The sequence below is a fragment of the Lentibacillus sp. Marseille-P4043 genome (assembly GCF_900258515.1).
Classification (GTDB): domain Bacteria; phylum Bacillota; class Bacilli; order Bacillales; family Amphibacillaceae; genus Lentibacillus_C.
In genome coordinates this window covers 1037054-1152396 of the sequence record NZ_LT984884.1, presented here as the reverse complement: position 1 = coordinate 1152396, position 115343 = coordinate 1037054, and the positions used below count along the sequence as shown (strand labels likewise).

The window sequence follows — 115343 nt, the reverse complement described above, 5'->3', positions numbered from 1 at the left end:
GTCATTTGCGTTGACAGCGTGATGTCGTGATTAAATGCCTCAACTAATTTTTCCGCTATGATGGAGTCATATAAAAATGCATTCACTTCAAAATTGAGGCGGAAGCTACGCACATCAATATTCGCTGTTCCAACTGATGCTATTTTGCCATCGACAATAATTGTTTTCGCGTGCAAAAAGCCATTCTGATAAATATATACTTCTGCACCCGCATTAAGCAAATCACCAATGTAGGATAACGTTGCCCAATAAACGAATGGATGATCAGGTTTATTGGGGATCATAATTTTAATATTCACCCCAGAAAGGGCTGCTATTCGCAGTGCATCACGAAGGCTCTCATCAGGGATAAAGTATGGAGTTTGAATATACACATATTGCTTGGCTGACAAAATCATTTTAATATACCCATTTTTTATTTGTTCCCATTCTGAGTCTGGACCACTGGAGACAATTTGAATCCCAACATCCCCCGCTGGAACCGCTGCATAATAGCGATCTTCATATAAAATATCATTGCGTGATGCTTGATTCCAATCTAATATAAAGCGGGTTTGCATGTTTTTAACCGCATCTCCAGTTACACGTAAATGAGTGTCACGCCAATAACCAAACTTTTTTGCCTTGCCGAGGTATTCATCTCCAATATTAAACCCGCCAATGTATCCAATCTGCCCATCAATAATTGCCAGTTTTCGGTGATTACGATAATTAATTTTAAAATTTATCTTAGGAATCTTCGGTGGGAAAAAGGCTTCCACTTGACCCCCAGCATGGCGAATCCGCTTGATAAATTTTCTCCTTAATGTCCTTGATCCCATATCATCATAAAGAACACGAACCTCAACACCTTCATTCGCCTTTTTAACTAACACATCCGCAATGCGCTGGCCAAGTTGATCATAACGGATAATATAGTACAACAAATGGATGTGGTCAGTTGCAGCCTCCAAATCCCGGAGCAAGGCAGCAAATTTTTCCTTCCCATCCGTGTATATATCTACCTTGTTATCTTGTGTAAATATCGCATCATTATTTCGTAAATGTAAAAAATACAAGTCTTTATAAGCGGCTATATCTGGATGTTTAAATATGAAGCGATTTTCCTCAAGTGCACGTAGTTGTGACTGTACAGACTTTTTAACACCTAGCCTGCTTTTCGTATCCCATGTAAATATCCGCTGTCTACTTAAATTTTTGCCAAATATTAAATACAAAAAGAAGCCAGCTATTGGGATAAACAGCAATACCATTAGCCATGCCCATGTCGATTGCGCATCCTTTCGTTCAAGGAAAATAATTGTTAGGGCCAATGCAATATTAAAAATAAGTACAAAACTTACAAAATAGGGGACGAAAACCACAGAGACCCTCTCCTTCCTCCCAGAACATACCATTTTTGCATTCCAAAATCTAATATAGCATATAATTCCAACTAAAGTTCCTCTAACTTCCTATTGTATACCAGTAGTTGTAAAAAACAAGAACATAATTTCCGAAACGAACCTATCCTAAATGCGGACAAACGTGGACATTATTGATGTTAGCATTCCTTGGAAACCATCACATATGCAAAGCAATTAGGAAAAACGATCATAATTATTTTTAGACTGTTTTATAAAGATTGTTGTTTTTGACACAAAGGATGTAAAATGCGATACAGTGAAAGTTCTCTTTCGTGGCGTTTTCTCTGGAACATCAACCCGAGTGCAGAAACATCAGCGCTAGAGCGAAAACATCTTCCCGAAAGTAAGAACATCGGCGCCAGAGCGAAAACATCTTCCCGAAAGTAAGAACATCGGCGCCAGAGCGAAAACATCTTTCCGAAAGTGAGAACATCGTTGCCAGAGCGAAAACATCTTCCCGAAAGCAAAAACATCGGCGCCAGAGCGAAAACATCTTCCCGAAAGTAAAAACATGGCCCCGAAACGACGGGAGAGCCGTTGCATTTTATTCAATTACGAGGTTAAAAAGCATCAAAATATACGAAATGAGCCTATTTTTAACAGCACAGAACTACTCAACCATTATAAAAAGCCGCCCCATACGGTGTGTGGAGCGGCTTCTAATTTTTAAACTGGCTGGTTTATTAAAATACTGTTTTTAGATACGTATAAAAGGTTGATTTCATTTACGGCCTCGTAGCAAAATAAGATATCAAATGGAATCTAACGCTTGTTCTAGATCATGCCAAATATCTTCCCATGCTTCCAATCCTACAGATAAGCGAATTAATTGATCAGTGATTCGCATATCGCGCCGGAATTCTTCTGGAATAACCGCATGGGTCATTGTTGCTGGATGCTCGATTAATGTCTCTGCATCACCAAGACTGACCGCAATTTTTAGAAAGGATAATGCATTTAACATTTTCTGGGCATCTTGCTTCGTCCCCTTAATTTCAAAGGAAATGACTCCCCCACCACGCTTCATCTGTTTTTCCCTAATTGGATAATCCGGATGTGACGTATCATTTGGGTAGTAAACATTCGCTACTTTGGGATGAACACGCAGCTTTTCAAAAACCTTTTCGGCGTTATCACAGTGTCGATCAAGGCGGATTGGCAGCGTTTTTAATCCGCGCAATAATAACCAAGCATCAAATGGTGAGATAATCCCACCGATATCCTTTTGTGTCGTCATTTGCACGGAATCTAAAAATTCCTTCTTCCCAACAACTAGTCCTGCAACAACATCTCCATGGCCACCGATATATTTTGTGGCACTATGAATTACCACATCACACCCTAGCTCTATCGGGCGTTGTAAATACGGAGACGAAAATGTATTATCAACGACAACAGGTATATCAAATTCCTTAGCAACTTGTGAAACCATCTCCAAATCAATCAGTTTCATCGTTGGATTGATTGGTGTTTCCACGTATATACAGGCTGTTTCTGGTTTAATTAACGATCGTAGCTCCTCACTCGTCTCCATCTGAGAAAAGTCATGCGTAACTTGATACTTTTCCTGCATCATAGTTAATAATCCAAACGTACAACCGTAAAGACCTGATGAACAGACAATATGGTCATTCGCTTTTGTTAACGCAACTAACACAGCAGATACAGCCGCCATTCCAGAACCAAATGCCAGCCCACGTTCTCCATTTTCCAGTGCAGCAATTCGCTCTTCTAACACTTTTACCGTTGGATTGCCTAAACGTGAATAAATATAACCATCCTCATCCCCAGCAAACCGGCGTTCCCCTTGTTCTGCTGTATCAAACGTATACGTCGATGTTTGGAATAATGGTGTTGTTAAACTGCCTAACATGTCTTTAGCATTGTACCCTTCATGTATGACCGATGTTTCAAACTTACTGTATTTTTTTGACATCCCAATTCTCCCCTTTAAATCTGTTTATCTATCTCTATCATAGCGGAAATTCGCTACTATTGAAAGCGTTTTCCAAATTGTGCAGGCGTCTTAATTGCATTTTTTTAAGTAAACTTCTAGAATTGTCTTACTTTATTTGAATCGTTTATCAGAGGATCGGGGGAATACATATGAATCGTTCAGAAGAGAAAATGGGGATTATCTACACTGCCTTCGCTTATTTACTTTGGGGCTTCTTACCTATTTACTGGAAACTAGTAAACAATGTGCCTGCTGGTGAAATCCTTGCACATCGAATTGTCTGGTCATTCCTTTTTATGGTTGTTGTCATTTTACTCTTACGGAAAAGTTCTGGATTTTTCGCAGAGTGTAAAGTTATTTTAAAAGACAAAAAGAAATTAATAGGAATTACGTTTGCCTCCATTGTCATCAGTATAAACTGGTTAACTTATATTTGGGCGGTAAATAATGATCATGTTATCCAGGCGAGCTTAGGGTATTACATTAACCCACTTGTCAGTATTTTGTTGGGAATTATTGTTTTAAAGGAGAGGTTAACACGAAAACAGTTACTATCGTTTGTCATCGCTGGGATCGGTGTCATTAACCTGACTGTAAGCTATGGCGTTTTCCCTTGGGTATCATTACTATTGGCAGTAAGTTTTGGCTTGTACGGATTGCTGAAGAAAACGGTTGATATTAGCGCCATGTTTGGCTTAGCAATTGAAACATTAATTGTAACACCAATTGCACTTATTTATTTACTAGCAATACCGAATGGTGCATTTGCTTTTAATAACATCTTCACTAGTACATCACTTTTATTAATCGGTGCGGGTGTTGCAACAGCAGTCCCACTTTTACTATTTGCAAGCGGGGCAAAACAAATTCCTTTATCCATGGTCGGCTTTCTGCAGTATATCGCACCAACCATTATGTTGATCCTTGGTGTCTTTCTCTACCATGAAAAATTCTCAATGGCACATTTGCTATCATTCTCATTAATTTGGGTTGCCCTCATTATTTACATGGGATCCGCACAGCGCCGACCTGTAAAAAAATCACAAAAGCGCGCCTCTAGTTAAGCAAAGCATCAACAAGAGTTGTTTGTTACACAATAGATGTAAAATGCGAAGTAAGTTGGGATCTTTTTATAAGTACTTGCATTTCCCGCCCCGCGGAAAGCGCAGTGTAATTCCGGAGCGTATGTACCAGAAGTTGAAAATTATTTGAAAAACAATTTGTCCGGAGATGACTTAGAACATTATGAAGTAGACGTATTCTATAATGATGAGCATTAATATAGAAATAAATTCAGATGGAGTTGTTATTGAACATCATCTTTCACAAAACGGCGCTTATCCCTAATAAGGAATAGCGCCATAGTCGTATATAAGGGCCATTGTCTGGAATATGGGGGGAAGTTAAATGGAGATACATCAAAGTTGAAGGAAGAAAGCATTTAATAAATAGTCACCTTATGATACAATATGACTATGAAGGTAAAATTAGAAAGAGGTGACACTATGGGGGAAGCAATTAGACCATCAGCGGATTTAAGAAATCATTACAATGAAATATCTAAGCAGTGCAAAGATTCAAGGAATGCAGTTATTATTACCGTAAAAGGACGAGGTGATACAGCGGTTCTTGGTTTGCAAGATTATTATCAGATGAAATCGGAGTTGGAACTACTACGAACACTTGCAGATGCTGAGGACGATGTAAGAAATGAACGAGTAGCACCCATACAGAATTCATTTGATGATCTTCGTGCATCTTTACTGGAAAGGAAAGAAGATGAGGTATAAAATATTACGAACGGATAAGGCAGAAGAACAACTCCGTGATATTATATTTTATATTGCTGATGATTCCGGAGATGTTGATATTGCACTCTCGTATCTGAATACAATCGAAACTGCAATCCATCGTCTGCAGGAATTTCCAGAGTCAGGAAGTGTGCCAAGACATTCGGTTTTAAAAAAGCAGGGATTTAGAGTAGTTATTGCTGAGAGGCATCTTGTCTTTTATAAGATTAATGAGACAGATCAGACAATTATTATTTATGCAATAGTTGATGGAAGAAGAGATTATCGCAATTTACTTTAATGGTTCTGTAGCATATCACGGGATAAGCGAAGTATATTTCCGTAGCGGTGGAAGAGCCAATCATCGCCTCAGATAATGTCGCACTTTTATTCAACTGCAGGATTAAAGGGGCAACAACTTAAACATTCTTTCCAAAAAAGGTGTTGACGAACAATCGAAATCAGTATATAATTCTTGTTAAATTAAATTTTCAAATATTTTAATCTCTTATCAAGAGCGGTGGAGGGAATAGGCCCTGTGAAGCCCGGCAACCATCAGGCTAGTACGCTAGCTGTGAAAGGTGCTACATCCTACAGGTCAATGATGATCTGGAAGATAAGGGGAGGAACGGTAAACGATACGCCCTCTTCTTAGGAAGAGGGCTTTTTTATATACCCCTCCTCTCCCATCCAATTTGACCGTTTGTTTTCACCACATTCATAAGGAGGAATTATTTATGGCAAACTTTCATTTTCACGATCAAGAAACCGTATTACTTCATGGGGGGCAGGAACCAGATCCAACAACTGGATCACGTGCAGTACCAATTTACCAAACAACATCATACGTCTTCCGCGACACGGAGCATGCCCAGAATTTATTTGCGTTATCGGAACCAGGTAACATTTATACACGAATCGGTAATCCTACTGTTGATGTCTTTGAACAACGTTTGGCACAGCTTGAAGATGGTGTAGCTGCTGTTGGTGTATCTTCTGGAATGTCTGCAATTACATTGGCCATTTTAAATCTAGCTGGTTCAGGTGACGAGATTGTTGCTGACAGCAATTTATATGGCGGAACTTATAACTTGTTTGCAACGACATTGCCCCGCTACGGAATCACAGTGAAATTCGTTGATGGGACTAATCTTGAAGAAATCCGCAATGCAATTACAACGAAAACAAAAGCGGTTTTTGGTGAAATAATCACAAATCCAAGCCTTAACGTACTTGATGTTGAGGCAGTAGCAGCGATTGCACACGAAAACGATATTCCCTTAATCGTTGATAACACATTCGCAACACCGTATATTACCCGGCCAATAACCTGGGGTGCTGATATTGTTGTACATTCTGCAACGAAATGGATTGGCGGGCACGGAACAACCATCGGCGGAATCGTTGTTGATGGCGGGCGGTTTAATTGGGATAATGAGAAATTCCCAGGGTTTACCGAGCCAGATGAAAGTTATCACGGTATTCGCTATGCTGACATTGGCCCGGCAGCCTTTGCAACAAAATTACGCGTCCAGCTCTTGCGTGATATTGGTGCATGCCTAAGCCCACAGGATGCATTTTTACTATTACAAGGGCTGGAAACATTGCATTTACGCGTGGAACGCCACAATAAAAATGCTGAAGAAGTTGCGACATATTTACAGAACAATCCAGCCGTTGAGTGGATTAATTATCCTGGTTTAGCCAGTCACCCATCACATCAATTAGCCAAAAAATATTTACAGAATGGCTTTGGCTCCATTATTACATTTGGTATTAAAGGAGGACGTGAGGCGGGAAGAAAATTAATTGACAGCATTTCAATCTGGTCACACGTAGCAAATGTTGGCGATGCGAAGTCATTAATTATTCATCCAGCTTCAACGACACACCAACAATTAAGCCCGGCAGATTTACAAAAGAGCGGTGTTACAGAGGAGCTTGTACGTCTATCCATTGGTATTGAACGGGTTCATGATATTTTAGTTGACCTGGATCAGGCAATTGCCAAGGCAACAGATCACAAAGCCTTATTCAGTGAAACAAACGAAGACGCTGTAAAATGGCTGCTTTCTTCCCCTTTCGCCCGTGATGCAGGGAATATCAGAAAGAAAGTCATTGCGGTAATCGGCAATGAAACTAACAATCCATATGAAAATGCTACTAAGCTAAAACAATTGGGCTATCAAATTGTCCCGATTTCCAACCAAGAACAAACAAACAGTCAGGAAAAGTACACAAAGCTTAGCGATGTTCCATTTGACATTGATGCCGTCTGGTTGGCTGAAGGTACATTACCATCAGGTACAATCGAACAATTCATCAACAAACAAGGGAAAATACTCTGGGTTGAAAATCCGGCCGTATCTGATCAAACAGTAGAAAATGCCAAAGCTGCAGGCATCAAGGTCATCACGAAATTAAATCCTTATGATGAATTTGTCCGCTTACGAGCAAACGCGACAGTGCAAGAAACTGTTGAGGTGTAAAAAGGACAATTAAATCACAAGAACGGGAGGTACACATTCATGAAGACATTGTCTGTTGCCATCCTTGGTTTTGGTACAGTCGGAAGTGGTGTTTATGAAACGATTCAAAAACAGCAGCATCGTTTGCAACAAATTGTTGGTAATCCTGTTCAAGTAACTACTATTGTAATAGAACACCCGAAAAAGCATGTTAAAATCGCACAGAACATCCATGTTACAACAGATATTAACGCTGTTATCACAGATCCAAATATTGATGTTGTTTTTGAAGCAATTGTTGGTAAAGAACCAGCACATACCTATTTAGCACAATGTATAAAAGCTGGCAAACACGTGATTACTGCTAATAAGGAAATGTTCGCAACACACGGAATGGAATTAAAGGACCTTGCAGCAGCCCATCACGTAAATATTGGGTTTGATGCTACAACAGCTGGTGGAATCCCGATCATCCAAACAATCCAGAAATTGCTTAACATCAATCGTATCCATAGCGTACAGGCGATCCTAAATGGGACATCAAATTACATTTTGACGGAAATGAGGGAATTGGGTACTTCTTTTCCAAATGCGTTAAGGCAAGCACAAAATGCAGGTTACGCGGAAGCCGATCCAACAAATGACATTGAAGGGTATGATGCTTTTTATAAACTCATGATCCTATGTGAGCTTATTTTCAACAAACAGCCAGCATGGAAAACGGTCAAACGAACGGGTATTACAGATATTAAACCAGAAATGCATAGAAGTCAGGCACGAACCAAGCAACGCATAAAACACGTTGCAGAAATTAAGCTGGTAAATAACAGCATACATGCTAAAATCGAACCTATCGCAATACCGGAGAGCCATCCACTATATGCAATCGAAGGTGTTAACAACGCCATTCACATAGAAACAGATATTGTTGGACCATTAACCCTAGCAGGACCAGGCGCTGGTTCATTTCCTACTGCAAGTGCGATGTTGGAAGACTTCTGTCAGATTTGGAAACAGCAGAAAAGCAGCATGAAAACCAATGAAACAGTGCTAGCCTTCCCATAACACAATGAACCAATCTGGCTAAACAGCAGAAATGTTGTTTAGCCACTTTTCGTTTCCCCTTCCCCGGTCGCGCACCACCGCTAGTATAATTCGCATACATTATTAATAAGAATGTAAAACAATTGAAATGAAATCACATGATATACTTGCCTATGAAAAAGGGTAAGCATATAATATTGAAAGAATAAAAAGTAAATCATTTATTACCATCTCAACTTTCGCAGCGTGAAATGGACAAATAAGCCTTGATAAAATGAGGAAGGATGGAGATTCACTGCTCAAGTTGACTTTTTCTATAAGTACGCGCATTTCCCGACGTCCGGGATCGCTCCGGGTGGATGCTTTCCGCGGGCACGGCCTCAGCCTCCTCGAGAAAACCACTCTGCGGGGTCTTCGGACACGTGCTATTCCCGCTGGAGTCACCACCCTCCACTCACCCAGACTAGTGACGCGGTAGGATGTGATTTGATAGAACACATACTACCACGATTAATGGTAGTAAATGCGATACCAGTGGAGGAAATACGCGGAGACTCCTGGGGGAGGAAAGGCATCGGTGAGACCCCGCAGAGCGGTAGCTCGAGGAGGCTCAGCAGCCGCCCCCGGAAAGCGAAGTGTATTTCCGGAACGGCGAGGGAGCAATTTCTTATTTACATCGCATTTTGTATATAAATCAACAAATGTTTTCAATGGGGCGAGTAATCGCAGTCCCAATTTTAACAGTCTTTATATTTACCAAGGTTGACAAGGCAATTATTAGAAACGTTCCAAGTTTGACTCAGCTAAATGTTTGATCTTATTTTATTGGTGCGAAAGTTGAGTTACCATAAAAATGATTTCATAGATAATAAAAAAACCTCATATATAATAACGATAACTCAGCATAGGTGTGATCGACATGCAGCGAAAGATTACGATTGGCTTCATTATTTTATTATTACTTGGCATTGCCGCCTTTTTTATATTTACCGACCCTGAATCACCTTCAAACGATACAACCAACAAACCAACATCTTCAAACCAAGAAGCCCCTCCAGAAAAAAACGATGAGGCTACTGTGGAGCAAGATGAGAAGGAAGATCCTGAAAGTAAAAATGTTTCCGGGCAACTAAAAACGTTTGTTGAGAATACAGTTAAAAACACAATCGATTATTTCAAAAACAAAGAAACGCATTTTGTGGCGATTGGTGATTCCCTGACACAAGGTGTTGGTGATACAACAGGTGATGGTGGTTATGTAGGAATTTTAAATAAAAGCCTTAATAAAAAGAACCAATTGGTAGAGTTTGAGAATTACGGCAAGCGCGGAAATCGTTCTGATCAATTGCTAAAACGCCTCGACAAGCCGGAAATTTCCTCGTCCATCAATGAAGCAGATATAATTGCCATTACAATTGGGGCAAATGATATTATGAAAGTATTGAAAGAGAACTTCACCAATTTGTCATATAAAGATTTTGCCCAGGAGCGCGATAATTATAAGCAACGGCTAACTAAGATTTTTGACAAAGTAACAGAATTAAATCCTGATGCCAATATTTATTTATTAGGCTTTTATAACCCATTTGCAAAGTATTTTCCGGAAATCAAAGAACTTGGCACCATTGTTAAAGAATGGAATACAACCGGTAAAAATGTTACAAAGGAGTATGAAAATGTTACGTTTATACCGACAATAGATCTGTTCGCGAATAGCGATGTTGATTTGTTTGCCGAAGATAATTTTCATCCAAATACACATGGCTATCAACTAATGGCAAAGCGAGTGCTGGAATACCTTATAGAAAGGTGAGCTATTTATTATGACGGAACATAAGACAAATAAACCACAAAAAAATAAATGGAAACGATTATTTTATAGCTTGCTCACAATTAATGTGGTCATTATCGGTTTACTAGCCTTGTTCATCTTTTGGCCCGTCTCCGAAACAGCGGTGCCTGACTCAAAGACGCAGGCCACACAGGAGAGCTCTGAATTTGTTGTACGTACAACGAAAGAGAATCTAAATGAATTGGTTAATGCCTATATTGATAAACTGCTAAACGACTCAGCGCATAACTACAAGATCTCGCTTGAAGATGATGTACATTTAATTGGGGAACTGCCAGCTTTTTCAACCACGGTTCCACTCTCCGTTCATTTGGAACCAATCGTCCAAGATAATGGAAATGTCATCCTAAAACAAAATTCGATTTCAATCGGCTTATTGGAGTTACCAAATCAAACAATAATGAAATACATGAAAAAATATTTGCCAATGCCTGAATGGGTAACAGTCAATCCAAAAGACGAAGAAATATATGTAGCGGTTAATGAAATGGATATCAAAAGTAACTTTCATGTAAGTATCGAACGCTTTGATTTAGGTGCTAATGATTTAGCTTTTAAAATTAAAGTCCCTTATGAGACATTAGGCATTGAATTGGGTAAGTTTTATTAATAGTGAGTGTGCTTTGGTCACGCTCACTATTTTTACGCTTTCATAGACTTAAAACTGCTAAACAGCATCTTCCGTATCCAAAAGTTACTCGGGGACAGGGAGAAGCATCAGCGTGTGAACGAGGAAACATCGACCCGAGAGCGAGAACATCGACCTGTGTGCGGAAACATCAACCCGAGAACGAAAACATCGACCCAAAAGCGAGAACATCCGCCCGAGGGAAGCAAAAACACATTCCTTTATAAAACCTCCATAAGAAAAGAACCACTCACAACAATGTGAATGGTTCTTCTACCGGATGACAAAACGTTTAACTTTTTCAGAAAGTAAATAGATAAATGATTGCTTTGTTAACGATTGTTCTCCTTTAATTAATCTGCGTTCGGTTACTTGCATACACTGCTGATAATCCCCTAGTTTCCCTTGGTATATTAATTTTAGACCAACATGATTTCGGATATCTGCTGGTGTAACGAAACAAGGTGGCTTTGTTACTTGAAAAGCTTCAGTTTCTCGTAGAACCGTTGCAACAAACTGTGAGCAAAACAAGGCATTTTCCCGTTCAATTTCAATTCTTAGCAAAACCCCAATTAGACCAAGGAAATTATACTTGTAATTGTTCTTTTGCGCCTCAATTTCCTTTATTTTCTCCTGTATCTTTTCGCAATCGTCCGCAGACAGCTGATATGCATATACTGCACAACTTGATTCTTTAAGAAAATCACTGCGAATATCTTCTTTGACAAATCCACCGATAAATGGATTTTTAGGTCGTTTTCTCCCGAAGCTATATACTTCTCTCAAATCATGATCAAACGAAATGGATACGTGATTCAATGATTGCTTCGTGCAATAATTAATCGCACGGGCTAGATAAGTACCTGTATCCGTAAAGAGAAAATAGATCGTTCTCTCTCCCATATTGTTCTCCTCCGTTAACTTAATTTAACAAGGATAGCTGATCGCTAAAGCTAGAAAATGTAGTGTTGATTAATTGTTACATATTTTCCTAAAAAAATATAGTCCTTTTTAAGAATAAATATGCGAAAATAGGCACTACACTAAAAATTTTACTGAAAAAGTGATTCATTCACAAGTTATTCTTGTAAATATACCTTCTGAAGTTCGGGCAAATGAGGAAATAAGTAAATCCTTGTGCCCAATATTTATCATTAAAAAACCATCTTTTAAAATGAGTTTACATACAATTTCTTCATTATATGCATGATTTGGATTGACGAAACCCTATAATTCCCGTAAGCTAGCCTTGATTACTATTTTTTTGGAGGAACATACATGATAACTGTTACAAATGTCAGTTTACGATATGGAGATAAGAAATTATTTGAAGACGTTAATTTAAAATTCACGCATGGAAATTGCTATGGCATGATCGGAGCAAATGGTGCGGGAAAATCAACATTCTTGAAAGTTTTATCCGGTGAGGTGGAAGCCCAATCCGGAAATGTCTCCCTATCTCCAGGAGAACGAATGGCTGTATTAAAACAGGACCATTTCGCATATGAAGATTATCAAGTTTTAGATACTGTTTTGATGGGACATGAACGTTTATATAAGGTAAAACAAGAAAAAGATGCGATCTATATGAAAGCGGACTTTTCCGAAGAAGATGGCATGCGTGCTGCTGAGCTTGAAGGCGAATTTGCGGAAATGAATGGTTGGGAAGCTGAATCAGATGCTGCCGTTTTATTAAAAGGTTTAGGAATTGATGAGCCGCTTCACACAATGAAAATGGCTGATTTGGCTGGAGATCAAAAGGTAAAAGTCCTGCTTGCCCAAGCGCTTTTTGGCAATCCGGATATTTTATTACTTGATGAGCCAACAAACGGATTGGATATTCAAGCAATTCAGTGGTTAGAGGAATTCCTAATTAACTTTGAAAATACCGTTATCGTTGTTTCCCATGACAGACACTTTTTAAATAAGGTATGTACACATATTGCAGATGTAGACTATGGAAAAATCCAAATTTATATTGGCAATTACGATTTTTGGTATGAATCAAGTCAGCTTGCTTTACAAATGGCACAAGAAGCAAATAAGAAAAAAGAAGAAAAAATCAATGAATTACAGGCGTTTATCGCTAGGTTTAGTGCCAATGCTTCCAAATCGAAGCAAGCAACGTCACGTAAAAAGCTGTTAGATAGCATTACACTAGACGATATTAAACCTTCATCACGAAAATATCCTTATATTGCTTTTACACCGGGCCGTGAAATTGGGAATGACTTACTTCGCGTCGAAGGTTTGACAAAAACGGTTGGGGATCAAAAGGTATTGGATAATGTCAGCTTTACCATCAATAAAGATGATAAAGTAGCATTTGTCGGCAAAGATGATATCGCCAAAACAACGCTATTTAAAATTCTCATGGGTGAAATGGAGCCTGACGCTGGAACATACAAATGGGGTGTCACCACTTCCCAATCGTACTTTCCAAAAGATAACTCGGAGTACTTCGAAAACAATGACCTGCCATTAGTAGACTGGTTGCGCCAATATTCACCTGAAGACGAAACAGAAACTTTCTTACGCGGATTTTTGGGCAGAATGCTGTTTTCCGGTGAAGAGGCATTGAAAAAAGCAAGCGTATTATCCGGTGGGGAAAAGGTTCGCTGCATGCTATCCAAAATGATGTTAAGTCATGCCAACGTATTGCTATTAGATGAACCAACAAACCATTTGGACCTAGAATCAATTACTGCATTGAATAATGGACTGATTAAATTTAAAGGCTCGATTCTCTTTACATCTCATGACCATCAATTCATTCAAAGTATTGCCAATCGCTTAATTGAAATTACACCGAATGGCATTATTGATAAAGAAATGAGCTATGATGAGTATGTGCAGGATCAGAAATTGCAAAAAGAAATTGCGGCAATGTATTAATGTAAATACCTCCCTGTGGTGGGGAGGTATTTTTTAACGTGCAGGCAATTTAACTATCCCATCAAAAAATAAGACCCTCAAAATGATATACCAATTAGAAGACCAAATCACGTAATGATTTGGTCTTCTATTTTGGCTATATAACATTGATTGTAAGATAAAAGAACTCAACCTTTGAATTGAACTAGGCTTACCACTTGGAATGGACCTTGGTGTAGCAATTGGAGCAGGTTTAGATGCAGATGCTAAGAAAAAGGGACTGACCTGGTAACTTATGGAGGTATCACATTGAATAATTTGTTTTAAACATTAAAAAAAGGTTATCAAAACCGTGTCTGAGCGGTTCTGTATATAGTTTTTAGTAACCATCGGTGATATAATAAAGTTAAACTATTCATGGAAGAGGTGAATGACAACATGAATACGGCCAAACAGCGATTGCTTAAAATTATTGAAGAAATACCTGAACAAGAAGTAGATAAAGTTTTAGACTTCGCTGAATATTTAAAAGTCAAGAGGGAAAATAGTTTATCTAAGGATTTAAAAAAAACTAGTGAAAGCAGTCTAGATTTTTGGAACAATGATATCGACGATGAGGTTTGGAACAATGTATAAACAGGGTGATATCGTTTTTAATACCAGTTCCATTCAGCAACTTAACAAATAAAAAGCAGCGCCCTGTATTAGTTATTTCAAGTAATCATTACAATAAAACAACGGAGGATATAGTTGTAGTAGCTATTACGTCACAATTGAAAAATCTGGATTATTCTGTGAAAATTGAATCAAAAGATCTAAATGAAGGTGAACTTAAAGTTACATCTGAAATTAGGGCAGATAAAGTTTACACACTTTCCAAAGATATCATCAGGAAAAAATTTGGAAAAGTTAACTCTAAAGTTTTGGATGATGTTCGGTTAAATATAAAAGATCTGATAAAATAACTCTAATCACATCACAGTACAGTCCCCTTTTTAATAATCATTTAACTTTCACACTTTTATTAACAGGTTGCTTTAGTTGAAGAAGAAACGTTTCCTAATTAGAAAACGCTTGGAATTTTCCAAGCGTTTTCTTGTTCAATTCATACTGTTATACAAGTGACTATTTCCACAGTCGATTGATACTGTTATTTACAATTTCAGAACTACTTACTAATTTAAGAAGGTCCCACTATTATTTTGCTACCGATAGCTTCTCCAGCATATCCTTGGTCATCGTATCAATGTCATATGCTGCTTTAAAACCCCATTCTTCTGTTGCTGCTGATGAGTCAATACTGTTTGGCCAACTCTCCGCTATTTTCTGGCGTCCCGGATCCACATCATATTGAAGCGAAAACTCCGGAATATGCTTCTTAATCGCCTTTGCAAAATCTTCCGGTGCTGCAGAAATGGCAGAAATATTAAACGCATTGCGATGCTTTAATTTGCTTGGATCAGCTTCCATTAACTGAATGATCGCGTTCAATGCATCCGGCATATACATCATATCCATATACGTGTTTTCCGCAATATAGGATGTATATGTTTTATGTTTGATTGCTTCATAATAAATTTCCACAGCATAATCAGTTGTTCCGCCACCAGGTGGAGTGACATGCGAGATCAAACCAGGATAACGGACCCCTCTTGTATCCACACCATAGCGATAATAGTAATAGTCACAAAGCAGCTCACCCGCTACTTTGTTAACACCATACATCGTTGTTGGGCGTTGAATCGTCTCCTGTGGTGTATTATCTTTTGGTGTTGTTGGACCAAATGCACCAATTGAACTAGGTGTAAAAAACTTGAGGTCAAGCTCACGTGCTACTTCTAATGCATTTACAAGCCCACCCATATTTAAATCCCACGCTTTTTTGGGGATCTCTTCTGCTTTGGCTGATAATAATGCTGCCAAATGCATAATCGTATCGACATTATGCTCCTTAGCAACTGAAAATAAGCGGTCGGCATCCGTTACATCGACAATTTCAAACGGGCCTGTATTTCCGGCCATTTCCTTTATATCTGTTCCAATTACATTTGCTGTACCATATGTTTCGCGAAGTTTTGCTACAAGCTCTGAACCGATTTGTCCAAGAGCACCAGTGACTAAAATCTTCTTCATTCCATTTTACTCCTCATCTATCTGATTGGATCGATTTAGCTTTAAAAGGTTGTCAAAAATCACCAAATGTTAATCGTTGAACTATATCGCCTTGGGATTTTTGGGACAATTAATTTAGATAAGACCCATTTCCTTACCAACTTTTTCATAAATAGCTAGTGCGTCATCAAGCATTTCCTTTGTATGTGCTGCTGTTGGCATATTGCGCACTCGTCCAGTTCCTTTTGGGACAGTTGGGAAGACGATTGACTTTGCGTAAACACCAGCTTCATTAAGTTTTTTACTAAATTTCTGGGTGTCCTTTTCATCGCCAATTATACATGGCGTAATCGGTGTTTCACTATGTCCGATGTCAAACCCTAATTTTTTCAAGCCTTCTTTTAAGTAGTTACTGTTTTCCCAAAGCTTTTCATTTAATTCGGTACTTTCCATTAACAATTCGATCGCTTTCGTCGCTGCAGCTGCATCAGCTGGTGTAACGGCTGTAGAAAATAAAAATGGACGTGAGCGAACTTTTAACCAGTCAATTAAATTAGCTTTACCTGCAACATATCCACCGATAACACCGATTGCTTTGGAAAGTGTCCCCATTTGGAAGTCAATTTTATCCTGCAAGCCGAAATGCTTCACTGTACCGGCACCTTTTCCTAATACACCTGATCCATGTGCATCATCGACATAGGTGATTAGATCAAACTCTTCCGCAACTTCAACAATTCCCGGAAGGTTAGCAATATCCCCATCCATAGAGAATACACCATCCGTAATAACCATAATTTTATTGTATTGTCCAGATTCAACGGCCTCTTTCGCTTTTTTACGAAGGTCATCCATATCAGAGTGATTAACCCGGATGATTTTAGCCTTCGATAAACGGCAACCATCAATAATCGATGCGTGATTTAACTCATCGGAAAGGATCGCATCATTTTTATCCATAACCGCAGAAATTGCCGCCATGTTACAATTAAACCCTGATTGGAAAGAAATAGCTGCTTCAGTTCCTTTAAATTCAGCTAATTTTTTTTCTAATTCAAGGTGAAGATCGAGCGTTCCATTAATCGTTCGGACAGCACCCGCCCCAACACCATGTGAATCGACTGCATCTTTAGCAACTTTTTTTAAGCGGTCATCCGTTGCAAGCCCTAAATAATTGTTAGATGAAAGGTTAATTAATTCCTTTCCATTAATGGTTATAACTGGTCCATTTGCCCCTTCGACAGGATCAATTTCATTATATAGACCACGTTCTTTTAAGTCAGCAATATTTTCATTTAAAAAGGCATTTAATGCTTTACTAGTCACCTGTAGTTCCTCCTTCATATGTAAGCGGTTTAAAAACTATATCACACTTATATAAGTTTACCATAGATGATTGATTTTGTTTAATAACATAAAATAAACGTATCCACATTTGTATTATGCGGTTCTATTGGTTCGTCATACGAAAATGTTACAAAGCTTTAAACCGATGATATGTATCTTTCATATCAGCTCCGTAATGTTTGTTGCTTTTTAATTCGTAGTTGATATAAAATGTGACACAACTTTAGCGTGACTTCCATTCATCTTTTATAAGATAAGTGCTGTGCTAATCCTGCATTGAGGAATTTGAATGCGAAGTAAGTGCTCCGTTGATTTCCGTTCCGGGCAGTCGCTTTCCGCGGGCACGGCTTCAGCCTCCTCGCGGAAAATCGCCGCTGCGGGGTCTTCAGACACGTGCTGTTCCCGCAGGAGTCGACTGCCCGGAACGGAAATCAACTATATTAAAAATGGATTATAATTTTTGTTATTTAATCCATCAATAGATATTGGATTGCAACGCACTAGCACCAGCGGAGGAAATACACGGAGACTCCTGGGGGAGGAAAGGCCTAGGTGAGACCCCGCAGTGCGTTAGCACGAGAAGCTCAACAGCCGCCCCCGGAAAGCGAAGTGTATTTCCGTAGCGGTAATTATTGCGCATTCTATATCTATTATGCAAAAACAACAAATGTTTTCGATGGGGCGGGTAATCGGAGGACCAATCTTTTACAAAACAGCTTTCATTTTTGTAAGATTTACCTCAAAAAATGTCACAGAAATCAATGGTTAAATTGCGGATTTTTCATTATACTAAATGTAGATTAAAAAGTGAGGTAAACATTCGATGAAAAAACTATTAATTGCTCTATTTTTTGTTTTGATTCTTGGGTTTAGTATAGTTGGATACACTCAAACAATTTCAAAATCTGATGATACAATTGAGCCTAACCAGACAAACACGACAATACAATCTTGAATTCTAGGTTTTACTTTGAAAAATAAACGGGAAAGCATCTATATATAGACGCTTTCCCGTTTATTTGCTTAAGATTCGTGTATGAAATTGTTTTATCTATTTAATTATTGTTACGTCAACTGATCGAACGCCCCATTGATTGGCTTCGTTTTTACTTGGTACATAAACATCAATCTTATGACCTTGGATTGCACTACCAACATCTGCTGCAGTTGCATAACCATAGCCTTCAACATAAACTTCTGAGCCTAACGGAATAACACTTGGATCAACTGCAATCACTTTTGCATTTGGATTTGCTTTTAAATCAATTCCTGTTGACGTTACACCAGAACATCCATCACAGCTGGCTGTGTAGGCTGTTGCTGATACGGAAACTGTTTTTCCTTCTGGTGAATCATCTTTCTTAGATGCTGCTTGTTTTGTGTTTTCTTTTGTACTCTCATTTGATTGCTTGTTTGCTTTTCTTGGTTCTGTATCATTTGATTGCTTTTCTTGAACGACATTAACACCTTTGATCTCTAGTTCCTGACCGATTACGATCAGATCAGACTCTAAATCGTTCCATTCTTTTATATCGTCTACTGTAACATCAAAGTCTTTACTGATTCCGACAAGTGTATCGCCTTTTTCAACATTATATGTTTCATTGATAAATAGCTTTTGCTTCGGATGTATAACAGTAGATTTCAATTCATTTATTTCAACTAAATCATCAACGGTAGTGTTATATTCATTTGCAATGTCCCAAAGGCTGTCTCCTTTTTGGACGTTGTATTCTTCTGCTGAAACATTTGTTGCAGCTGCGCCAGCAATCACGACACTTGTAGCAAGTGCTGCTACTAATTTCTTCATAGGGAAGTCCCTCCTTCAAATTCTGACAGTGCCTATCGTACCACAGCAAAATAGGCCGTGCAGTTACAAGACATTTAAGAGTCTATTACAAGCATTACCAAAACTACTAGAAAGTATTACAAATGTAATAGATTTGTGACAAAAGGCCTTGGTTTTTTACAATACTAGTTAAAATTACCTATACAAAGGCTATATTTAATGTTCTTTTCATAATATTTGTTGCTTTTTGATTTCATGGATGATAGATAATGCGACGTAGATTGAAGATTGGACTACCGTTACGGTAAAACACTTTGCTTTGATACACGGACTCGCGCCGATGTTTCTGCTCTCGCGCCGATGTTTCTGCTCTCGCACTGATGTTTCCGCGCTCGCGCTGATGTTTCTGCGCTCGCGCCGATGTTTCTCCTCTCGCGCCGATGTTTCTGCTTTCGCGCCGATGTTTCTCCTCTCGCACCGATGTTTCTGCGCTCGGGCTGATGTTTCTCCTCTCGCGCTGATGTTTCCGCGCTCGGGCTGATGTTTCTGCTTTCGCGCTGATGTTTCTCCTCTCGCGCCGATGTTCCCGCGCTCGCGCCGATGTTTCTCATCTCGCGCCGATGTTTCCTCGCTCACGCCGATGTTTCTCCTCTCACGCCGATGTTTCTGCTCTCGCGCCGATGTTTCTGCTTTCGCGCCGATGTTTCCTCGCTCGCGCCGATGTTTCTGCTCTCGCGCCGATGTTTCCGCGCTCGCGCCGATGTTTCTGCTTTCGAGCTGATGTTTCCTCGCTCGGGCCGATGTTCTCGCTTTCGGTAGGTAAGACCCCGGATAACGATAAGCAAAACATCCACCGTGTAAGCTTCGAGTTGCGAAGAGCGCTACTCCAACTCCATAGGAAAAATTAAAAAATGCTTGTCCACTTTACATGGACAAGCATTTTTTAATCTATTCATCTCTTATTCTATTATTATTTTGTTGACTTTGGATTAAATGCATCCTTTAATCCTTCGCCAATAAAGTTAATGGATAGAATGGTGAATGTGATGGCTAAACCTGGTGGTATCCAAATCCACCACATACCACTAAGTGTACCAGGATCACGTGCAGCTTGCAGCATATTCCCCCAACTTGGCGTACCAACTGGAACACCAAATCCTAGGTAACTTAACCCTGTTTCTGCTACAATCATTGCGGCAAGCAGTAAAGTAGCTTGCACAATTACAGTCGACATAACATTTGGTAATAAGTGCTTCAAGATAACCTTTGACGGCCTCGTACCAATTGATATTGCACTCATAATATATTCATTTTCTTTCTCAGACATAACTTTACTGCGAATAACCCTTGCAGCACCTGTCCAACTAAGAAAACTAATTACCAAAATCAAAGCTAGTACACCACTGTCCATAAAAATTGCTTGAAGTACGATAACAAAGATTAAAAATGGAAAGTTCATCATAAAATCGGTAAAACGCATTAAAATAGCATCCACTTTACCGCCATAAAATCCGGATATTGTTCCAATTAACGTAGCAATCAAAACAATGATCGCTGTACAAGAAAAACCGATCATCAAAGATGTTCGCCCACCATAAAGTAACATTGTAACAATATCTCTACCTGCTCCATCAGCACCTAACAAATGCTCTGCTGATGGTTCTGCATCGATTAACCTTGGATTAATCCGACTTGGATCGATATCTGTTAAAAATGATGCAGAAAGCGACAATACTGTTATGAGAAAAAGAAATACAAGACTTATCATAGCCGGGATATTATGTAAAAGCTTCTTACGTGCAATCCCCCATTGTGATAGACTTTTTTTAACGGGCTTTTTCTCAGCTTCTAATTTTGGAGGGCGCGGGTTCTCTGTTGGTTGATTTGTTGCTGGATCCATATGCTATCCCTCCTCCATTAGTCTAACCTTATTCTTGGATCTACTAGAGCATACAATATATCAGCTATTAAATTTCCGATTAGTGTCATAATCGTGAGTAGCAACGTTATAGCCATAACTACAGTAAAGTCACGATTATTAATCGAATCGACAAAAAGTTGACCTACTCCAGGATACGTGAAAATAGTTTCAATAATGACTGATCCGCCAATAATCCCTGCTAAATCAAAGCCAAGAAGTGTCACAATTGGTATTACCGAATTCCGCAAAATATGTTTATTATAAATTTTTCTCTCTGGTGTGCCTTTTGCACGTGCTGTACGTACATAGTCTTTTTGAGAACTTTCTATCATATCATTCCGCAAAAATTGTGTATAACTGGCAATAGGTAATAAGCCCAAGCATAAAGAAGGTAAAATCGCGTGTTCAACTTTACTTAAAATATATTCGAAGGAACCAGGCGCAACTCCCGCTCCTATACTTCCCGTTGCAGGCAGCCAACCTAATTGAAACGATACAAAGTAAATAAACAATAAAGCTGCAACAAAACTAGGCATTGCAAGTGCTAGGTAATTAATGACCTGAACACTGTAATCACCAGCTGTATTAGGACGACGACCCGCATATTTCCCCATCAAAAAGGCTACTATGTATGTAATGACCATCGCTATAACAGCTAAAAGAATTGTATTAGGTAATCGTGATAAGATTAACTCTGAAACGGGCATTTTATGCACGAATGATTGTCCAAAATCTCCTTGTAAAAATCCACCGATCCAGCGTAAATACTGTTCATAAATCGGATCATTTAACCCTAATTTATCGCGCATTTCTGCAATATACTCTGGATTTGCATTTAATGGATCGATTTTCCCTGATAGGGCATCTCCTGGCATCATATTTGCCAGGAAGAATACCACTACAGAAACAAGGAAAATAATGGGGATCATGATAGCGATTCTGCGTAATGTGTAAACGAGCATATTATTTTCCCCTTATTTAGAAGTATAGTGTGTCTTACTCAGCATCATCAGCGTCTTTTACCCACCATAAGTGTGTATCAACTTGCGATGTAAACGAGTTTGTATGAACATTTTGCAAACGTTTATTTGCTGCATATACATCTACTGGTGCATATAGGAAGATATTTGGCAATTCCTCATTTACAAGTTTTTGCCAATCAGCATATACTTGTTTACGATACTCTCTATCAAATGCTTTATCACTAATTCCTTTTTCGATTAATTTATCAGACTCTTCATTTACCCAACGTGCATAGTTCCATAAATCATCTTCTTTCCATAGGCCTGTTGGGTCTGGATCACTAGCAAGCCCCCAAGCACCCATGAAAGTTTCAACAGATGGATCATCATTTTCAACGACATCATAGAATAAATTAAATTCTTTTAGTCCACCATTTATTTTTGCGTTAATTCCAACATCCTGCCAATTTTGAATAATATATTGTGCACGTGGTTCAGAGATATCGGAACCAGACATAGAATCAAAGTTTACTGTAAATTCATTGCCATCTGGATCTTCAACAAATCCATCATCGTTTGTATCTTCATAACCTGCTTCTTTTAACAATTCCTTCGCCTTTTCTGGATCGTAATCATAAGTTGTTAGCTCTGAGTCATCCGCCTTTGCCCAGCTTACAGGAGGCATTGGAGCTTCAATTAATTCACCCAACCCATTTGAAAAGGAGTCTAAAATACCTTGACGGTCAATTGCGTAGGACATTGCCTGACGTAATTTTTTATTTTGGAACTTCTCGTTATCCATAATGTTCTTTTTCTCTTCTTTATCCCAATGACCGAACTTAAAGCCAATATAACTGAAACCTAATGAAGCTTCTTCATATATATTCACATTGTCAAGTGCTTTAACTTCTTCATATTGGCTACTTGGCGCGGCCATAATATCTACTTCGCCATTTTCTAGTGCACCTGATGCAAGTGAAGCATCAATTACTTTGTAGACAACACCATCCAAGTATGGTTCACCTTGCCAGTAATCAGCAAACTTTTCTAATTCAACCATTTCACCAGGCACAATGTTTTTCACTTTAAATGGACCTGTTCCAATTGGATTTTTACGAACTTCATCAGATTCAGGCAAATCTTTAACAGCTATACCTTCATAATAGTGTTTCGGCATTGGATAGCTCCATAGATTAGACATTGTGTTAGGAGCAATATCTGTTAATGTAAGAACGAGTGTTTTATCATCAACAACCTCAATGCCAGAAATGCTATCCGCTTCCCCATTATGATACGCCTCAGCGCCTTCAATCATCGACACATTCGCATAGCGTGAAGCTTCATAATCTGGGTGTGCGATAACTTCATAGGCATATGCCATATCTTCAGCAACTAATGGTTCCCCATCATGCCACTTGATTCCGTCCTTTATCGTAAATGTTACCGTATTGTTTTCTTCATCCACTTCAAAGTCTGCCATTCCAGGTACTGGTTCTAATTCATCATTTGTATCTACAAAAGCATCTGTCATAAAATTAAGGATAAGGTCATCGTCTTCCCCTTCGTAAAGGCCTCTTTCCAGTAACCCTTGGAAAGGTTGTGTGAAAGCAAATGTTACATTTCCGCCTTTTTTAGGTTCACCTGCATCTGCTTCTGTTTTTTCGCCACTATCAGAATCCCCTTCTTTTTCTCCGTCTCCATCACTTGATGTACTATCTGCACAAGCAGCCAGTACCATTGATAGCGCAAATACTAACGTCAGTAAAAACCAAAATTTCTTTTTCAACAATTATTCCCCCTTTAAATTATTACTTACTCATCCTCGTACAAAAGACATGCGACCTGTTGATTAGGCCTCACCTCCTTTAATTGAGGTATAATTTCCTTGCATTTCGGCATTGCAACTGGACATCTGGTATGAAACACACACCCACTCGGCGGATTCTGCGGACTTGGTACATCCCCTTCCAAAATAATCCGTTCTTTTTTTATTAATGGATTTGGTTCTGGAATCGCCGATGTAAGCGCTTTTGTATATGGATGCAATGGTTCTTTATAAATCGCCTCTTTATCACCCACTTCAACCAAATGCCCAAGGTACATGACACCAATTCGATCACTCATATGTTTGACAACACTTAAGTCATGGGCAATAAACAAATAAGTTAAATCAAACTCATCTTGTAATTCTTTTAACAAATTCAGTACTTGTGATTGGATCGACACGTCAAGTGCACTTACTGGTTCATCAGCAACAATTAATTTTGGATTTAAAGCTAATGACCGAGCGATTCCAATCCGTTGCCGTTGTCCACCAGAAAATTCATGTGGATATTTATAATAATCCTCTTCACGAAGCCCCACTCGCTTTAATAACGCTTTTACCTCGGTTCTCAATTCCTTATGTGATTTATTTGTATAGTTACGAATTGGTTCATCTACCAAGTGACCAACCATCATTTTTGGGTTGAGCGATGCATAAGGATCCTGAAAGACCATTTGAAAATCTTGTCGTGCCTTTCGTAATGCCGACCCACGTAAATCTGTAATATCCTCGCCATCAAAAATAATTTCTCCCTCGGTCGATTCCGTTAAACGTAAAATGGTTCTGCCTGCAGTCGACTTGCCACAACCCGACTCCCCTACAAGACCGAACGTTTCACCTTTTCTTAGTGTGAGCGAAATATCATCAACTGCCTTGACATCTCCAACCTTGCGTTTAAAAAAACCTGCATGTACGGGGTAATACTTTTTTAGATTTTTGACATCTAACAATACATCCTTATTTGCTAAATCCTTTTTCTTCGTCTCTGTTGTTACCTGCTGACTCATAGCTTAACTTCCTCCTTCTCACTTGATGGTTTATCTGGATAGCATGCATCGTGAAGAAGGCATCGTGCAAATTGTCCATCAGCGACTTCGGAAAGCTGTGGTGTGACCTTCGTGCAATCACCAAAAGCTTTTGGACAACGGTCAGCAAACCTGCAGCCGACTTGCGGCATATTTTCTAGTGAGGGGACAACCCCATCAATCGTATTCAATGTCTCTTCTTCTTGATCCATTTTCGGAATACTGTTAAGCAATGCTTCGGTATAGGGATGTTTCGGTTTCGTAAATAATTCCACAACATTTGATGTCTCAACAACTTGCCCGGCATACATAACGATTACGCGGTCTGCCATTTCTGCAACAACACCTAAGTCATGTGTGATTAGCATGATGGCCATATCCTCTTTGTCCTGGATGTCTTTTAGTAGTTCTAGAATCTGCGCCTGTACAGTTACGTCCAATGCTGTCGTTGGTTCATCAGCGATTAACAGTTTCGGGTGTAGCGCAATAGCCATGGCAATCATAACGCGCTGTCTCATCCCACCAGATAGTTGATGTGGATATTCATCAATAATTTTCTCTGGTCGAGATATTCCCACCTGTTCCATTAAAACGACCGCTTTTTCTCGTGCTTCTTTTTTTGTTAAATCCAAATGGTTAAACAATACTTCTTGTAATTGTGATCCGATCGTAAATACCGGATTCAAAGCCGTCATTGGTTCTTGGAAAATCATAGCGATATCCTTACCGCGCACTTGATTCATTTCCTTATCTGACTTTTTCGTTAAATCTTCCCCATTAAACATAATTTCACCGGCTGATATTTTGGAGTTCAGTTTTGGCAGCAGTTGCATAATCGATAACGACATAACACTCTTTCCACATCCGGACTCACCAACAACACAAACAACTTCTTTTGGTTTCACATCAAAGTTCACATCTACTATTGCATTATGCAAGTCACCATCAATTATAAATCCTGTATGTAAGTTCTTTATTTCGAGCAGGTCATTTTCTTGCTGATTTTGTACCAACTGCTCTTCTCCCCCTTTATGTAAAAATACCAAGATTGCAAAAATTTATTCTATGTCTCTTATTACTATACTTTCAATCAATACGTAACATTCCTGTAATATAATTACCATTTTTTAAAGTATAAATTATTTTCAGATTCTTAACAAGCCTTTTTTCACATTTTTGTTTCCTATTTATTCAAATTTTGCGTCTTTAATCCTGAATTCAGCATAAATTAATGTACTTATACTCAAAAAAAGGCGTATGAAAGACTCACTAGATGTCAACTAATGAGTCCATATAATTAATTTTGCTTCATCTTATTCTCATCATTATATCTTTCATCGTATAAATGGCAGGAAACCCAGTGATCTTTTTTATATTCTTGAAATTCCGGAACAACTTTTGCACATACATCCATTGCAAATGGACATCTTGTACGAAAGCGACAGCCACTTGGAGGATTTATAGGGCTTGGAACATCCCCCTCGATCACAATCCGTTCCCTTGATCGCTCTACCTCTGGATCAGAAATTGGAATCGCACTTAATAATGCCTGTGTGTACGGGTGTAATGGCTCCGCATATAAATCATCACTTGATGCGACCTCAGCCATACTGCCTAAATACATAACGCCGACACGATCACTAATATGCTTAACCATTGATAAGTCATGGGCTATAAACAGATAGGTTAGTCCACGTTCTCGTTGCAAATTTTTGAGTAGATTCACAACTTGGGCCTGGATCGATACATCGAGTGCTGAAATCGGCTCATCGGCCACAATAAAATCCGGATCAACCGCCAATGCGCGAGCAATCCCAATCCGCTGCCGTTGCCCACCACTGAATTCGTGTGGATAACGATTCCCGTGATCACTGTTAAGTCCTACTGTTTGCAGTAATTCATTGACCCTTGCCAAACGCTCTTGCTTGTTGCTAACAAGTCCGTGAATATCCATCCCCTCGGCAATGATGTCCTTTACTGTCATTCTTGGGTTTAACGAAGCATACGGATCCTGGAAAATCATCTGCATGCTGCGGTTAAACTTTTTTAATTCCTTTTTAGATTTTTTACCATGGACATTTTCTCCATAAAAGTCAACCGAGCCTTCTGTTGCTTCATATAACCGTAAAATTGTCCTACCAGCAGTAGATTTCCCGCAACCTGATTCTCCGACTAATCCGAATGTTTCCCCTTTGTATATATTAAAACTAATATCATCAACAGCTTTTAAGTAGCTGTTTCGATCTATTTTGAAGTGCTTTTTTAGATTTTTAATTTCGAGTAATTTTTCCTTATTCAACTGTTGAACCCCCTATCATAGCTGAATCTGGACGTTCTACTTCCGGTGCACGTTCATCCAATAACCAGCAGGCTGTTTTTTGCGTATTAGATAGCTCTGTATATGCAGGCATATGATTCTCACACACTTTCATTGCATATGGACAACGCGTTGCAAATGGACAGCCTTTTGGTGGATCAGCTAAATCAGGCGGTGAGCCTGGAATCGCGTGTAACTCCTCTTCGCCACCATCTAATTTTGGCATGGAACCTAATAGCCCCCACGTATAGGGGTGCTTTGGGTTGTAAAAAATTTCATCAACAGTCCCTTGTTCTACAATTTTCCCACCATACATGACGGCAACCCGATGTGCCGCATTTGCTACAACACCCAGATCATGGGTAATTAGGATGATTGCTGTTCCCGTTTTGTCCTGAAGATCACGCATCAGATCGAGAATTTGCGCCTGAATCGTCACATCCAATGCTGTTGTTGGTTCATCAGCAATTAACACTTTTGGATTACAAGCCAACGCAATCGCGATCATCGCACGTTGCCGCATCCCACCAGAAAATTGATGGGGATACTGTTTAATGCGTGCTTCTGGATTCGGAATACCGACAAGTTTTAATAATTCCACACCCCGATGAAATGCCTCTTTTTTCGACATATTTTGATGTTTTATTAACCCTTCTGCAATCTGCTTTCCCACTGTCATTGTTGGATTTAAGGATGTCATTGGGTCTTGAAATATCATACTTATATCCTTGCCGCGAATACCTTCCATTTGCTTTTCAGATTTATCAATCAGATTTTCCCCATTAAATTCAATCGTTCCACTTGCAAATTTTCCAGGCGGCATTGGGACTAATCGCATAATAGACTGTGCGGTAACACTTTTCCCTGAACCAGATTCCCCAACAATCGCCAATGTTTCCTGCTCATCCAGTTCAAATGTTACTCCACGAACAGCTTTCACTTCACTTCCATACGTGTCAAATGATACGGATAAATCATTTACTTGCAAAATTTTGTCCATTTATCCTCTCTCCCTCCTTACTTGCGTTCTTTTGGATCCAATGCATCTCTCATTGCATCACCAATAATGTTAAAAGCGAGCATGGTTAAACAGATGAAAAATGCTGGGAAGAACAACTGATATGGGTAATATTCAAGTGCCGGCAATGCATCTGACGACATTGTTCCCCAACTTGCGAGCGGTGCCGGTACACCAAGACCTAAATAGCTCAAAAATGCCTCGGTAAAAATGGCATTTGGAATCGTAAGGGTTAACGTAACCAAGATTGGGCCCATCGTATTTGGGACAAGGTGCCGAAATAATATGCGTGTACTGCTTGCCCCAAGCGATTGGGAAGCTAAGACATATTCTTCGGAACGCAATTGCATAACCTGTCCCCTGACAATCCGTGCCATATTAATCCAACCAGTGATCGTCATGGCAATAATCAACGTCCAGAGCCCTTGCGGCATGATAACCATGAGCAAAATAACGACTAGTAAATATGGTACACCGTATAAAATGTCAGCAATACGCATCATATATTCATCAATTTTTCCACCAAAAAATCCAGATACAGATCCCCAAATGACTCCGATAACGAGATCAATAAAAGCTGCCATCAAGCCGATAAACAACGAAATTTTTGCTCCATACCACGTTCTGGCAAACACGTCTCTTCCTAAATTATCGGTACCGAACCAATGCTCAGCTGATGGAGATTGATTGGCTCTCATCAAGTCATTTTCATAATAGTTTTCTCCAGAAATCGGACCACCAGCAAATGACAAAATTCCAAGTAGCACAATTACGAAAATCCCAGCAAAAGCTAATTTATTCTTCTTAAATCGTCGCCAAGCATCCTTCCCAAATGACGTACTTTCACCGGCAATTCGTTCAGCATCTTCCTGTTTTCTTTCTATTTGTTCAAAATCACTATCTTTAACTTGCAATTGTTCCATGACTTATTTGCCCCCCTTTCCGGCTACTTTAATCCGAGGGTCAACTAGGCCATAAATAAGATCGACAATCAATATGGATACAAGTAAAATAATACTAAAGAACACTGTCGTCCCCATGATTACGGTATAATCACGATTCGTAACACTAACAACGAATTCATTACCTAACCCTGGAATACCAAAAATCTTTTCAATGACAAAGCTCCCTGTAAGGATTGCTGCGACTAACGGTCCTAGATACGAAACAACCGGCAAAATCGCATTACGAAGCGCATGTTTATACGTTACAATCCGTTTCCCTAATCCCTTTGATTTTGCGGTTTTAATATAGTCCGCATTCAATACTTCAAGCATACTCGACCGCATTAACCGAGCTATAAAAGCTAGTGGTGTTGTAGCTAGGGCAATTGCCGGCAAGATTGTATGGGCAAACGATTCAAACCTTGCAACCGGCAGTGCCTGTAACTTAATCGCAAAAATATATTGCAAAATGGTAGCCATAATAAAGCTTGGTACCGATATTCCCAGAACAGCTATAACCATTGCTGCATAGTCGCCGAACTTATTGTGTCTAAGGGCAGCTATTACTCCAAGCAGTACCCCAATTGATACGGCAAGGAAAATTGCTTCAGCACCTAATATGAGTGAATAGGGGAAGCTCCTACTAATAATGTCTGTAACTTCTTGTCCAACGTATTTAAATGAAGGACCAAAGTCGAATTGTACTGTGTTGACAAGATAATCAAAATACTGCTGATACAATGGATCATTTAAACCATATGCCTCATTCATTTGCTGTTCGATTTCCGGCGGCAGTTTTCTTTCCGATGCAAATGGTCCACCCGGTGCAGCCTGCATCAGGAAAAACGTAATTGTTACAATGAAAAATAACGAAACAACTATATAACCTAATCGTTTAAGTAGGTATCTAGCCAAAAAATACACCTCCATATCTCGTTCTCCATAAAAAAGGAGTGAATTCAATCACCCCTTTGCAATAATTTCACATGATTTTTCTATTGGCCTACCATTAAACAGAAAATATGACATCTTCATCGTCCAATGAAACCGCTTTCCTTAATAGGTAAGTGAATATGTACTTCTTGATGTTTCCCTCATTTATCATGTTAGCTCATTTAATATGAGCAACAATATAAGGTATATAGACAGTCTATATACCTTATATTTAGTTGCATATGGATAATTCTTATTCATTCGTTTTAGTGTTCTGCAATGTAACCCCATTTTAGGTTGAAGCTACCCATCGCGTTTACTTGAATGTCTTTTACATAATCTTTATTTAACCACAAGTTTGTGTAGAAATAGATTGGTGCAAGTGGTAACTCATCCATAAAGATTTGTTCAGCTTCGCGTAAAATTTCTTTACGTGCAGCAGGATCTGTTTCTGTTCTTGATTTTTCTAGCAAGTCAGAGTACTCTTCACTCTCCCAGTTCGTGTAGTTGTTTCCACCTACAGTTTGGAAGATTTCTAGGAAGTTGATTGCGTCATTAAAGTCTGCAATCCATCCCATACGACCAACTTGATAGTTACCTTCACCCATTGTGTCAAGGAAAACATTCCATTCTTCATTGTTCAATTCTACTTCAACACCAAGGTTTTCTCTCCACATATCTTGAACTGCCTGTGCAATAGCAGCATGGCCTTCATCTGTGTTATACGTAACTTTAACTACTGGTAATTCATCAATTCCAAGTTCTTCCTTACCCTTTTCCAAATATTCTTTTGCTTTCTCAACGTCATTATCTTTGAAATAACCTTCTTCATTTTCTTCCCAGATAGAAGTTGGCACTAATGCCATTGCTGGTGTTTGTTCACCTTTTGTAATGTTATCTACAATACCTTGACGGTTAACCGCTAATGCAAATGCTTTACGAATATTAACATTGTTAAAAGGTTCCACTTCTGTATTAAATGAATAGTAGTAAACACCCGCTTTAGGTGAAATGTTTAGTGAATTGTCTTCTTTTAGTGAAGGAATTGCAGCCAATGGAATTGATCCAGTTGGTGAACCTGCCCAATCCAACTCACCATTCTCATACATTTTTAATTCAGTTGCTTCATCCTCAATCATGTACATATTGATCGTTTCAAGGTTTACATTTTCTGCATCCCAATAATCAGCATATTTCTTCAATACGATTTGACTCTTATGTTCCCATGACTCGATTGTGAATGGTCCATTTGTTACATAATCATCCGTAACATTTACTGCCCACTCATCTTTTCCTTCAACAACGCTTTTGTTTACTGGATAGTATGTGTGGAACGCTGTTAATTGTAAAAAATATGGTGTTGGTTGATTCAGTTCAACAACCAATGTTTGATCATCTTCTGCTTTGATGCCAATGTCATCCATTGAACCGCCGTCTTCTTTGGCAGCTTGTGCACCTTTAATTGGATATAATTGATAAGCATAATCTGTATCAGGGCTATCTGGGTTAAGTACCCATTTCCATGCATATTCAAAATCCTGCGCAGTTACCGGGTCACCATTTGACCATTTTGCACCATCGCGAATTGTGAATGTATATGTTTTTTGATCATCTGAAATTTGGATATCTGAAGCCATTGCATTCTCTGGCTCGCCATCTTGATTAACACGTGTTAACCCTTCAAAAATTTGGTCAAGCACTGCACTTGAAGTTGTATCAGATGCTTTCCCTGGATGTAATGAAGGTGGTTCTGTTTTAATGTTCACATTAAATGTTTGATCTTCAGCTAGTGCTGCATCACCGCTGTCACCGCTGTCTCCCTCATCTCCACCATTACCTTCTTCTTGTGCCGCGTCATCGCCGCTGTCACTGTCGCCGCCTGTTGTATCATCTCCGCCACATGCTGCAAGAAAGATACCCATGGCAAAAACAAGCGTTAGAAGTAAAGACCATCTCTTCCAATTCATTAATTGACCCTCCCTAGTAATCTCTTTGTTTTTTACAGATAATTCATATTGTTGTTTAAATTATCTGTGTTAGTTATTATACTATTATTTCAAAATTATTTCATTACTTTTTTAAAAAAACTATTTAAAATTGTTAATAAATTTATTTCAGAAATGATATATTTCGTATACTGAAATTTTGAAATCCTATTCATATCAAGGGATGCGGGCCATTATTATTATGGATCTATTTTATCACCTTGTTTTAAATATTTTTTGAAAATATTTTGTAATCACAATTTTATTTATGAAGATCCTCCTTGTTTTATGGAAATTATTAGGTGGTTTTACTAAAAAAACCAACGCCATTTCTGATAGAATCCAGAATGGCAGGAGAGCAAATTCCTAGTTACGTGGCATTTTTATGTATTGTGTAAAAAGGCATTCATAGATTAAAAGGTCCTCTTTTAGTAGAACTAACCTGTCCTTACTGCGCCTAACCATTTTGAAAAACAAATATTTAACTAAATCGACTGCAATAGATTACTGTCAACCTCCAACTTTTCAATTTCGCAGTTATATAAAATACGACATAGATTGAAATGGGGATTGGATTGCTGTTATGGAAGAAAACTTTGCTTTGATACACGCTTTCGGGTTGATAGTTCCTCGATCTTGGGCGATGTTCCCGCGAAGAAAACAACAATCAATCAGCCAAAATAAAAATAGCAGGAGTATCTACTCCTGCTATTTTTTAGTGCTGTTTTGCTTTATATTCTTCATTATATTTATCATCATATAAGTGACAAGCTACCCAATGGTCTTTTTTGTGCTCTTTAAATTCGGGTACAACCTTTGCACAAACATCCATTGCAAATGGACACCGTGTACGGAAACGGCAGCCACTTGGCGGATTGATTGGGCTTGGAACGTCACCTTCCACGATAATTCTTTCTCTGGAACGTTCCACTTCCGGATCGGAAATTGGTATTGCACTCAATAACGCCTGTGTATAAGGGTGTAGTGGTTCCTCATATAAATCATCACTTGTTGCAATCTCAGCCATATTTCCTAAATACATAACCCCAACACGATCACTGATATGTTTCACCATTGATAGATCATGGGCGATAAATAGATAGGTTAACCCACGTTCATGTTGCAGTTTTTTTAGTAGATTGACAACTTGTGCCTGAATGGACACATCAAGTGCCGAGATTGGTTCATCCGCAACAATGAAGTCTGGATTAACTGCTAATGCACGTGCAATACCGATTCTTTGACGTTGTCCACCACTAAATTCGTGTGGGTAGCGATTTCCGTGATCAGCGTTTAGACCGACTGTTTCCAATAATTCATTCACACGATTTAAACGTTCTTTCTTATCTTTGACAAGGCCATGGATATCAAGGCCTTCTGCGATAATATCCTTAACAGTCATTCTTGGGTTTAAGGAAGCATAGGGGTCTTGGAAAATCATTTGCATGCTGCGATTGAATTTCTTTAAATCCTTTTTGGACTTTTTCGCATGCACATTTTCGCCCTGAAAGTCCACTTCCCCTTCTGTAGCTTCATACAAACGTAAAATCGTACGTCCGGCAGTAGACTTTCCACAGCCAGATTCTCCTACCAAGCCAAAAGTTTCGCCTTTGAAAATATCAAATGAAATCCCATCTACCGCTTTTAATACACTACTTTTATCTATTTTAAAATGTTTTTTTAGATTATGGATCTCTAGTAATTTTTCTTTCGTATCATTCATGGACTTTTGCACCTCCAACGATGGCAGACTCTGGTGGTTCGACTTTTGGTGCGCGTTCATCTAATAACCAGCAAGCCGTTTTTTGCGTATCCGAAAGCTCTGTATAGTCTGGCATATGATTTTCACATACCTTCATTGCATATGGACAACGCGTTACGAAAGGACACCCTTTTGGCGGATCGGCTAAATCTGGTGGTGATCCAGGAATTGCTTGCAGTTCTTCATCGCCACCATCAATTTTAGGCATGGATCCTAACAATCCCCATGTGTATGGATGTTTCGGTTGATAGAAAATCTCATCTACAGTACCTGTTTCAACTATTTTACCACCGTACATAACAGCAACCCGATGTGCAGCATTTGCTACAACACCTAAATCATGTGTGATCAAGATAATTGCTGTACCTGTTTTCTCCTGGAGATCACGCATCAAATCAAGAATCTGTGCCTGAATGGTTACGTCCAATGCCGTTGTCGGCTCATCGGCGATCAACATTTTTGGATTACAGGCTAGCGCAATAGCAATCATTGCACGCTGTCGCATTCCACCAGAATACTGATGGGGATATTGATTAATCCGTGCTTCCGGGTTAGGAATTCCAACTAACTTCAGTAATTCAACACCACGATTATGCGCTTCTTTCTTAGACATATTTTGGTGTTTAATTAACCCTTCAGCAATCTGCTTTCCAACAGTCATCGTAGGGTTTAAAGATGTCATTGGATCCTGGAAAATCATACTTATATCTTTACCGCGGATATCCTGCATTTGTTTTTCTGATTTTTGGGTCAAGTCTTCCCCTTCAAACATGATTGATCCACCGGCAAATTTTCCTGGTGGCATCGGGATCAGCTGCATAATTGCTTGGGATGTTACACTTTTTCCTGATCCTGACTCACCCACAATTGCTAATGTCTCTTTTTCATCAAGTTGAAAGTTAACACCGCGAACGGCCTTTACTTCACCACCATATGTGTCAAACGATACCGAAAGATCGTTAACTTCTAATAGTTTACTCATTTTTCGTATCCTCCCATTACTAGCGTTCTTTTGGATCTAACGCATCTCTCATCCCATCACCAATAACATTAAATGCCAGCATTGTTAAACAGATAAAAAACGCTGGGAAGAAAAGCTGATATGGATAATATTGAAGTGCAGGTAAGGCGTCTGACGACATGGTACCCCAACTTGCAAGAGGTGCCGGCACTCCAAGTCCCAGATAGCTTAAGAACGCTTCCGTGAAAATAGCATTTGGTATTGTCAATGTTAATGTAACAAGAATGGGTCCCATTGTATTTGGTACTAAATGGCGAAACAATAGTCTACTGTTACTTGCTCCAAGTGATTGGGATGCCATTACATACTCTTCTGATCTGAGCTGCATTACTTGTCCCCTGACAATCCTAGCCATATTAATCCATCCGGTAATGGTCATCGCAATAATTAAGGTCCATAAACCTTGTGGCATAATAACCATTAATAAAATAACAACTAGTAAATATGGTACACCATATAAAATATCTGCTATCCGCATCATATATTCATCGACTTTTCCACCAAAGAATCCAGCAACTGCTCCCCAGATGATTCCGATAACAAGGTCAATCAGGGCAGCCATTAAACCGATAAACAAGGAAATCTTAGCACCATACCATGTTCTAGCAAATACATCTCTTCCTAAATTATCCGTACCAAACCAATGTTCAGCCGATGGAGATTGATTGGATCTCATTAAGTCATTTTCATAGTAGTTTTCTCCTGAAATTGGTCCACCGGCAAAGGATGCAATGGCTAATAAAACAATGACAACAATGCCAAATAAAGCTAATTTATTTTGACGAAAACGACGCCATGCATCTTTCCAATAGGATGTACTTTCACCAGCGATCTTTTCCGCATCTGCTTCATTAACCTGAAGGGGGGCGAAATCAGCATCGGTTATCGGTGAATTCGTTACATCCGATTCCTTTAATTTTGACTCCTGTACTTGTGCCATTATTTACTGCCTCCCTTCCCTGTTATTTTCATTCGTGGATCAACTAATCCGTAAATAAGGTCAACAATTAAAATTGAGACAAGTAGCAAGACACTGAAGAATACTGTTGTTCCCATAATCACGGTATAGTCGCGGTTTGTCACACTTACAACAAACTCATTACCGAGGCCTGGGATACCAAATATTTTCTCAATAACAAAGCTACCTGTTAATATCGATACAACTAATGGTCCTAAATAAGAAACAACTGGTAAAATAGCATTGCGAAGTGCGTGCTTATACGTTGTTACCCGTTCACTTAGACCTTTTGATTTGGCAGTTTTAATATAATCGGCATTCAACACATCGAGCATACTTGTACGCATGAGTCGAGCAATGAATGCGAGCGGCGTTGTAGCCAGAGCAATTGCCGGCAGTATCGTATGTGCGAATGACTCAAATCTAGCAACCGGTAACATCTGTAATTTAATTGAAAAGATATATTGTAGGATTGTGGCCATAATAAAGCTTGGTACTGATATTCCTAATACCGCAATGACCATCGCAACATAGTCTCCAAATTTATTATGCTTAATTGCCGCAATAACTCCGAGTAAAACCCCAATTGCTAAAGCAAGAAAGATAGCCTCTGCACCTAAGATGAGTGAATAAGGAAAACTTCTGCTGATAATATCCGTAACTTCTTGTCCCACGTATTTAAACGATGGACCGAAGTCGAATTGAACCGTATTTACAAGGTAATCAAAGTATTGTTGATATAACGGGTCATTTAATCCATATGCTTCATTCATTTGTTCTTCAATTTCTGGTGGTAACTTACGCTCTGATGCAAATGGCCCACCTGGTGCAGCCTGCATGAGGAAGAACGTAATGGTTACAATAAAAAATAGTGAAACAATGATATAACCTAGTCGTTTTAATAGGTATTTAGCCAAGCGTCTACACCTCCATATTCCCTCTGATAAGCCAATAACGAATTATTTTTGGAATTATTTTGCTTCTTTCATGAAAAAGAGGAACGAAATCCATCCCCCTACACTGATTACCGAATTAATCTATGAAACTAATTTAAAAGTCCAATAGAAATAGTAAAAAGTTAAGTTTCTCAAGCAAAGGATTTTTAATTTAAACTTTGCTGATTCTGAAGATATATCAAAGGAGTTTATGATTCTTATTGTTTATTCAGTACCAATATAGGGTATTTGTAGAATACACATACCTTATATTGGTACTTGATTCAATCATTCTTAGTGTTCTGCGATATAGCCCCACTTAAGTTGGATAATACCAAGTGGTGAAACTTGAACATCTTTTACATAATCTTTATTTAGCCACACGTTTGTATAGAAATAAATTGGTGCAATTGGCATTTCATCCATAAACAGTTTCTCAGCTTGACGTAAAATATCATCACGTGCTGCTTCATCCGTTTCTGTTCTGGATTTTTGGATTAGATTAGCAAACTCTTCATTTTCCCAGTTGGTATAGTTATTTCCACCAACAGATTCAAAGATTTCTAAGAAGTTAATTGCATCATTAAAGTCTGCATTCCATCCCATACGACCAACTTGATAATTACCTTCACTCATCGTATCCAAGAACACGTTCCACTCTTCGTTATTTAGCTCAACATCAACGCCAAGGTTTTCTCTCCACATATCTTGAACAGCTTGAGCGATAGCAGCGTGAGCTTCACTTGTGTTGTATGAAATTTTAACTGTTGGCAATTTGTCTAAACCTAATTCATCCAACCCTTTTTGTAAATATTCTTTCGCTTTTTCTACGTCATTATCTTTAAAATATCCTTCTTCATTTTCTTCCCAAATGGACGGCGGAACTAGTGCCATCGCTGGTTGTTGTTCACCTTTTGTAATATTTTTTACAATGCCTTCACGATTCATTGCTAATGAAAATGCCTTACGAATATTCACATTGTTAAACGGTTCTACTTCAGTATTAAATGAATAATAATACACGCCTGCTTTTGGTGAAACATTTAAAGACCCGTCTTGTTTCAATGCTGGAATCGCAGCTAACGGAATTGCATCTGTTGGTGATCCAGCCCAGTCAAGTTCATCATTTTTGTACATTTGTAAAGCCGTGTTTTCGTCATCAATCATATACATGTTGATTGTTTCTAAACTAACATTTTCTGCATCCCAGTAATCTGTGTTTTTCTTTAAGACAATTTTGTTTTTATGTTCCCATGATTCCATTGTGAAAGGACCGTTCGTTACATATTTATCACCTGCATCTTGAGCCCATTCATCATTTCCTTCTGCTACATTTTTGTTTACTGGAAAATACGTATAGAATGCTGTTAGATCTAAGAAATATGGTGTTGGCTGATTCAATTCAACAACCAATGTTTTATCATCTTTTGCTGTGACACCAACATCGTCTAGTGACCCACCATCTTCCTTAGCAGCCTTGGCCCCTTTGATTACATATAATTGATACGCATAATCTGTATCAGGGCTTTCTGGGTCTAATACCCATTTCCAAGCGTATTCGAAATCCTGTGCTGTTACAGGATCACCGTTTGACCATTTCGCATCGTCACGGATTGTGAATGTATATGTTGTTTTGTCATCTGATACATTTACACTTTCCGCCATCGCTTCTTCCGGATCACCATCTTGGTTAATTCGCATTAACCCTTCAAATGTTTGTAAAAGAACTGCGGATGATGTTGAATCCGTTGCTTTCCCCGGATGTAAGGATGGCGGCTCCGATTTAATGTTAACGTTAAAAGTCTGATCAGATGCTAAACTCGATTCACCATCGCCATTATCAGCGTTCCCTTTCGACTCTTTATCAGAATCACCGCCACAAGCGGCAAGAACAATACTCATCGCGAGTACTAATGTTAAAAATAAAGACCACTTCTTCATTTGTTTCCCTCCTGTATTTTTCCTATTGCGTCTTTATTCAGATAATTTAGGTTTATTAAATATATCTGTATTGAGGATTATACTACGTTTCGACAAAATATGCACATGTTTTTTTAAAAAATTTACTATATTACTATCATTTTTTATATTAGGTGTTAGAAATTTCGGGAACCTAATTTTTTGAAACATTGATATATCAGTATTTTATGGGGTTTCCCAATTTTACACTGATAATACAGGAAAACATCTTTACATTTTATTCCAATAAACGACAAAATATTAAAAAAACTTTGACTTATCAACAGAGTCAAAGTTTTTTAGGATATTTTTCTGAATTTACTGTACTATTCCAACTGGTTATCTAACCCCATTTTTGCCACATGCAAATTAATCAAATAACCCTTTGAAGAAATTTGCAATAAGCTGCAGGAATTCTTTGAAGAAATTACCTACCTTTTCCCAAAAGCCTGCATCCAAACCCAATTCATCTATTTTATCCTTCACAGTTGATGCTATATCCTCAAGTTGCGTTTTCACTTTACCAAAATCAATATCAAGGTCACGCATTTTTTCAAAAAGATTTGTTAGCAATTGGCGATCTTCTTCACTTAAAGAAATATCTAATTTGTTCAACTGATCTTGGACAATCTGCTCAACTTCTTCCTTTGAAGCTGGATTTTTGTCGGCAATTTCCTGCTTAATATCAGTAATCAATTCACTTACTTTTTCTTGGCTCATTCCATCTTTTTTAGCAAGATCTGTTGCTACATCCAGTTCTTCATTCGCTAGTTCCATTCGTTCTTTATCAAGGTCTTCTCCTTGAACATCGTACGCTTTATATATGCCTGTCAGGGCGGAGTGTCCACTAACTTTAACAGGAGAAGCTACATCAACGGTTGCATCCTCAACACCTGCAGTTAACAATGCGTTTGCATACATTTCATTTGTTACTTCAGTTATATTGGCAGGCGTCACGATATTGATCGTTAATCCTTCCCCTTTTTCTTCACGCGTAATTTTCGCGGAAGAATACATGCGTGAATTCGGGTCGCCATTGATATAATTTGCAATATCTTGTCCAGTCACACTGTATTCCTCAACAGCATCCGGATCTGATACTTCTAACAGCTCCCGTACTTCTCTCTTTTGATCATCTGATAATGTGTCACCATAAACAACAATCGGTACCCCAAGTTTTTCATTGATACTATCCGAATTATCATCTGTACCTTCTGCCGCATTTACCGGAAAAGTTATCCCGGTAACAAGTCCAATCAGCACGATGAAAATAGCTATATTCTTCCATAATCGTTTCATAAAAAATTCCCCCTTGTATATCATTACAATGATGGTTTGGTTCATAAAATTTAATTCTATTCATCAGTAATCTGTTTCATTCTTGATTATATCGTATTCTTCTGTAGTTGACACTAAACGATCTGTGTTTTATGGTGAGAAAATTTGGGGGACTAGGTTATTTGAGCATAATACTTTTATTTCTTTGTCACCCTGTATAATATTTAGGGTGACGAAATAAATGGACGAAAGAAGGTATTTACCATCAGTGATCAACAAAATCCTATCGTAAAGCGCAATTTGGCAATTATGTGGTTTGCAAACTTTTTTGTTGCCGGCAGTATGACAATGGTACTTCCATTCATCTCTTTGTACATTGAAACATACGGGAACTTCTCCGCTTCCTATGTACAAAACTGGTCGGGCTGGATCTTTGGTATTACATTTGTCACAGCACTCATTTTTTCACCTATTTGGGGAAGAGTCGGCGACAAATATGGTAGAAAAAGGATTCTTATGATTTCTGCAGCAGGTTTAGGCTTATCTGTCTTATTAATGGGTTTTGCCACCTCAGTATGGCAACTTTTTTTATTGCGATTATTTATGGGAATATTCACAGGATTCATTCCCATTTCTCAAGCATTTATTTCCACGCAAACACCTAAAAACATTGCCGGGCGTGTGCTAGGAACATTACAAACCGGCAGCATTACCGGTTCATTAATGGGGCCGTTATTGGGCGGTGCTTTTGCCGATATGTTTGGTTATGCCGCAACATTTAAATGGACGTCTATTTCCATCCTTTTATCAGGCATCCTCGTATTTTTCGGGGTAAAAGAAGTTATCATGAAATTTGCTGATGAAAAGGAGGAAAAGTCATCCTATTCTAGTAAAGAGGTACTGTCACATATTATGCAGCGGCCTGTACTGCTTGTTGTTATGCTGATTTCCATGCTTGTACAGGTAGCACATTTTAGCGTACAGCCAATTTTATCATTGTATGTTAGTGATTTGCATGGGGCTGCAAATATCGCGCTATTCTCAGGAATGGCCTTTTCCGCTGCCGGGTTGGGAAATTTATTGATGGCTAGAAGATGGGGAAGACTCGGTGACCGGATTGGTTATATTAAAATCGTCATCTTCCTGTTGTTTATGGCCGGAATTGTCTACTTCCCAGCAGCGTTTGTTACAAATATTTGGCAACTGATTATCATACGCTTCTTACTCGGTATTTCAATCGGCGGGCTTGTACCAGTTCGTATTGCTTATATTCGCCAGGAAGCACCACTCTCCATTCAAGGCGAAGTTCTTGGTTACAATACATCATTGCGTTTTGCAGGAAACATTATCGGCCCAGCACTCGGTGGCGTAATATCAGGCTTCTACGGATTCTCCGGTGTGTTTTTTGTAACGAGTGGGCTGCTGATTATAAGTGGTGTTATTATGCTAGTGGCTTGGTATCGAAGTGAATATGCAGGAAGGAAAGGGCATTCTCGGGCACTTTCTTCATATAGAGGGTAGGGGGAAAATTATTACGGACAGCTTTTCATGTTGAATAGCTGTCCGTTTGTTTGTGCGCTCGAGTTGATATTTCGCGGGCTCCGGTTGATGTTTCCGCGGGTTCCGGTCGATGTTTCGCGGATTCGGGCTGATGTTTCTGCTTTTGCGCCGATGTTTCTGCTCTCGCGCTGATGTTTCTGCTCTCGCGCTGATGTTTCTGCTTTCGCGCCGATGTTTCTGCTCTCGCGCTGATGTTTCTGCTTTCACGCTGATGTTTTCGTTCTCGAGCCGATGTTTCTGCTTTCGCGTCGATGTTTCTGCTCTCGCGCCGATGTTTCTGCTCTCACGCCGATGTTTCTGCTTTCGCGCTGATGTTTCTGCTCTCGCGCTGATGTTTCTGCTTTCGCGCCGATGTTTCTGCTTTCGCGCTGATGTTTCTGTTCTCGCGCCGATGTTTCTGCTCTCGCGCTGATGTTTTCGTTCTCGCGCCGATGTTCCTGCTTTTGCGCCGATGTTTCTGCTCTCGCGCTGATGTTTCTGCTTTCACGCTGATGTTTCTGCTTTCGCGCTGATGTTTCTGCTTTCGCGCTGATGTTTTTGCTCTCGCGCCGATGTTTCTGCTTTCGCGCCGATGTTTCTGTTCTCGCGCTGATGTTTCTGCTTTTGCGCCGATGTTTCTGCTTTTGCGCCGATGTTTCCTCTCTCGCGCTGATGTTTCTGCTTTCGCGCTGATGTTTCTGCTTTTGCGCCGATGTTTCCTCGCTCGCGCTGATGTTTCTGCTTTTGCGCCGATGTTCCTGCTTTTGCGCCGATGTTTCATCGCTCGCGCTGATGTTTCTGCTTTCGCGCTGATGTTTCTGCTCTCGCGCCGATGTTCCTGCTCTCGCGCTGATGTTTTCGTTCTCGAGCCGATGTTTCATCGCTCGCGCTGATGTTTCTGCTCTCGCGCCGATGTTTCTGCTTTCGCGCCGATGTTTCTGCTCTCGCGTCGATGTTTCTGCTTTCGCGCCGATGTTTCTGCTCTCGCGCCGATGTTTCTGCTCTCGCGCTGATGTTTCTGCTTTCGCGCTGATGTTTCTGCTCTCGCGTCGATGTTTCTGCTTTCGCGCCGATGTTTCTGCTCTCGCGCCGATGTTCCTGCTCTCGCGCTGATGTTTCTGCTTTCGCGCCGATGTTTCTGCTCTCGCGCCGATGTTTCTGCTTTCGCGCCGATGTTTCTGCTCTCGCGCTGATGTTCCTGCTCTCGCGCTGATGTTTCTGCTTTCGCGCTGATGTTTCTGCTGTCGCGCTGATGTTTCTGCTTTCGCGCTGATGTTTCTGCTCTCGCGCCGATGTTTCTGCTTTCGCGTCGATGTTCTCGCGATTCGCGCCGATGCGAGCCGCCCCCGCTTTTCCCCCTCGCCCTTCTAACAATTAAAAGTCAGAAGCCCATTTTAAATAGACTTCTGACTCCCAATTTATTTCCTATATACAACAACATCCATCTCAACAAGCACATCTTTCGGCAGGCGACTCACCTCAACCGTTGCTCTTGCGGGGTATGGCTCTTTTAAATAACTGCCATATATCTCATTCACAGTGGCAAAGTCATCCATTGAACTTAAGTAGATCGTAAATTTGACAACTTGGGAAAAGTCAGTCCCAGCCTCGTCTAAAATAGCTTTCAGATTTTCTAAAACTTGTCCAGTTTGTTTTTCAATCCCTTGTTCCACTTCTCCAGTTGCTGGATTAATTGGAATTTGCCCTGATACATAAGTAAAATCACCTGCTTGAATTGCTTGTGAATACGGTCCAATTGCCGCTGGCGCATGTTCCGTGTGAATTGCTTTTACCATGTTTACAACCTCCTTATAATCTTCTTATATAATCATACCATTTTCCATTTGGTTATGACTGATTCTCTAGTGCTTCTTTATACTCCATAACATCTCGCACATAATAAATATCCCCATAACATGCATGATACTGTTTCGCCTCTTTACGCAAGCACGTATAAATCGATTTGTCTGGTGCATTTTGATACATTTTCTGTGAAAAATCAATCGCTGCTTGCTGTGTATAATTTCCTGTCTGATCTTTCACATAATCAATAAATCCCCTACCAAAATTATACGATTGTACGGCCAGTTCGACATCACCATTTGCTTCATCGATCGTTTTGGAAAAGTAATAGACTCCTTGTTTGATCGACAGCTCTGGGTCATCAATACAACCGACTTTTCCACAATAACTCTCTGATGATTGCATCGGATCATTTCCTCGACCACCTGACTCTTGCATCATCATGGCGAGCATGACATCCGTATATGCTGTCACCTCGTATTTTTTTGCATATTTTTTTATCAATGGTTCATATGCAATTACCTGATCACTTATTAACGAGCGATCAAGTTGAAAATCCGTGTTGTTTTCTTTATTAATCGTTACGACAGACATCATCAGGAAAATACCACATAGCACTACTGCAATGATTAATGCCTGCTTGATTGCTTTTTTGCTTCTTCGTTTCACTTGCATCGTTCGCCTTTCGTATCTATGTCTTTCATTAGACTAGCATAACATATTTATCGAATCATTAAGCAAAAGCACTTATAAAACTAGTTTCATAGAATTATCCACAGGTGAATTGCATATATTGTGTCGAATATTGTCTGTTTCTACAAAATATAGGACTTATCCTCAACTTTATCCACAGCTTGTGCATAAAGCTTAACCGTTTTCATGCTTTGTGAACAGTTTCTTTTGCCGCCATTTTCCATAACGATAGTACAGGAAGGCGAACAAACTACTTGTCAAAAAGCTTGCCCCCATACCGATTGCTATTCCTGTATCACCAAACAAGTTGGAGCAAATCTCCGCTAGTGGATAACGCAGGACCCAAAGCGAGATAACATTTAACGCAAGTACTTGATACATTGCACCCGAAGCGCGGACAATTCCATTTAAAATAAAATTTATCCCCAGAAATGGATAGCATAACGCAACAATTTGTAAATATTTTGTACCAAATTGAACTGCTTGTGGATCATCGATAAACAGCTGGACACCATATTTTGCTAAAAACACAACAAGTATTCCCACGAGAAGCATAACAGAGAAATTGTATAGGACCCCATATTTAGCGATGCTTCTCACACGAGACCAATTTCTAACACCGATATTTTGCCCTGCCATGCTGCTAACCGATGTCCCCAACGCATGTGCCGGCAGCATAAGCAAGCTATCTAAGCGTTGTGCGGCACTAAACCCAGCAACAACATCTTCACCAAATCCTGTAACAACACTCATAATTGCCGCAACACCTGCCGAGATGACTGCCATTTGTAGCCCAGATGGAATGCCGAGATTTAAGATTAAGCCAACTTCCTGTTTTTTCGGTAACTTCGGAATGTGAAATGGTGCTAATTTTCGACGTAGCACATATACAAGTCCGTATAAAAAGGCAGCCCCTTGTGCAGTAACCGTAGCAAATGCGGCGCCTTGCACACCCCAATCGAATCCCGCTATAAATAATGGGTCAAATACAATATTAAGAACAACAGCGATCAAAACAAATCTCAATGGTGTTTTACTATCTCCTAAAGCCCGAAGCACTGTGCTAATAAAATTATAGCCAAACAAAAATAACATCCCGATAAAATTAATTTGTAAATATGTTTTTGCCGCTGTCATCATGTTTTCTGGTGTACCAAGAAGGTTCAACAATGGCTCTGCAAGTAGAAATCCAGTCACACCTAACGTCACAGCCAGAAGTGTTAAGATCACAACGAAAGCATTCAGGTAATTACTTAATCCTTTAGCATTATTCCGTCCTTTTTGCTGTGACAAAATGGTTAACGCTGCGTTATTTAACCCGATCACAAAAGATAACACTGTAAAGATAATCGTGCTCGAAACAGCAACAGAACCAAGCGCATTCGCACCAAGCAGATTTCCGACCCACAGACTATCAGCGAATTGGTACGATGTCTGCAATAGATTTGTCAGCATAATTGGTCCAGAAAAGACAATTAACTGTTTTAAAATATTTCCTTGTGTAAAATCATGTTGCTGTTTGCCCATCAAGAACCATCCCTTCAACCATTTACATACCTAATGATTTGATAATCTCTGCTGCCGTTTCCTCTTTATCTATCGCGCCAACACCTTGTCCGGCCCATAATGATTGAAAGTCAGTAATACCCAACTTTTTACTAGCCGCACGTACATCTTTTGTCATTTCGTTTTGAATCGGAAATGGTAAGGTAGCGACAGAGCTATTCTCAACTTCTTTGATAAATCGATTGGATATTGCCCTGGCAGGTCGACCAGAAAATGCTTTGGTAATGACCGTGTCTGCTGTTGATGCGTCTATCAAAGCTTGTCGATAGGCACGATTTGTTCCCGCTTCTTTTGCTACTAAAAACCGTGTACCTAATTGCACGCCGTCTGCTCCTATCGCTCGTAATCCCTCAATCTGTTTCTTCGTATGAATTCCACCTGCAGCAATAATCGGGACAGAAAGATTCGCTGATAGTTCTTGAACCAAAACAATAAGTCCAAGGTTACAACCATCTTTATACGTGTTCACATCGAATGTACCTCGGTGTCCGCCTGCTTCACAGCCTTGTGCAACAATAATGTCATATCCAGCATCTACAAGCTGTTTTGCCTCTTCAAGATTCGTTGCCATTCCAATCAATGTGACGTGGTTCGCTTTTAATTTCCCAATTGAATCCTGTGATAACACACCAAATGCAGTACTAACGACTGGAATATCTTCCTGTAAGATTACCTCAATCTTTTCCTGTAAATAATCAGTTACCTCAATTGATTCTTTACCAGCTTTAATCTCAAGCTCATGTCTGAATGGGTTTAACACATGTTGCATTTCAGCTATGTCCTTGGAAGATGCCTGTAAATTAGTAGCAAATAAATTAACAGCAAACGGTTTATCTGTTTGTTGCTTCACCTGTTTAATTTCACTTTTCAATACCTCTGCATTCATATAACCTGCACCAATTGTACCGAGTGCTCCTGATTCGGCTACAGCTGCAACTAGGCTTGGAGTTGTAATCCCACCAGCCATTCCAGCTTGAATAACGGGAATTTTGATCTGCAATATTTCTACTAGACGATCCATTATTTACCACTCCAATTCTAATTGTCTCTTTAAGTGAAGCATACCACAAAGCCATATTTAATTATAACTGTGAACGATTTCTTTATCTTTCTTCATTTTCCTTCTTGACAATATTAAGAAAATTCCGTAGCATAATATTAATTAACGAATTGTGTCGTTAACTATTTCATTATATCAACAATTAACTAAAAATTAACACAATGATTCGACACGAGATTTAAACGAAGCCCACAATTCGGCCTTGAATTATCTAATTATTTACTCTAATCAGGGGACCTTTTGAACAAGCATGAATAAAGGAGTTCTTGTCATGAAAATAAAGATTGCTGTTTTTGGTAGAAAGGAATTAATCGAGCAGATTAACCATTATGTAGAAGACCAAGATGACATTGAAATTGTCCCATTTACTTATACGAAAGCCCACGAAACGACGGAATTAATCGAGAAAGCTGTTATGTGTGACATTTATTTGTTTGCTGGCACCCTACCATATTTATACGCAAAAGAGAAGATTGATAAAAGACGTCTACCAGCAGTACAAATTGCTTGTGACGAATATATGATTCTTACCTCCTTATGCCGACTTAAACATTACCACCACCAAGCGTTAAATCGCATTTCAATTGATGTACCTGATCGTGTCCATGTTGATGAGGTAGTAACCGAATTGGCAATTCATGATCACTCGATTTATACATACAGCTACGGTGGCGAACTTGATATTGACCATATTGTCGCCTATCACAAAAATCTATGGAATCAAGGAAAAATTGATCACGTTTTAACCTCAATTGTAGATGTCAAACAGAAGCTAACAAAACAAAACGTCCCAACAAGTTGCATGCAAATACCTAAAATTAACTTGGAGCGCGCCATTGAGCGTGCAAAGGAATCCGCAATACTTAACCAATCGAAAAGCGCACAAATTATTGCCGGTTTTGTTCGTGTAAAACAAGATAATTCGTTCGTTGTTTCAGATCATGATGGATATTTCAGCCAAGATATTTTACGAGAATTACAACAAATCCTACAAAAATTTGGTCAACAAACATACTCCTCTGTGTTAGCAAATGGGGATAACCAATTCGTTTTGTTCGGTACCCAAGGACTTTTGAATTATATTACCAACCATTATCGCGATTTTCCGCTTTTGCAGGAAATCGAACAAACGCTGAACATTCATGTTGATATTGGATTCGGACTAGGCTTAACAGCAAATCAAGCAGAAACGAACGCTCAATTAGCATTAGAAGCATGTAATCGTAACGAAGTAAGCAATTGTTATATTGTAAATGATCGCCAAGAAACAATTGGCCCGCTTGGGATTGAGAAACAATTTAACACCTCACAGCTTTACCGAGCATTAATTCATAAGGCAAAATTAAATAATGAACTGTCATATAATTTTATTGACTTTATCAAACTTCGAAATAATGAACCTTTTTCTGCCAATGATATTGCTAATTATTATCGGGTAACGAAGCGCAGTGCTGAACGTACGGTTTACAAATTGTTATCGGGTGAGGTTATTAAAGTAGTTGGAGAAGAAAAACCTTATCAAAAAGGGCGTCCGAGGAAGCTATTTCAAATAACGGTATCATAATAAGCCGAGTCAGATTGGGAGTCAATCTGGCTCTTCCTTATGTGAAGTGAAAAACATAAAAATACCCCCATTAAAGGGATACTTCCATTGCTAGTTTTTATTATTAAACAAATAATCCATCACTTGATCAAAAATTGCAACGTCATCTGTAATTAAGAAGACTGGTAATAACAAAATCGCAAGTATGACCGCAAAATTGGCGACGATAAATTTACTAAACCCCTTTAGTACTTTTCCCAATTTAACCAACCCCTTTTCAGAATATACTATATATTATACACCTTTATGATTCCCATTACAAAGACGCAGCAAACATGTTTTACTTTCATTTTTTTAAGGCTGTTTTTTAAAGATTGTTGCTTTGACACAATAGATATAAAATGCGATATAACTAAGAATCTACTCCCCCGCCGTTCCGGAAATACACTTCGCTTTCCGCGGGCGGCTGCTGAGCCTCCTCGAGCTGGGTGCTCGCCCGAGTTGCAAGTAATTTCGGTGAAGTATCGCTCCTCGCAACTCGAAGCTTACTCGGTGGAAGTTTCGCTCGTCGCTCTGCGGGGTCTCACCGGGGCAAGGAGACTGAAGCCGTGCCCGCGGAAAGCGAAGTATTCTGCCGGAGCGGAATTTAGGCATTGCATCATCATTGTTACGAAAGGGAATTTTCACTACGTCGCATTTTCTTCCATCAACCACGAATAGCGACAAAGACTACGAAAAGAGCTTCTAAAAAAGATAAAACTGCTCAGCGCTAAAGGCTAAGCAGTTCTTTTATATCATCTTCAGACAGGCTGGATAGCATACTTTCACCTGGTTTGATTACTTGGTCAATTAACTCGCGTTTCTTTTGCTGCAGATCATAAATCTTCTCTTCAATGGTTCCCTCTGTGACTAGACGAATAACCTGTACCACGTTTTTCTGCCCAAAGCGGTGTGCTCTGCCTGTTGCTTGATCCTCAACAGCAGGATTCCACCACAAATCATAGAGAATAACAGTATCTGCACCTGTTAAATTCAATCCTGTTCCGCCAGCCTTCAGCGATATTAGAAACACACTCTTTTCCCCATTGTTAAACCGCTCACTTATTTGCACGCGTTCCTGCGATGGTGTTGACCCATGCAAATAAAAGTAATCGATTCCTTCCTCCGCCAATTTACGAATAATAATCTCATGCATACTTGTAAATTGGGAGAAAATCAGCATTCGTTTGCCATTTTCTACAGCATTGCGAACCGTTTCCATCAATTGTTCCAGCTTCCCGGACTTCCCTTCATAATTCTCGATAAACAATGATGGATGACAGCAAATCTGTCGCAGCCTAGTTAAACCAGCTAATATTTTCATCCGGTTTTTATGAAAGTCATGATCTTTCATTGATTGCGCTGCCTCTTGTTGTAACTGGCGCAAGTAACCGAGATATAATTCTTTTTGCGGTTTCGTTAATTCTGAGACAGAGACGGTTTCAATTTTATCAGGCAGTTCTTTCAACACATCTTGCTTCAGGCGCCTTAAAATAAACGGTTTCGTCAACATAGCGATTTTTTCATGTGACAATTGTCTAAATGCACGCTGATTTGGCATGAGCCCTGGTAATATGACTTGAAAAATTGCCCACAATTCATCAATCGAATTTTCAATTGGGGTACCACTTAATGCAAAACGCTTACTGGCCTTAATTTCCCGAATTGCTTGGGATGTTTTCGTTGCATAGTTTTTAATATACTGCGCCTCATCCAAAATCAATGTTTGAAAAGATAAATCACGGTAAAATTCAATATCTTGCCTTAATGTTGCATAGGAAGTGATCCAGACATCCATATGCATTTGTTCTTGAATCTTTACTTGTCGTTCTGTTGGTGTGCCAGTCATAATCGCAACTTGTAAATCTGGTGCGAACTTTTGACATTCGTTTTTCCAGTTATATAATACGGACGATGGTGCAACGATTAAATGCGGTTTATCACCTTGTTCCGATACCATATATGCGATACTTTGCAATGTTTTTCCGAGACCCATATCATCTGCTAAAATACCGCCTAATTGATAATTGCTCAACGATTTAAACCATTGATAGCCAGTCTTCTGATAATCTCTTAATGTGGCTTGTAATTGATCTGGCAATGGATACACTTGTTCCTCTGGTGATTTCAGCTGGTTCAATAACCGGCGAAATGACGGATCATAGTCTTTCTTGGTATCAATTAGTTCATCAATTTGTACACCACGATAAGCAGGTAATTGGACATTTCCATCCTGAACGTCCGACTTTTTAATATCCAAATCGGTAAAAAGTTGCTTAATGGAAGAAAACTCTTCCCCTTCCAAAGAAAGCAATGCTCCACTTTGCAAACGATAATACCGCTTTTTCTCCATTACCGCGTTCAAAATTTGGTTAATTTCATTATCATTAATGCCCTCGATGGTAAAGCCAACTTCCAATAAATTGGAGGACGACTCAATTCGCACACTCGTACTCGGATTCGGTTCATTTTCCACGATCAGATGACGAACCTCAGATGTCAAGAACAGTTCCACATATTGTTCAAAGAGTGGTAAGGCATGATATAAAAATTCATAAACCGACTCTTCATCTGCTTCGATATACAGCTCTTTCCCATTGTAATGAAAATTCGCCTGTTCAATTAGGCGCATAATCTGCTGTTCTTTTGTGACATCGCGAATAATAATGACCTCGTCCTGTTCACGCCCATTGAACGGATCAATTTGATGCTCACCATAATGATATTCCAACCTGCCAACAATCCATTCCGCTTGGACATCAAGATAAAGTTTGGCTCGCAGTGGCACTTGAATAATTTCAGATGCAACGTTATCCGAAATTTGTACCTCCCCGACCTTTTTAAGCGTTGGCAGCACCTCTGATACAAAAACATCTGCCTGCTTTTTCGTAATTGGCAAGCGGTGATTCTCTATCCCGATCGTATCTAATTGTTCAACGATCGGTAGTTGTTCTTTTGCAGGAAAATAAAATATCCCTTGTGAAAACAGTAATTGATACATCGAAAAGTAGATCATGGAATCCATTTCATCCATGGCCAATACCATTTCTCCCTGTTTGTTCTTCGAGATTGCAAAGCGAAACGGCAGCTCTCCCTTGACAACATCAACATGCTCGAAACGCTTTTCCCTCGTTTCAACTGTTAACTGACGCTCAATAAGTTTATCCAACAGCGGCTCAATCAGAAGTGGCGGAATAACGATTGAACGCTCCGATGTATCCTGATAATGATAAAATGCCCGATCAACGTAAATTTGCTCATTTCGCAATATAGAATATAGCATTTCAAAAATGTCTATATCTTGCCTGAGAAAATAATGGGTATCCGGGTTGTACGTAAATGTCTTCGTAAAATAATGTTCATTCCCGCTTAGTACATTTCCTAAAAATTCTTGGGCATTCTTAACAACAAACGGACGCTTTTCCCCTGCCTTTAGCTCAAGAAATAGGTGCCGATCATACGTCCATTTGATGTAGTATTCCACTTTTAGCGGCACTTTGCTCGTAATAATCTCCGAAGTTTCCATAGGCTGTTGCAAGGATGTAATCGAATGGATTAACTGATTTGTTGTCTGATAATCATACGATGCTTGAGCAGGTATATTTGATGATGGTTTTTTAGAAATTGCAATTAGCGTTGCAACGATATGTTTACATGTATTATACGTAGAAAACGCTGGACAATCGCAGTACGTCTGAATGGAACCCTTTTCTAAATCGGCCATATTTATCTCAACAAAATACATTTCCGATCCTCGTACAGAGGCAGTCCAAACTTGATAATTGATATCATACAATAGGTCGCTAACTCGGTCTTGTTTATAGTATTCCAATCCACGTCTGTATACGGGGGCTGGAAATATTTTTTGTAAGTTTAAATTTTGAATACTCGCCAAAGCCTATTAACCTACCTTCTACCATCTCTATTTCTTTTATTGTAAACGAGAATGGCTCGTTTTTAAACTATGAGAACTTTTTATTAGGATGGGGAAAACTGATTCATTCTATACATGAGGACAAAAGCGCAAGCGCCCGTTTAGCAACGTACAAACTGGAGCACTCCGCAATGAGATAAAGGAAACACGGTGAGGAACGAGCCGATGTTGACTTATCGTAGTGGAGGAGTGTGAAGTTTGCTAGTTGCTGGGCGCTGGAGCTGGACGTGGCTCGTCCTGCCCAAGAACAGATCAGAGCCAAAAACTTATACTTTCTTACCTTGTTAGAAATCAGACGCCATCTTACAAAACTGTAAGACTACTGAAAGAAAAAGACATAGTACTTTAATGTGAATGTGGATAAACTAGCAATAGATCATTATTTGGAGGTTATAACAATGAATCAACCCGTCGTTAACGTGAAAAACATTCATAAAATTTTTGGTAAGAAAAACGAAAGCCAATTCCATGCATTAAGAGGAGTTACGTTTGATATTCAGCAAGGGGAATTTGTCGGTATTATGGGACCCTCTGGCGCAGGGAAAACGACACTATTAAATGTTGTCTCCACTTTAGATAAGCCAACTGATGGCACGATTGAAATTGCTGGTACCAATATTACATCAATGAAACAAGGGCAATTGGCGGATTTTCGGTCAGAGCAGCTCGGATTTATTTTCCAAGACTTTAACTTGCTGGAAAACTTGACAATCTATGAAAATATTGCCCTGCCATTATCTTTACAGGGGGTTCCATCAAGAAAAATTAAACCAAGTGTTGTGGAGGTCGCTAAAAAGCTTGGCATTGAAGCGATCTTGGACAAGTATCCTATTACGGTTTCAGGCGGACAGAAACAGCGGGCAGCAGCAGCACGAGCATTGGTTCATGAACCTGCCATTATATTAGCGGATGAACCTACAGGAGCACTTGATTCCAAAAGTGCAAAAAGTATGTTAGAAGCGATGGATCATTTAAATGAAAATCACGGTGTATCCATCATGCTTGTCACACACGATCCACTAAGCGCTAGCTATTGTGAACGAATTTTATTTATTCAAGATGGTGCATTGTACAAAGAAATTCATCGTGATGGTAGTCGGAATGAATTCCATCATCAAATTCTTGATGTACTTGCAGAGTTTGCGGAATAGGAGGTTATGACATGTTATTGAAATTATCATTTTCCAGCATGCGTAAAATGTTTAAAGACTATCTTGTTTTATTGTTCGGTCTAACGATCTCAATTGCCATTTTTTATATGTTTGAAACACTAGCACAAAACAAAGCATTTATCGAATCGAATGCCATGATTGGATCGATTGTCTTTATCTTTCATGTTGGGACATTTATATTAGCGTTCATTACATTGTTTTATATTTTTTATGCAACATCCTTTATGCTTTCCATGAGGCAAAAAGAGCTTGGTATGTACATGACCCTTGGGGCTAAGAAGCGTAAAGTAGCCCAACTGATGTTTTTTGAAACCTTCTTTATCGGCATTGTCTCACTAATTGTTGGATTAATTGTGGGGATTGGTTTGGCACAAGGGATTGCGGAGTTATTAATGAACCAACTCGATTTTTCAGGTGAAGGATTCCATGCACTATATGAATCATCTGTTATCACAACCGTTATTTTTTATGTTGCTTTATTTTTGCTAACATCCTTTGTCAATGCAATTAAAATTTCCAGAAAATCTGTCTTGGACCTTCTTCATGCGGGAGAGAAGCATGATCAAGTGAAGGCTAAAGGTGGAAAAACCATAATTGGCGTTATTTTAGCGGTGGTTCTCATTGGTGCTGGGTATTACGCCATGTTTAATATGGCAAAGATGGCCCAATTCGGGGTTATCCTTGCAGCAATAACAATTACACTTGGTACGTATCTGGCGTTTATCTCCCTATTCCCTTATTTAATGAAAAAGATAAAAAGCATTCGTACACTCAATGAAAAAGGAATTAATTCATTTACGTTTGCCCAATTACGTTTCAGAATGGGACACTTAACCAAAGTACTCGGAACTGTCGCAATGCTTGTTGCACTCGGGTTAGGGGCAATGACTGCCGGTTTGTCATTTTACAATAACGTAGAATTGCAAGCATCCATGTTTCATGCAAATGATGTAACCATTCACCAGCCAACGAAAGCGGATCGTGACACACTGGCGGACATGAATATTATTGAGGAAAATGAGTACCGTTACAAAATCAACGATGAAGGTGTTTATTTTCTGAAAGAGGATTTGCTAGAGCATCCTCCATTGTTCAAACCATTTGACCCAACATCGTTAGAACTGCCAGAAGCGAAGCGAATTTCTACCCCATTGCCGGAAGAACAATATACGTGGGGTGAAGTGGATGAAATGGCACGTATTCCAAGCGAATGGGATACTGCATTATCTTCCGAGTTACGCACCGGTTTCCAAATGGTTGGTGATCGGAGTATTTTTATCTTTGACCAAGCTAATTATCAAAAGCTCAATACCGAAGAGCAGGAAGTTCTTATCGCACGTGTTGATGATTTTGCCGATTATTTGCCACAGTTAGAGCAAATTGAAAAGCGCCAGCAAAAAGTAGCAGCATCGTATACAGGTGAGCAAGGCGTTGACATGGCAGGAGGAAGTAAATTCGCTGACTATATGGTTTTTAAAGGAATCGCTAGTGGAACCATCTTCATGGGCTTTTTCCTTGGAGTTGCCTTCCTTATGATGATGGCGAGTGTGTTAATGTTCAAATTGTTATCTAGTGCATCCGCCGATACGCACCGCTATAGTATGCTGCGCAAAATTGGTGTTCGAAAGTCATTATTAGTGAAGTCGATTTACAAAGAGTTATTTCTTGTGTTCCTATTCCCGGCTATTGTCGGACTCATACACGTGTTAGTCGGCATGCAGATGTTTTCATTCATTCTTGTTGAACCATATACAAAAATTTGGTTACCAATCACCATTTTCATCGTCATTTACGGTGTATATTATTGGTTGACCGTCCAACTGTATAAACGAATTGTATTACCAAAAGAGGCATAATAAAAAGCCGAGATTCAGCAGGTTGCTGTTTCTCGGCTTTTTTATCTTCCTATGCACCTGTTCTCTTTCGTGATTTTATCAATAAAAATACATATAGCATCATTGACAGCATTACCGATCCAGCAGCTGTTGCATAGATTGACCCATAACCAAATACGAAGGCAAGCTGACCAAATACCATAGCTCCAAGTCCAACCCCTAGATCGAAAAAGGAAAAAAACGTCGCATTAGCCATCCCTTTTCGATTGTCCGGTGCTTTATCAACTGACCATGCCTGCAGTGCTGGTTGTACACTGCCAAAGCCAAGTCCGTATAGAGCACCCGCAACAAGCATGACAAACATACTTGGCAGCCATGATAACAGGATCATTGCAATAAAAATTAATAATGTCCCGGGAAGGAAGACAAATTCATGTCCTTTTTTATCGTATATTTTCCCGGCAAACGTTCTCGATATCATTAAGAATATCGCATACATTAAAAAGTATAATTCAATTCCTTCAATACCCTTTTGTGTGGCATACAACGGCAGGAAAGAAGCAATACCACCAAATGTCACCGTAATAAAAAATAACAATACAGACGGTTGTAATGCGGTCTTTTCAAAAATATCAAATTTTACCGTGGTTGATTTATTCGGTGATTGTTCCACTTTTTTGTAACGGATTTTTGAAGATAATAGAAACGCCACTAACCCCAATGATGCGCAAATTAAAAATAATTCCTTAAACGACATCACACCAACAAGTGTTAATCCAAGTGATGGACCAAATGCAAGTGCAAGGTTACCGGATAGCCCAAAATACCCCATCCCTTCACCACGACGCTTTGGTGGAATAATATCTGTTGCAATGGTGCCGGTAGCTGTTGTTGAAAATCCCCAGCCGATCCCTTGAACCATTCGCATAATAAATAGGAATACAATACTAGCAATAAATGCATAGGACCCAACGGATAGGACAAATATTGCAAGACCTATCATATACACAAATTGTCTACCTTTAGATTCCAATGAATGGCCAGCATATGGACGAAGCAAAAGTGCCGAGAATGTAAAAATACCCGTAATGATACCGATTAACTGATCACTTCCTCCTAACTCCTTAACAAATAGCGGGATAGTTGGAAGTGTCATTTGGAACCCCAAAAATATAAAAAAATTAGCCAGACAAACGAGGACAAAATCACGTGTCCAAATTTTATCTGGAATAGCCGCAGCCGCCGTTTTTGTATTCACTTGTGTACTCATGTAAGCCGTCCTTTCTTCGATACTCGAAATACATTATACATGAGTAACACAACAAAGGGAATACCTAATATTAGGAATTTAATACACATTTATAAAAGTGCCGACAAGACAGGTAAGGAAGAACCGTTAAGCATGAGCTAAAGGCCATTAACTAACAGCCACCCTACAAACGTTTTAATGAAATTGCCTTCCGCATGTTTTGCAATGCTTCTTTCCCTTTTTCTTTTCTCGTAATCATCACATTCGTGTATAACACATCAATAATACTAAGTTGAGCAATTCTCGATGATAATGCTTCTGAACGAAAATCCGTTTCCTCAGCCACAGTGTATAACGAAATATCTGCTTCTTTTGTTAAAGGCGATTTAGCAAAGTTTGTAATGCTAATCGTTTTCACCTTTTTTTCCTTTAAAACCTGTAAAACATCAAGCGTATCTTTTGTTGAACCAGAATGTGAGATTAATATGGCAACATCCTTGTCTGTCAATTGTGATGCGGTCATAAGTTGCATATGCGAATCAAGGTTAGAACTTACCTGTAGACCGCTTCTGACAAATTTATGGTAAGCATCAAATGCCACAAGCGCAGATCCTCCGTTACCGAAAAACTCCACTTTATTCGCAGCTAAAATGGCTTCGACAGCCTGTTCAATTGCCATACCATCCAAAATATGCAATGTATCTTCAAGCGTTTTCATATTGGAACGAAACACTTTCTCGGAAACAGTTGCCATGCTATCGCCATCATTAATTTTTTCATGAATATCTTTCATTGGAGTAACAATTTCTGCGGCTAAGGCAATCTTTAACGCCTGATACCCCTTAAAACCAATTCGCTGGCAAAAACGAAATACTGTTGACTCCGCGACGTTTAATTCATCTGATACCTGGTTAATTGTATGATGAATGATATTTTGGGGATTATGTAAAATGTAGTCGGCGATCTTCTTTTCTTTGTCACTAAATTTCCCGTAATTACTGCGGATGCTTGCTAAACCATGCTGATGTACATTATCCATTATGCCGTTCCCCTTACATCTTAGTTTTGGCTGTTTTCCAAAAGACTCTTGTTTCTTACTCAATAGATATAAAAGTGCATACTAATTACCGCTACAGAAATACACTTCGTTGGGTATAGTACGTTGCAATTTTCAACATCTATTGCTGGTTAAAAACAACAAGCAATGTGAAAACAGTTTCTCGTTTAAGTCCATTATATAAGAAACAAAATTTATTTTCAGTATTGCTTATGAAAAAATATTTGATATAATTATGTTAAAATGAAAAAAAATTCTTCTACACGAGGAGGACATTATGAAATTAGGTATGGTTGGTCTGGGAAAAATGGGCCTTAACTTAGCATTGAACTTAGCTGATCACGGTCATGAAGTCGTTGGTTACGATAGTAATTTAGCTGCAGCAGATAACATAGAAGAACATGATAATTTTCAATTTCAAGCAACGCTAAAAGATTTGGTTGATCATCTTCCGGTACCACGAAAAATTTGGTTAATGGTTCCTGCAGGCGAGATTACTGAAGCCGTTATTAACGAATTAGCGCCACTATTAGATACGGGCGACATGGTAATTGACGGTGGTAACTCCAATTACAAAGACACATTACGCCGAAATGAAATGCTTACCGAAAAAGGAATCTATTTCTTTGATTGCGGTACTAGCGGTGGTACAGATGGTGCAAGACAAGGGGCATGCACCATGATTGGTGGAAACGCAGAAAGATTCGCTGAGATTGAACCGTTATTTAAAGATGCATCTGTAGAAAATGGTTATCTATATACTGGTAAAACCGGCAGTGGGCACTTTTTGAAAATGGTCCATAATGGCATTGAGTATGGAATGATGCAATCGATCGCAGAAGGCTTTGACATCTTAAATAAAAGTGAATTCGACTATGACTATGAAAAAGTAGCAAAAGTATGGAATCATGGTTCTGTTATTCGATCATGGCTGATGGAATTAATCGAAAACGCCTTTACAAAAGATGCAAAACTCGATGATATCCGTGGTGTGATGAATTCGTCCGGTGAAGGAAAATGGACAGTGGAAACAGCTCTTGACTTCCAAGTAGCAGCACCCGTTATCGCCTTATCTTTAATGATGCGCTATCGCTCCCAGGAAGATGACACATTCTCAGGTAAAGTTGTAGCAGCACTGCGAAATGAATTTGGCGGACACGATGTCGTCAAGAAGTAAACATAGGCCGGATAAACGCTTGTCTATCCGGCCTTCTATTTAGAATCTAGATGAAAGCGTTTAAAATAAAGGGGGAAAAGTAAAATGTCAGGTTCAACATTAATTTTGATCGCACTTGCAGGTATCTTCTTGCTATTATTTTTAGTTATTCGTACAAAATTGCATGCGTTCGTTGCACTATTGCTTGTTAGTTTACTAGTTGGTATCGCAGCGGGCATGCCACTTAGTGGAGTTATTGAATCGATTGAAAGTGGTATGGGGGGAACACTTGGCTTCGTCGCTGTAGTTGTTGGCCTTGGTGCCATGTTTGGTAAAATGCTCGAAGTTTCTGGTGGAGCAGAACGACTTGCCCAAACACTAATTAACAAATTTGGAGAAGACAAGGCACAATGGGCATTAGGTATTACTGGTTTCATCGTTGCAATTCCCGTATTTTTTGATGTAGGTTTTATCATTCTTGTACCAATTATTTATGGGTTAGCAAAGAAAACTGGAAAGTCCTTGCTTTATTATGGAATTCCGCTATTAGCTGGTCTAGCCGTAACACACAGTTATATACCGCCAACCCCAGGTCCTATTGCCGTAGCTGATTTAGTAAATGCAGACTTAGGTTGGGTTATTCTATTCGGATTTATCGCCGGTATTCCAGCGATGATCATTGCTGGACCTGTTTTTGGTAAATACATTGCAAAAAAGATACATGTCGATATTCCCGACTATCAACAGTTTGAAGGAAAGACATACGAACAGGAATTACCAAGTTTCGGAATGATTGCATCGTTAATTTTCATTCCATTAGTATTAATTTTGGCAAACACATTATCCGGGGTCATGCTTGAAGAAGGAAATACCATCAGAAATATTTTCACATTCTTAGGACATCCATTTGTAGCCTTAACAATTGCAACATTATTAACCTTCTATTTCTTAGGTGTAAAACGCGGTTATTCAAAAGATGATGTTCAAGAAATCGCTACAAAAGCATTAGAGCCAGCAGGAATTATTATTCTCGTAACTGGTGCAGGTGGCGTGTTCAAACAAGTACTAATTGATTCAGGTGTTGGTGACGTTTTAGGTGACATGATGGTAAACTCTGCTTTACCTCCTGTTCTCCTTGCATTCTTAATTGCTGCAGTAGTTCGTGTCGCACAAGGTTCAGCAACCGTTGCAATGGTAACTGCGGCTGGTTTAGTTTCCCCACTTATTGATACAATGGGGCTTGCTGGACCAACACTAGGCTTAATTGTAATCTCGATCGCTGCAGGGGCAACAATCGCTTCACACGTTAACGATTCAGGCTTCTGGCTAGTCAACCGGTACTTTGGCCTAGATGTAAAAGACACATTAAAATCTTGGACCATCATGGAATCATTAATTGCCTTAGTCGGTTTTGCAGTAGTCTTTATATTAAGTCTATTTATTGGTTAAATGATAGAGAGAAAAAGGAATGCTTGCTGTTCCTTTTTCTTTTTCTATATAAAAAATTTATGCCCTTTTCATAAAGGATTAATCCGCATCCTGAATACACTACAGGATGCTCAGAGCTGCTAAAAGGCAGCAGCTTTCTAAAAGGTTGTTATTGACACAATAGATATAAAATGCGAAGTAAGTGCTATATTGGTTTCACATTGTTTGTTGCTCTCTGCCCCGCAGCCCGTATACACTCCGCTTTCCGGGGGCGGCTGGAGAGCCTCCTCGTGCTGGCGCACTGCGACTGCGGGGTCTCACCTATGCCTCTCATCCCCCAGGAGTCTACGTGTATACGGGCTGCTTGTGAGGAAATATATGCATATGCTTTAATATTTCCTTAAAATCAAGCATTAAAAGTTGTAATAATATGTTAATGCACAACACCAGCGAAGGAAATACACGTAGACTCCTGCGGGAAAAGCAACAGCTGAAGATCCCGCAGGACAAGGAAAGCTTCGGCAGCGTTACATCGCACGCAGAAAAAGCAATTTTCCTTTTTCAAGGAAGTGCTTTTCTTCCGAGGAAGCTGAAGCGTTGCCCTAAGGTCCGCGTAGTGTATTTCCGTAGCGGTAATTTTGAACCCTACTTACGTGGCAGTTTATATCAACTACGAAATTATTAAAACAACCAAAATTCAATACAGCTATATTAGGAGGAATACTCATGAAACAACAAGCACTCTACTTAGGGGTGGACATTGGTACAACAAGTACGAAAGCAGTTTTATATAATAAGCAAGGCGAAGTTGTAACAATGCATACGATAAACTATCCACTGCACACTCCAAATCCATTAATCGCTGAGCAAAATCCGGACGAAATAGTTGATGCCGTGCTTGGAACGATAAGAGAAACGATTCGAAAAGGTAACCTAGAACACGGGCAATTAAGACTCATTTCCTTTAGCTCTGCCATGCATAGCCTTATTGCAGTTGATGAAGAAGGTACCTTGTTAACGAACAGTATTACGTGGGCAGATACAAGAAGTGCGAAATATGCGAAAAAGATTAAAGAAGAACATAACGGTCATGACATATATCTACGTACAGGGACACCAATACATGCGATGTCTCCATTGGCGAAACTTGTTTGGCTTAAAGCAGAAAAGCCAGCGATTTTTGCAAAGGCGGCTAAATTTATTTCAATCAAAGAGTATGTCTTCTTTAAGTTTTTTGGAAAATATATTATCGATTATTCGATCGCTTCAGCAACAGGTTTATTTAACTTACAATCACTTGATTGGGATACAGAAGCATTACAACTAGCAAGAATATCTTCTCAGCAGTTATCAGAAATTGTACCGACAACGTACAAACTAACTGGTGTTAAACAGGAATACCAATCGTACATGGGTATTGACAATGACGTGCCATTTATTATCGGGGCAAGTGATGGTGTCCTTTCCAATCTTGGGGTTAATGCAATTGAACCTGGTGTTGTCGCGGTAACGATCGGGACTAGTGGTGCCATTCGTACGGTCTACAATGAGCCAAAAACAGATCCAAAGGGGCGGATCTTCTGTTATGCGCTAACTGAAAATCATTGGGTTATTGGTGGACCAGTCAATAATGGCGGAATTATTTTGCGCTGGCTTCGTGATGAATTTGCTGCCGCTGAAGTAGAAACCGCTAAGCGATTAAACATTGATCCATATGATGTTTTGACTAAAATAGCATCTGGTGTAAATCCAGGATCAGACGGCTTAATCTTCCACCCTTATATGACTGGGGAACGTGCACCATTATGGAATGCAAATGCACGCGGATCATTTTTTGGCTTAAGCATTCATCATAAAAAAGAACACATGATAAGATCCGTTTTAGAAGGAACGATATATAACTTATACACTGTTCTGCTGGCACTTGAAGAATTAACCGGCGAACCAAAACGTATCCAAGCTACTGGCGGCTTTGCACGATCCAAAATGTGGCGCCAGTTAATGGCTGACATTTTTGATAAACCAGTAATTGTGCCAGAAAGCTTTGAAAGCTCCTGCTTAGGCGCTGTTGTGCTTGGTATGTACGCAATGGAAGAAATAGATGACTTCCAATTTGTCTCAGAAATGGTTGGGAACACAAACACCCATTATCCAGATAACGAAACAACTGCAATTTACCAAGAGTTGTTGCCCATCTTTATCCGGTTATCGCGAATGCTTAACGAAGAGTATGAGAGTATCGCTGGATTTCAACGTAAGTATTTAGGTGAAGAAAAGGAAGCATAAGCAACGAACCTTCGTCTTGGATCTTAAGTAGTTCAGTATTTGCGGAAAAAGTCGTAAATAACAATGCCAATAGAGTGCTAAACCGAAATGTTTTTAGCACTCTATTTTTAGTTAGCGCAGGTGGCAATTTGTAACCTGTGCTAATTGCTTGATACTTTGTTGTTTAACTGTCTGATGGCTGATATTAACGGCCGCCTACTCTGTTAATATACGAGCTTTGTTCATGATACGTACATTCACTGGCCAACCCAGAACAGCCTAACCTCAACTAATGCACTTAATATCATTGTAGACTAACCGAAAACATACCTAGGGGCTCCTTCATAACAAGTGTGAACTTATTTATTCATCATTAAGCAAAAGAACACTTGTTTGTGAAATTGGATTTTGATATAATATAGATAGAAATACTCCTCGATAAGTCCTCATATAACCTAAAGGAAGTGTTGATATGACACTGGTAGAACTGCCGATTAAAAAAACCACTAATTACACTACATTTACTCAAGTAATGGAAGATCGAAATGAATACACCAAGCGAAAACAGGAAATTAATAGATCAAAATTACTTAAACGCATTCCACTAGAACAACTAATGGATTTAAAAGTTGATTACGCCTTCAAACAACTATTTGGANTTACTCAAGTAATGGAAGATCGAAATGAATACACCAAGCGAAAACAGGAAATTAATAGATCAAAATTACTTAAACGCATTCCACTAGAACAACTAATGGATTTAAAAGTTGATTACGCCTTCAAACAACTATTTGGAAATGAAAAGAATAAGGATATTACTGTTGTATTTTTGAATGCAATTTTACAGAAAACAGGTAGGAATCAAATCAAGGATATCTCATTTATGAATACGGAATTCAGCGGGGAATATGTTGATGATAAACAGTCAAGACTGGATCTGCTAGTTGTTACAAATGCCGATGAAAAGATCAATGTAGAAATCCAATTTACAAATAAATATGATATGATTAAACGTTCCATCTATTACTGGTCCAAGGCATATTTAAGCTCACAGAAAAAGGGAATGGGTTATACAGAATTGCGACCGGTAATTTCAATCAATATTCTTAACTTTGATCTTTTTAGTCAAACAGAACGTTTCCATACTTCCTATCATTTATATGAAGATGAAGACCAGTTCAAACTGACGAATGTGATGGAATTTCATTTTATTGAGATGAGCAAGTTAATAAAGGATTGGAAAGATGATAAACTTGATCCATGGAATGATGCGCTGGCAAGATGGCTTTTGCTGCTTGGCATGGTCGATTCTAGAAACGGTAAAATCTATGATGATAAAAGTAAAGGAAGGCAGACTAAGAACGCCACGTCCTGTGGCAACGTCTGCATGACCCACATCGTGTGGGCCCGAGGTGATGGCTTTGAATGATGAGTCACTAAGGGAAGCCTTTCATAACTGGGAAGGGCTGAGCATGGAACAGGAACAAAGGCTTGTTTATGAATCCCGATTGAAACAAATTATGGATGAGGAAGCAGCCCAACGTGAAGCTGAATTGCGAGTACAACACGCCGAACAAAAGGCTGAGCAAAAGGCAAAGGAAGCTGAGCATAAAACAAAGGAAACCATTGCACTTCGACTTTTAGAAAAGGGCCTGGAAATTGAATTTGTTGCGAATGCTACCGGGTTAACCAAGAATATAGTTATTGACATTCAGCGTGGTATGCAAAAATAACTTAGGGTCAACAACCAGTACAAAGAAGGTTGTTTGCCAAATACCTTGGCGAAAAAATTTGGGGTTGGAAAAGACTCATACGAATGATGCAGTGGCCATTAGTGGTATTTCCGTTATCAAAAAATATGTTCAAACCGTTTTCCAAATCAAGCAGTTCCGAATAAAGAAACGTCCATTGCATGAAGCGATTGCAAGAAAAGCACGGAAAGCGATCAAAAATCTAATAGGAATCAGCCATTATAACAATTAGCAATTTGAATACAGGGCATTTGGCTAACGTCAACTGAATTCATCTCCCACCTACTCTTTGGACTGTCGTTCTTCGCATTTCTTGAGGTGGGAGACTTCTTTCGGAGTGCTGTTAAAGCTGTTGGATCAACAAATAAATACCAGTAAACAGCAACAATACATATGTAATGGTTTGAAACACTTGTTGATTAATACGTTTAAATAAAAGCTGGCCCAAAAACAGACCAATGATTACGAGTGGTAATGCGATAAGGCTTGATTGCCATATAGCTTTCGTCGTACCTGCAAACATAACTTGTGTAAGCAAACTAACCGAGTAAATAAACAAGTAAAACGCCAACGTAGTCCCTCGCAATTTTTCCTTCGTTGTCTCTGTTCCAGAAAAATACAATAGAATTGGCGGTCCTGGCATACCAATGCTTGTTGTAAACGCACCGGAAAGCGCACCAATCGAGAAATCCCTTCGACTTGTTTGCCCAATACGAAAATGAAGGATTAATAAAACGGTCAGCAAAAGGATAATAATACTGACTCCTAATTTCAGCCATGTTATATCCATCGTTAAAAAGATCGTAATCCCTATAGGCAGACCAACAATGCCACCTAGGATGAACCTCTTTAAAATCCCCATATCAATATCTTTTCTTATTTTCCAAATTAGCGCACAAGAAATGACGAGCGATAAAATCAGGTTAATTTGAATTGCCTCTCGTGGTTCAAAAAGTAACAGCAAAAACGGCGTTGCCATAATCGAAAAGCCGAATCCTGTACTTGTCTGGAGAATCGCAGCGAATAGAATAATAGCGACAAATAAAATGATCGTTCCCAAATAAACACCTACTATTTTTCAACGTTAATCTATTTTAACATTTAACCTAAAAAAAAGACTGATCAAGGAATATATCTCATGATCAGCCATCATACCTTTCTATTTCCGGATACTATTAGTCTTCTTCCCCTAATTGCAAATTCCATTCTTGTTTTGGATATAAAGGCATGCGCTCGGCCCGATATGCTTGACGGTGGCTGCCTGATTCAAAACCTGATATGACAATTTCATAAATCACTTCAGCAGGGTCTTGATCGCTAACCTCGACAACTCTACTATTCATTCCGTCTTCCACTTCAATATAGCCAGATGTTATGAGTCGGTTTCCTGTTTCAGGGAGATAATCCGCGTCCCCAACAATACTTGAAAATAGTTCCTTACCGCGATCTTCACCATAAGACCAGACTTCTTCAACTGTTTTATCCTTTTCGTTTATTCTATATTGAACGGCTCGACTATAGTCTTCGCTAAGGTCATCATTTCCTCTTGTGATAACTATATTGTTGTCGAAAAGAAGTATATCTGTCGTATCATCATTGTCATCCTGATCAGGCAATGTCATAACAGCATGTTGTCCACCAGGGAATTTCATTTCATCACTTTTGGGATCCAATAAATATTGCTCATAATCATCTGGCCAAAACTCCGGTGCCGCTAATATCCATTTAATTTCACCTTCTGGATAAGAGAGTTTCATAACTAAGTCTTGACTTCGACTTGACATTAGAATCGTATTATCTGTTTCATCATACCAGACAGCATTTTGATGGAGCCAATCCCCTTCGTCTGCCGCCGGTCCTTCATAGTCCTGATAAAACGTCTCTGGCAAAATGTCTCTAAAACTGAAATCACTTACTGTTTCTCCAGTTTTCCGGTCAATTTCTACCATTTCATCTTCAATGTAATCAGAATCAACATCATGTGTCGTTGTAAGCAGGTTACCATTTGGCAGTTCAATTGCGTCATGGTGAAGCAGGTTGGTTTTTTCATAATCACCTAATTGAATAATGTACGAATTAGATACTTTTCCTAACATATCCATTTCCAATAAGTCATTATATTTATCCTGGCCTTCTTCTTTTGTGATATATAATAAATTCCCGTTTTCTAATCGATTAAAAACATGTGAATTCCATAAAGTTGAATACCAGCGAACTTCAGCATTATCATCAACAGCATAAGCATAGCGCGAACTAGGAATGATAAATGTTAATCCATTTTCCATTTTTTCCGTATCTGCTTCCACTAGATCCGTTGTTAAAAAGTCATCTGGCAATGAATCGGTTTTAATAGATAATTCCGTGGTTATCGTTTCTCCATCTTTGTTTGTTGCTTCTATTGTTACAGTGTTTTCATAATTTGGATACAAACCTAAAACAGGAATTTGATGTTCTGTTTCGTACGCATCAAATGACTTTTTGACATCGCTATTGCTGTCCTTTCCTTGAACAGTTAAGGTTATTTGCGTTGGCTCGTCTGTTTCAAACATGACTAACGCTGTAAGAGGAGCAACACCATATGGATCTTTCGTTATAAAAGGATCTTCGAATGAGTAGGATCCCTCTTGATATTCTTCCAATAGATCTTTTTCTATTTCTGCTTGATTATCGATCCGGCTTTCATCATAGGAAGAAATCTGTTTCACATCGGTGTCTTGACTTGAGTTAGTTTGTTCCTCCTTTGCCTTTGCCTCATCCGATTGATCATCAGTCGATTCTTCTGTACAAGCAGCTAATGATACAACAAGGATAACAGCAACTATGAACATATAAAGAAAACTGTTTCTTTTCATATAAGTGAATCCTCCTATTTATCTCCTAATCTATGGTAATCCGATCAAATAACTATCATTTTCAGTAAAAAGGATATATCCAACTTTCTATTTTAACAAACATACAGATAGAGATAAAGAGAAAGACATTCTGAATTAGTTTAGAAATTGTTACATAGATTAAGAAAAACGTTAACGCCCGGTTAGCAAAGTTTTTAAAGGAATTTTCTAATGATGATATTATTCCGTCAGACAAATACGGTGAAGTTAATGCATTGAGTTAAGATGGGCATAGATCCTTGCTGTTTCGCTTTTTGTTGACCAAGAAGGCTTTGAATTTCTACAAGGGGCTCCGTTGTCTACCATATGTGTAGCATAACTGTGACTTAATTGATGGAGGTGAATTGTTTTGGAATATATAATAAAGTACGATCCTTATCAAAAAATACAGATAAGATGCCTTTTCCTGTTCAGGATAAGTGACCAATTCTGGAATACCAGTGCTATTATTAATCTTCAATTTTCGATTACAAGGTTAAAATCTCTTTCAAACCTACAAATAAGAAAAAAGGCAGGCCTACTGTTTAATGTTTATTCACCATATGAAAACATTTCTTCCCCCACAATTGTTATCCTTTCAAATTGCTTCGATCTAATCATATCTTCTCGACCATACGCATTCCAACGCTTGTAAGTTCCTTCATCTAAGATATATATCTCCACGGTCTCATTCAAGGGATCGACAATCCAATACTCAGAAACACCAAATTTTTGATATGCGTTATATTTTTTAATTCTGTCATTCCTACTCGTGGAAGGTGATAATACTTCCACAACTAGGCTAGGAGCACCTTTGCATCCATACTGATCAAGCTGATTCTCATTACAAACAATGGAAATGTCTGGTTCAAATACGTTGTCTGCATTTTCGTAATCATCTTCTTCAGAAAATCGAACCGTGAATGGGGAAGGAAAGATTCTACATTCTTCACCCTTGAAGTACATTCCAAAATCTATAGTTAAAAAAGAGATAACCCCTTGATGTTTCGTTGTTGGTGTAGCAAGTAAAACAGGAACACCGTCAAAAATCTCATATCGGCTACCTTCATCCCACAATAAGAAATCTTGAAACGTAAAATGCTTATCTTCATTTCTTTGAATACTCATTGTATCTTATCCTCCCCATTTCAATAAATTCCCGATAAGTTATGTTTTAACAAAAAAGGCTGGTTAGCTATTCAAACATAATACTTCAAAGGTGATTTCTTCGTTGCGGAAAAGCCACCCATTAGCTGAAGCACCCAAGAAATTAGAATATAGTATTCTTATTTTTGAGATTTGTATTTATAATCCAGTCACTAATAAATCCAATCAATATTCCGGCAATGATTGGTAAAAAAGTCTCAATATGAGGGAGGGAGACACCAAAAGACGTCCTTTTTACACTGCTAATAATTCAATTTTGCCAAAGCAGCGAGTGGAAACTCCCCCACTTATTCATTTCGCTTTATGCCTTTATCTTACTCAAATCCGCTGCAGGGAATCCACCGACAATCTCTTCATATCCTCGACTTGCTCTTAACACAAGGCCATCCGCAAATCGATTTCCAGCAATTTGCATGCCGACTGGTAAACCATCTTTGGTCGACCCTGCAGGTATCGATGCCGCTGGTAAACCGGTCATATTGTATATATGGGTCATCATCCAGTCTGAATCTGCTTCAATTTTTTTGCCTTGTATCGTTTCCGGCCCTAATAATTGATAATCGAAAGCTGGAATCGATAATGTTGGTGACATAATCAAGTCGTAATCTTTAAAATAACGTTGTAACACATTCCACACGGTTGTCCGCTTTGATTGGTATTGAATATACGCACTCGTTGTTACCGCATATCCGCGTTCAATCATTGTTTGATAGGAAGGTGTTACCAAGTCAGGCGTTTTCTCGAGTATTTCCTGTCCACCAGCAGCAGCGGCAGCGTACCACATATTTTTGAAAAAGCCGAGAAATTCATGTAACGTCATGCCAAAATCCATCGATACTTCCTCTACTTGGCAGCCGAGCGCACGCCACTTGGCAATCTGTTCTTCCATGACCTCCAATACTTCTGGATCAACCGTATACATACCAAAGTCTTTCGTGTAAGCAATTTTCACCCCATCTAATGGGCCATTCATTTGATCAATAAGTTTTTCATCAAATGTTGGCAATGAGAAAGGATCTGTTGTTGACGGTCCTTGGGTGACATCAACAAACAATGCTGCATCCTTGACCGAACGGCTTAATGGTCCATGATTAACAAATGGATTATTGGAACCAAATACATTACTTAAATTATTGTCCATCGGAATTCTGCCATAGGATGGTTTAAATCCATATACCCCACAAAAGCTCGCTGGAATTCGGATTGACCCACCACCATCACTGCCCTCAGCGATTGGTGTCAGATCAGACGCAACTGCTGCAGCTGATCCACCACTTGATCCGCCTGCTGTTTTTGCCAAATTCCACGGGTTTTTTGTCGCGCCAAACAATGTGTTATCGGTAGTTCCTTTATGTCCAAAGTCAGGTGTGTTTGTTTTGCCAAGAATGATCGCCCCGGCGTCCTTTAGGCGTTGAACAATTGTCGCATCCCGATCTGGTATGTTGTCCGCGAAAAGCTTTGTACCAAATGTTGTTTTAATTCCCTTTGTTGGCGTTAAATCCTTTATCGCTACAGGAACACCATGCAGTGCACCCAATTTCTTACCTTGTTGGATCGCTTCTTCCTTTCTGACTGCCTCCTCCCTTGCTTCATGGTTTAAGGTAACAACCGCATTAATGTCAGTATTATATGTATCGATTCGATTTAAGTAATAATCGATCACTTCGACCGGAGAGATTGCTTTTTTCCTAATTTGTTCAGCTAGTGTAAATGCCGTCATATTTTTCACCTTTATCAAACCTCCATTTTCAGACAAATTCCTTACTGTTATCGTAGCATTTTTAGCGAACTTTATCTATTTAGATAGCATGTCTATTAACAAAATTATTTAACTATTTCATCTATTCCTATTGCAATTGTGTGAAAAATACTGTAAAATATATTGCTATAACAAAAAAATATCATCATTTCTGTTTATTACCTTTCAAGTGAATCCCTAGTTTTAACCACCTGGCCTTTACAATTACTACCATTAACCGACCGATTTAAATGTTCAGCTATGAGCGTGTGTTCCTTTCATACATAAATGATCGGAAACACTGTTTTACTATTTCTAAAAATGAAAGGGGAAAATATATGACAACGATTCAACGAGTTAAAGATGACTCCTTACAACAAGCATTGGATTATGTAAATACTGTATTTAAAACGGTAGAGGAAAGAAATCCTGGCGAAGTTGAATTTCACCAGGCCACAAAACATATTTTCACGGCACTAGTTCCAGTCTTCGCGAAACATCCAAAATATATGAAAAATGGGATATTAGAACGAATTTCCGAACCGGAGAGACTCCTTACTTTTCGTGTACCATGGCTTGACGATAGTGGGAACGTTCAAGTAAATAGAGGATTTCGTGTTCAATTCAATTCAAGTATCGGTCCTTACAAAGGTGGCACACGTTTCCACCCTACTGTCAATGCAAGCATTATAAAATTTCTTGGTTTTGAACAGATTTTCAAAAACGCCTTAACCGGACAGCCAATCGGTGGTGGTAAAGGTGGTGCTGACTTTAATCCAAAAGGCAAGTCCAACAACGAAATCATGCGTTTCTGTCAAAGTTATATGACGGAGCTATCCAATTATATTGGTCCAAATGTTGACATACCTGCAGGCGATATTGGTGTCGGTGCTAGAGAAATTGGTTATATGTTCGGTCAGTACAAACGAATGCGTGGCAGTTATGAACCTGGAGTACTTACAGGTAAAGATGTTCGTTTCGGCGGAAGTTTAGTCAGGCCAGAAGCAACCGGCTACGGTTTAATATACTTTGTTGATGATATGATGCAAGATCACGGTTTGAGTTTCAACAATAGCAAAGTCATCGTTTCTGGCGCAGGTAATGTAGCCATTTATGCGATGGAAAAGGCCATGGAATTAGGCGCAAAGGTTGTTGCATGCAGTGATTCAACAGGTTATATTCATGATGAAAAAGGTGTCAATTTAGAAACAATCAAGCGGCTTAAACTTGAAGAAGATGGGGTCATTTCAGCGTACCTTGCTGAACATCCACATGCTTCATTCCATGAAAATGGCGATGACATATGGACAATCCCATGTGATATAGCCTTGCCGTGTGCAACACAAAATGAAATTGATGCAGACATTGCGCGTGTATTAATTAAAAATGGCGTAAAAGTTGTTGCTGAAGGGTCAAACATGCCATCCAATCAGGAAGCTATCGATTTGTTTAATGAGAGCCATATTCTTTTTGGCCCAGCTAAAGCCGCCAATGCTGGTGGGGTAGCCGTGTCAGCATTAGAAATGGCACAGAACAGTATGAAGCTTTCCTGGTCATTTGAAAAAGTTGATGCAAAATTACATGAGATCATGTTAAACATTTATCGAAATAGCATAAGTGCAGCTGAAGAGTATGGGTATCCCGGAAATTTAGATGTCGGTGCAAATATCGCTGGTTTTCTTAAAGTTGGCGATGCCATGATCCGCGAAGGTGTCGTGTAAGTTTGTGATTATTTATCTTCGGCAAGGTAAATGATTGATTACCAACATCGGGAGTGAATCAAATGAAACGCTGGCGAGAAAGGCGTAAGGAGAGAAAACGAACACGTCGGGGTAAGTCTAACTTTTGGTATGAACTTTTAGATTTGTTGGTTGATATCTTATTATGGGTACCTGAGTTAATCTTTTTCCCTTTACGAATTTTATATTGGTTGTTAAGAGGATTTTCAAGAACTGTGAAACATTTATTTGATAATATCATGGATTGGATAGGATTTTAGAAGTGCAAAACACCGCGTTTGCACTTCTTTTTTATTGGATTGATTTTTCATCTGTTAAGTATTCTTTATTCTCTGCTTCTTTGGCCTAAACCTTGATGTTTTTTACTTTATCTGGGATGCTAAATAGTAGGTATTCATGACGTTTTCATAGTCAAATGGTGTAAGGTATAAAGTCTTTTGAAGTTGGTGATGCAGAGACTTGCGAAGTTGCAAAAATGTTAGATGCTAATAAAACACCAGATACGATTCTGATATTTTCTCTATTGCCATATAGCCATAACATAGTATATTTAAAATCTTTATTTTAAGGGAGATTTAAAAATGAAATCTAAACAGACAACGGAACTGTTTCTAAATATATATGTATGTATCTATGTCTTACTATACATAGCTTTTTTATTCATTATTAGTCTTTTACATTCATCTTTTAGCATAATAAGCATTCCTGCAATAACAGTGCCGTTTATACTATTGGTAATTTGGACCTCGCTCTTATTAAGAAGGAATAATAGCAGCTTTAGGAAAGTGAAACATAAACGTATTCTTATTATTAGTATTATTCCTCCTTTAATTTGTCTAGTATTGTTGGGATTTAATGAGTATAATTCAAACTTTACCACGGAAAAGTGGGTGAATAAGTCTAACCAACGTGTATACATGACCGATAATCTATTAAGTAATCACAAGTTACAAGGACTAACCAAAGCAGAAGTATACAAATTATTAGGAAGTCCAGATAATAATAATAAAAGTAAACTAATCTATTATCTTGGTAGAGAGCGAGGACTAATCAGAATAGATAGTGAACAATTAATGATAAAACTAAATGAAGAGGGTATAGTTTCTAATTACAGAGTAACTACGGATTAAAGGATTTTACTCTCTTTTCGGTGAACTAGTTTACCTTCATTTCAGTTTAAGTCTACAAAAAAATTTTTGCAGAATAAATGAGTAATTTTTATAGAAAACTACCAAACTAGTAATGCCAACTCTCATAATATCCCCTTAAAGGCAGTAGGAAATTTCCTACTGCCTTTTTTGTCGCTAGCAACAACCTTTCAAAAAGATATTGACATTACACACAACATTACATAAACTGTATATATACACATACACAGTTTAACACCTAAAAGGAGGGGTTTTATATGCAGGAATGGAAGCAAGCTTTTCAATTGGCAACTTTTGAATTAAAAGCATCGAAACAAGGATTTTTATTCTTGGCTTTATTCTTTGTCTTGGTACTCGTATTTTTAACAGTTGAATTACGCACGTATATTGAACAAAACTTTGCCGGACTCGACTTAGCCTTCATCCTAACCTTTTCAGGACTTATCATGATCTGGCTGAAACCAAAAAACTTCCAACTTACCAAACTGAATGAAGATGTAACAGCTTCTCCGTCATTAATTATGTTAAATCAACTACCCATTACGAAAGATGTAATTATGAAGAGCAGATTTATTGTTCATTTTTTCTATTCATTTCCATTTCAATTTCTATTATTAATTGGTTTATATCCTTTATCACCAAATCTTCAAGATGCATTATCGATTGGTTCTTATATTGCATTTTCCATCATTTGGCTTTCATTTAGTTTTTATGCAGGTTATATTTTCCCCGCAGCTGACGCAGGTACAAAGAATACGAATACAGTCTTGTCATTTATTTTGGGATTTATATTTGCAATTGGAGCAATGTTTGTCTTCGCTATTATACAAGTCGCTACTGGGCATGCCATCGTTTATTGGACCATCATTTTTGCTCAAACATGGCCGCTTTTATCGAGCTTCCTATCTGTTATCTTGGCGTTTATTGGCTTTACTTATTGGCAACATTATACAAGAAAAACGATCGATAAACTAGACTATCTATAGAAGGAGGCGTGTACTGTGGAATTACCGATACATCTGTCAAAAGACTCCCGAGAGCCGATATATCATCAAATTGAAAACCAACTGCAAGCATTAATCGCCGGCGGTCATTTAGCTGCAGGTACACCACTGCCTTCCATTCGCGCGCTTTCCAAAGACCTGGAAATCAGTATCATTACAACAAGACGTGCTTACCAGGACTTGGAACATAAGGGATTCATTCGTACGTCACAAGGTAAAGGTACTTTCGTTGCCGAAGTCGAGGATGCCAAAAAACAGCAAGTCAAAATATCTTCTGTTTATCAAACAATCGAAAATGCCATTGATACAGCACTTCAATATGATTACACACTCGAACAAATTGAAGAGATTTTTGAAGAAATCATACACACCCAACGAAATCAGAAAGGAGAATAGTCCATGAACAACTGGTTAGATATTTCACAATTACAGAAAAAAGTGGATCATTTCTATCTTGGCCCCATAGATTTATCGATAGAACCCGGAACGATTACCGCATTAGTTGGCAATAATGGATCGGGGAAAAGCACCTTGCTGAAGCTAATCATGAATTTGGCAAATCCCGACATGGGAAACATTAAGGTTTTCGACAAATTTGTCTATGGGCAGGATGAATCATGGAAGAAGAAGATTGCGTATCAAGCTCAAACACAAATTGGCCATGACGCTTATACCGGAAAAGAACTAAAATCCCTAATCGCTCCCTTATATCCAGATTGGGATGAGGCGTTATTCAAAGAAATAGTTAATGCTTTTTCGATTCCATTGACGAAACGTTATCGAAAACTATCGCAAGGGGTACAGCAAAAGCTTAATCTCGCACTGACCATTCCAAGAAATGCGCCATTATTATTATTGGATGAACCAACATCGTTTATGGATATTCCATCTAAAAAGCGACTAATGGATATACTTGTTGAGTGGATGGACCAAGGAGAACATGCCATCATTTTTGCCAGTCACCAAGCTGAAGATATTATGAAACTTGCGGACTACCTTTGCATTTTGCGCAATGGAAAAGTGATTGGCACCTATGAAAAAGAAGAATTAACGGAGAGTTATAAGCGGTATTGGCTGCAGCATTCACTTCCCGAAAGCTGGATCCCCGGTGAAATCTCCCGGGAGAAACAGCAGCTTATTTCGAACCAACCCGACAAAACCGAGCAATTCTTCAACGAGAATAACATGACGTGGTCAGGTCGAACCGCGCTTCATTTAGAGGAGATTATCACATATCTATTACAGGATGGAAAGGAAGGTTAAATTACGATGGAAACCATGTTAACAGTAAAAGATTTAGGAAAGTCCTTCAAGGATAAACAAATCATTAAGAACATCTCCTTCGACGTCAAAAAGGGAGAGATCATGGCCATCCTGGGCCCAAATGGTGCGGGAAAATCAACAACCATACGTAATATCATGGGAATTATGTATCCAGATGCGGGAACCATTTCATTTCAGCAGCACCAGGACATTCCACGACATAAAATTGGCTACTTACCTGAAGAAAGGGGCCTATACAAAAACGTAAAAGTCATGGATATTTTACTATATTTAGCCGAACTAAAAGATTATCCGATCAAGAAGGCCAAGGAACGGGTACTTGCTTATTTGAAAAAGTTTGACCTGGAAGGCAAGGAGAACGTTTCCGTTGAAGAACTATCAAAAGGGATGGGACAAAAAATACAATTTATTGCATCGATCATTCACGAACCGGAGCTGCTCATTTTAGATGAACCATTTTCAGGCCTAGACCCGGTAAGCCAGGAATTGTTTAAAAATGAAATTCGGAATCTTGCGGAAAATGGCACCGCGATTCTATTATCCTCCCATCAAATGAATTTGGTAGAAGAAATGTGTGACCGCTTATTTATGATCCACCATGGACAAAAAATTATCTACGGAAATATGAACGACGTAAAAGCCGAGTATGCGAATTTTAAATGTACAATTCGTGGAAAAAATGACCGTACTGTTCTTGGGAATCTCCCAAATGTACAACGGGTCGAACAAGATGATGAGCTAGCAATTCTATATTTAGACAAGGAAGTTCATGTTGCAAGCTGGCTTAGTCACCTCCCTGAAAGCCTAGATATCCTGGAACTTTCCATTGACCGGATTTCGTTACATGAAATTTTCATCGATATCGCAACAGATAAAAACCTATTACAGGAAGAAGGTGCAGTTCATGCATAATACACTGAAGGTTGCTAAATGGGAAATTAAGCGCAATATGAAAAATAAGTCATTTGTCATTTCCCTATTCTTAACACCAATCATCTTCCTTTTCTTCTCTATGGTGCCAAGCTTTTTTGATGATTCAGATGAAGAATCCGCGGCTACACAAGTATTTGTAAACGATGAACTGGGGATTTTTGCAACTATAAAAGAAATGGTTAAAAGTAGCGATCTATTAAATTGGGATCTTCAAGAGACAGACTTAGAACAGGCAGGTATGAATGAAAAACTTCAGTCAGAGGAGAACACGGCCTATATCCCATTAACAGAATCGGCGCTTGCTAATGGGAAGATCACCGTTTATACAAGTGAAGAGATGGATGGAGATTTCATGAACCAAGTCCGCTTTCTGGAGGAGCCACTTCAGCAGTTGCAAATTCAACAACTTGGATTATCTGCCGAAGAAATGGAAGTTATATCGCGTAGTGTTGTCTTTGAAACAACATCCGTGGACGAGATTCCATCTGAAGATGACCATTCATCCACTGCAGAAGACGGGCCCGTGATGGAGCGTATTGTTCCAGGTGCATTCGCTGGCATTATTTTGCTATCCATTATTATTACTGGCATGATGATTTTCCAAAGTGCCTCACAGGAAAAGAAAGATAAAATTGCTGAAATCATCTTGTCATCATTAACACCCGAGCAATTGATGCAAGGAAAAATCTTAGGTTATTTCGTGTTAGGGATCACACAAGTTGTTGTCTTTGTTGCGTTTGCTTTGCCTGTTGTCATTTGGAAAACCGATATCCCGATCATGGACTATTTACTGGTCCCTGAGCTGATTCTATTAGTCGGCATCGCCATTTTAGGTTATCTTTTGTTCGCTTCCCTATTTGTTGGAATTGGTGCGACAATCGAGGATATTTCTACATCAGGGAATTTCCAAGGCATTGTGCTCATGCTACCATTTTTACCACTTATCTTTATCGGTCCAATCTTAAGTGACCCAAGTGGTTTAATCGCACAAATCGGTTCCTACATCCCATTCACGTCTCCTGGGGTATTGCTGCTCCGTTTATCATTACTAGAGGAATGGCCGTGGATGGAAGTAATAATTTCGTTAGCTATCTTAATTGTAAGTGTCTGGTTATTTATGAAACTGGCCGGAAAAATATTTAAGACTGGTATTTTATTGTATGGGAAAAATGCAACACCGAAAGAGATTTGGAAATGGATTCGGGCTTAGAGTTAGGAAGAAGCGGGGGCTCCATGTGGTACCCGCTTCCTTTAACTTTGGGATAATTAACCTTTTTATAATGTTTCCAGTAGCATATTTTCAGCAAAATGTGTTGAACTGGCGACTGATAATCCTTTAAGAGAATGATATTGTGGCACTTGGAGAATTACGGAACAAAGGGGAAAACTTGTCATTGCAACCATCCTAACCAATCCCTTTTAACACTCGTTGTTTTACTCCTGCCTGTGTCGTTATGATCACACCACAAATGACCGCCAATGCCCCAATTATTTGTGTAACGGCAATCACTTCATCTAACCATATGTATGCGCCAATCATTGTGGCTACAGGAAGGAAGTTTAGAAAGATGGATGCTTGGGAGGCGCCCAGCACATCCACTGCTCGATTATAAAAAACTAGGGCAATAAACGATGGGAAAATACCTAGGTACAAAAGCCCGATAATAAAATTTGATGAGTCAAAGGAGGGTAACCCGAGTATGGCCCACTCGATCAACACAATTGGACATAATACAATGACTGAAATACCGGTCATAACAAGAATTGCGCCATATGACGGAAATAGATGCATATACTGCTTTACCAGAATCGAATAGATTGCCCAGGATACAATGGCACCAATCATAATGATATCTCCAACATTCCAGTCAATTGCTGTTAGTTGCAGGATTTTTCCATCCATGACGACCCATACGGCACCGATCAGCGATAATACTACTCCACCCCATTGAATGGTTCGTAATCTTTCTTTCAATATAACTGCACTTAACACGACAGTCATTGCTGGTACAACTGATTCCAGCACAGAAACGCTTGATGAGGTAGTAAATTGTAACGCCCCATAAATAAATGTATTGAAAAACGTTATTCCTGTTAAGGTCATCATCAAAAACGGCTTTTTATACTCCAAAAATTTAGCACGGTTTTTCCAAGCACTACGAAATCCAATTGGTAACAACACTACAAATGCAACCAATAACCTGAAGAACGCAATCGTGAACGGTGGTAATTCATTAATAGCCTTGCCGATCAGAATGTTCCCCGCATAAAAAATAACAACAAAAATCATCATGATGTATGAATAAGTAATATGGTCGCCCCCTTATGTGTATTTTATCTAGGTAATTTTTACGACAATAATTATGCCAATGTTGTTGATAAGTAAAAGCCACTATATGAAAAACAGAATCGTACAAACGTTACCTCGCCGTATTGTCAAAGGGAAATCAGAAGTAAAAGAAGCCGTAATTACCATTCAAAAATAACATATAGCGATGCGAAACTGATGATGAACACAAGTGTGTATTCACCTTATTACCTTTTCTTTTTTAGAGTAACCGTTAAATTGACAACGGTCATCACCAATGCAATTAATGAAGCAACTAATGCAAAATATAGCATTGTTTTCACTCCTTACTTGCAATTTTGGAATAAAGAGGATATGATATACATAAGATAATGGAAGGGAAGAAGGGGTAGTCCCCCTTAATCCCGGTCAGATTTTTCGGCCTTCTTTGTTTGTGGAGACAAAGAGGGCTTTTTCCTTCTATTATGGCTTTCTATAATTGTTGTAAATACTTGCAATACAGCAACAACAACATTACAAATCGCCACAACAAGAAGTAAAATCTGGGATGCTTCTTCCATCTCTTATTCACCTCCTTTCAAAAAAAGAGATGAGTAAATCATATCCTCAAACCTATTATAACAAGTCTGGAAATTTTATCATCCATTTATTAAAACATTTTTAATTAATAACCCTATATCATCTTTCCAAAAACAAATTGTTCACCTTTCCTCCCCATTACTCGACCACCATTATCTCTGAACCCGCATTTCTTATATACCATTTGTGCATGTGTATTATTGTGATTCACTGCAAGCACAATTTCATCTTTTCCCGGGAAATAATTTTTTATAAAGAATGGTAGTAGTTTTAACGACTCTTTTGCAATACCCTTTCCTTGATAACGACTATCAACAGAATAGGCCCTTAGCAATATAGCATTTTCATTATTACTATATTTTGGAAAACCACCCCTGTCATGCAATACGAAAAAGCCTACGGGAATGCGATGATATTGTATAACAATAGGATATCGTTCCACATCGCAACTGCATTTCTCGATTGCATCCAGCGGGTGAGCCGTATAGTTTAGTTGATCCTTTAGCAAGCTATAATGCACTAAATCGGCTGCATATTTTTGATTATGAAAATCTAAAGCAATTTCTTCATGATTGGACCCCAAATTTTACTCCCCTCCTATCTTTTTACCGCATACACCATACTCAAAATATTATTGAATGAATAGGTTTCCACATGATAATTGTGCATTTCGAACCAATCTACAAGTGCTGATCTGTCTGCGTAAAATTCATCATTTATAGCATCTACAGCCTCACTATTTCCCGCCTCATGAAATGCATTCAATACCCGTTCACGATGTTGGTCGTTTAAAAACATCAAATCAACAATGCATACCTGCCCGTTAGCTTTCACCACACGATTCATTTCCGCTAGTGCAAGCAGCTTTTCCTCATCACGAATGTGATGCAGCGCATAACTGGAGATTGCTCCCTCTACCTGATTATCTAATAGTGGGAGTGCCAAAAAATGCCCTTTTCGCAACTCAATATCTGGATGCTTTTCACCGCACCTTTTCAGCATTTCCTCTGATTGATCAACCCCAATTACATGTACATCCTCTTTCAGAAAGCGCGAGCCCAAATTTCCTGTTCCAATTCCAATATCTAAACAGCTATCCCCACGTTCTAGTTGAATAGTTTCAGTTGCTTTTGCCAATGCATTTTCATAATCCTGATGAACATTAAAGCGGTACCCATGCATTTTAATGTTTTGGTCATAATCCGCTGCTTGCTTGTCAAAATTCCATTTATCTTTCCAGCCTTTTCGAATATTTTTCATTGCCTTTAAGTGCTGTGACAGTGCGTAAATATTCTCTGTAATATTTTCTTTGTCTGTATCCAGCATTCGATCAATTGTCTCAATCATGTCTTTCATTTCTATCCACTTTTCAAACAAGGCTGAACGTTGGACATCTAGATATTGTCGCATACTCATATCTTGGTTTTCTAAGATTTCACGAATAGCGTTAACCGGCACACCAATTTCTCTTAATGCCAAAATCGTGCTAAGCCGCATTACATCCTTTTCCGTGAACAAACGGTACTCGTTTTCTGAAGCTTTTACAGGTGAAATCAGACCCTTTTCCTCATAAAACCGGATGGACCTCGGTGTCGTGTTCAGTTGTTTTGCAACCTCTTTAATATGCATATCACCATCCCCCTTCTCCTACACTATAAACGTTCACGTTACGGAAAAGTAAAGGGTTTTTTAAAAATTTTTGTTATACTGGGTGTAAATCATTTAGAAGTGAGGTTTTATCTATGAACGAGCGAATCAAGGAATTATCAGCTTATACAAGTGAGAAGTTTGGCTTAGAAAATTACCACTTAAAAAGACATCATATTTTCTATGAAACAAACAACCTTCATAAAACAACTTATCTACTATCAATGGAATGGATTCCGAACGATAGTGAACAAGTTGCTGAAGATTATAATCCTCCCGGGACCGCTGTGATTGATATGGATATCCATACAAAGGCAATTAAACGAATTGTATTTGTTCATGAAAAATCATTTGCCGTTGATGGCGGGTTTTCAATGATGGATGAAGAAAATGTAATCGAGTGGATTGAAGAATTGACCGACTTGCAATACGGTCGCCAATTCCAGCTTTTATCAGACGAAGATGGTGCGTATAGCTTCCAGGCCGTGGTAGATAATATCCCTGTTTATCCATCTGGCTCGATTGAAATTGAATTTAATGACGAAAGCCAACTTACATCATTTTCTATTGACGGAGTATTTCCCGAGGAGGATCAAGTGAAATGGGAGCCTTTTTCACTTACACCTGAAAAAGTTAATAAGATTGCCAGTGAACAATGTAAATTAATTGAAGTGCCATTAGAAGCAGAGGAAAAATGGTTGTCTGTTTATGGATTGGAAGAACTTTTTGTTTCAAATGATGGCACAAGAACGCTACCATTTGAGCCAATCTTGCATCAAGGTTTTTCCACTGATAATGAAGTAGTTTTAGAATGGGACAAGCCAATCGATGAGCCATTCCATCGCGTGGAAATTGACTTATCTGTTGAAACATCCGAGGAACAAGCTTTAGCAAACCAACCACATCCTGACACATTTCCTATCACAGCGTCAGAACAGGAAAAATGTAAAGATGAAGCATTACGCTTTATGCGAAGCGTGTATCCAGACGACAGTGGAAAATGGGCATTAAAAGGGTTGCTTCGTGAAAATGGTTATATTATTGCAGAATTAAAACCGACAATAGCGGATAACCGTGTGCTTCAGCGAAAACTACGGCTTATCATCAGTAACGATCAATATAAAGTACTAAATTACATTGACAATAATGTGATATTCGATATGTTCAAACAGTTCCAAGCCGCCGAAACAGCAAGCATTACAGAAGATGACGCTTATCAAAAACTTCGCAACCATGTTGAAGTAATGCCTGTTTATGTCTTTGATGAAGATGAGATGAACTATATTCTGTGCGGCAAAATTGATTGTGCGTACGGCATAAATGCTATAAATGGTGAGGTTATTTTGTTGGATGAGATGTAGAAGATGAGAGTGAGGGCGGTTTCCACGTCCTTGGGTTGATGCGTGTGTCGTGCTCGGGCTGATGTTTTCGCTCACCGATCGATGTTTTCTTGCTCGGGACGATGTTCTCGCTCTCCGGACGATGTTTCTGCTCTCGGGACGATGTTTCCGTTCTCCGGCCGATGTTTCTGCTCTCGCGCCGATGTTTCTGCTCTCGGGCTGATGTTTCTGCGCTCGGGACGATGTTTCTGCTCTCCGGCCGATGTTTCTGCTTTCGGGACGATGTTTCCGCTCTCGTGGTCGATGTTTCCGCTCTCGGGACGATGTTTCTCTGCTCGGGACGATGTTCTCGCTCTCCGGACGATGTTTCTGCTCTCGGGACGATGTTTCTGCTTTCGCGCCGATGTTTCTGCTATCGGGCTGATGATTCTGCTCTCGGGCTGATGTTTTTGCTCTCGGGCTGATGTTTTCGCTCTCGGGACGATGTTCTTGCTCTCGGGCTGATGTTCTCGCTCTCGGGCCGATGTTCTCGCATTCGGGCCGATGTTTTCGCTCTCGCGCCGATGTTTCTGCTCTCGGGACGATGTTTCTCTGCTCGGGACGATGTTCTCGCTCTCCGGACGATGTTTCTGCTCTCGGGACGATGTTTCCGTCCTCCGGCCGATGTTTCTGCTCTCGCGCCGATGTTTCTGCTCTCGGGCTGATGTTTCCTGCTCTCCCGCCGATGTTTCTGCTCTCGGGTTGATGTTTCTCTGCTCGGGACGATGTTTCCGCTCTCGCGCCGATGTTTCTGCGCTCGGGACGATGTTTCCGCTCTCGGGACGATGTTTCCGCTCTCGGGACGATGTTTCTGCTCTCGGGCTGATGTTTCCGTTCTCGGGCTGATGTTCTCGCGCTCGGGCTGATGTTCTCGTTTTCGGGCTGATGTTCTCGTTTTCGGGCTGATGTTCTCGTTCTCGGGCCGATGTTCTCGCTCCCGGGGCCAAATCTAGCGCTAACCACGAGGCAACGCTCCCAGTCCAACCCAAAAGAGACGCCACCTAAAGTAGCGTCTCTTCTTAACTATTTCTTCCGCCTTATTCCAATTACACGTCCAGCTTCTTCCGGTTTCACTTCAGGTGTATAATTTTCAGCAAGCTCCTTCACCTTAGCAAAAACGTCATCGGTAAATGGTGCTGGTCTTCCGGTATTTTGGTCGATTCCCATTAACATTTGTTCACTGGTTGCAGCGCGTTTACCATCTTCACCATATAATTCAAAAAATACGTGTGTGCGCTTAGCATCATAGTCAAGCAGTTGTACACAAATTTCAAATGGCTCGTCCAGCTTCATTTCTGCCAAGTAGCACACATGATTTTCCATTGTGAACATGGTATAGTTTTGCTCTTCACGAAAAGCCTCGTCAATGCCGATTAATCTCATGAAGCTGTCGACTCCCAAGCTGAAGGCACGAACATACTCAGCATCGTTCATGTGGCCGTTATAGTCAATCCACTCTTTGTGGACATGGTCTTTTATAATTACTTTTCCGGTCGTCAAAAACATCACATCCTTCTCTATAGACAATGTCCAAGGGGGGAGTGAGTCCCCGCCCCCTTGAAACACCTACTTAAAGTTTTCCATTCAAATTAGCTGCTGGCCAGTATTTTTCCAACAATTCTTGTAGTTCAATTAAGAATTGGTCGCGGCGCTGTTCTAGCTCATCCATGTTTGTGCCAGCTGTTTGCGCTTCACAACCGGTAATAACCTTCTCCGCCAATTCGTCGGTTAATTCCGGTGCCTCTAGCTTTGTCCAAGGGAGTTTTAATGCAGGGCCAAATTGTTCTAACAAATGCCTCATTCCGGCTTTACCGCCACCCATGTGCAAGGTTAAGAATGGTCCCATTAAAGCCCAGCGCAATCCTGGTCCATATACAATAGATGCATCTACTTCTTCTGTCGTTGCTACACCATCATTCACGATATGAAGTGCTTCACGCCAGATTGCTTCCATCAAACGATCAGCGACATGTCCTTCTATTTCCTGACGAACGATCAACGGCTTCATGTTCACACCACTGTAAAATGCCTCTGCCTTTTGGACGAACTTATCATCCGTATCCTTACCACCAACCAATTCAACAAGTGGCATTAAGTAAACTGGATTAAATGGATGTGCTACGATCACACGCTCCGGATGCTCCGTACAGTCAGCCTGCAGCGTACTAGGTAAAATACCGGAAGTACTCGATGCAATAACGGTTTCTTTTGGTGCATATTGATCAATTTCCGCAATCACACTTCGCTTCAATGGTTCTCGCTCTGGCACATTCTCCTGTACAAAATCTGCACTACTCAATGCTGTCTGTAAATCTTTTTCAAAAAACAAATTATCCTGTGAGGCCCCTTCAGCAAGTCCAACTTTCTCCATTGCTGGCCATGCTTCCTTCACTGCTTGACGTGTGCGTTCTTCAGCTGATGGATCTGGATCTGATGCTGTAACCTGATAACCATTTGCTAAAAAACGTGTGATCCAGCCATTTCCAATTACTCCTGTACCTACGACTGTGATGTTTTTAATCTGTGATGAATCTTGCCCTGTCATGTTATTCCGCCTCTCCATTTGGGTTCCGTAAATTTAAAAATGCACGTGCTTCTGCTGGTGACATTACATCTGTGCCTAAACTTTGCACAATGCCAACTGCTTTATCAACAAGTTGTTCGTTCGTTGCCAATGTTCCTTTTTTCAAGTAAATATTATCTTCTAAGCCGACTCTGGCATTTCCGCCTTGTAATACGGACTGAGCAACCATTGGCATTTGCATCCGACCAATGCCAAACGCAGCCCAATTTGCATTTTCTGGAATTCGGCTTCTCATATATGCAAGCGTTTCTGCATCAGCGTCAGCACCCCATGGAATACCTAGGCAAAATTGGAATAGTGGATCACCATCAATTAAGCCTTCCTTCACTAATTGGTTAGCAAAACGTATATGTCCGGTGTCAAAGCATTCAAGTTCTGGTTTTACGCCGGCATCTTGAATTAATTTTGCCTGTCTGCGCAACCAATCTGTCGGGCTAACGTACACCTGATTGCCAAAGTTAACACTACCACAATCCAATGTACAAATTTCCGGAAGTAGCATCCCAACAGGTTCGTGGCGCTCTTCAGGTGTTTGCATATCAGTGCCCTCTCCACCTGTTGTCGGATCAGCATCACTTGGTATCCAATCACCGCCACCACCAGCAGTAATATTAATAATCACATCTGTATCAGCCTCGCGAATACGCTCCACCGCTTCTTTAAATAAATTGACATCATGGCTCAATTTACCTGTCTTTGGATCACGCACATGCAAGTGGGCAATCGTTGCTCCTGCCTTTGCCGCCTTAATTGCTGAATCGGCAATTTCCTTTGGTGTTACAGGTATATGTGGACTTTTTGCTGTTGTATCTCCTGCTCCGGTTACAGCACAAGATAGAATGACTTTATTACTCATTGATTAGTTCCCCCAGTCTTTTTCACTTATATGTTTTGGTACATAATTAAAAATCTCTCCACTCTCGAAAAACTCCGTTAAGCGGCGGATCCAGTCGTAATAATCCATCCATTCGCGGATCTCTTTTAAAATCTCATTAACTGTTTGTTCATCTTCCTTAGATAGATCACGTTCATTTTGCAACGTCTCGAGTTTTACTTTTAAATTTTTCTCAAAATGTTTGCTTTTGTTGATTGCCTTTTGCCATGTAGACGTAAACAAGGATATGAATGTTTGATAGTAATCCTGCTCAACTTGGTACAAATCTTTACGGACGCCTTTACGAAAAACCCGCTCAGCGATATTCAAATCAATCATTTCGCGAACAACTTGACTCATACGTGTTTTACTCATACCCGTTTCGGCTGACAATTCATCCAATGTCATCGGAGCGCGTTCCATATAAATAATTCCCAAAACCCGTCCAACACTCGTAGAAACGCCAAATGAATTCATATTGTCCGCGATCTTATCGATAAATTGTGTTTTCATATCGGTGATTTTACTCTTCTCATCAGCCATAAACTATCTCCCTTTTTCTATCCTGTTAAAAATGTAACACAGAAATAATTGTAACCAAAACAGCATTTCACCTAGCATTTTTGCGTTTTTACTAGAAAATCAAAGCAATACCAATATAAACTTTATAAATAAAATATTTTATAAAGTTTATACGGGACATGGGGACAGGTCCCTTGTCCCACGCGCCATCCCTTATGAAGCCTGAGAATTCAACTGGTACAACTAACCTGTCCCCATGTCCCACGTATAACTTGGCGACTTCAAGAAAAGCTATGCAAGAAAGGACTGAGCATAGATGAAACCTAAGCTAATTGATTGGCCTACTTTTATAGGAGCATTGATTCTTATTCTTGGTGTTTCCGTACCTCTAATGGTATTTCCTGAAAAAGGAAAGGAAGTCGTCAATATTGCGAATGATTTTATGACAGGAAACTTTGGTGTTCTATATTTGTTAGTTGGGCTAGCGGCTTTTGCGTTTTTATTATTTGTTGCTTTTAGTAAAAATGGACACGTAAAACTTGGAAATGAAGATGAGAAAAAAGAATTTGGCACCTTTTCCTGGGCTGCGATGTTATTTGCTGCTGGAATCGGCTCGAGTATTCTTTATTGGGGTATGATTGAATGGGCCTATTACTATCAAGGGCCACCGTTTGGTATTACGCCAGAATCAAATGAAGCTGTGGCATGGGCGTCATCCTATGGAATGTTTCACTGGGGACCGATTGCCTGGGCAATATATACATTACCAGCACTGCCAATTGCTTATTTCTATTACGTTCGAAAAAAGCCAGTGCTTAAAATTAGTGAAGCTGTCAGACCTGTGTTAGGTCGTCTAGTTGACGGACCACTCGGGGTGATCATTGATGTACTCTTCATGTTCGGACTAATGGGCGGAGCGGGTACAACGCTTGCGCTAGGTACTCCAATGATTGCTGAAGGTGTCCACGATTTAACTGGAATACCGCTAACAATCGGGTTAAACGGAGGAATTATGCTGCTTTGTACATTGATATTTGCCATAAGCGCTTATTCCGGATTGAATCGAGGAATTAAAATTTTGAGTGATGTCAATCTATGGCTTGCTATCTTTGTACTAGCTTTTATTTTCCTCTTCGGACCAACATTGTTTATTAGCGAAACAACGTTCACAAGTATTGGTACCATCGTGGATAACTTTTTTCATATGGCGACATGGTTAGAACCTTTTGGTAACCTAGCAGGATTTACGGAGACTAAATTCCCGGAATCTTGGACCATCTTCTATTGGGCATGGTGGGTCGTTTATGCACCATTTGTCGGCCTATTTGTTGCACGTATTTCACGTGGACGAACCATCAGGGAAATGGTGCTCGGGACAATGATTTACGGCACGTTAGGCTGCATCCTATTCTTTGGTATTATGGGTAACTTTGGGCTTTATCTGCAATTAACCGGTGACTTTGATGTCATAGGTTTTATGAATGAGAATGGTGCACCAGCCGCGATTATAGAAATTCTCCACCAACTACCACTGGCTACGATGATGGTCGCTGTATTTACAGTGCTTGCGATTATTTTCTTAGCGACAACATTTGATTCATCATCCTATATTCTGGCCGCAGTCGTGCAAAAGGAAGTTCAATCAGAGCCATTACGCTGGAATCGCTTGTTTTGGGCATTTACTTTGTGTCTATTGCCATTCGTATTAATGTTCGTTGGCGACTTAGAGACGTTGCAAACCGCAAGTATTGTTGCTGGATTCCCTGTAATCTTTATTATGTTGCTACTTGCCTGGTCATTTATGAAAGCGTCCAATAGTGATATCAAAGCTTCTCAAGACTATGAGCCACCTACAATCCATATTAATCGTCGAGAAATCTTAGAACGGATCCGACGTCGCAACAAAGAGCGTTCAGCATTAGAAGCATTGCAAGATAAGCATCCTGATAAAAAGGACTAAATCACGAAAGGCATGCAAAGTAGGTAAGCTTGTATGTCTTTTCACTTTTAGAATCCGCATGAGGCTTGGCAAAATCGGGCAAGATATTTTTTAGAAGGAGGGAGTCTCTTTTGGAACATGCATGGTTATCATTATTACCTTTTCTCATTGTCATTGCGCTGTCTATTTGGTTAAAAAAGATTTTGCCCGGCCTTGTTTTGGGACTTCTTGTTGGAGCATTCTTTGTTGAATCTGACTTATTAGGTGGATCACAGCAAACTGTTTCCTATATTGTTACGACATTAACCGATGACTCCAATATTAAAATCATTGGCTTTCTCTATTTATTTGGCGGACTTGTAGGAATGATGAAAATATCCGGGGGGATCAAAGGATTTTCTGAATGGATCGGTGGAAAAATTCATTCCCAGCGCGGTCTAATGGGATTAATTTGGCTGACATTGCCGTTCACGTTTATGATGCCAATGTTTCGTACCATGATGATTGGACCTGTGATTAAATCTATTTTGGAAAAAATGAAGCTATCGAAGTCTAAAATTGGCTTTGCTCTTGATGTCTCAACGGAATCGGTTATTGTACTTTTACCAGTTGCTACTGCTTTTGTCGGGTTCATGATTTCATTAGTTGCTGGCGGTATTCAAAAACATGATCTGGATTTATCCCCCTATCATATATTTTTGCAAAGTATTCCATTCAATTTTTTTGCTATTGTCATGCTCGTTATCGGTTTAATAAGTATTTTCTGGTCACCGTCTAAGAAAAAAACAGCGGCGAAAGAGGAGAATCCTGAAGAGGAAGAAATTGATTACCATGAAATTGGCATAAAAAAAGAATTATCCCTTGTCAAAGCTCAGCCATGGAATTTAATTGTTCCATTATTTCTATTGCTTGGCTTATCACTCTTTCTATTATGGGAAGATGGAATCGCTAAAGGGGCTACAACTATATTTAAAGCCTTTTCAACGGCTGACGCTACATTTGTCATGCTATTAGCGGTATTCATCACACTTATTTTGACATTCGTTTTTTACATGCTGCGAAAATTATCACTAGACGAAGTACTTTATCACTTTATTGCAGGTGGAAACCAGCTCATGCAAGCAATCATCCTGCTTATTCTCGTATGGTCACTATCGTTAGTTGCGGAGGATCTCGGATTTTCCTATTTTATTAGTTCAACACTGGGCTCATTTTTACCATCATTCACAGTTCCAGCAATCCTGTTTCTAATTGGGGCTGTGGTTGCATATTTCATTGGCTCATCTTGGGGAACATGGGGATTGTTCATGCCGCTTGGATTCACATTAGCTACCGCAACAGGTGCATCCATTCCTTTAACGGTTGGGTCTGTATTTGCGAGTGGAGCATTTGGAGCCTTCACTTCCCCATTAGGAGATACAACAATTACAACTGCGTCTATTTTGGAATTGCCGCTTGTTGATTATGCCCGTTATAAATTAAAGATTGCAGCAGTCGGCGCGGGTATTGCCTGCTTGTTATATCTGGCTGTGGGGTTCTTTTTTATGTGAATGAACGAAAAAAGAAGCCTATAAACGGATATGTGGAGAAAATGTAAAAAAGTAGGTGAAATAACTTACAAACACAGTATGCTTAGCAGCGAAAATTATAGTGCAAATCGAAAACGCTTGGTTTTTAATATCCAAGCGTTCAATAGTTGAAGAAGGGTGAAAGGTTATCGTTGTTTATATGCTATTTCTCGATGAGCCAAACCATATATCAGGCGAAGACTTTTTCAACTTCTACGATAAACTTTGTTAGTATTGTTGAATGAATGCGTCCTTTATCCTTTGCAATATCATGTAGTCGGTACTGTTTATTTTCATCAAGCGTATATACTTGGATTGTATCTAGTAAAGGGTTTACAATCCAATACTCTTTTACTCCATATTGCATATACAGATTAAGTTTAAATACCAAGTCATGAGATTGATTTGAAGGGCTTACAATTTCAATAATTATCGCAGGAACTCCAACATATTTTTCTTCATTTATTCCTTCTTTGTCACAAATCACTAATAAATCGGGTATCACAATTGTTGTGCTATCCATTTTCTCGTGACTAAGTTCAACATCAAAAGGTGCATGAAATACTTCACATTCCGAACCATCTAGCAATTGAAAAAGCTGTGCATGTAGCCGTCCAGAAATTCTTTGATGCTTTGTCGATGGAGAAGGTGACATAAAAATCATACCGTCTATATACTCCATTACTTGGTCGGAATTCTCTCTTTGCTCATAAAATTCATCCACTGTGAAGTTTCTTTTTTCTGGCAAACTCAACTTTCTCACCCTTTCTGCTTTATGTTTATTATAGTACATTCGATAATCTAATACATCTACCATTTGTCATTTAAATAATATTAAGCAAATACTACTTATGATTAACTTTTACTTTGTATCTCAGTATTAGCTTCGTTCTATACTAGGTTCTTATTCCGTAAAGCGAAATGGTGCATCTTTATTTAACAAAAGCCCATTTTCGTACTTTTAAAGCCGATAAATATTGATTCAACAAGTAAAGGAGACCAAATCGCAAATGATTTGGTCTCCTTATTCGTTTTCTCCACGGAAACGGTACTCCTCTTTCTTTATCAGTACACTGTTAAGATTGTCTACTTATTCATTTTCGAGAAAAAGTCGCCTAATGGATCGTCATCTTCGGCGTCATCCTGGGCTTCTTCTTCAGATTGTTCATCAAACGTATTTTGCAGACTGTCCATTGTTAAATCACCAATATCAAAGTCATCCGCAGCTTTATCCGTTTGTAACTCCTCTACGTTTTCCATCGGAGGTTCCTCAGGTATCGTTGCAGCTGCTTCCTCTTGTAAATAAAGTGCTTCATCAATGTTGGAACTGTTACTATTCAACGCTGCCAACAATGATGTTGCACGCATTGGATCATTTAACAGTTGATATAAAATACTACCAATAAGTGCTTCGGAATGTTCATGCTTCAGCCAGCTCTTTTGTTCCTTAGTCAGCTGTTTTGGCAAAGGGATTGTGATGGACTCACGTTCTCTCGCAAATGTTTCATTGACCCCTTTTAAAACAAACTGAGCAATTTTACTTGAAAAATTCCGCCGCTCGGTTTCCTTTAATTTCTGTAATTGTTTTAATAGATAATCAGGTGTATCAGAAGGAACACGAAAAGTAATCGATTGTCCCCGCTCTATGCTCTTTTTCGAATCACCCATCATATCACCCTATTTTTCTTCCGCTGCTACTTTTTTCTCTTCCTTTGTTTCTTTATTCAAATTACCCATAAATTGAGTGATCAACTTATAGTATGCATTTGCCATCATCCAAATGCTCTCATTTTCATCCTCGAAAAAGTCAATGTTAAAGCCATCTAGTTTATTGTTTAACGCTTTTAAGTAGTCCTTCAACACGGCTGATCCGCCACCAACAAAATAGCAAATCTCAGATTGCGAGTTTTTCGCCCAAACATTCCTTAAGAAGCGATATTCCTTTTTCGCTAATTCTAACAGGATGTGGTCGGTAATATCGTGTACGCTTGTCCGACTACCCTTTACCATAATATGATGTCGATCATTTTTCCTTGTGATAATATCAACAACATCACGGCGACTATCCAATTCGACACCATGTTTTTTGCGAATTTCTTCACGGATTGATTCCAATGACTCTGCTACACCTAAGTTAAACCCTTGTGCTTTATCATCATCAACATTTCGATTGCGAATGACTGCAATATCCGTTGAAAGTCCACCGATATCCTGTATCAAAATTTGTTTATCAATCAGTTCTTTGTTGGTAACCTTTAAATCATTATCCATAACAAGATTAACATATGCTGCAAAACCTTCTGGATAAACCTTCACTTCATCAAATTTAATATTTACCTTTTTCCCTTGATAACGTGGTGTCACTAGAAATTCCACCTGGTGAACCGATCCTAACAATTGTGAACGATACCCTACATCTTTTCCTTCCTTAACCTCACGCAATGGCAAGCCGGTACCTAATGTATACGTTGCATCCACTACATTGTCCTTCGTTTCTTTGAACGCACCACTGCTGACAGCATCAAGCGCAATCGAAGCAAATAACATAACCAATGTTTGATCTTCTTCTGATTTACTGCTGCCTGGATCTAGTTCTGTCGAATTATCTGTTTTCGTTGCAAGATTTCCTACACGATAAACGACATTGTTCTCCTCCAGCGCTGGTGAATGTAGGCGAATATGTAAATTATCAACTGGATTTTTTTTATCCAACTCTTCAATTCCGATAACAGGGCGGTCTTCCATATCCTGTGCAACGACGTTTGGAATGTATAGTTCATTTTCTAATTTACCGAAATTTGCTTTAACGGCATCATTTCCAACATCAACTGCTGCTATTCTAGATTTCGTCATAATTGTAATTTCCCTCCAATATAAAAATGACTTACATTACTAGATTAATAGATTTTCCTAAATTAATCAATAAGACTTTCGAATGTATTCTTTATTGTATACATGTGTACAACTACGCATTCGTTGCTAAATCAACATGTACACTATTTTGTTTACATGCACACGCCATTGTAAATATTAAGCATTCTTTTTGTAAACATGTAAACAAATATGTATACATGTAAAATGTTAGTCAATTCAGAACAAAATGCAGTATTGATCCCACATTTTTTTCATGAAGTCACCTTCATTAGCATTAATTTTAGCTGTCTTCGCGTTGTATGTTACTTTCTGCCCCGCAGCCCGTACACACTTCGCTTTCCGGGGGCGGCTGGAGAGCCTCCTCAGGCCAACACGACGTTGGTCATGAAGGCGTTGCCACAGGACGTGGCGATCTTGGCCTTTACTCCCTTTCCGCACTGCGGGGTCTCACCGATGCCTCTCTTCCCCCAGAGTCTACGTGTGTACGGGCTGCTAGAAAGGGGTTTTTATCATTTATTTCTTCAAAATAATAATCTTTTGGAAAACAGCATTAATTTTAAGCAAAAAAATGCACCCTTTCGATGATGAAAAGGTGCTTCACGTTTATATTATTATTTTCGTCTGCAACGATCATCAACTATTTGCATAACATCCTCAATACCCATCATCTAAATCCCCCCCTCTATAGATTCCTAACTTTAGTATAAGTTGAGGGAGGTTATATCTAAACGGCAAAGCGCATGATTTTGATTCATGCTAGAGACGGAGATTCGAACCACCATATCTGCTCTAAAAGAGGGATACCGATTAACAATTAGCATCCCTCTTCCTAGTGATTAACGCGCCATTATATCAATATCCCCTACATCATTCCTTATCTGAACCATGTATTCTGCCTGTTTATTAATAAAACTACCATCCTTCCCAAACATAGTGACAGATCCAACCGAAGAATTCCCATTAAATGATACATTACTTGGTATAGTCGAGGTTGTGATTACTATGTCACCAACATCCGAGATAATCTCCATATCATGCTTGATCTCATCGATGTCAATCGTAATATCTCCTACATTGCTTTTGGCAAAAAGCTTACCATTACTATCTTTCAAGTAAATCGAACCCACATCAGATTCCACTTCGAGCAAATCCGCATTAACACTTGCAGTTTCCACATCTGAAACGTCAGACTCCACATGAAGCCTTTCTGTATCCACAGAGGAAACATACGTATTACCTACATCATTGTCAACTACAATAGAAGTGAATTGCTTTTCCGGTAAATGAATGGTTATTTCTAAAGGATTAAAATTAAACCCAAATGAAACAAAATCAAAAAGGCTGTCTTCTTCAGTACCTACCCATAATGTTGTCCCCTCTTCTTCCACGGAAACATTACCACTATCCAAGGCCGATTTAAGCAAAGTTCCCTCCCATTCCACTTCAATATCATCTGAGGCCGACTGAATTATACGGACATTTGCCACCTGACTATCAACCATAATATGCTCAATCTCAGCGGAAGCAATGTGCACATCCCCATCTATGGGCTCCTTTGAAAAGAAATCCTTTGCCGAAAATGCTGCACCGATCACACCAATAATTACAAGGAAAAAAGCTACAATATATAGTTTTTTATTCATGATGATTCTCCTCTCATCATGCGTAAATTCCATTGCACATACTTACTAAAGTAATGATAGCTTGCTTTATATAACTTTAGTAAACTAGGGAAAATGAATAAACCAACACCTGCTAGAATAAGAGCAAGAAAGAATTCAAATAAGTAACCATTTCCGGCCACCATGCTAACGATTGTCAGCAGTGGTGAAATAATAAATGCCGCTGTCATCACCGCCAAGCCAAAAAATAAGCCAATAATCCCAATTAGCGGACCTAGTACAATGATTAAATTAAAGAAGACTAAAGCAATCGTTACGATAACATTGTGAAGTGAATTTGGTGAACCTGAAACCTGCTGATAGGGCTGTCCTTGATGATTTGCCTTTAATTCTTTGGCAAGCTCATGTGGATTCCCTAAATTTTGCGATGCTTCTTCTTCTGATATACCATTTGCTTCTGCCTCGTCAAAATATCCCTCATAATCCTTCAGAATGCTATCAATCTCTTCAGAAGGAATTCCCCTTAATTGAATCCGCAATTGCGTTAAAAATAAACGTCTATTCACGAAATACACCTCTTCCACTTTCGAACAGTTCTCTTTATCATAATATAGGATAATCACAACAAATATACAACTTAAAACAAAAAAGCAAGTTATCCCCATGTGGAAATCCTTGCTTTGTATGATTATTCACCTTCATTGCATTATCCACATTAGCTATTTGCCTTCCCGAAAAATCTTTTCTCGATCTGCCGCCATTGGCTGCTCCTCAAGCCATTTATGGTCGATCATAATTTCTACCCCATCATCACCAAATTTCCCCATTTCTGTTGCAAGACGAAAGAACTGTGGAATTAAGTCATGTCTCATGGAGGTTGAAGTTGCCGCACCGTAATTGGCTATACTGGCCTCACTAAACGCCCTCGTATGAAACATCATCAATTTATCAGAAAATGGGGATACCGTTGACGTGGTTACTTCTGAATCCCATGTTGGTGGCGAAGAAAGATTATCTTCTTTAAGAATACTTTCAAAAACCTCTGTATGTTTTGTGGCAATTTTAACCCCTCTTGCCATGTATTCTCTTACCTTTTTCGTTTTGGCCACTTGTGCATAACCTGTTAACAAAACCTTTCCAAAAATATTTGTCAACAAACAGACGAAGATAGACGTGGTTTCAAAACCCGTTAATGGTCGTCTTTTTCCAAAGTAACCATGCATGTAACCTTGTTTCTCAATAAATTTTACTTGTTCCGATGTCGGGATATAAGGTGTCCTCGAATAGATACCTTTCTTTAACATGGCGCTTGTCAGTTTTGTCACAAGCTCACTAGATGAGGCCAAACATTTTTCATAATAAGCTATAGTATCTTCACGTGACATTAATGGTAAAGCAAAACCGTAAGCCGTTGTCCCTAATCGCGCCATGTTTTGCAAATAAATAAAACAAAATGTATCAGAGAATAGACGTGGGGCATTTAGATCTACATCTTTTTCTGTAAAGCCCAGGGGAATTGGTTGTTGTACAGATTCAAAAATAGCTGCAATTTCCTTTACATGTGTTTCAGATAAACGTAATGCTTCATTTAAAATGGATACAACATCTTGATCCTCAGCGTGAACCAGAAAATATTTAATCACACAAATCGCCATACTATCATTCATATAAGACGTCCAAAGCTGGGAAAGCTCTGCAGAAGTAAGTCTAATAATATCGTTTTGTTCCATTCTTTCAGCTCCAATATATGTACTACTTATACTCCTTTTTAGTTTGTTTTATTGTTGCTTTTATTATTCTGGTATGGGAAAAAATTATTTATGAGGCAAACGAAATGACTTTGTTGAACAAAAAAACGCATCTACCGAGTAGACACGTTCCCCTGATTGGATGCATTATACAGCATTCTTCTTCTTAATTTGTTTACTTCTTAACTGTCCACAAGCTGCATCAATATCAGCACCATTTTCCCAACGAACACCACAATTTATACCACGTTTCTTCAGCGTTTCAAAAAATGCTTGAATTGCTTCTGGTTCACTACGTTGGTATTGGTTATGCTCATCAACAGAATTATATGGAATTAAATTCACATATGTTAAATGACGCTTATCATGTAGCAATTTGGCAAGTTGTTCTGCTTCCTCTTTATGATCGTTAACATCTCGCAACATAATATACTCATACGTGATTCGCCGATTCACTTTTTCTAAGTAATAATCGACTGATTTCATGAGCTTTTCAATTGGAAATGCTTTGTTTATTTTCATAATCTGCGTTCTTAATTCATTATTTGGAGCATGTAGGGAAATTGCTAAATTAACTTGTAGCCCAGTATCAGCAAATTCATAAATTTTGTGTGCAAGGCCACTCGTTGAAACAGTAATATGTCTTGCACCAATGCAAAGACCCTTATCATCGTTTACGACACGGATAAAATCAATTAAATTGGTAAAGTTATCAAACGGTTCACCGATACCCATGACAACAATATGGCTAACACGTTCCTCTTCACCCTGTTCATCAAGGTGTTTTTGCACATTCATAATTTGTTCGACAATCTCACCGCTCGTTAAGTCGCGGTTTTTCCGAAGTAAACCACTTGCACAAAACGTACAGCCGATATTGCAGCCTACTTGGGTCGTGACACAAACAGATAGCCCATAATTAAATCGCATTAATACCGTTTCAATTAAGTTACCATCCTGTAATTTAAACAAAAATTTGATCGTACCATCTTTGGATTCCTGTTTAATTTCTGGTTCTAGTGTATGCAAAACGAAATGTTCCTCTAATAATGCGATACAATCTTTGTTAACGTTTTTCATTTCAGAGAAGTGTGTGACACGCTTCTTATATAACCAATTCCACACTTGTTGAGCGCGGAATTTTCGTTGTCCATGTTCCACCAGCCAATCTGTTAGCTGATCAAATGTAAGTCCATAAATGGATGTTTTGCTCATTGTGTACCCTCATTTCAATACTTGCCTTCTATCTACCTTACTATACTACTTTATGTGTGGTGCTGTTGCAAATGGTTTATTTTTCTTAGGCTTAAATCAATTCACATCTTTGCAATGTTATATAGGTAAAGGTGGAAATCAGATCTTTGCTATCTTGCTGTAACACACTAACAAATGGTTGATTTTTATCTACATAATCCCAGATACTATGGGGAATATGCCGCTCGCATACGAGGATAATTTCCGCTCGTTTAATTTTCCCTTTCAGCACCTCAAAACTTTGTTCGTAGGGATTGTGTAATTCCACCAAGCAACCGTGTTTTTGTAAACGATATTTGTATTCATTCATAAAACGAGATCCAATCACCAAAACAGTGAAATTACCCAGCCATAAATATTCTCGTTCTTGAGCAGTTGATTTTACCGGTTTCTTTTTTATCGGCTGTTTATTCGAAAAGGCCGATTCCAATTGAAAGCATTTGGTAACCGTTACGCCCTCCTGATGAAGAAATGCCTTTACTGGTCTATCAATGACGAGTTCTTCATTACTTACATTTCTTGTTACTGGATAAGTATTCGTTTGACCATTTTTGGTAACATCTACAAATAACCATCGATTGTTTTCACAACTTAGATAACCAAGTCGCATCATTTCATTCGTGTTTTTCGAATGACGTAGACGATATCGCTTTTTATTATTTTTTGAATGATAGTGGAGTAAATTAACACGTCGCATCAGCAGGTAAAACAAATTATGTTGTCCACGATAAAAATGATGCAAATTTTCCATTGTAATGAAATCTTCTACTAGTTCCAGTAAATCAGGAAGGTAATCACTGGTGATATATTGCTGCATATACCGCATAAGGTACATTGGATTTTTTTGAATGCGATTTTCACGTTGCCGATAGATCTGTAATTCTTTATGCAGCTTCCTTACTTCTTGTTCAAGGTCTCCATATTTTTGTCGTGATAGTAAATCATGGTTCTCCACTTGACGACGAAGAGATTGGTTTGATTGTTTTAGCTGTTTTACCTGGTTCGAAAGCTGTGCTAGTTTATTCGCACCCGTTTTTCTCTTCGTGTGTTCATATTCCAATTGCAACTGTTGAATTGTTTGCTCTGCCAAGATTCGCTTAGCTTTTTCTTCCTTGATTGTCACGTCTTTTTGATTCAATTCATCCTCAAGACCCTGAATCTGAGAAAGTTGTTGCTTTGTTTCCCACCGTTCTTGTTGTAGTTTAGCAATTGTTTCTTCATTTTCTTTAAGCCTCTGTCGCTGCTCACGAATCACTTGCTTATTTTGTTCCAGCTTTTTTTCTTTACCATTTAATTCTTTTTGCACTCGTTTTCGCAGCCTTTTTTCTCTTTGAGTGGACTCGTTAGTTGTGATAGGGGTTGATTTAGAAAAGTTAGCCCTTCGCTCGTGCAGACTTTTATTAAAATGCGCTCTGTTCTTTTCCAGCTGTTTACTTTTTTGCTCCGCAGATTTTTTCAAGCTATGCTTAAGCACAAAATCACTGATCATCATCACCTCCAAGGATAACACGAAATCCAGTTTATCTAGTAAAATTATACTAGATTACAGGTGATAATACACCAATAAACGACAGAAGTGTCAGATTAATCAATAAATAATCATTCTACTGGATCATTAGGCGGAACATTGGACGACTTTTCACAAAGGACGTATCATTTCTTACTAAAGAAGGAGTGATCAATAATGACGTTAAACAAAACATTTAACAATATTCCCTTATCTGTTCTAGATCTTTCTCCGGTTAATGAAGGAAGCGATCCGGGACAGTCATTGCAAAATAGTGTTGATTTAGCACAACACGTTGAGGAGTGGGGATTTAACCGTTACTGGTTAGCAGAGCACCATAATATGCCTGGTATCGCTAGTTCAGCGACATCCGTAATTATCGGTCAAATTGCTGGTGCGACAAATCATATGCGCGTTGGTTCAGGTGGTATCATGCTGCCAAATCATGCAACACTTGTTATAGCTGAACAGTTTGGTACGCTTGAGACATTGTTTCCTGGACGAATTGACCTAGGTCTTGGCCGTGCACCAGGTAGTGATCAGGCTACAGCCTATGCATTACGCCGGACACTGAATATGGGGCCAGAGGATTTTCCATTACAAGTAGACGAACTTCAAGGGTATTTTGCCGGCACTGAATGCGTTCATGCGGTTCCTGGTGAAGGACTTGATATCCCGATCTGGCTACTTGGATCAAGTGGCTTCAGTGCACAGCTTTCCGCGCAAAAGGGAATGCCTTTTTCTTTCGCTAGTCACTTTTCGCCGGATTACACGATTCCAGCACTAAATTTGTATCGCAGCAATTTCCAACCATCGGCTACAATGGAAAAACCGTATGCGATGCTTGGGGTTAATGTGATTGCAGCTGACACCGATGAACAGGCTCATTATATTGCCACATCGCAACAACAACAATTTTTAAGCATACGAAGAGGTCAGCCAATGAAATTACAACCGCCAATTAAAAATATCGATGATGTGTGGACGGAAATGGAGAAGGCAGCTGTCGAAAAATCCCTTGACTCACGTTCAACCATTGTCGGAGGGCCTGAAACGGTCAAACAAGGGTTAGAAGCCTTTTTAAATGAAACACAAGCAGATGAATTTATCATTAACTCGCAAATTTTTAACCATGAAGACCGATTACGTTCGTATGAGATTATTGCGGAGTTAATGGATTAGTATCACAAGGGTCAGGCCACCTATAAAGGAGTCTGACCCTAAGATAATGCTTTCAATCCAACTACCCCAATGATAATCGCTACTAGGCTCATAATTCGATAAATACTTTTTGACTCACCGAAAAAAATCATATTCAACAATACCGCACCAGCTGTTCCAATCCCGATAAAGACTGCATAAGCGATACTTACTTGTAAATACGTAAATGAAAAGTACAACAATACAAAAGATCCACCAAGCCCTCCAAGATAAATTGTTCCATTTTTTAGTGTCCTAGTTTGACTGAATAGCCGCAAACCTAATACACCAATCACTTCACAAATTGCCGCCAAACCAATAAATATCCAACCCATCACTGTAAAACTCCTTCAGTTTGATCATTATCAGAAAGCTTTAATCCAATTACCCCAACAACTAAGACGGCCATAAAAAGAATCTTCCCTATGTTTAAATGTCCGCCAAACAAAAACACATCCATTAATGCTGTACCAATCGTCCCCGCCGCTGCGAAAATAGCGTACACCGTTCCTGTTGGCAGATTTTCACATGCTTTTGCGAGAAAATGCAAATCCAATGGAACCATAAAAACAATGACTGCCCAATGCCACCATACAGAGGCAGTATTCAACAGGAACACCCACAACAATTCAAACAAGCTGGTTAACGCAACATATATCCATGATTTATTCATTCTTTATTCCCCCTGACTGACGTTCAGTCATTATTATCGGTATTGTCCCTCTAGCAACTTCACACAGCACTAGCTCTTTAAGCCCAGTGCATACTCCGTGAAATTTATTACTTCCTTCTTTTTTAACTCAACTAATTTTTCATCTATCTCTGCATATAAATAAGATTGCTCTGCTACAGATTCAATTAATCCAATTAAGACTTCCGCTGTTCTTTCAACATGAAGTGTATCACGAATGGTCCCTTCTTCTTTTGCCTTGGTTAAAAATTCGCTCATCCATGAATAGTACGGAGCATAAATTGTTTCCCACTCTTTCAGGTATTCCGTTGCAGCAAGACCGGAATAAATCAAGGCAAAAACTTCACGATAATCCTTGGTTAGATCGAATACAACATCAACTACCTTTTCAAGTTGTTTGGAAAAAGATGCTGTATCATCAATTGTTTCCTTTAATGCTACAAGCTCTTTTTCAACCATTACTTCAGCAATAGAAGGCATGACAGCAAATTTAGAGGGAAAATATAAATAAAATGTACCTTGGGCAATTCCCGCGCCCTTCACAATATCCGATATTTTCGTTTTCTCTATCCCTTTTTCACAGAAAACCTTAATTGCTGATTGAACAATACGCTCTTTTTTATCTTCCATTTTTACCTCCACCTCAAATAATGACTGATTATCATTCATTTTATTTATTATATTCTTACTCGTCAAGATGATTTTCTCCCTAGAACATACTTTCATCGCTAAAAGTCATGATAATTTACTTGTATTTGAAAATAATAATAAGGATAAACGAATGAATTAAAGGATGTGATATACAATGGACCACTTAAAGGCATTAGGTATAAAGTTTATTGTCATTGCCATTACTGTTTTCTCCATATTCGGGATCTTTTACAATGCCACGTTAGTTAATATGTTTTGGATCAGCTTACTTGTTACGGGGATTTCTTATCTAATCGGAGATATGTTTATCCTGCGTAAATTCGGCAATGTTGCTGCTACTATTGCAGACTTTCCATTAACATTCCTTTCACTATGGGCTTTAGGAAGTCTATTCATTGAGGGCAGCCTACCAATGATTACACTTTCCTTATTAGGAGCCTTTTTCATCACAATTTGTGAACCGTTCATTCACGCCTATATTGATGAGAACTTTTCATTTGAACGACATGATTTACGAACGATGAACCAAATACAAACTGAATTCTCTGAGGAAATTGATCCAGACACAAATAAAAAGGAAGATAAATAATGATATGGGGCCCGTTTCACTAAGAGACAGGCCCCATTGCTTTATTAAACCATTTCCAAAACACGCTGACGCATCGTACCTGTTTCGGCAAAATTTGTGTGCCAAGATAAGGCTTTCTCCAACACGTGAGGAGTTTGTCCACCTCGTTCAAGCGCCTCATTGTAATAATCCCATAATTGCTCACGGTACATAGGGTGTGCACAGTTTTCAATAATTAATGGAACACGTTCTCTAGGAGCAAGTCCGCGCAAATCTGCATATCCTTGTTCGGTTACAACAACATCAACATCATGCTCGGTATGATCAACATGCGGGGCAAATGGAACGATACTTGAAATATCTCCGTCCTTCGCAATTGATTTTGTTACGAAAATAGCCAAACGTGCATTTCGCGCAAAGTCTCCAGATCCACCTATTCCATTCATCATTTTGGTTCCTGAAACATGTGTAGAGTTTACATTCCCATAAATATCAAATTCTAACGCTGTATTAATCGAAATCAATCCGAGTCGGCGAATGATTTCTGGATGATTGGAAATTTCTTGTGGTCGCATAATTAACTTATCGCGATAATCTTCAAACGATCCAAAAACCTGTGCCATCTTCGCTTCTGACAATGTGATAGAACAACATGAAGCAAAGTTTACTTTTCCGGCATCAATTAAATCAAATACCGCGTCTTGTAATACTTCAGAGTAAACTTCCAAGTTATTGAATTCAGAGTCAATCATACCATGAAGCACGGCATTTGCAACGGAGCCAATTCCAGATTGAATCGGAGCAAGGGTTTCCGTAAGTCTCCCAGCCTTCACTTCTTTTCGTAAAAATGTTAGTAAATGTTGTGCCATTATTTCCGTTTCATGGTCAGGTTCAACAATAGTTGATGGTGAATCCAGTTGATTCGTAAACACGATTCCCTTTATTCTTTCTGGGTCGACCTTGATTCCCTTAGTACCAATCCGATCATCCGGTTTTGTTAATGGAATCGGTTGACGCTGCCCTTGTTTTTCCAGACTATAAATATCATGCAATCCTTCTAATAATGGGGATTGCGCCATATTAATCTCCACAACAATGTTTTTCGCATGCTCTCCAAATATCGATGAATTACCAATGGATGTCGTCGGAATAATCATCCCATCTTCTTCAATAGTAACCGCTTCCAAAATTGCATAATCAATTGGCTCTAAAACACTTGACCTTACTAATTCTGCTGTATGTGAAAGATGATGATCAACAAATAAATGTCCACCTTGGTTAATTTTCTTGCGCATCGTAGCATCTGCTTGAAACGGAAGGCGTTTATTAATAATCCCCGCTTCAGCAAACAACTTATCTATATCCGAACCTAATGAAGCACCTGTGAAAACGTTTACTTTAAATGCCTCATTTTCAGCACGTTTAATCAATGCAGTTGGTACCGCTTTCACATCACCGGCACGTGTAAATCCACTTAACCCCAATGTCATGCCGTCTTGAATCCATGAAGCAGCTTCCTCCGCTGAAACAACACGATCCTTGAGACCAGGGTTTTTAATACGTTTCAATTTATCTTCCATCTTTAATCCCTCTTTTAAAAATATTATTAGAATTATTTTAACGTACAAGAAAAAAACAGTGGGAATTCTAGTTGGAGATAGGAAATTTCTGATTAGAACATTAAAATCCCAGTCTAAAACAGCATATTTATTAAAGGAATTTTCACATTGGTTGTTGCTTAAAATTTCGCAGTTGATAGAAAGTGAATGGTTGAATCAGGAAGAAGAAATATCGACCGGAATTGCGGAAACATCAACCCGAAAACGAGAACATCGTCCCGAGCGGAAACATCGTCCCGAGAGCGAGAACATCGTCCCGAATGCGGAAACATCGTCCCGAACAAGACTCCAACGGAAAAAAAGGCCTAGGTGAGGTCCCGCAGTACGGAGGAGGAACAAAGGCTAAGGTCGCCATGTCTTGGGACTGCGATTACTCGTCCCACCGAAACCTTTGTGACCAACGCCGTCTTTGCCTGAGGAGGCTCAACAGACGCTCTCGGAAACCGAAGTGTATTTCCGTAGCGGTAATTAGCACGTAGTTTCTACCTATTGTGTAAAAACAACAATCTTCCTTAAAACCCTAACAATTTTCGAAAATAACTGGAGTATGATTGACTAACCGGAATTGTTGCACCATTGTCCATTGCCAGTACAAATGTCGAATGTGTATCCGGATAAATTTCTTTAATATGATTTACATTAACAAGAAAGGACCTGTGACAGCGTACAAATGATTCCCTCGGCAATAAATATTCAAATTCCTGCAATGAGTTTTTATTAGTACCCGAGCAACCATCGGCAACGACATGTGTTTTTCTATCCTTCACTTCTAAATATTTCACATTACTAAAAGGGATCGGTTTCCAGCCATCCCCTGTTTTGACGGTGACAACTGATTTCCCTTCTGTTAAGGCTGGGTAAATTGCCATGACACATCCTTCCAATTTCCCATTCCGCTCAAACGGAACAGCCATTCCATGATATGGGACCCCAAATATATCCCGATCGATAAACTCCGATACCTTTTGTTTTGACATCAACGCCTTATGGGCAATTGTCCCTTCCTTCACGGCATCTCCTTGTCTAATTTTCAAATCAACCCGTTTACTTGGCCGATAGTAAATATATTCACTCGTATTGGATACAGCAATTGAAATTTCATCCGAAAATAACTCACCAATCACGTCTAACAAGGAAACTAACGTTAATCTTTCCATGACAAACACCTTTCATTCTATTGTTACTCTATTTTAAATGATTTCATATAAGAGCGGCAAATTTGTGTTGTACCCTTTTGATGCATAAAAAAAGAGCTAATCGGAACGGACTCCGATTAGCTCTTTTGGATGAAACTGATTAATTTCCTGCTTTCACACGTCCAGCAATATCTACTGTACGCTTAGCTTGAACTTCTACAGCCGATTTTACATCATTCGCTATATTACCTTCTGCATCAACTGTTGCACTTGCACCGTACGGATTTCCTCCTGTTGTAAATAATACAGGATCTGTATATCCAGGTGCCGCGATAATAGCACCCCAATGCATTAGTGAAGTATATAGCGAAAGAATGCTAGCTTCTTGGCCGCCATGATCATTTTGTGCGGAAGACATTGCACTTACTACTTTGTTTACAAGTTTACCTTGTGCCCATAGTCCGCCTTGCATATCAAGGAATTGCTTCATTTGAGAAGCGATGCCACCGAAACGTGTAGCTGTACTGAAGATGATAGCATCAGCCCATTCAAGGTCCTCTGAGGTTGCTTCAGAAACATCTTTGGTTGCATCATAATGCGCTTTCCATGCTGGGTTAGATGCAATTGCTGCTTCAGGTGCAAGCTCAGGTGCTTTTAATACTTTTACTTCTGCTCCGGCTGCCGTTGCGGCTTCTTCAGCCCATTTTGCCATTTGATAGTTTGTACCTGTTGAACTGTAATAAATTACTGCTAATTTTACGTTTGCCATTTTATTTGTCTCCTTCTGGGGTGTTTTCCCAAATAATTTATTTAAAAATCCCATGTTTTTTACCACCTAAAACATCTCATTGTGGATGTGTTTATAAGTAAAGTAAAGTTAAACTAAAACAATCTTTCTTATAATTTACATAACCTCTCCTTCTATTCATGATGCATTAAATAACTATTGTTTAGCAACTTGATTACTTTATGTAAGTAATATAACCCAAAAGGTCCACTTATGTCAAATAAGTAGATTACTTTTTGTAACGTTAATTTAAATATTCCCTTTCAGACTCCTGTAATGTTTACTTGATTGCGAGGCAGAGAGCAACAAACAATGCGAAAACAGGCAATTACTTCAACCAGCCCTGTTCCTTAAAACGAGAAATAGCTTCAATTCGATTGCTCACTTCCAGCTTGTCGAGGATAACGGAAACATAATTACGGACAGTACCATTAGTAAGATATAACTGTTTTGCGATTTCTTTTGTTGTTTTACCATCTGCAATTAGTTTAATCACCTGTTCTTCCCGCTCAGTCAATGGATTTTCATTATTGTATGCCAAATCAACTAATTCCGGGGCGTATACCCGTCTTCCGTCCATAATAATTCGGATTGAGTTTGCTAATTCCTCGCTCGGGCTATCCTTTAATAAATAGCCATTAATCTCGGCCTTGCGTGCACGTTCGAAATATCCTGATCGGGCAAAGGTAGTTAAAATAATCACTTTACAAGGATCATCTTTCAATTCCTCTGCGGCTTCAAGGCCACTTTTCAATGGCATTTCAATATCCATTATGCAAATTTCTGGCTTGTGCCGCTTCACCAAAGTCAATGCTTCTTCCCCATTCCGCGCTTTACCAATAATCTCCATATCCTCTTCCAAATCAAGCAATGATCCAAGTGCTCCTAACAGCATTCGTTGATCTTCAGCAATAACAATTCGAATCACGACAATCCCCCCGTTTACGTTTGTTGAATCACATTTGGCACTCGTATCGTCAACGTCGTTCCATTTTCTGACGCAATATCCAAACTCCCATTTACAAAATCCAAACGCTCTTTCATCCCCTTGAGTCCATTTTCATGGAACGAATCTACTTTTTCTGGGATACCAACCCCATCATCTTGCACAATAATTAGCAGTTCATTAGGTGATTGCTTAATTGTAACAACACAATAGGTAGCTTGACTGTGTTTGACAACATTTGTAATCGCCTCTTTCAAACACATGCTTAGCACATTTTCAACCAATGGCGTGGCTTTGCTGAGATCTGGATTACCTTCCGTATGAAATTTGATTTGCGCGGCTTTTAAAATCTCCTTGATTCGAACCATTTCGTCTTCCAAGTTTGCACCCTTCATATTCGATACCATTTCACGCACTTCTTTCAGTGCTGTCCTTGCCGTTTGATGGACATCGTCAATTTCACTCTTAGCTGAGGTAGGGTTTTTATTAATTAATTTGCCGGCTAAATCACTTTTCAACCCAATGAGTGACAGTTTTTGCCCCAATGTATCATGCAGATCACGCGCAATTCGCTGACGTTCCTCCAAAACCACTAGTTGGGAAAGCTTTTTATTCGCATCTTTTAATTGATTTTCCAATTTTTCACGCTTGTTTCGATTATAGATAGTGATTGGTAAGAGAACTACACCAATTACACTAATTACGATAAATGGCAGTTGCAAGATAAATGTATCGTTTTGTGTAAAAAAACCAATACCAACTGCAGCAATTGTTGTGACAAGATGAACAACATAGAGCGTGATAAAACCAGCTTTTCGTTGAATATTACCGATATAGAATGCCAGAAATAAGGAAAAATAAACATAGCCTAGAAAGATCGTCATAACCATACTGATGGCCATTTCAATACTTACCGACAAATAGGCAGTCCATCCCTCCGAAAGAAACGACAGGCGATATGCAGTGAAAAAAAGGGCAATCATCAAAATGCCAAAAATGATTCCCCATGTTGTTGATGACTTAAAAATAAAATAGAAAGGCAGAATACAAAAAATAATCCACGCATAGATACTAAGCCCCGTATTCTTCGGGATAATATGATACCATTTCTGCATAGATCTTCCTCCCCTTTCTTATTCTTTAAGTATAGCAAAAAAGATAACCCTCCCATACACCAATGGAAGGGTTCGCACATCATCTCGAGTTATTTTTCTTGCACACTTGTACTTCTCGTGTTCATTTGTACGCTAGGTCTTCCTTTTCGCAGTAGATCTTTAACCTCTTTAAAACTGACAAATGACCTTGTTGCTTCGTCATACAACCGAAACCGTATCGATTTTAAACTGGAAGCAAAGGTTATGGTCGTTGCTTGTTGTAGTGGTGGTGTAGATTCATGGGCCTTTTCCAAGTTATAATTAGGTACTCTCGGACTTAAATGGTGTACATGATGAAACCCAATACTGCCGGTCATCCATTGCATTACTTTCGGAAGCTTGTAATAGGAACTCCCATCGACCGCGGCTTTTACATAATCCCATTCATCCTCATTTTCAAAGTAGGAATCCTCAAATTGGTGTTGTACATAAAACAACCAGATGCCGAGCGATCCTGAAATAAACAGAATTGGCAGTTGAATTATCAGAAATGCTTGCCAGCCAATTGCCCAAATCAAGAGAGCATAGATAACAACAATCGCGAAGTTAATCAAATACGTGTTCAGTCGTTCCTTCCGTCTAGCCCCTTTTCGGTTAAAACGATTAGATAACAAGAAAAGGTAAAGCGGACCAAGGCCAAATAGTATAATTGGATTACGGTATAGACGGTAAGCTAGTCTACCCCAAAACGTGGCAGACACGTATTCATCAACCGTCATGACCCAGACATCTCCAGTTCCACGTTTATCTAAGTTACTGCTTGTTGCATGATGGATCGCATGACTGCGTTTCCATTTTTCATAGGCAAACAGGGTAATGATTCCAGTAATTGTACCAAGAATCCGATTCGCCTTTTTATTTTTAAAAAAAGATTGGTGTGCGCAATCATGGAAGATAATAAAAATTCGGATAACAAACCCGGATGCAACAATAGAAAGTGCAAGCGTTAGCCAAACAGAAACAGACAAACTTTGATATGCTAGGTACCAAAGTAAGAAAAACGGCAATATCGTATTGATAATCTGCATAATACTTATTTTCATATCTGACTTTTCATAGGGTGCGACATTTTTTCTTAATTGAACTTGTTTTTGTTTACTCATCGTTTACCCCCAAATTATTTCGAGACTTGTTCTTCATTTTATTTTAAAGATCAACCATGAGCGATAATAGTCATAAACGTCAGGGAGCAGACATGACATTTGTCATATTGTAGCAGTCCTATTCATATCATTCTATTGGGTTATCTTTTCATATTTTTGTATAATAGATTCATCACTAATTTTGAGTGTTTGACAAAGGCTGTTTTCCAAAAGACTGGGCCTGCGATCACTCGCCCCATCGAAGGCACTTGTTGTTATTTACACTATGGATATAGAATGCGACGTAACTTTAATATGACTTCCTCTCGTCCTGTATAGGATGGGTGCTAATCCGACGCTGCGGAAAAATACTCGCTTTCCATGGGGAACGCTTCAGCCTCCTCGGAAGAGAACCACTTACTTGAAAAAGGAAACCACTTTTTCTGCGTGCGATGTATACCGCTGAAGTCTTCCTTGTCCTGCGGGGTCTTCAGACTGTTCCTTTTCCCATAGGACAGGGAATGCTTCGGCAGCGTAACATCGCACGCAGAAAATGGTCTGTATTTTCAAGGAGTCTCGCATTTTTCCGCAGCTTATAATAGCTTTCTAATCAGAATTGGGGAACTCCGTGAAACATTGATTCCATGGTTTTCTCCTTTCTATAATCAAAACACTACTACCAGCGAAGTATTCTGCCAGAGCGGAATTCAAGCACTCAACTATCATTAGAACGGAGGGAAGGTGTCATGATAGAGAGAATTTTCACTACAACGCATTTTCTATCAACTAAGAAATTAAATAACAACAATCATTACGAAAAGAGCCTTTTACAAAGACTATTTTCTTAAAGACTGTTGCTATAGGATATTTGGGCTGCGGCGCAAAAAGCAACAACCGATGCTAAAGGGGCCTTAATTTTCAATTTGGAGGTAAAAAAATGAATCTAGTTACTATCACGTCAAAATTGAAAAATCGACAACCATCCATTCTTGGCTATGAGCAATTTCGTAAACATGCAGTCCTGCTCCCTCTTATTGAAAAGAATGATGAAACACACATTTTATTTGAAGTTAGGTCCATGAATTTACGAAGCCAACCGGGAGATATATGTTTTCCAGGCGGAAAGATTGATAAAGAGGACAAGAACCCTCAACATTGTGCCATTCGGGAGACAACCGAGGAATTGGGGATTAACGAAACGGATATAACGGACATTATTCCACTCGATTATATGGTATCGGATTTTGGTAGAATCATTTATCCATTCATGGGGAGGATCACAACCCCTGAACAAATCACACCTAATGAATCTGAAGTGGGAGAAGTTTTTACTGTACCACTGTCCTATCTCCTTCAAACAAGACCCCAAAAATATAAAGTTAATTTTCAAGTTATTCCTGAAGAAAATTTTCCTTTTGATTTGATTATTGGCGGGGAAAATTATAACTGGCAGACGCGGCAAATGGATGAACTTTTTTACAGCTATGACGGCAAGGTTATTTGGGGATTAACGGCAAAAATACTGAATCATTTTTTGACATTAATAGAGGATAAGAGGTAACGAATTCTCCATCGTTACCTCTTATAAAATATTACCATTCTATTTCAACTGGTAAAACGTTCGCTAATCTACTTTGGTACAACATTTTTTCATATGCTGTCATCCAAATATGAATCCTCCCAGCATCTTCACTTGTTCGAATTAAACGTCCAACTCCTTGACGTAAGCGAAGCAACATGTATGGTGCATCAACTTCTATTTCTGGATGTGTTGAGCGTTTCCGTTTTGCTTGAAAGACAGGATCTTTTGGTGGAAAAGGAAGTGAGGCAATGATCACTTGTGTTAACGCATCTCCAGGTACATCTAATCCTTCCCACAGATGGTACGCACATAGCACAGCCGTTTCATCTATTTGAAATCCCTTTACCGTCTCACTAATTTCCCGATCCCCTTCGTAAAGCAATTTAAAAGGCCATGCTTGCTTCTTCGCCCATCGTCGAAACTGGTTCATCTCATGTAGTGATGCAAACAGCACCAATGATTTGCCTTCATTTTGTGTCAATTGCTCACCGATGGACTTCCACTTGGCTTGTTTTTCCCTTTCAATATGGCCATTTATTTTCATTTGTCCTTCATAATCAAATGGGGAGGCAACTGAAAAAAAGTCAAACTCCTCAATCCCCAAACTATCCGCTAAATAAGAAAAATCTCCATCCTGTGATAATGTAGCCGATGAAAAGACAAACGGGATATTTTGTGAGAATACCTCTTTTCGCAAAACATCTTCTACTAAACGTGGCATAATCACGAAGGTCGTCGTCCCTCCGCTCTCCTCCAACCAATAAATACCTTCATCGTTCTTAAGTAAAATAGACAAACCATATGAAAAATACTCTAAATACTCCTCGATGATTTTCGTGTGGTAGTCATCCATCGTAAAGAGCTCTGCATCAAAGACTAATTGCTCCAGTAATTGCTGCACCTTTTCATATAAGTTCTGCGCCATTTCGTGCATTGCCTTTGTAAGATTAATTTCCAAGCGGTTCGATCCCTCTACCACCATCGCTCCATCTACAAGCAATTTAAACCATTCATCATTTACAGTTAAAATATCTTCCACTAAACGAAGTGACTCCTCGCGCACATCTTGCCCCATATAACCTGTCAGTACACTCGACAATGCTTCAAAATTAAACCGATATGTTAAGCCTTTTTGTGCAGCAAATTCCAGCAAATGCCCTTCATCAAAAACAACACAGCTTGCATCCGGCAGCAACGGCAATTGACCTTCTCGTTTGCGTGATTCCTTTGTCCAGACATGTTCCATATAAAAATCATGTGAACAAATAATGATGTCTGTCGCATGCCGGTAATAATCCCTGTTTAATGTTTGTCCACTGCGATGACGCCACTCACAAGTTGAACATTGCTGCAACGGGTCCCAGGCAATTTTATCCCATGTTTCATCTGATACCCATGGATACTCTTTCCGGTCACCATAGCGCTCAAATGTTTTCATCGTGGCGCTTGTATCAAGCACAAAATCTGGAATCTCATCATGTACCCGCAAAATATCCTCATCATCTGTCTGATTAACGATCGAGTCCAGTTTTCTAATGCAGACATAGTTTTCCCTGGCCTTTGCCAATCTGACATCAACATCAAGACCCAAAGCCTCCTCTAGCTTTTCGATATCACCGCTCTTTTTCACAAGTTGCTCAATTAACGTCTCATCTGCACATGAAATAATGGCGGGTTTCCCCTTGTACCGCGCATAACAAATAGCGTATAGCAGATAAACAAATGTCTTCCCCGTTCCTACACCTGCCTCCGCAAAGATTGTACGTTTATTTTTAAAGGCCTGTTCTAATTGAAAAGCCATATAAATTTGTTCGTCACGTAATTCATACCCTTGTTCCGGTAAAATATCATAAAACACGTCCCCAATATAATCTCCGAGACGGTCAAAAAAGTTATCTGTTTTATCTATCGTAAATGGAATGGATTGCTGTTTGGACATGATAGACCCCTTTTTTAATAATTTGATTATCAACAAGCTATTATACTAGCACATTTATAAAAGCCGCTCAAACTGTTTTCATGCCACCAAATCCTATTTCAATTCGATTGTAATGATAGGATACGGTCCATTTGTCTATTAAATATCGAAAAAGGCGGTGGCAGGGATGGAATTTTATTGGTGAAAAGACGTTTGTCCAATTGATTTTTATGACGAACCATACACTATTAATGCAATAAATTTTTAAGAGAATGGAGGATACATTTGATGAAACTATATTTAGACCCTGGACATGGTGGATCAGATCCGGGTGCACAGGGAAATGGATTAAATGAGAAAAATATCACGCTTGACATCGCGCTTGACATACGTACTATTTTAACGAGTGAATATCAAAATGTTGACGTAAAAATGAGCCGTATGGATGATAAAAGTAAAAGTCTAGCACAACGAACAAACGAGGCAAATGCTTGGGGTGCCGACTATTTCTTATCCATTCATTGTAATTCCTTTAATGGCTCTGCCCAAGGTTATGAAGATTACATTCACAGCAGTTTATCAAGTTCATCTAAAACCGCAAAATATCAAGATATCCTACATGCTGAAGTGAACAAATTAAATGAATTGAACAATCGTGGTCAGAAAAAGGCGAACTTCCATGTGCTACGCGAATCGTCAATGCCAGCCCTATTAACCGAAAATGGATTTATTGATAATAGCCATGACGCAGCTTTAATGAAAAAATCCTCATGGCGAAAACAAGTAGCACGAGGACACGTAAATGGACTTGCGAAGGCATTTAATCTTCAGCGAAAAAAAAATGACTCCGGAACGATTTATCGAGTGATCGCCGGCTCTTTCAAGGCAAAAGATAATGCAAAAGAACGGGTAGATTTTCTAAGTAGTAAAGGTATTGAAGCCTTTGTAGATTCCATTAAAATTTCTGGCGAGCAATGGTATCGGGTTCAGTCAGGAGCCTTTGCGGATAGAAAAAATGCGGAGGCCCGTTTGCGTAAAGTGATTGACGCAGGAATAAAGGATGCTTTTATTGCAGAAGAGAAAAAATAGTATTTAAATAATTTTTTCTCTACCAGCGGCAACCGGGCAGAAAATCGCATTTCACCTAATGCGATTTCCCACCCGGTTTATATTTTTGAAAATTATAGTGGAGGACGACCTGATTGAAGCACGATCGCCGGCTTCTCTTGTTTCTCCGGCGACTTTCCACGTTCGTTCGGCGACTTTCCGCATTCGTCCGGCGACTTTCCGCATTCGTCCGGCGACTTTTCCCATTTGTCCGGCGACTTTCCGCATTCGTTCGGCGACTTTCCGCATTCGTCCGGCGACTTTCCACGTTCGTCCGGCGACTTTCCGCATTCGTCCGGCGACTTTTCCCATTTGTCCGGCGACTTTCCGCATTCGTCCGGCGACTTTCCTTGTTTGTCCAGCAACTCCTACCCTGTAAAAGAAACAAAAATGAAAACCGCTACAAAAATAATCCCCATTCCCAAAAGTAGCTTAACGAAGCCCTTCTTCGTTAAGCTTTTATTTTCGTCATAATCATTGCGCAAAAGAAAATAAAAAAATAGTATCCCGATAACTATACAGACTGGAAAAAATAATTGCGACACAAGAAACACCTCCGCAAAATCAATTTCGCTTTGCCAAAATGACCATGGAAATAAATACAGTACTAATCATGAGTGCTGCCAGAATATTAAGCACTTCCATCGCGGATAAAGATACAATATTAAACTGAATAATACCGGATAGCACAATATAATATACGACAAGCGCGAAAAATGAATAAGTCAGCCCCTTATATCTGATCAGCTTCATGCGTTCATCATTTTGCTTGAATTGCGGATAAAGGTAACTCATCGAAAAAGACATGATGGTTAAGGCAATCAGGTTATATGTCTGTGCTGGCGGTGCTGAATTTGCCATGAATCCTACAACGAACATAAAAATAGTCATGCAAAGAAACAGACAGCCAACCACGATAAAAGCTTTTGGTGAATAATCCTTACTCAAAACGAAAGCCCCCTCACTTTTTGTAATCCTTATCTTCTAAAAAGAAAATACTCTCTACATTCGTTTGAAATAACTCCGCAATGATCATCGCTAAAGGTAGTGAAGGATTGTACTTTCCTTTTTCAATGGAAATAATTGTTTGTCTAGATACCCCTAGTTGCTGTGCTAAACTTTCCTGTGAATAATCAAATTTCCTTCTATATTCCATCATATTATTTTTCAACCCGTTCACCTTCCTAATACCATCTTAATGTATAGGTTCCTTTACGTCAAGTTTACTTTACAACTAATTCAAAAAACCGTACGGGACATGGGGACAGGTTTGTTGTCCCAGTTGTTTCACGGCTGTAACCCTTGACCCTATCACATTCTTCTCCGGGACAAGGGACCTGTCCCCATGTCCCACCGATCTGAAACTTCAGCTGTCTTTTTTTTGAGGATTTTCTTGATTTCATTTAAGTCATCTGTTGTTAGCCAATCTAAGTTAAACTGATGGGCTTTTTGATTCTTCATGTGTAGTTCAATGATTGGACGAATCACGATCACCCTTTGAATGTCACGGAATTTAATCTCCTTTCTTGGTATTACTGGGCCTCTATGAATGGAAATGAGTTGTTTATCGGTACGAATATAATCTTTGTGCGGCATATTAAGATAATAAATACCCATTATGACACCTACACCTGCCAGCGAGGCATTAACAATAATTACAAGTGCACTTAATCCGCCGTTCATATAAGCATTGAGCAGAAGCAGCAACAAATTTATAATCGCAATAATAATGGAAGTAGCACTTGCGCGTTTCCATTTTGGTGTTCGAGCATATTTAAAATTCATATTCACACCCTTTGCAGTCAGGCAAGACGATTTTGGACTTTCTCAACATTGCATTTACAGCTTTTTCATTAAAGGACAATTTCGATCCCATCCTTCTCCACGTTAGCCTTAAGTATTGGATTAACATTCGAATCATTTTTCCAATCATTTTCGTTAAAATAGAGACAATTCAAAGTTACACCGTAATCAATGTTTATATCTGAAGTAAAATTGGATAATTCCCATCTGTCCTCATTTGTTTTTTCTTTTTGGTTAATACTAGTAGATCAATATCTGAATATGTTTCGTCATCTCCCCTTGCCTTAGAGCCAAAGAGGAAAACTTTGCTTACATTGAGATTTTCTTTAATTTGCTTGCACAATAGCTGGATTGCTGTTAGTTCATCAAGTGTCATTATTAACACCTCCAATTCGTTATTAAGTGAGTATTTAGTAAATTCCCTCTATTTATTATACGTAGAAACCAACTATATTTGCAAAATTGATGAGCCTTTTTACCAAGCTTGCCAATAGCAGAAAGACCCACATATAAATGCGAGGTCTATTAACAGGATTATTTATTTTTTCACCTCCACATTGCTAATCACAAATCGACTCTTAGGAAGTGTTGGCATTCTAACCTTACTAATA

The 115343-nt window shown here is 39.1% G+C and carries 111 protein-coding genes and 1 riboswitch (2 of these 112 running past the window's edge); of the genes, 39 read left to right on the top strand and 72 right to left on the bottom strand.

Annotation, left to right across the window (positions count from 1 at the left end):
- A protein-coding gene (cls, locus tag C8270_RS05895; RefSeq protein WP_234028492.1) for a cardiolipin synthase crosses the window boundary here: on the bottom strand, positions 1–1364 show its 5' portion. It extends 79 nt beyond the left edge of the window; the window shows 1364 of its 1443 coding nt (coding positions 1–1364); it begins with the start codon at positions 1362–1364; the stop codon falls past the left edge of the window.
- A gap of 288 nt (positions 1365–1652) precedes the next feature.
- Here cls and C8270_RS19765 point away from each other — a divergent pair, with 288 nt between their 5' ends.
- Entirely contained in the window at positions 1653–1793 is a 141-nt protein-coding gene (locus C8270_RS19765) for a hypothetical protein (protein WP_158701609.1), read from the top strand.
- Between the two features lie 364 nt (positions 1794–2157).
- Here the strand turns inward: C8270_RS19765 and megL are convergent, their stop codons facing one another.
- A complete protein-coding gene (gene megL / locus C8270_RS05890) occupies positions 2158–3342 on the bottom strand; it encodes a methionine gamma-lyase (RefSeq protein WP_106495940.1) in 1185 nt (394 codons plus the stop codon).
- A 170-nt stretch (positions 3343–3512) separates the two neighbouring features.
- On the opposite strand from megL, the gene rarD reads away from it, so the two are divergent.
- The 8 genes from rarD to C8270_RS19760 all read left to right on the top strand — a co-directional run bounded on the left by rarD (position 3513) and on the right by C8270_RS19760 (position 11409).
- Positions 3513–4427 carry an EamA family transporter RarD gene (rarD, locus tag C8270_RS05885; protein ID WP_106495939.1) on the top strand — a complete coding sequence of 305 codons (915 nt, stop codon included), beginning with the start codon at positions 3513–3515 and terminating at the stop codon, positions 4425–4427.
- A 441-nt stretch (positions 4428–4868) separates the two neighbouring features.
- Positions 4869–5153 carry a type II toxin-antitoxin system prevent-host-death family antitoxin gene (locus C8270_RS05880; RefSeq protein ID WP_106495938.1) on the top strand — a complete coding sequence of 95 codons (285 nt, stop codon included), beginning with the start codon at positions 4869–4871 and terminating at the stop codon, positions 5151–5153.
- Positions 5143–5454, top strand: a complete 312-nt coding sequence (locus tag C8270_RS05875) for a type II toxin-antitoxin system RelE/ParE family toxin (RefSeq protein ID WP_106495937.1) — start codon at positions 5143–5145, stop codon at positions 5452–5454. The genes C8270_RS05880 and C8270_RS05875 overlap by 11 nt, the downstream gene beginning before the upstream one ends.
- A gap of 204 nt (positions 5455–5658) precedes the next feature.
- Positions 5659–5776, top strand: a riboswitch (SAM riboswitch).
- Between the two features lie 114 nt (positions 5777–5890).
- Positions 5891–7642 (top strand): PLP-dependent aspartate aminotransferase family protein, encoded by a 1752-nt coding sequence (locus C8270_RS05870; protein ID WP_106495936.1) that lies wholly within the window; start codon positions 5891–5893, stop codon positions 7640–7642.
- Between the two features lie 39 nt (positions 7643–7681).
- Positions 7682–8686, top strand: a complete 1005-nt coding sequence (locus tag C8270_RS05865) for a homoserine dehydrogenase (protein ID WP_106495935.1) — start codon at positions 7682–7684, stop codon at positions 8684–8686.
- Positions 8687–9584: 898 nt separating this feature from the next.
- Positions 9585–10478: an SGNH/GDSL hydrolase family protein gene (locus C8270_RS05860; RefSeq protein WP_106495934.1), complete on the top strand. Its 894-nt coding sequence runs from the start codon at positions 9585–9587 to the stop codon at positions 10476–10478.
- Positions 10479–10488: 10 nt separating this feature from the next.
- The gene (locus C8270_RS05855; protein ID WP_106495933.1) at positions 10489–11127 is read left to right on the top strand and encodes a YpmS family protein; all 639 of its coding nucleotides are present in this window, start codon (positions 10489–10491) and stop codon (positions 11125–11127) included.
- 114 nt (positions 11128–11241) lie between these two features.
- On the top strand, positions 11242–11409 hold the full coding sequence (locus tag C8270_RS19760; protein WP_158701608.1) for a hypothetical protein: 168 nt from the start codon (positions 11242–11244) through the stop codon (positions 11407–11409).
- Between the two features lie 9 nt (positions 11410–11418).
- On the opposite strand, the gene C8270_RS05850 is transcribed toward C8270_RS19760, so the two are convergent.
- Complete coding sequence (locus C8270_RS05850; protein WP_106495932.1) at positions 11419–12048, bottom strand: hypothetical protein; 630 nt, start codon at positions 12046–12048, stop codon at positions 11419–11421.
- Positions 12049–12423: 375 nt separating this feature from the next.
- On the opposite strand from C8270_RS05850, the gene C8270_RS05845 reads away from it, so the two are divergent.
- The 3 genes from C8270_RS05845 to C8270_RS05835 all read left to right on the top strand — a co-directional run bounded on the left by C8270_RS05845 (position 12424) and on the right by C8270_RS05835 (position 14984).
- On the top strand, positions 12424–14040 hold the full coding sequence (locus C8270_RS05845) for an ABC-F family ATP-binding cassette domain-containing protein (protein ID WP_106495931.1): 1617 nt from the start codon (positions 12424–12426) through the stop codon (positions 14038–14040).
- A gap of 417 nt (positions 14041–14457) precedes the next feature.
- Positions 14458–14655, top strand: coding sequence for a DUF2281 domain-containing protein (locus C8270_RS05840; RefSeq protein WP_106495930.1), 198 nt, complete (start codon positions 14458–14460; stop codon positions 14653–14655).
- On the top strand, positions 14640–14984 hold the full coding sequence (locus tag C8270_RS05835) for a type II toxin-antitoxin system PemK/MazF family toxin (protein WP_199794648.1): 345 nt from the start codon (positions 14640–14642) through the stop codon (positions 14982–14984). The genes C8270_RS05840 and C8270_RS05835 overlap by 16 nt, the downstream gene beginning before the upstream one ends.
- 232 nt (positions 14985–15216) lie before the next feature.
- On the opposite strand, the gene C8270_RS05830 is transcribed toward C8270_RS05835, so the two are convergent.
- The 21 genes from C8270_RS05830 to C8270_RS05730 form a co-directional block, all read right to left on the bottom strand.
- Positions 15217–16152: an L-threonine 3-dehydrogenase gene (locus tag C8270_RS05830; protein WP_106495929.1), complete on the bottom strand. Its 936-nt coding sequence runs from the start codon at positions 16150–16152 to the stop codon at positions 15217–15219.
- Between the two features lie 114 nt (positions 16153–16266).
- Positions 16267–17457 (bottom strand): glycine C-acetyltransferase, encoded by a 1191-nt coding sequence (locus C8270_RS05825; RefSeq protein WP_106495928.1) that lies wholly within the window; start codon positions 17455–17457, stop codon positions 16267–16269.
- 1072 nt (positions 17458–18529) lie between these two features.
- On the bottom strand, positions 18530–19288 hold the full coding sequence (locus C8270_RS05815) for a 3D domain-containing protein (RefSeq protein WP_106495926.1): 759 nt from the start codon (positions 19286–19288) through the stop codon (positions 18530–18532).
- Positions 19289–19495: 207 nt separating this feature from the next.
- Entirely contained in the window at positions 19496–19903 is a 408-nt protein-coding gene (locus C8270_RS05810) for a hypothetical protein (RefSeq protein WP_106495925.1), read from the bottom strand.
- On the bottom strand, positions 19900–20121 hold the full coding sequence (locus C8270_RS19755) for a hypothetical protein (RefSeq protein ID WP_158701607.1): 222 nt from the start codon (positions 20119–20121) through the stop codon (positions 19900–19902). The genes C8270_RS05810 and C8270_RS19755 overlap by 4 nt, the downstream gene beginning before the upstream one ends.
- Positions 20122–20237: 116 nt before the next feature.
- On the bottom strand, positions 20238–21167 hold the full coding sequence (gene opp4C / locus C8270_RS05805) for an oligopeptide ABC transporter permease (protein ID WP_106495924.1): 930 nt from the start codon (positions 21165–21167) through the stop codon (positions 20238–20240).
- Between the two features lie 17 nt (positions 21168–21184).
- Complete coding sequence (gene opp4B, locus C8270_RS05800) at positions 21185–22150, bottom strand: oligopeptide ABC transporter permease (protein ID WP_106495923.1); 966 nt, start codon at positions 22148–22150, stop codon at positions 21185–21187.
- Between the two features lie 34 nt (positions 22151–22184).
- A complete protein-coding gene (gene opp4A, locus C8270_RS05795; RefSeq protein ID WP_106495922.1) occupies positions 22185–23936 on the bottom strand; it encodes an oligopeptide ABC transporter substrate-binding protein in 1752 nt (583 codons plus the stop codon).
- A gap of 26 nt (positions 23937–23962) precedes the next feature.
- Complete coding sequence (locus C8270_RS05790) at positions 23963–24982, bottom strand: ABC transporter ATP-binding protein (protein WP_106495921.1); 1020 nt, start codon at positions 24980–24982, stop codon at positions 23963–23965.
- Positions 24979–26013 carry an ABC transporter ATP-binding protein gene (locus C8270_RS05785; RefSeq protein WP_106495920.1) on the bottom strand — a complete coding sequence of 345 codons (1035 nt, stop codon included), beginning with the start codon at positions 26011–26013 and terminating at the stop codon, positions 24979–24981. Before C8270_RS05785 ends, C8270_RS05790 begins: the two co-directional genes overlap by 4 nt.
- 284 nt (positions 26014–26297) lie before the next feature.
- Positions 26298–27299, bottom strand: a complete 1002-nt coding sequence (locus C8270_RS05780) for an ABC transporter ATP-binding protein (RefSeq protein ID WP_106495919.1) — start codon at positions 27297–27299, stop codon at positions 26298–26300.
- Positions 27292–28317: an ABC transporter ATP-binding protein gene (locus tag C8270_RS05775; RefSeq protein ID WP_106495918.1), complete on the bottom strand. Its 1026-nt coding sequence runs from the start codon at positions 28315–28317 to the stop codon at positions 27292–27294. The genes C8270_RS05780 and C8270_RS05775 overlap by 8 nt, the downstream gene beginning before the upstream one ends.
- A 17-nt stretch (positions 28318–28334) precedes the next feature.
- Positions 28335–29258, bottom strand: coding sequence for an ABC transporter permease (locus C8270_RS05770; protein WP_106495917.1), 924 nt, complete (start codon positions 29256–29258; stop codon positions 28335–28337).
- Between the two features lie 3 nt (positions 29259–29261).
- Positions 29262–30194, bottom strand: coding sequence for an ABC transporter permease (locus C8270_RS05765; RefSeq protein ID WP_106498457.1), 933 nt, complete (start codon positions 30192–30194; stop codon positions 29262–29264).
- Between the two features lie 284 nt (positions 30195–30478).
- A complete protein-coding gene (locus C8270_RS05760; RefSeq protein ID WP_106495916.1) occupies positions 30479–32179 on the bottom strand; it encodes a peptide ABC transporter substrate-binding protein in 1701 nt (566 codons plus the stop codon).
- A 733-nt stretch (positions 32180–32912) separates the two neighbouring features.
- Positions 32913–33920, bottom strand: coding sequence for an ABC transporter ATP-binding protein (locus C8270_RS05755; RefSeq protein WP_106495915.1), 1008 nt, complete (start codon positions 33918–33920; stop codon positions 32913–32915).
- Positions 33913–34941 (bottom strand): ABC transporter ATP-binding protein, encoded by a 1029-nt coding sequence (locus tag C8270_RS05750; RefSeq protein ID WP_106495914.1) that lies wholly within the window; start codon positions 34939–34941, stop codon positions 33913–33915. The genes C8270_RS05755 and C8270_RS05750 overlap by 8 nt, the downstream gene beginning before the upstream one ends.
- Positions 34942–34960: 19 nt before the next feature.
- Positions 34961–35920: an ABC transporter permease gene (locus tag C8270_RS05745; RefSeq protein ID WP_106495913.1), complete on the bottom strand. Its 960-nt coding sequence runs from the start codon at positions 35918–35920 to the stop codon at positions 34961–34963.
- Positions 35920–36855, bottom strand: coding sequence for an ABC transporter permease (locus C8270_RS05740; RefSeq protein ID WP_106495912.1), 936 nt, complete (start codon positions 36853–36855; stop codon positions 35920–35922). The genes C8270_RS05745 and C8270_RS05740 overlap by 1 nt, the downstream gene beginning before the upstream one ends.
- 312 nt (positions 36856–37167) lie before the next feature.
- Positions 37168–38814 (bottom strand): peptide ABC transporter substrate-binding protein, encoded by a 1647-nt coding sequence (locus C8270_RS05735; protein WP_106495911.1) that lies wholly within the window; start codon positions 38812–38814, stop codon positions 37168–37170.
- Between the two features lie 387 nt (positions 38815–39201).
- Positions 39202–40131: a DUF1002 domain-containing protein gene (locus C8270_RS05730; RefSeq protein WP_106495910.1), complete on the bottom strand. Its 930-nt coding sequence runs from the start codon at positions 40129–40131 to the stop codon at positions 39202–39204.
- Positions 40132–40419: 288 nt separating this feature from the next.
- On the opposite strand from C8270_RS05730, the gene C8270_RS05725 reads away from it, so the two are divergent.
- Positions 40420–41631 (top strand): MFS transporter, encoded by a 1212-nt coding sequence (locus C8270_RS05725; RefSeq protein WP_106495909.1) that lies wholly within the window; start codon positions 40420–40422, stop codon positions 41629–41631.
- Here C8270_RS05725 and C8270_RS19750 read toward each other — a convergent pair.
- From C8270_RS19750 to C8270_RS05695, 7 genes are all read right to left on the bottom strand, one after another.
- On the bottom strand, positions 41617–41877 hold the full coding sequence (locus C8270_RS19750) for a hypothetical protein (RefSeq protein WP_158701606.1): 261 nt from the start codon (positions 41875–41877) through the stop codon (positions 41617–41619). The two genes, C8270_RS05725 and C8270_RS19750, sit on opposite strands and share 15 nt — an antisense overlap.
- Complete coding sequence (locus C8270_RS05720; RefSeq protein ID WP_158701605.1) at positions 41874–42530, bottom strand: hypothetical protein; 657 nt, start codon at positions 42528–42530, stop codon at positions 41874–41876. Before C8270_RS05720 ends, C8270_RS19750 begins: the two co-directional genes overlap by 4 nt.
- Complete coding sequence (locus C8270_RS05715; RefSeq protein WP_106495907.1) at positions 42427–43023, bottom strand: hypothetical protein; 597 nt, start codon at positions 43021–43023, stop codon at positions 42427–42429. The genes C8270_RS05720 and C8270_RS05715 overlap by 104 nt, the downstream gene beginning before the upstream one ends.
- 44 nt (positions 43024–43067) lie before the next feature.
- Complete coding sequence (locus tag C8270_RS05710; protein WP_106495906.1) at positions 43068–43445, bottom strand: RidA family protein; 378 nt, start codon at positions 43443–43445, stop codon at positions 43068–43070.
- Positions 43446–43497: 52 nt separating this feature from the next.
- Positions 43498–44127: a lysozyme family protein gene (locus C8270_RS05705; protein ID WP_106495905.1), complete on the bottom strand. Its 630-nt coding sequence runs from the start codon at positions 44125–44127 to the stop codon at positions 43498–43500.
- 192 nt (positions 44128–44319) lie between these two features.
- Positions 44320–45672, bottom strand: coding sequence for an MATE family efflux transporter (locus tag C8270_RS05700; RefSeq protein WP_106495904.1), 1353 nt, complete (start codon positions 45670–45672; stop codon positions 44320–44322).
- A gap of 22 nt (positions 45673–45694) precedes the next feature.
- Complete coding sequence (locus tag C8270_RS05695) at positions 45695–46732, bottom strand: NAD(P)H-dependent flavin oxidoreductase (RefSeq protein ID WP_106495903.1); 1038 nt, start codon at positions 46730–46732, stop codon at positions 45695–45697.
- A 310-nt stretch (positions 46733–47042) separates the two neighbouring features.
- Here C8270_RS05695 and C8270_RS05690 point away from each other — a divergent pair, with 310 nt between their 5' ends.
- On the top strand, positions 47043–48335 hold the full coding sequence (locus C8270_RS05690; protein ID WP_106495902.1) for a hypothetical protein: 1293 nt from the start codon (positions 47043–47045) through the stop codon (positions 48333–48335).
- Between the two features lie 90 nt (positions 48336–48425).
- Here the strand turns inward: C8270_RS05690 and C8270_RS19745 are convergent, their stop codons facing one another.
- Both C8270_RS19745 and C8270_RS05685 read right to left on the bottom strand, forming a co-directional pair.
- A complete protein-coding gene (locus tag C8270_RS19745; protein WP_158701604.1) occupies positions 48426–48575 on the bottom strand; it encodes a hypothetical protein in 150 nt (49 codons plus the stop codon).
- Positions 48576–49083: 508 nt separating this feature from the next.
- On the bottom strand, positions 49084–52248 hold the full coding sequence (locus tag C8270_RS05685) for a DEAD/DEAH box helicase (RefSeq protein WP_106495901.1): 3165 nt from the start codon (positions 52246–52248) through the stop codon (positions 49084–49086).
- Between the two features lie 437 nt (positions 52249–52685).
- Here C8270_RS05685 and C8270_RS05680 point away from each other — a divergent pair, with 437 nt between their 5' ends.
- Together C8270_RS05680 and C8270_RS05675 are read left to right on the top strand one after the other, a co-directional pair.
- Positions 52686–53438: an ABC transporter ATP-binding protein gene (locus C8270_RS05680; RefSeq protein ID WP_106495900.1), complete on the top strand. Its 753-nt coding sequence runs from the start codon at positions 52686–52688 to the stop codon at positions 53436–53438.
- A gap of 11 nt (positions 53439–53449) precedes the next feature.
- Positions 53450–55315, top strand: coding sequence for an ABC transporter permease (locus tag C8270_RS05675; protein ID WP_106495899.1), 1866 nt, complete (start codon positions 53450–53452; stop codon positions 55313–55315).
- A 49-nt stretch (positions 55316–55364) separates the two neighbouring features.
- Here C8270_RS05675 and C8270_RS05670 read toward each other — a convergent pair whose 3' ends face one another.
- Together C8270_RS05670 and C8270_RS05665 are read right to left on the bottom strand one after the other, a co-directional pair.
- Positions 55365–56564: an MFS transporter gene (locus C8270_RS05670; RefSeq protein WP_106495898.1), complete on the bottom strand. Its 1200-nt coding sequence runs from the start codon at positions 56562–56564 to the stop codon at positions 55365–55367.
- Between the two features lie 163 nt (positions 56565–56727).
- Positions 56728–57582: a MurR/RpiR family transcriptional regulator gene (locus C8270_RS05665; RefSeq protein WP_106495897.1), complete on the bottom strand. Its 855-nt coding sequence runs from the start codon at positions 57580–57582 to the stop codon at positions 56728–56730.
- Between the two features lie 295 nt (positions 57583–57877).
- Between C8270_RS05665 and gnd the strand changes: the two genes are divergently transcribed.
- The 6 genes from gnd (at position 57878) to C8270_RS05640 (ending at position 64432) form a co-directional block, all read left to right on the top strand.
- Entirely contained in the window at positions 57878–58777 is a 900-nt protein-coding gene (gene gnd, locus C8270_RS05660; RefSeq protein WP_106495896.1) for a phosphogluconate dehydrogenase (NAD(+)-dependent, decarboxylating), read from the top strand.
- 84 nt (positions 58778–58861) lie between these two features.
- A complete protein-coding gene (locus C8270_RS05655) occupies positions 58862–60205 on the top strand; it encodes a GntP family permease (RefSeq protein WP_106495895.1) in 1344 nt (447 codons plus the stop codon).
- A 705-nt stretch (positions 60206–60910) separates the two neighbouring features.
- Positions 60911–62470, top strand: a complete 1560-nt coding sequence (gntK, locus tag C8270_RS05650; RefSeq protein ID WP_106495894.1) for a gluconokinase — start codon at positions 60911–60913, stop codon at positions 62468–62470.
- A gap of 451 nt (positions 62471–62921) precedes the next feature.
- Positions 62922–63878, top strand: a complete 957-nt coding sequence (locus C8270_RS05645; protein ID WP_234028491.1) for an Rpn family recombination-promoting nuclease/putative transposase — start codon at positions 62922–62924, stop codon at positions 63876–63878.
- Positions 63879–63921: 43 nt separating this feature from the next.
- Positions 63922–64182, top strand: a complete 261-nt coding sequence (locus tag C8270_RS20400; protein WP_234028490.1) for a hypothetical protein — start codon at positions 63922–63924, stop codon at positions 64180–64182.
- A gap of 58 nt (positions 64183–64240) precedes the next feature.
- On the top strand, positions 64241–64432 hold the full coding sequence (locus C8270_RS05640; RefSeq protein WP_106495893.1) for a hypothetical protein: 192 nt from the start codon (positions 64241–64243) through the stop codon (positions 64430–64432).
- Between the two features lie 111 nt (positions 64433–64543).
- Here C8270_RS05640 and C8270_RS05635 read toward each other — a convergent pair whose 3' ends face one another.
- The 4 genes from C8270_RS05635 to C8270_RS05620 all read right to left on the bottom strand — a co-directional run bounded on the left by C8270_RS05635 (position 64544) and on the right by C8270_RS05620 (position 69957).
- Positions 64544–65260, bottom strand: a complete 717-nt coding sequence (locus tag C8270_RS05635) for a sulfite exporter TauE/SafE family protein (protein WP_234028489.1) — start codon at positions 65258–65260, stop codon at positions 64544–64546.
- A 115-nt stretch (positions 65261–65375) separates the two neighbouring features.
- On the bottom strand, positions 65376–67052 hold the full coding sequence (locus C8270_RS05630) for an aryl-sulfate sulfotransferase (RefSeq protein ID WP_106495892.1): 1677 nt from the start codon (positions 67050–67052) through the stop codon (positions 65376–65378).
- Between the two features lie 570 nt (positions 67053–67622).
- A complete protein-coding gene (locus C8270_RS05625) occupies positions 67623–68198 on the bottom strand; it encodes a Uma2 family endonuclease (RefSeq protein ID WP_106495891.1) in 576 nt (191 codons plus the stop codon).
- A 340-nt stretch (positions 68199–68538) separates the two neighbouring features.
- Complete coding sequence (locus C8270_RS05620) at positions 68539–69957, bottom strand: amidase (protein ID WP_234028626.1); 1419 nt, start codon at positions 69955–69957, stop codon at positions 68539–68541.
- 356 nt (positions 69958–70313) lie between these two features.
- On the opposite strand from C8270_RS05620, the gene gdhA reads away from it, so the two are divergent.
- The 8 genes from gdhA to C8270_RS05580 all read left to right on the top strand — a co-directional run bounded on the left by gdhA (position 70314) and on the right by C8270_RS05580 (position 77293).
- Entirely contained in the window at positions 70314–71696 is a 1383-nt protein-coding gene (gene gdhA, locus C8270_RS05615; RefSeq protein WP_106495889.1) for an NADP-specific glutamate dehydrogenase, read from the top strand.
- A 62-nt stretch (positions 71697–71758) separates the two neighbouring features.
- A complete protein-coding gene (locus C8270_RS05610) occupies positions 71759–71974 on the top strand; it encodes a hypothetical protein (protein ID WP_106495888.1) in 216 nt (71 codons plus the stop codon).
- A gap of 525 nt (positions 71975–72499) precedes the next feature.
- Positions 72500–72844, top strand: coding sequence for a hypothetical protein (locus C8270_RS19740; protein ID WP_158701603.1), 345 nt, complete (start codon positions 72500–72502; stop codon positions 72842–72844).
- A 275-nt stretch (positions 72845–73119) separates the two neighbouring features.
- Positions 73120–73848 (top strand): hypothetical protein, encoded by a 729-nt coding sequence (locus C8270_RS05600; protein ID WP_106495886.1) that lies wholly within the window; start codon positions 73120–73122, stop codon positions 73846–73848.
- Positions 73849–73863: 15 nt separating this feature from the next.
- Positions 73864–74262, top strand: coding sequence for a GntR family transcriptional regulator (locus tag C8270_RS05595; protein WP_106495885.1), 399 nt, complete (start codon positions 73864–73866; stop codon positions 74260–74262).
- A gap of 3 nt (positions 74263–74265) precedes the next feature.
- Entirely contained in the window at positions 74266–75129 is an 864-nt protein-coding gene (locus tag C8270_RS05590) for an ATP-binding cassette domain-containing protein (RefSeq protein WP_106495884.1), read from the top strand.
- Between the two features lie 6 nt (positions 75130–75135).
- Entirely contained in the window at positions 75136–76062 is a 927-nt protein-coding gene (locus C8270_RS05585; RefSeq protein ID WP_106495883.1) for an ABC transporter ATP-binding protein, read from the top strand.
- Complete coding sequence (locus C8270_RS05580; RefSeq protein ID WP_106495882.1) at positions 76055–77293, top strand: ABC transporter permease; 1239 nt, start codon at positions 76055–76057, stop codon at positions 77291–77293. Before C8270_RS05585 ends, C8270_RS05580 begins: the two co-directional genes overlap by 8 nt.
- A gap of 195 nt (positions 77294–77488) precedes the next feature.
- On the opposite strand, the gene C8270_RS05575 is transcribed toward C8270_RS05580, so the two are convergent.
- On the bottom strand, positions 77489–78373 hold the full coding sequence (locus C8270_RS05575; protein ID WP_234028488.1) for a DMT family transporter: 885 nt from the start codon (positions 78371–78373) through the stop codon (positions 77489–77491).
- 73 nt (positions 78374–78446) lie between these two features.
- Between C8270_RS05575 and C8270_RS20620 the strand changes: the two genes are divergently transcribed.
- On the top strand, positions 78447–78569 hold the full coding sequence (locus C8270_RS20620; RefSeq protein ID WP_267894830.1) for a hypothetical protein: 123 nt from the start codon (positions 78447–78449) through the stop codon (positions 78567–78569).
- 220 nt (positions 78570–78789) lie between these two features.
- Here the strand turns inward: C8270_RS20620 and C8270_RS19735 are convergent, their stop codons facing one another.
- The 3 genes from C8270_RS19735 to C8270_RS05565 all read right to left on the bottom strand — a co-directional run bounded on the left by C8270_RS19735 (position 78790) and on the right by C8270_RS05565 (position 80599).
- Positions 78790–78951 carry a hypothetical protein gene (locus C8270_RS19735; protein WP_158701602.1) on the bottom strand — a complete coding sequence of 54 codons (162 nt, stop codon included), beginning with the start codon at positions 78949–78951 and terminating at the stop codon, positions 78790–78792.
- Between the two features lie 113 nt (positions 78952–79064).
- Positions 79065–79553, bottom strand: coding sequence for a GNAT family N-acetyltransferase (locus tag C8270_RS05570; RefSeq protein ID WP_106495880.1), 489 nt, complete (start codon positions 79551–79553; stop codon positions 79065–79067).
- Positions 79554–79567: 14 nt separating this feature from the next.
- Positions 79568–80599, bottom strand: a complete 1032-nt coding sequence (locus C8270_RS05565) for a MerR family transcriptional regulator (RefSeq protein WP_106495879.1) — start codon at positions 80597–80599, stop codon at positions 79568–79570.
- A gap of 113 nt (positions 80600–80712) precedes the next feature.
- Between C8270_RS05565 and C8270_RS05560 the strand changes: the two genes are divergently transcribed.
- Entirely contained in the window at positions 80713–81978 is a 1266-nt protein-coding gene (locus tag C8270_RS05560) for a hypothetical protein (protein ID WP_106495878.1), read from the top strand.
- A 71-nt stretch (positions 81979–82049) separates the two neighbouring features.
- Here the strand turns inward: C8270_RS05560 and C8270_RS05555 are convergent, their stop codons facing one another.
- From C8270_RS05555 to C8270_RS05535, 5 genes are all read right to left on the bottom strand, one after another.
- Positions 82050–82985 (bottom strand): hypothetical protein, encoded by a 936-nt coding sequence (locus C8270_RS05555; protein WP_106495877.1) that lies wholly within the window; start codon positions 82983–82985, stop codon positions 82050–82052.
- 34 nt (positions 82986–83019) lie between these two features.
- Positions 83020–83502: a thioesterase family protein gene (locus C8270_RS05550; protein ID WP_199794647.1), complete on the bottom strand. Its 483-nt coding sequence runs from the start codon at positions 83500–83502 to the stop codon at positions 83020–83022.
- 64 nt (positions 83503–83566) lie between these two features.
- A complete protein-coding gene (locus C8270_RS05545) occupies positions 83567–84541 on the bottom strand; it encodes a 3-hydroxyacyl-CoA dehydrogenase NAD-binding domain-containing protein (RefSeq protein ID WP_106495875.1) in 975 nt (324 codons plus the stop codon).
- Between the two features lies 1 nt (position 84542).
- A complete protein-coding gene (locus C8270_RS05540; protein ID WP_106495874.1) occupies positions 84543–85436 on the bottom strand; it encodes a 3-keto-5-aminohexanoate cleavage protein in 894 nt (297 codons plus the stop codon).
- Positions 85437–85439: 3 nt separating this feature from the next.
- Positions 85440–85997, bottom strand: a complete 558-nt coding sequence (locus C8270_RS05535) for a GbsR/MarR family transcriptional regulator (RefSeq protein WP_106495873.1) — start codon at positions 85995–85997, stop codon at positions 85440–85442.
- A gap of 295 nt (positions 85998–86292) precedes the next feature.
- Between C8270_RS05535 and C8270_RS05530 the strand changes: the two genes are divergently transcribed.
- Positions 86293–87936 (top strand): BCCT family transporter, encoded by a 1644-nt coding sequence (locus C8270_RS05530; RefSeq protein WP_106495872.1) that lies wholly within the window; start codon positions 86293–86295, stop codon positions 87934–87936.
- A gap of 110 nt (positions 87937–88046) precedes the next feature.
- The gene (locus C8270_RS05525) at positions 88047–89465 is read left to right on the top strand and encodes a Na+/H+ antiporter NhaC family protein (RefSeq protein WP_106495871.1); all 1419 of its coding nucleotides are present in this window, start codon (positions 88047–88049) and stop codon (positions 89463–89465) included.
- 208 nt (positions 89466–89673) lie between these two features.
- Here the strand turns inward: C8270_RS05525 and C8270_RS05520 are convergent, their stop codons facing one another.
- The 8 genes from C8270_RS05520 to C8270_RS05480 form a co-directional block, all read right to left on the bottom strand.
- Positions 89674–90237, bottom strand: a complete 564-nt coding sequence (locus C8270_RS05520; protein WP_106495870.1) for a Uma2 family endonuclease — start codon at positions 90235–90237, stop codon at positions 89674–89676.
- Positions 90238–90569: 332 nt separating this feature from the next.
- Positions 90570–91151, bottom strand: a complete 582-nt coding sequence (locus tag C8270_RS05515) for a hypothetical protein (protein ID WP_106495869.1) — start codon at positions 91149–91151, stop codon at positions 90570–90572.
- A gap of 9 nt (positions 91152–91160) precedes the next feature.
- Positions 91161–92336, bottom strand: coding sequence for a ParM/StbA family protein (locus C8270_RS05510; protein WP_106495868.1), 1176 nt, complete (start codon positions 92334–92336; stop codon positions 91161–91163).
- 857 nt (positions 92337–93193) lie between these two features.
- On the bottom strand, positions 93194–94000 hold the full coding sequence (locus C8270_RS05500; protein WP_158701601.1) for a DUF4097 family beta strand repeat-containing protein: 807 nt from the start codon (positions 93998–94000) through the stop codon (positions 93194–93196).
- Positions 93997–94545: a DUF1700 domain-containing protein gene (locus tag C8270_RS05495; RefSeq protein ID WP_158701600.1), complete on the bottom strand. Its 549-nt coding sequence runs from the start codon at positions 94543–94545 to the stop codon at positions 93997–93999. Before C8270_RS05495 ends, C8270_RS05500 begins: the two co-directional genes overlap by 4 nt.
- A gap of 153 nt (positions 94546–94698) precedes the next feature.
- Positions 94699–95709, bottom strand: coding sequence for a DUF3231 family protein (locus C8270_RS05490; RefSeq protein ID WP_106495864.1), 1011 nt, complete (start codon positions 95707–95709; stop codon positions 94699–94701).
- Positions 95710–95874: 165 nt separating this feature from the next.
- Entirely contained in the window at positions 95875–96942 is a 1068-nt protein-coding gene (rlmN, locus tag C8270_RS05485; RefSeq protein WP_106495863.1) for a 23S rRNA (adenine(2503)-C(2))-methyltransferase RlmN, read from the bottom strand.
- Between the two features lie 91 nt (positions 96943–97033).
- On the bottom strand, positions 97034–98470 hold the full coding sequence (locus C8270_RS05480) for a hypothetical protein (RefSeq protein ID WP_106495862.1): 1437 nt from the start codon (positions 98468–98470) through the stop codon (positions 97034–97036).
- A gap of 195 nt (positions 98471–98665) precedes the next feature.
- Between C8270_RS05480 and C8270_RS05475 the strand changes: the two genes are divergently transcribed.
- On the top strand, positions 98666–99670 hold the full coding sequence (locus C8270_RS05475; protein WP_199794646.1) for an LLM class flavin-dependent oxidoreductase: 1005 nt from the start codon (positions 98666–98668) through the stop codon (positions 99668–99670).
- A gap of 38 nt (positions 99671–99708) precedes the next feature.
- On the opposite strand, the gene C8270_RS05470 is transcribed toward C8270_RS05475, so the two are convergent.
- From C8270_RS05470 to C8270_RS05460, 3 genes are all read right to left on the bottom strand, one after another.
- Positions 99709–100023 carry a DMT family transporter gene (locus C8270_RS05470; protein ID WP_106495860.1) on the bottom strand — a complete coding sequence of 105 codons (315 nt, stop codon included), beginning with the start codon at positions 100021–100023 and terminating at the stop codon, positions 99709–99711.
- Positions 100023–100361 (bottom strand): DMT family transporter, encoded by a 339-nt coding sequence (locus C8270_RS05465; RefSeq protein ID WP_106495859.1) that lies wholly within the window; start codon positions 100359–100361, stop codon positions 100023–100025. Before C8270_RS05465 ends, C8270_RS05470 begins: the two co-directional genes overlap by 1 nt.
- 69 nt (positions 100362–100430) lie before the next feature.
- A complete protein-coding gene (locus tag C8270_RS05460; protein WP_106498455.1) occupies positions 100431–101009 on the bottom strand; it encodes a TetR family transcriptional regulator in 579 nt (192 codons plus the stop codon).
- 175 nt (positions 101010–101184) lie between these two features.
- Here C8270_RS05460 and C8270_RS05455 point away from each other — a divergent pair, with 175 nt between their 5' ends.
- Positions 101185–101619 (top strand): YndM family protein, encoded by a 435-nt coding sequence (locus C8270_RS05455; protein ID WP_106495858.1) that lies wholly within the window; start codon positions 101185–101187, stop codon positions 101617–101619.
- A gap of 44 nt (positions 101620–101663) precedes the next feature.
- Here C8270_RS05455 and C8270_RS05450 read toward each other — a convergent pair whose 3' ends face one another.
- Entirely contained in the window at positions 101664–103178 is a 1515-nt protein-coding gene (locus C8270_RS05450; RefSeq protein WP_106495857.1) for an acetyl-CoA hydrolase/transferase family protein, read from the bottom strand.
- A 58-nt stretch (positions 103179–103236) separates the two neighbouring features.
- On the opposite strand from C8270_RS05450, the gene C8270_RS05445 reads away from it, so the two are divergent.
- Complete coding sequence (locus C8270_RS05445) at positions 103237–103530, top strand: hypothetical protein (RefSeq protein WP_106495856.1); 294 nt, start codon at positions 103237–103239, stop codon at positions 103528–103530.
- 199 nt (positions 103531–103729) lie between these two features.
- Here the strand turns inward: C8270_RS05445 and C8270_RS05440 are convergent, their stop codons facing one another.
- The 5 genes from C8270_RS05440 to C8270_RS05420 all read right to left on the bottom strand — a co-directional run bounded on the left by C8270_RS05440 (position 103730) and on the right by C8270_RS05420 (position 108343).
- Entirely contained in the window at positions 103730–104374 is a 645-nt protein-coding gene (locus tag C8270_RS05440) for a LytTR family DNA-binding domain-containing protein (protein WP_106495855.1), read from the bottom strand.
- 139 nt (positions 104375–104513) lie between these two features.
- Entirely contained in the window at positions 104514–105176 is a 663-nt protein-coding gene (wrbA, locus tag C8270_RS05435; protein WP_106495854.1) for an NAD(P)H:quinone oxidoreductase, read from the bottom strand.
- Between the two features lie 292 nt (positions 105177–105468).
- A complete protein-coding gene (locus tag C8270_RS05430; RefSeq protein WP_106495853.1) occupies positions 105469–106068 on the bottom strand; it encodes a response regulator transcription factor in 600 nt (199 codons plus the stop codon).
- Between the two features lie 14 nt (positions 106069–106082).
- The gene (locus C8270_RS05425) at positions 106083–107201 is read right to left on the bottom strand and encodes a sensor histidine kinase (protein WP_106495852.1); all 1119 of its coding nucleotides are present in this window, start codon (positions 107199–107201) and stop codon (positions 106083–106085) included.
- An 89-nt stretch (positions 107202–107290) separates the two neighbouring features.
- Positions 107291–108343 (bottom strand): fatty acid desaturase, encoded by a 1053-nt coding sequence (locus C8270_RS05420; RefSeq protein ID WP_106495851.1) that lies wholly within the window; start codon positions 108341–108343, stop codon positions 107291–107293.
- A gap of 916 nt (positions 108344–109259) precedes the next feature.
- On the opposite strand from C8270_RS05420, the gene C8270_RS05415 reads away from it, so the two are divergent.
- Positions 109260–109883 (top strand): NUDIX hydrolase, encoded by a 624-nt coding sequence (locus tag C8270_RS05415; protein ID WP_106495850.1) that lies wholly within the window; start codon positions 109260–109262, stop codon positions 109881–109883.
- A gap of 31 nt (positions 109884–109914) precedes the next feature.
- Here the strand turns inward: C8270_RS05415 and C8270_RS05410 are convergent, their stop codons facing one another.
- A complete protein-coding gene (locus tag C8270_RS05410) occupies positions 109915–111843 on the bottom strand; it encodes an ATP-dependent DNA helicase (RefSeq protein ID WP_106495849.1) in 1929 nt (642 codons plus the stop codon).
- Between the two features lie 264 nt (positions 111844–112107).
- On the opposite strand from C8270_RS05410, the gene C8270_RS05405 reads away from it, so the two are divergent.
- Entirely contained in the window at positions 112108–112911 is an 804-nt protein-coding gene (locus tag C8270_RS05405; RefSeq protein ID WP_199794645.1) for an N-acetylmuramoyl-L-alanine amidase, read from the top strand.
- A gap of 92 nt (positions 112912–113003) precedes the next feature.
- On the opposite strand, the gene C8270_RS05400 is transcribed toward C8270_RS05405, so the two are convergent.
- The 6 genes from C8270_RS05400 to C8270_RS05375 form a co-directional block, all read right to left on the bottom strand.
- The gene (locus C8270_RS05400; protein ID WP_158701599.1) at positions 113004–113294 is read right to left on the bottom strand and encodes a hypothetical protein; all 291 of its coding nucleotides are present in this window, start codon (positions 113292–113294) and stop codon (positions 113004–113006) included.
- A 199-nt stretch (positions 113295–113493) separates the two neighbouring features.
- A complete protein-coding gene (locus C8270_RS05395; protein ID WP_106498454.1) occupies positions 113494–113820 on the bottom strand; it encodes a permease in 327 nt (108 codons plus the stop codon).
- 70 nt (positions 113821–113890) lie between these two features.
- Positions 113891–114100, bottom strand: coding sequence for a helix-turn-helix transcriptional regulator (locus tag C8270_RS05390; protein ID WP_106495846.1), 210 nt, complete (start codon positions 114098–114100; stop codon positions 113891–113893).
- A gap of 140 nt (positions 114101–114240) precedes the next feature.
- Positions 114241–114714, bottom strand: a complete 474-nt coding sequence (locus tag C8270_RS05385) for a hypothetical protein (protein WP_106495845.1) — start codon at positions 114712–114714, stop codon at positions 114241–114243.
- A 193-nt stretch (positions 114715–114907) separates the two neighbouring features.
- Complete coding sequence (locus C8270_RS20395) at positions 114908–115108, bottom strand: nucleotidyltransferase domain-containing protein (RefSeq protein WP_234028487.1); 201 nt, start codon at positions 115106–115108, stop codon at positions 114908–114910.
- 162 nt (positions 115109–115270) lie between these two features.
- A protein-coding gene (locus C8270_RS05375; RefSeq protein WP_106495844.1) for a cytochrome P450 crosses the window boundary here: on the bottom strand, positions 115271–115343 show its 3' portion. The gene runs 1187 nt beyond the window's last position; only the last 73 of its 1260 coding nucleotides appear in the window; the start codon falls outside the window, past its right edge; its stop codon occupies positions 115271–115273.

Excerpts from the sequence above, each read along its gene's own strand:
- C8270_RS19765 (WP_158701609.1), top strand. The coding sequence starts at position 1,653 with ATGCGATACAGTGAAAGTTCTCTTTCGTGGCGTTTTCTCTGGAACATC.
- megL (WP_106495940.1), bottom strand. The coding sequence starts at position 3,342 with ATGTCAAAAAAATACAGTAAGTTTGAAACATCGGTCATACATGAAGGG.
- rarD (WP_106495939.1), top strand. The coding sequence starts at position 3,513 with ATGAATCGTTCAGAAGAGAAAATGGGGATTATCTACACTGCCTTCGCT.
- C8270_RS05880 (WP_106495938.1), top strand. The coding sequence starts at position 4,869 with ATGGGGGAAGCAATTAGACCATCAGCGGATTTAAGAAATCATTACAAT.
- C8270_RS05875 (WP_106495937.1), top strand. The coding sequence starts at position 5,143 with ATGAGGTATAAAATATTACGAACGGATAAGGCAGAAGAACAACTCCGT.
- C8270_RS05870 (WP_106495936.1), top strand. The coding sequence starts at position 5,891 with ATGGCAAACTTTCATTTTCACGATCAAGAAACCGTATTACTTCATGGG.
- C8270_RS05865 (WP_106495935.1), top strand. The coding sequence starts at position 7,682 with ATGAAGACATTGTCTGTTGCCATCCTTGGTTTTGGTACAGTCGGAAGT.
- C8270_RS05860 (WP_106495934.1), top strand. The coding sequence starts at position 9,585 with ATGCAGCGAAAGATTACGATTGGCTTCATTATTTTATTATTACTTGGC.
- C8270_RS05855 (WP_106495933.1), top strand. The coding sequence starts at position 10,489 with ATGACGGAACATAAGACAAATAAACCACAAAAAAATAAATGGAAACGA.
- C8270_RS05850 (WP_106495932.1), bottom strand. The coding sequence starts at position 12,048 with ATGGGAGAGAGAACGATCTATTTTCTCTTTACGGATACAGGTACTTAT.
- C8270_RS05845 (WP_106495931.1), top strand. The coding sequence starts at position 12,424 with ATGATAACTGTTACAAATGTCAGTTTACGATATGGAGATAAGAAATTA.
- C8270_RS05840 (WP_106495930.1), top strand. The coding sequence starts at position 14,458 with ATGAATACGGCCAAACAGCGATTGCTTAAAATTATTGAAGAAATACCT.
- C8270_RS05830 (WP_106495929.1), bottom strand. The coding sequence starts at position 16,152 with ATGAAGAAGATTTTAGTCACTGGTGCTCTTGGACAAATCGGTTCAGAG.
- C8270_RS05815 (WP_106495926.1), bottom strand. The coding sequence starts at position 19,288 with ATGAAGAAATTAGTAGCAGCACTTGCTACAAGTGTCGTGATTGCTGGC.
- opp4C (WP_106495924.1), bottom strand. The coding sequence starts at position 21,167 with ATGGATCCAGCAACAAATCAACCAACAGAGAACCCGCGCCCTCCAAAA.
- opp4B (WP_106495923.1), bottom strand. The coding sequence starts at position 22,150 with ATGCTCGTTTACACATTACGCAGAATCGCTATCATGATCCCCATTATT.
- C8270_RS05790 (WP_106495921.1), bottom strand. The coding sequence starts at position 24,982 with ATGAGTCAGCAGGTAACAACAGAGACGAAGAAAAAGGATTTAGCAAAT.
- C8270_RS05775 (WP_106495918.1), bottom strand. The coding sequence starts at position 28,317 with ATGGACAAAATTTTGCAAGTAAATGATTTATCCGTATCATTTGACACG.
- C8270_RS05770 (WP_106495917.1), bottom strand. The coding sequence starts at position 29,258 with ATGGAACAATTGCAAGTTAAAGATAGTGATTTTGAACAAATAGAAAGA.
- C8270_RS05760 (WP_106495916.1), bottom strand. The coding sequence starts at position 32,179 with ATGAATTGGAAGAGATGGTCTTTACTTCTAACGCTTGTTTTTGCCATG.
- C8270_RS05755 (WP_106495915.1), bottom strand. The coding sequence starts at position 33,920 with ATGAATGATACGAAAGAAAAATTACTAGAGATCCATAATCTAAAAAAA.
- C8270_RS05750 (WP_106495914.1), bottom strand. The coding sequence starts at position 34,941 with ATGAGTAAACTATTAGAAGTTAACGATCTTTCGGTATCGTTTGACACA.
- C8270_RS05745 (WP_106495913.1), bottom strand. The coding sequence starts at position 35,920 with ATGGCACAAGTACAGGAGTCAAAATTAAAGGAATCGGATGTAACGAAT.
- C8270_RS05735 (WP_106495911.1), bottom strand. The coding sequence starts at position 38,814 with ATGAAGAAGTGGTCTTTATTTTTAACATTAGTACTCGCGATGAGTATT.
- C8270_RS05730 (WP_106495910.1), bottom strand. The coding sequence starts at position 40,131 with ATGAAACGATTATGGAAGAATATAGCTATTTTCATCGTGCTGATTGGA.
- C8270_RS05725 (WP_106495909.1), top strand. The coding sequence starts at position 40,420 with ATGTGGTTTGCAAACTTTTTTGTTGCCGGCAGTATGACAATGGTACTT.
- C8270_RS05720 (WP_158701605.1), bottom strand. The coding sequence starts at position 42,530 with ATGAAACATCGGCTCGAGAACGAAAACATCAGCGCGAGAGCAGGAACA.
- C8270_RS05710 (WP_106495906.1), bottom strand. The coding sequence starts at position 43,445 with ATGGTAAAAGCAATTCACACGGAACATGCGCCAGCGGCAATTGGACCG.
- C8270_RS05705 (WP_106495905.1), bottom strand. The coding sequence starts at position 44,127 with ATGCAAGTGAAACGAAGAAGCAAAAAAGCAATCAAGCAGGCATTAATC.
- C8270_RS05700 (WP_106495904.1), bottom strand. The coding sequence starts at position 45,672 with ATGGGCAAACAGCAACATGATTTTACACAAGGAAATATTTTAAAACAG.
- C8270_RS05695 (WP_106495903.1), bottom strand. The coding sequence starts at position 46,732 with ATGGATCGTCTAGTAGAAATATTGCAGATCAAAATTCCCGTTATTCAA.
- C8270_RS05690 (WP_106495902.1), top strand. The coding sequence starts at position 47,043 with ATGAAAATAAAGATTGCTGTTTTTGGTAGAAAGGAATTAATCGAGCAG.
- C8270_RS05680 (WP_106495900.1), top strand. The coding sequence starts at position 52,686 with ATGAATCAACCCGTCGTTAACGTGAAAAACATTCATAAAATTTTTGGT.
- C8270_RS05675 (WP_106495899.1), top strand. The coding sequence starts at position 53,450 with ATGTTATTGAAATTATCATTTTCCAGCATGCGTAAAATGTTTAAAGAC.
- C8270_RS05670 (WP_106495898.1), bottom strand. The coding sequence starts at position 56,564 with ATGAGTACACAAGTGAATACAAAAACGGCGGCTGCGGCTATTCCAGAT.
- C8270_RS05665 (WP_106495897.1), bottom strand. The coding sequence starts at position 57,582 with ATGGATAATGTACATCAGCATGGTTTAGCAAGCATCCGCAGTAATTAC.
- gnd (WP_106495896.1), top strand. The coding sequence starts at position 57,878 with ATGAAATTAGGTATGGTTGGTCTGGGAAAAATGGGCCTTAACTTAGCA.
- C8270_RS05655 (WP_106495895.1), top strand. The coding sequence starts at position 58,862 with ATGTCAGGTTCAACATTAATTTTGATCGCACTTGCAGGTATCTTCTTG.
- gntK (WP_106495894.1), top strand. The coding sequence starts at position 60,911 with ATGAAACAACAAGCACTCTACTTAGGGGTGGACATTGGTACAACAAGT.
- C8270_RS20400 (WP_234028490.1), top strand. The coding sequence starts at position 63,922 with ATGGAACAGGAACAAAGGCTTGTTTATGAATCCCGATTGAAACAAATT.
- C8270_RS05630 (WP_106495892.1), bottom strand. The coding sequence starts at position 67,052 with ATGAAAAGAAACAGTTTTCTTTATATGTTCATAGTTGCTGTTATCCTT.
- C8270_RS05625 (WP_106495891.1), bottom strand. The coding sequence starts at position 68,198 with ATGAGTATTCAAAGAAATGAAGATAAGCATTTTACGTTTCAAGATTTC.
- C8270_RS05620 (WP_234028626.1), bottom strand. The coding sequence starts at position 69,957 with ATGACGGCATTTACACTAGCTGAACAAATTAGGAAAAAAGCAATCTCT.
- gdhA (WP_106495889.1), top strand. The coding sequence starts at position 70,314 with ATGACAACGATTCAACGAGTTAAAGATGACTCCTTACAACAAGCATTG.
- C8270_RS05610 (WP_106495888.1), top strand. The coding sequence starts at position 71,759 with ATGAAACGCTGGCGAGAAAGGCGTAAGGAGAGAAAACGAACACGTCGG.
- C8270_RS05600 (WP_106495886.1), top strand. The coding sequence starts at position 73,120 with ATGCAGGAATGGAAGCAAGCTTTTCAATTGGCAACTTTTGAATTAAAA.
- C8270_RS05590 (WP_106495884.1), top strand. The coding sequence starts at position 74,266 with ATGAACAACTGGTTAGATATTTCACAATTACAGAAAAAAGTGGATCAT.
- C8270_RS05585 (WP_106495883.1), top strand. The coding sequence starts at position 75,136 with ATGGAAACCATGTTAACAGTAAAAGATTTAGGAAAGTCCTTCAAGGAT.
- C8270_RS05580 (WP_106495882.1), top strand. The coding sequence starts at position 76,055 with ATGCATAATACACTGAAGGTTGCTAAATGGGAAATTAAGCGCAATATG.
- C8270_RS05575 (WP_234028488.1), bottom strand. The coding sequence starts at position 78,373 with ATGATTTTTGTTGTTATTTTTTATGCGGGGAACATTCTGATCGGCAAG.
- C8270_RS20620 (WP_267894830.1), top strand. The coding sequence starts at position 78,447 with ATGCCAATGTTGTTGATAAGTAAAAGCCACTATATGAAAAACAGAATC.
- C8270_RS19735 (WP_158701602.1), bottom strand. The coding sequence starts at position 78,951 with ATGGAAGAAGCATCCCAGATTTTACTTCTTGTTGTGGCGATTTGTAAT.
- C8270_RS05565 (WP_106495879.1), bottom strand. The coding sequence starts at position 80,599 with ATGCATATTAAAGAGGTTGCAAAACAACTGAACACGACACCGAGGTCC.
- C8270_RS05560 (WP_106495878.1), top strand. The coding sequence starts at position 80,713 with ATGAACGAGCGAATCAAGGAATTATCAGCTTATACAAGTGAGAAGTTT.
- C8270_RS05550 (WP_199794647.1), bottom strand. The coding sequence starts at position 83,502 with ATGTTTTTGACGACCGGAAAAGTAATTATAAAAGACCATGTCCACAAA.
- C8270_RS05545 (WP_106495875.1), bottom strand. The coding sequence starts at position 84,541 with ATGACAGGGCAAGATTCATCACAGATTAAAAACATCACAGTCGTAGGT.
- C8270_RS05540 (WP_106495874.1), bottom strand. The coding sequence starts at position 85,436 with ATGAGTAATAAAGTCATTCTATCTTGTGCTGTAACCGGAGCAGGAGAT.
- C8270_RS05535 (WP_106495873.1), bottom strand. The coding sequence starts at position 85,997 with ATGGCTGATGAGAAGAGTAAAATCACCGATATGAAAACACAATTTATC.
- C8270_RS05530 (WP_106495872.1), top strand. The coding sequence starts at position 86,293 with ATGAAACCTAAGCTAATTGATTGGCCTACTTTTATAGGAGCATTGATT.
- C8270_RS05515 (WP_106495869.1), bottom strand. The coding sequence starts at position 91,151 with ATGGGTGATTCGAAAAAGAGCATAGAGCGGGGACAATCGATTACTTTT.
- C8270_RS05510 (WP_106495868.1), bottom strand. The coding sequence starts at position 92,336 with ATGACGAAATCTAGAATAGCAGCAGTTGATGTTGGAAATGATGCCGTT.
- C8270_RS05500 (WP_158701601.1), bottom strand. The coding sequence starts at position 94,000 with ATGAATAAAAAACTATATATTGTAGCTTTTTTCCTTGTAATTATTGGT.
- C8270_RS05490 (WP_106495864.1), bottom strand. The coding sequence starts at position 95,709 with ATGGAACAAAACGATATTATTAGACTTACTTCTGCAGAGCTTTCCCAG.
- rlmN (WP_106495863.1), bottom strand. The coding sequence starts at position 96,942 with ATGAGCAAAACATCCATTTATGGACTTACATTTGATCAGCTAACAGAT.
- C8270_RS05480 (WP_106495862.1), bottom strand. The coding sequence starts at position 98,470 with ATGATCAGTGATTTTGTGCTTAAGCATAGCTTGAAAAAATCTGCGGAG.
- C8270_RS05475 (WP_199794646.1), top strand. The coding sequence starts at position 98,666 with ATGACGTTAAACAAAACATTTAACAATATTCCCTTATCTGTTCTAGAT.
- C8270_RS05470 (WP_106495860.1), bottom strand. The coding sequence starts at position 100,023 with ATGGGTTGGATATTTATTGGTTTGGCGGCAATTTGTGAAGTGATTGGT.
- C8270_RS05465 (WP_106495859.1), bottom strand. The coding sequence starts at position 100,361 with ATGAATAAATCATGGATATATGTTGCGTTAACCAGCTTGTTTGAATTG.
- C8270_RS05460 (WP_106498455.1), bottom strand. The coding sequence starts at position 101,009 with ATGGAAGATAAAAAAGAGCGTATTGTTCAATCAGCAATTAAGGTTTTC.
- C8270_RS05455 (WP_106495858.1), top strand. The coding sequence starts at position 101,185 with ATGGACCACTTAAAGGCATTAGGTATAAAGTTTATTGTCATTGCCATT.
- C8270_RS05450 (WP_106495857.1), bottom strand. The coding sequence starts at position 103,178 with ATGGAAGATAAATTGAAACGTATTAAAAACCCTGGTCTCAAGGATCGT.
- C8270_RS05440 (WP_106495855.1), bottom strand. The coding sequence starts at position 104,374 with ATGGAAAGATTAACGTTAGTTTCCTTGTTAGACGTGATTGGTGAGTTA.
- wrbA (WP_106495854.1), bottom strand. The coding sequence starts at position 105,176 with ATGGGATTTTTAAATAAATTATTTGGGAAAACACCCCAGAAGGAGACA.
- C8270_RS05425 (WP_106495852.1), bottom strand. The coding sequence starts at position 107,201 with ATGCAGAAATGGTATCATATTATCCCGAAGAATACGGGGCTTAGTATC.
- C8270_RS05420 (WP_106495851.1), bottom strand. The coding sequence starts at position 108,343 with ATGAGTAAACAAAAACAAGTTCAATTAAGAAAAAATGTCGCACCCTAT.
- C8270_RS05415 (WP_106495850.1), top strand. The coding sequence starts at position 109,260 with ATGAATCTAGTTACTATCACGTCAAAATTGAAAAATCGACAACCATCC.
- C8270_RS05410 (WP_106495849.1), bottom strand. The coding sequence starts at position 111,843 with ATGTCCAAACAGCAATCCATTCCATTTACGATAGATAAAACAGATAAC.
- C8270_RS05395 (WP_106498454.1), bottom strand. The coding sequence starts at position 113,820 with ATGACTATTTTTATGTTCGTTGTAGGATTCATGGCAAATTCAGCACCG.
- C8270_RS05385 (WP_106495845.1), bottom strand. The coding sequence starts at position 114,714 with ATGAATTTTAAATATGCTCGAACACCAAAATGGAAACGCGCAAGTGCT.
- C8270_RS20395 (WP_234028487.1), bottom strand. The coding sequence starts at position 115,108 with ATGACACTTGATGAACTAACAGCAATCCAGCTATTGTGCAAGCAAATT.